A 114087-nucleotide genomic window follows, 5' to 3' on the forward strand; every position below is an offset into this window, starting at 1 on the left:
CGAGTGCTTCCGGTCTCCGGTACGGCGAGCCCGAGCGGGATCCCGGCCTACGCACTTCTTGAGCGGGTCTCGGCGAAGGTCCCGGTGGTCTCTGCCGAGGCCCTCGAGACCGAGACCCGTGCGGCATTGCCGGTCGGCGAGACCACGGTCTCGAAGCAGTCTCACCCGGTCTCTGAGACCGCTGAGACCGGGTCTCACATTCGTGCAGCCGATGAGACCGGGACCGCCGAGACCCGTGAGACCCGGTCTCGCGAGACCGCCCGAGACCAGTCTCATCAGTCTCAGGAGACCAGGGAGACCCGTGAGACCGGGTCTCGGGAGACCGCCCGAGACCAGTCTCGCGGGACCGGGAACGGCAGGTCTCAGCCGCACGAGATCAAGGCCGCGAAGGTCTCGCCGCTGAGGGACAAGGCCAGTGAGACCCAGAAGCTGCTGGACGTCATGTGGAAGCGGGGCGGCCCCTTCACCGTGCAGCTCGGCTCCAAGTCCCAGGCCGGGGAAGCCGAGGCGATCACCGGTCGCCCGCGGTCCACGGCAGGTAAGCGCCTGGCCGAAGCCCGCGCGCTCTACGAGGCCGGCCTCCGCACGTACCGCGAGACCGAGACCCGGGCCACCGGGACCGACGGCTGAGACCGAGACCCCGGGCCATCGAGACCCGGGGAGACCGAGACCCGGGGCCACCGAGACCCCGGGTGAGACCGAGACCGGCCGGGGGCGGCAGAGACCGCCCCCGGCCGGTCTGTACCGCGAGACCACAAACCCACGAGACCCGGACCGAAAGTGAGACCGGTACATGGCGATCGAACCCCCGCTCTACCAGTGGAGCGCCACCACCGCGCAGGAGGCCGAGACCTTCCTCACCGCGGCACGGAGTCTCATCGACGCCCACCTCATGACCCTCGTCCCCGGTCACGCCTACGTCAGGAACGAGACCCGGCGCGAGACCCCGGTCACCCTTCGCATCTCCCTTGATCTCGGCCCGGTGATCGCGGCCATCAACGAGGCGGGCCAGCGCGATGAACAGGCCGCGCCGGGCGAAGACCCTGCCGATTCCTGAGCCGCAGAGAGGCACTCCCGTGACCACCGTCTTCTTCATGACCTCTCGTACCCAGGACGCGCTGGGCCGGCTCCAGCCGCATACGGTTCCCGGCCCGGCCGCCTACATGGTGCACGTGGCCACCGAGACCGCGCGCCGGCGCTGCGCCCTGAGCCAACCCGCCCAGCTGGAAGCCCCTCAGTTCTTCCAGGTCGTTCTGGACCAGGCCCCCTTGGCGGACAGCCTGGTCACCGGGCTGGTCCGCGCCCGCAACAGCCCTTGCCCCGATCTGCAGCGGGAGGAGCCGACCGTCGCCCGCACCTACGGCGAGCAGTTGGCCTGCGTCGGCGAGTTCTACGCCTTGACGGAGACCCCCGCGATCGCCCACTTCGCGGCAGTGCATCACCACCTGGAGCAGGTCCTCGCCGTAGTCTCCCGGGCCGATCGGCGGGACTGGATTTTGCGGAATATCGTCCGTCTCCGCAAGGATCTCGACCTCCTGGAGACGGCCGTGGTGACACGCGCAATCCCCATCGACACCACGGAGCGTAATTCTCCGACGCGGTTCCGCCCCGCGTTCGAAGGTATCCCCTACGGGCTGCTCCATCCCGCGGCCACGGGTTACCCCAACTCCCGGCCAGCGAGCCGGGAACGCGCGCCAAGGCGCCGCCGGTCGCTGCTCGCTCGCCTTCTCGGCTACTGACAGCCAGCAACACAGCGTGACGTGAAGCTGGCGCGTCAACGTCAACGTCCACCTCCCGGACTTGACGCAGAAGCCCTTCTTCCTGGCCCAGACCCCAAAAAGGGCCGCCTGAGCAGCGAAATTGACGTTGACGAGAGTTCTTGACGTTGACGTTGACGCTCCGGCTTGACGCCACGAACACCACGCACAGTCACCGACTCTCGCCGCCCCTGAGTGGAGGAAACACCCCCGTGAGCACCCCCGACTACGACGTGGCGCTGCCGGCCGCCACGGCGCCCGCGCCGTCGCCCGCCGCCGTGCAGCCCCCGGCGTCGGGTTCAACAGCAGCTGCCGACCCTCAGGGGCAGCGCACCCCGCGCCGTCACTCCACGTCATCTAGTGACGGCAGTCTTGCCGGGGTGCTCATCCCTGGGGGCGCTCTTACCGGACTCATCTCGCTGTGCTGGTTGATCCACCAGTTCGGTCTCCCCGTCGTGATCTTCGCGATCCTGGCCGCAGCGGCCACCGCCACCACCGCGCTCGTCATCAAGGTCGGCCGCCGTGTGGCGAAAGGCAGTCGTGCCGGCCGCACGGGACGGGGCACCGGTGGCGCTGGCCCCGGAGGCGGGCGCAGGAGCGGGGCCGGCGGCGGCCGGGCCGCCCGCGGTGGCGGTTCGCTGAGCCAGAAGAACCGTTCCGGCAGCGCCGGGCACTCACCCCGCCGGACCGGCGGTGGGAAGGGCTCCACAACGCCCGGTGCCCTGTCCCGCAAGCCCGCGGGCATGGGCTCGGTGAAGACGCCGAGTGGCCGCACGGGTACGGGGCCCAAGAACTCCTCCACGCCCACCCCGGGCAAGGGTCTGGGCAGCGCCCGGTCGGGCTCCGGGGCGAAGCCGTACAAGGGCAGTCTCTTCGGCGGCCGTCCGGGCAGCGGCCCGGCAGGTGCCCAGGGCGGAGGAGGCAAGCACCGCAAGCCCCGGACGCCCGGTACGAACAGCCCCCGCGGCGGGCTGCTGAACCGGAAGACCCCTGGAAGCGGAACGGGCATCGGCACCACCGCGCCCGGCTCGCAGAAGTCGAACCGGAAGGGCACTGCTCCGGCGGGCAAGGGTGGTAGCGGTGCTGGTGCGGTGCCGAAGACGTCTGCCGGCGGCGGCAAGGGCGGGGCGAAGATCATCCCGTTCCCGCGTCGCGGCAAGGGCTCGGGCAAGGCAGGTTCCGGCAGCGGCAAGGGCAAGACACCGAAGGGGCCCGGCAAGAAGAAGACCGGCAAGGCGAAGGCGCCGCGGCACCGCCGCTACACCTGGAAGAGGCCGCACCGCAAGCTCGCCGCGGTAGTCGGCCGGGGCTACAAGAAGATCACCAGCAAGAAGTTCCGCCGCGGCGTGCGCCGGGCGGGGACGCCGTTCCGGGCCGTCTACCGCGGCTCCAAGAAGCACGGCGGAAAGCTCCTGGCCAACACCATGCGCTGGGGCGGCCGAGCGATGCTCAGCCTGCACTCCGCGCTCGGCAGCGTCCGCTACTCCTCGGCAGGCCCGAACTGGGTCCGCCCGCTGTCCAAGGTCATGTACTGGGCTACCAGTCCGCTGGCCAAGCTCATCACCGTCTCCCGGACCTGGTCGTGGCTGAACTCCTGGGTCTACCGGACCGCGACCGCCCGGCCCGCCCCGAAGCCGGCCGCCGCGAAGGCCCCGGCCGCGGGGACCGGCACGTCGGCCACCCCGCCCGCCGGTGGGCACACCCCCGTGCCGTCACCGGCTGCAGCAACCGCACCGAAGGGAACACCCGTGGACAACAGCCCGGTCCAGCACACCTACCCCCTCATCTACGCAGCGGACGCCATCCGCACGGCGGGGCAGGCTTTCGCCGCCGCGCCGTCCGACTCGATGAAGGGCTACGAGGCCGTGATCGAGCACCTCGGGCAGGTCAACTACGCGATGTTCGAGCTGATGCACAGGGTCGCGACCGTCACCCAGGACGACTTCAAGGTGAACACGCACATCCCGGACCAGTTCCGCATGATCGGCGTGCACTTCCTCGCCCTGGGTCAGTTCATCGACTCGGCCCACGCGCTCTACCGGCAGATCCACGCCGAGCAGCTGGAGAACATCGAGAATCCGACCTGGCAGGGCCGCAAGTGGGACGTCAGCGTGAACTGGGCGCACATCATGCCGACGTACGCCTGGGCCAACCCGCTGGTCCACGCGATGCCGCTGCTCTTCGCGTCGGCCGCGGTCCGTGACGCCGGAGCCCACATCCAGATGCACCCCTCCGGCTCGATGGTCGGCTACGAGATGACCATCGAGCACCTGGCCCCACTGGCCGAGGAGCTCTACGTGCTGATGGAGACGGTCGCCGCGGTCACCGAGTCCGAGTTCAGCGTCAACCCGGCCGTCACCGCCATGCACCGGGACGCGGCGCAGCGCTTCCGCGACCTGGGCGGCGCCATCCAGGGCGTGCACCAGATGTACCGCGTCCTGCACGCGGAGCAGCTGAACAACCTGGAGAACCCGACGTACCAGGCGGCGAAGTGGGATCAGTCCCGCAACGCGTAGTGCCTGCAGCGCCTGCGCTGCTTTCTTCCCGCGGTCTCGCTCACGAACTGAAGGAGCTCACCACCATGTCCCGCTCGAAGGACCGCGAGGTCACCCCCTGGGTGCACGGCGTGTTCTCCACACCACTGTTCACCTCGGGGGTGATCTACCTCGGCGGTGTCGGACTGGGCACCGTCGAGGACCTCGGGCACACCGTCCCGCTGGAGTTGCTGGGTCTGGGCTCGGTCGGCGGTGTGATCGCCGCCGCGGCCGCCCGCTACGTGCGCACCGGCGGCCCGGAGGCGAGCAGGAAGGCCCGCTGGTTCCACACGGCGTTCACCGGCGTGTGGACCGGCGCGGCAGCGGCCTGGCTGAACTACACCGCGCACGGCACGCCGTGGACGCTGGCCTCGGCCGCGGCGGTGGGCGCGGTCACCGTGTGCCTGGCGCCGTTCTACGGAGTCGACCGGTACCTGCGCGCACCGGAGATCGCGGAGATGTGGCAGCGTGAGGAAGCGTCGATGGCCAGGCCCCTCACGGACTGGGCGGACATGTTCACGGCAGCCGGAGCCCGCGGTGTCTCCGTAACGAAGCGTGACAAGGCGCACAACGGGTTCACGCTGACGCTGCGGCTGACCGAGACCGACTACGAGGGTCTGCAGCCGCTGCTGAAGAAGCTGGAGATGAAGGCCGGGGTCCGGCCCGGCGCGCTGACCCTCAAGCCGGGCGAGATGGCCGACGAGGCGTTCCTGTCGGTGTCGACGCGCAACGTCCTGGCAGAGCTCGTCGAGCTCGACGAAGGCCACCACCCGATCACCATCAACGAACCGCTGACGCTGGGCATGCTGGAGTCAGGTGAGCCCATCGAGCTGCTGATGCGCCAGAACTCGGTGTTCATCGCGGGCAAGAAGGGCAGCGGCAAGAGCGTGCTGCTGCACGTCCTGATTTCCCTGCTGACCCGCTGCATCGACGCCGTCATCTGGATGGTCGACATGGCCGGCGGCAACACCGCCAAGCGCTGGATCCGCCCGTGGGTGGAAGGGTGGAAGGACAAGGACGGCAAGGTCGTCGACCGGCCGCTCATCGACTGGGTGGCCATCACCGAGGACGAGGCCGTGCGTATGTACAACGCCGCGCACGACATCGCCGATGAGCGGGCGAAGACCATGCGCGGCGGCAAGATCGTCCCGGAGCGCCGCCGCCCGGCCATCATCCTCATCACCGAAGAGGGATCGGACCTGATGGCCTGGTCCCCCGCGGCCGTCAAGCCCAAAACCCGGGGCATCAAGAAGGGGAGGAAGGCGGCGATCGACTACGTCGACGTCGCCCAGCGCGGCACCGGACCCAACACCGGCGGCGGCGAGATCGAGTCCCAGTACGACACGGTGATCGGGCTGAAATTCCCGCGCCGCGGTGAAGGGCAGTACGTCTTCCCCGACTTCTACCACCAGGTCAACCTGGCGGCGCTGCCCGGCAACGGCGCCTGCTACTGCAAGACCCCGCAGATGCCGACCATGGACCCGCCGGCGAAGGGGCGGATCGCGTTCGTCAACGACGACGAGGACCGGGACGACATCGAGCAGATGGCCGTGGAGCGCTGGGAAATCCGCCCGGACCTCGACGACGAGGCCGTGGCCGTCGCATGCAAGTGGGGCTACGAGGACCGCTGGTCGGACCCCGAGCGCATGGGCTGGCTCCTGGACGCTTACGGACTGGACCGCCCGGCCGTCGCGGCGACGGCGCTCTCCTCGGGCGGTGGCACCGCCACCATCCAGACTGCTCCCGCTCCCCCGGCCGCACCGCCCACGGGGCTGCCGGGCAACGGTGGCGGTCCGGGCGGCGGCTCGCTGCCCGGCAACCTCGGTGACCTGCCGTCCGCACAGGACTACCTCAAGAAGTACGGCGGGCAGCAACCGCCGGCCGACGACCCGTCCGCTTCTGCGAGCGGCCCGCCCGCAGACGACGCCGAGATCGAGGCTGCCGTCGCCCGAGCGGTCGCCGAGGCAGAGCGGATCACCGCACAGGCCGCGGAGAACAAGGAGTTCGACAAGCCGAAGGAACCCGAGACCCGGCCCCGTCAGCATCCGCGGCGCGACGAGGTCATCGCGATGGTGCGCGACGCCGGCCCCGCGGGCACCACGATCGAGGACTGCCGCACCGAGCTCGCCGCTCGGTACCCGGACGAGAAGGTGCCCTCCCGGCAGTCCATCTCGACCTGGTTCGCCAGCATGAAGGACATCGTGCAGCCGGGCGGGCACAAGACCCCGTATGTGTGGCGCGACAACGCGGCGCCGGTGACGGACGAGGAGGCCGAGGACGACCTCGACACCCTCGAAGGGGAGGACCTCGACCTGTTCCTGCACGCCGTCGAGCTGATCGTCAGCACGCAGTTCGGCTCAGCGTCGATGCTCCAGCGCAAGCTGCGCGTCGGCTTCGCCAAGGCCCTCTGGTTGATGGACCAGATGACCGCCCGCGACATCGTCGGCGCCCGCGACGGATCCAAGGCCCGCGACGTCCTGTACCGCGCCGACGACCTGGACGACCTTCTCCACCAGCTCAAGAACGAGGACTAGACACATGGCCATCAGCATCTCTGTCGTCCTCCTTCTGGCGGTCATCCTCCTCATCCTGCTGCGCGGCGGCCACCTGCGGCTGATTCCCGCTCTGGTCGCCGTCGCCTTCGGGTTCTTCCTGGCCTCCACCGGGGTCGCGCCGGCCATCACGAACGCCTTCAACGCCGTGGCCGACGCGGTGCGCGGCATCAACTTCTGACAGAAAGGTTCCGATGGACGTGTTCCTCGTCCTGGCCGGCGTCCCGGTCGGCGCCCTGCTCGTCGTGCTGGGGCAGCGGATCGTCCGGCAGCTGCGCCCCCTGCCCAGCTGCACCTGGTGCGCGACCGCCTCGGGGTGGCCCGTCACCGGCCACCCCACCCACCACTGCCGGGGGTACATCGCCCTGGTCCGCGAGCGTGATCCGTCCTACGGCGACAACGCCTGGCGCCAGCCCGGCTCACGCTGACCTCCGGCCCTGCGAATCACCGGGCCGCCGCTTCACCCTCCGCGCCGGCCCCGGGCACCTCCCCTTGTCCTTCCGGGAGAGGTGCCTTCCTCTTTTCACGAAGGAGCCATCCCGTGTCCCCCGACACCACCCAGCACGACGCCCTCGCCCGCAAGCTCCTCGATGAGGTGTACAGCGACTCCGCCCCCATCAGCCGGGACATCCCCGCCCCGGCCCCGGTGGCACCGGGCACCATGCCCTTCGTCATCCCCGACGGCTGCACCTTCCGCGAGACCCACCGGACCAACGCCGACGGGTCCACGGAGTTGATCCGCGAGACCCTCCCTCTCGCCTCACCGCCCGCCGCCGTGGAACACCGCTCCACCGCGCCTGCCACCGGGACGGCCGCTTCGGTCGGGGCCGGCGCCGCTCGCGGGAGCCTGCCGTCCTGGCTCACCGCCAACCGGCGCCGCATCAAAGCCGGCGCGTACCTCGGCGCCGGCACCGCGCTCACGGTGGCGGGCGGCGTCTACGGTCCGCAGATCGCCTCGGGCATCACGACGGCCGCCGCAGCGGTGTGGGCCGCGACCCTGACCGTCCTGAAGGTCGTCGGGCTCGCCGTGGCCATCGGTGTGGCCGTGCGCATCGCCTGCGGGGGCGGCAAACGTGGCCGTACCGGCACGTTCGAAGGGACGGTCAAGGGGACCTGGCGCAAGGACTGACCGCCGGCCAACCAACCGAGCCGGCGGGGGCCGGGCCGCCCGGGGTACGGCGGCGGCCCGCCGAGCGGCCTACCGCCTCCTCGACGAGGCGACGAGTCCCCTTCCTGGTTCGTCACGGATCTTGTGAAGCTCAGGAACACGCGAATCGGTCAGAGGAATGGTCCTGCCGTGGGTCCATCGCGACAACTCGCCCCCGAAGTGCAGTCCGTAGACGAACGCGACGTGCACGGGGCTCGCCTCGGCCGCCGCGACTGCACTCAGAAGGCCGGCGATGAGCTCACCGCCGCGCTCTGCCCGACAGGCCGCTACCACCGCCCACGCGTCCTCGACGCCATCGACGCACGCCATGATCCGGGCCTGCTGACCCGCTTCCGGGCGGCGCTCCTGACCCGGCCCCCACAGATCGACAGCTGCAATACGACGTGTCGCGACGAGCCGGTCATCGGCCATCCGAAGCCAGGCACTTGCACGCATAAGCACTCCTCGCGATCCAGGGGACACGAACGTACGAGCGCCAGCCTGTGGACAGTGCCGAGGGCCCGGCCCCGGACTCACCCCGACAGATCCGAAAGGCCGGCGCGGCGGACGCGGTGACGTCACTCCAACTCCGGGCCCGTCCGGGTGCGGCCGATGACACCCGCGGCGGTTCGCGCTGCATCCACCGACCCGGTGCACCACCCCGAAGGGAATGTGGAACTGAGATGACATGGATGAGACTGATCGAGCGAGTGCGGGTGCGCCGTACAGCGCGAGACCCGGCCCGCCAACCCGTACGAACGGACCCCGGCCCGCGAAGGGCCGCGACAGCCGCGCCCACACCCGGGTCGAGGTCCACGGACCTGCGTCCGCTGGCCTGGTACGAGCTGTCCGCGTGGCTCTGCCCGGCCCCTGAGTGCGGGCTGCCGGCGGCCTCGGGTACCCATCACTGGGACGACCGCGGGCCCTACCAGCAACTCAGCAATCACGCCCTGCGGTGCCCCGCCGGACACCGCTGGACGAACAGCACCGACGGCGGCTGACGCATGGACACACGAGCGCGAAACGATCATCGTGACGCGGGGCCGGACCGGCCCCCTGCAGAAGGGACCTCATGACGATGCACACGCCCGGCCGTTGCCAGCAGTGTGGCAGCACCGATCCGGCGGAACTCTTCGTACCGTCCTGGGACGACAATCCGACCTGGGAGGGCAGCGAGCTCTACTCCGACCTCGCCACGGCGCAGATGCTCAGTGCGGACGCCTACGTCCTGGAGATGTATCCCGTCCAGGACGAAGACGACCGCCCGGGAGACCTCGCCTGGGTCCGCGCGAAGGGCGGCTGGGAGCTGACCGACGGCGACAACCCAACCCCGGTGTCGATCAACGTCCGTCCGGTTCGCGGCCGCCCGTCCGCGGCTGGGACGATGACGACCGCCCAACAGCTGTCCCTGGCCAGCGAGTTCCGGGTGCCGCTGCCGCAGGGCAGCGCCGGCGGCTACGGCGAAGTCGTGGTCAAACAGGACCTGGCGGGGGACGCCTGGGGCGTGACCAACGGGGCGCTCACCGGCCTGCAGGCGTGGATCGACGGCGAGGGGTGGAGGTACGTCTCGGACGTCGGCCGGGCGGCCGCCTTCCGGCGTACAAGGGAGGAGGCTCTGCTCCTGGCCCACCAGGTCGCCGAGCTGGAAGCGGCCTGTTACCAGGCGGAGATCGCGGCGGCGCAGCCGGAGGAGGGCGCCGGCCCATCGGGCGGTCTGCCGGGTTGAGGACCTGCGCCAGATGAGCAGCCAAGAAGGGCCGGCCCGCTTACGCGGGCCGGCCCTTTTTTGCTTGGTCGAACCGGTGAACCCGGCGTCAGCGCCGGGTGCTCTCCTCTGCCGGCGCGAGGTCGAGTGCCCGGTCGAAGCGTTCTTCGCGGTCCTCAGCGAGGAGGTCGAGGAAGGACAGCTTGTGGCCGAAGCGGTACGACGCCCAGTCGGGTCGGATTTCCAACCCGTCTGCGGTCCGGGCCTTCAGCGCCTGGAGGGCGCGCCTCCACTGCTCCGCCGCGGGGAGCGCTTCCCACACCTCGATGAGCTCGTCCTCGTCGGCGTCCAGAGCGCCGAGATCCGTACCGCGGGCGCTATAGAAGTCGGGGAAGGTGTCGGAGAAGGACATGACGACCGGCTGGTCGTCACACTGACGGAGAAGGTCAATCACGCCGTCCCAGCCGAGCCCGGACCTGAAGGACCCGTCGTCCAGGCCGCCCTGGACGACGTCGGCGAGCCAGCTCCGGTGTGCCCCGTTGACCCAGCAGTTGACCTCGCACTGGCCGTGCAGACGCGCGGCGAGCTTCACCGGGTCACCGCCCAGGACCATGGCCGTGTTGAGCTGCATCGGGAACAGCGCGAGCTCGTGTCCCCGGTAGGTGACCAGAGGGTCGTCGAAGATGCTCTGTGCGGCGTGGACGTACTGCCGCTGCCAGGCGGCCGTCTGCCGGCCATGGGGTACGGGAAGGTCGCGGAGTTCGTGGTCGCGCGGCAGCAAGTCGTACAGGGTGGGCGCGATTTCAGCGGCGCGGCTGCCCATGAGCAGGGTCGCGGACGTCTCGTGGACCAGGCCGAGCATCCGGTGCCGCTCGGGGCCGCGGAGGCTGGCGGTGCCGTGCTGGTCTTGGAACTGGATGAAGCTCAACGGTGGTCCTTCGTCTTCGTCAGGGTCACGGTCTGGGGGGTTTCGTGCGGTGGCAGGCTGAGCCGGGTGGTGTTGGCCAGCTCGGCGACGGCTTCCTTGGGGACGTCGATTATGTCTTCGATCAGGCGCATGGCGCGCCGGTATGCGAGCTGACGCTCGTGGCTGTTGCCGTCCTCGTCGAGGGCCGTGGTGAGCAGCAGGCGTGCTTGCTTCACGGCGCGCCGCTCCGGGGCTGGCAGGAGGTCGGTCCCCTGCTTGCGGGCGTGCCGGTCGGCTGCTTTCCAGGCGATTTCCAGTTCCGTCACAGCAGCGCGGTAGTCGGCGCCGGGGTTGGTCCGGGCGTCGCGGGCGGCGTCGAGGGCGTGAATGAGCCGGACCGTCTCGGCGACCGTGATGTCGGCGAGGGCGGGCCGGTCGAGGACGGCGAGGATGTCGGTCACGAAGGCGGCGTAGTCGTTGAGGACCTGGTCGTGTCGGGTTTCGAGCTCGGTGCGGCGCAGCTGGTCCTTCACCCGTCGCTGGTGGTGGCGGTGCAGAAAGTAGAGGAGGGCCACGACTGCGGCCAGGGTGAGGAGGAGGCCCGCGCCGGAGACGATCGTGCCCCAGGGGATGTTGACCGCGGCAGGGTCGGGGTCGTGCTTCGGCTGCGGCGGGCTGGGGGTCGCGGTATCGGCGTCGTTCGGCCCGAGAAAGGTGCCGGCGAAGTCGTGGAGGAGGCCGGTGAGGGCTTCGGGGAAGAAGACGACACCGGCTATGGGGACTGCACCCAGCAACATACTGACGGCGGCGCCCGTTTCACCGCGCGCCATCCGGGCGAAGGCCGCGACGGCGATGGATATCAAGGCCATGTTGCCCAGGACGAGGAGGATCCATTGGAGTTGCTCGTGCATGGTGCTGTCCTTCACAGGGTTCACCGCTGGCGAGGAGTTCGCTGCTGGCGGCGGTTGGCCGCAGGACCGACACTGCGGCGGGCTGCCTGTGGACAGAGTCCGGCGACGAGCGGTGGAGGGGCCGGCCGTCGGGCCGCCCCTCCGCGCACGTCGTCAGATGTGGTCGCCCTTGTTCACGTCGTCCCAGACGTCCTTGCTGACCCGCTTCCACCCGGTGCGCTTGCCGTCCTGGAGCTTGAGCTCCCAGCGGGCGTCGACGTAGTCGCACACACGGCGGCTGGAGGTCTTGCCGGTGTCCTTCTGCTTGTTCTTGGACGTTCCCGTGCCGTGGTTGCCGGTGTCCTTCTGGAGGTTCTTCGGCGCGGCGGGCCTGTTGTTGCCGGAAGAGCCGGAACTGCTTGAGTTCTTGGAGCCGCTGGACCCGCTGCGGCTTCCGGAGCCCGAGGAACTGCTGCGGCCGCCGCTGGAACCACCGGTGAGGGAGAGCGACTGGCTGAAGGCGTTCGAGGTCACGTTGCGGCAGTTGGTCGAGGTGTATCCGCCGTGGCCGCGCTTGTCCTTGACGATGCCGTGCTCGATGGAGCCGGATCCGGAGCAGGCCGTGAGGAGCAGTGCTGCGGTTGCCGTGGTCGCGCCGGTCAGGGCGATGCGGCTGGAAGATGTCTTCAAGGGGCGCCTCTCGTCTTCAGTCTGCGGAGCGTGGTCGGACGCGCGGATTGCGGGTCCACCGGATGGGGCGGAGCGGGAAAACGGTGCAGGTGGCGGCCTGTGGACAGCGGACGTCTGGTGTCCGGGCGGGGGTGGTTCTCAGGCGGCCAGCGTGTGGACCCGCCGCAGGACCTTGGGGCCGTCGCCGTCGTCGACGGTGTAGCGGAAGCTGAGGTCGCGCACGTGCAGGGCCTGGTGGACGGCCTTGATGACGATGGCGTCGATACGGTCGGTGGCGGGGATGGCCGCGCCGCAGGTGCAGGAGACCTGGATGCGACGCCCCCCGTGGGCGCTGCACGCGCGGCTGGCGCTGCGTCCGCTGCCGGTGAGCTGGTGCGGTCCGGTCATGGGGCAGGTGGTGCCGTCCCGGTGGACGCCGTTGATCTCGACGGTGGGCGCGTGCTTCTTGATGTCGGTCATGGGACTCCTTAAGTGCGTGGCGCAGCGGGCGGCGCATGGCGAAGCCCGGTGCGAAGAGGGAGGGCGCGGAGGCGCGGGTGTCCTCGCGCTCGGCCAGCGGGGGAGGTCAACTGCCGTTGCAGCCGGTTCACTTCAACCCGTTTGACAAGTAAGAGACTACATGGAGATCGATCATGAATCAAGCCCGGCGGGATTCTGGCCATAGTGGTGTGACAAGTTAGATTTGACTTAATCCGTCAATATCTGTATTATCTTACTTGTCAAACAGTACGGCGGAAGGGGCCCCCGATGACCAGCACGCAGACGGCGACCAGCACCACCGAGGCCATCCAGGCCCGCATGGCGAAGATCCGCACCGAGTCCGCCACCGCCCGCGCCAACGGCGACACCCTCACCGAGAACGCCCTGGACGGCGAGATGACCTACCTGGGCCAGCGCCTGCGCAACCTGCGGCCGACCCCGCAGTACGGCGACGACCGCTGCTGCACCACCTGCCCGTGACGCCCCGGGTGCCGGACCGAAAGGCCCGGCACCCGGCCACACCCGCCCCTCCCCTTCCTTCCGACGTCGCCCACGCCCCTTCGACGCGGACCGCCCAGAACCGACGTCGCGGCACCGCCGCACGATTCCCTTGGAGCCGCATGGATCTTCTCGCCGCCGACCGGGGCCGCACGGCCGTCGACCACTACAGTGCCGAGGGGCATAGCAGCGACGACGCCCCGACCAGCCTCGCCGACCTCATCGCCGACGTGCTCATCTGGGCCGCGCTTGAGGGAATCGACTGGGAAGACGCCCTGGAGAGGGCCCAGGGCTACGCGCTGAGCGGCGCGCCGTGCCCGCGATGCTTCAGCGAGGTCCCCTCCGCCAGTCTCAACTGCCCCGCCTGCGCCGCCGGTGCGCCGGAATCCCGGTGAGCCAGTACCGTGCGCTCGGCAGCCTGCAGTTCCGGGCGCTGACCCACCTCGCGAGTCGCAACTCCGGTACCTGGTACCGGGGATGCGACTGGCAGATCGGGTCGCCGTCCCAGACCGAGCAGATCCTGGACTCCCTCGTGCGGCGCGGATTCGCCACGAAGGCGAGCGGGAGCGGCACCTACCGGATCGCCGAGCTCGGGCTGAACGAGCTGGGCTGGTACACCTGCCACGACTGCACCCGGCTCACCCGGCTGAAGTTCACCGGTGACTTCCGGCGTACGGACCGGCGCGTGCGCTGCGCGGAATGCTTCACGCTCACCTCCTGCGGCCTGTGCGAACGCTGCTCGGGCGAGTGCCAGGGCTTCCGGCCGGGCCCGCGCGTCCATGTACTGCACCTCGCCGTCACTACGGCCTGTCGCGACGCTCTGGCCGGCGCGGCCCCGGCCCAGGACTCGACCCGCGTCCCAGTCCGGGTCGGCAACCGTGACGCCGCCGCCGATGCAGCCCGTGAGCTGTACAACGCCCTTCACTAACCCTCCGCCTCCTGCACGTTCACATCGAAAGGCACCACTTGAGCGCGTCCTCCTCCCGCGGCCCCCGCCCCTCGTCCGGCTCTGTCTCTGTCCCGGCGCCCGTCCCCGTCGCGGACACGCCGCGCATGGTCGCCACCGTCTGCTCATGCGGCGCCGATGCCGAGATGCCGCTCAACGGGTCCCGTCCCCCCTGCACCCACGACGGCGAGATCCGAACCAACGGCGGCATCGTTCTCGGTGGCTACGTCGTCCGCCCGGCCACCCCGGGCACGTGCCACACCGACCGCCACACCGTGCACAACGTCGCCCGCTGGGAGGCCCGCAATACCGTCGCCCGGTGCGGCGAATGCGTCGCGGCGGACCTTGGGGTCACGGTCGACGCACTGCCGGGCCAGACACCGCACGAGAGCGAGGCCGCCTCACTCCCCGACCGAACGAGCGGCACGAACCTCACTTCGTACACCGACTTCCACGGCACCCGCATCGGTATCACCCCCGTGGAAAGCGGCGGAGAAATGTACGTGTCGGTCACGACGAAAGAGCACAACCACGGGCTGTTTCGCCTGAGCCGGTGCGGGGAGAGCCCCCTCACGCCTGCGGGGCGACTCACGGCGAACGCCGTAAGGACGCTGAAGGCATACCTGCGCGACGAGAAGGGCGCCGAAGCCGTCCCGGCTCCCGTCACGGACACACCGCGCATGGCCGCCACCGACGCGCCCACGGCTCCGGCGCCGCACGGCTACACCTGGGCCGACGCCCGGGAGATCAAGGCCCGTGACCTCACGGCGGGCGACGTCTTCGTGAAGCCGGGCACGGGCACCGCGTACACCACGGCGACGGACGGCACCGTACGGGGCGCCGGCATCGCGTTCGGGATGGAGCTGGACGGCACGGCATGGACCGTGGTGTCCCGCACCGCCGACACCGCCACGTGCACCAGCCACACAGGCCAGACCCTCACCGACGCCCCCCTGCCGGACACCTCCCGGGTGCTGCGCGTCCGGGAGGAGCGAGAGGAAACCATGGATGCCGCCGAAGCCGTCGCACGAGTCAAGGAAATCTACGCCGCGTCGCAGGACGAGGCACCCGCTCCGGCCGCCGCGGTTCTGGCGCGCATCATGGACGTGATCAGCCAGGTTGACGCCACCATGGTCATGTACGACGACCGGGCAACGGACGCCATCGGCAGCGCCGTTGACGACACCACACCCCTGGACGAGATGGGGACCGACGACCTGCTGACCGTGCTCCGCGAGAACACCGTCGACATCCCGAAGTGGAGTCTGTTCGCCGAGGCGTGGGCCCTCCTGGACCGCATCCTCACCGACGGCGGGCCGGAGTGCCTGCCCGCCCCGTGGGACGGCCCCGCCGAGGGAACTCTCATCCCCCACGACGCGGACCCCGAGACCCTGATCAACCTGAACGCGCGCTTCACCCCGCAGGCCCCCGTCGACCCCGAGGGCGACACCCACCCGTGCACCCAGGTGGGCACCGCGCAGATCTACACGTACCGCAAGAACGGACGACTCGTCGTCGCCGTGGAGACCAGCGGCATGGACTCCACGGGGGACAGCGTGGAGACGGACGCCGACGGCAACGTGCCCATGACCATCACGGTCAACGGCCACGTCGTCTTCACCGAGTAACACCCGCACAACAACCCCCGGCGGGCTCGGCCGACACAGGGCACCGGGCTTGTCCCACTACACGCAGATACCGCCGCACGGCCACCAGCCGCCCGTCACCGTGTGGCGGTGGGCGGCCGATCTCGACCAGCTGGCCACGGACATCGAGGCCGGACGGGCGCGAGGATCCCTCGATCCCAACGGCCGGCCGATCCTGCCCGCGAACTACCGCGCCCTCGCGGCCAGCTTCCGGGTGAACGCCCTCATCGGCGTCCTGCTCCTCGACGGCGTCCCCGTGGTGGAGGAGGGATGGGCGCTGCCGCCCCATCCCGTGCGGGTGGCGCAGGGCTCGGCACAGTTCTCCTCCGGTCACTGTCCGGACGCCGTGGCGGTTCCCGCGGTCGCCGACGAGGCCGTCTCCTCGTTCTACGAGGCCCTTGACCATGTCGCGCGTGACTGCCGCCGCGGCGCCGGCCTGCTGGAGCCGTGCGCGCCCTGCACCCGTTGGGCCGATCGTCACCTCGCGATGCACCTCCCCGTCCGCTGACACCTCCCGCCCTCCCCGGCGGGCGCCCAGGGCGCCCGCTCCCTGCTGCGAAAGGCACGACCCTGACCGCTCCGCTGGCAGCCTCCTCCGCCGAAGCCGAACGCCCGTATTGGACCACCCGTCTCGTCCGCGCCCGCGATGTCCATGACCACGACGTGGTGCGAATCGCCGGCCGATGGCGCGAGGTGATGGACGTCTACAACGCCGGTGACGACCCGGAGCGCGACTTCGGCGAGGACAGTGACATCGCCCAGGACATCCGGGCGGTCCTCGACCGTGCCGACAACGTCTGGACGGCCCTGCGGTTCGTCGCCGAGGAGAAGTGCTCGGGCTCCGACATCGAAACCCGAGTCGAGGCCGTGCTCTGGTGCGCCCTGCTCGAAGTGCAGGTGAGGGACACCGCACCGCAGTGACTCACCGTCAGGCAACGAATCCGGTGCCCCTGACCCGTGGATGGCCTTCCGGTGGCCCACGTCATCGCGCCAGTTGCCAGCAATGTGCGCCCCATGTAAAGTCTTACTTGTCAAACCGGAGGGGTTTTGCCCTTCCTCGGGCGACGTGCGGCTTTTCCCCGCACCAGCGCAGCCTTTCGCGGACCGTGCCAGTCGCACCCCCCACTACGCACAGGAAGGAGCAAGCCCATGCCGCAGCCCCCGAAGGCCACCGCTTCCCCAGCCCCGTACGCACCGCGTCCCAACGCCCCGCGCTGGGATGTCCGCCTGGTCCGGTCGGTGCTGACCTCACACGCCGGACTCGCCGACATCGACGGCGACGTCACCACGCCGGAAGGATTCTCCGCCGGCGCCGAGCACTCGGATGTCCTGGTCTGGTGGACGCAGGACTACAGCCTCGCCGCGCCCCGGCGCCCCGAGGCCCGAAAGCGCTGGATTCGCGCGCTCGACCGGATCGAAGCCGCCCTCGATGAGGGCGGGTTCACCATCGTGCGCCGCACCCACAAGTCGGTCCTGGTCCGGGCCCCCGTCCCTGCCGAGCCGCAGACCACCGCGAGGGTGCGGCCCACCGGCCCGCCGCAGGAGTTCAAGGACGCCGTGACCTTCGACGGGTACGACCCGAAGACCGCCGGCGGCTTCATCATCCTCTTCTCCAACTACGGCCCCAAGTCCTGGCTGTACGCCGTCGACGCACAGGGCACCCAGATCGGGATCGGATACCGCGGTCTGCCGCATGCCGTGCACGCTCTGGCCGAGCACTACGGCCTGCCGGCGCCGCTGGACATCGTCCACGAACGGGAGGACGGCCGATGACGCCGCAGGTCGACCTGACCTGGGAGCAGCGCGCCGGCCTCGGATCAGCGCTCCTGGACCCCGCCGGCCATCTGCCGGCGGCCGTCCGCGGGGCCGCGCTGGCGGAACTGGTCCGCCACCGTTTCGCGGAGCCCCTCCCCGGAGCCGATGGACAAGACATCGATCTCCCGTCCCGCGTACCGCAGTTCACGATCACCGACGCCGGCCGGGAACGTGCCGCAACAGGCCCGCGGCCGCGGCTGCTCGTGGTGCCGTGCGCGATGCGCAAAAGCGGCCAGGCCGCGGCTTCCGCCGAGGACATGTATGTCGGCAGCTACCACCTCGCCGCCCGCCGGGCCGCGGCCGCGCTGGCCGGGCACGACGGGAGACTGCTGATCTTGTCGGCGAAGTTCGGGCTTCTGCATCCCGGCGACCGGATCCTCGACTACGACCTGCGGGCCGGGCAGGCGGGCACCGTCTCGGCCCCGGTCCTGCGCAGGCAAGCCCGCCACATGGCGGTGACCGGCTGCCAGGTCACCGTGCTGGCCGGCGACCGGTACGCGGCACTGGCACGGCAGGTGTGGAGCGACATACGGCACCCGCTGGCCGGGGCGCGCGGCATCGGTGACCACCTCTCCTACTTCGCCCAGTACCGCCCTGGGCCGCGGCGCGGGAGCCGGGCGGTCTCGGTGCCCGGACCGTATCCACAGGCCCGGCGCGTCAATCTCACCTCGTACGCCCGACAGGGCGACCTCGTCCCTAAGGAGCAGAGCGTGCCCTTCACCCCCGAGCTCGTACAGCACCTGGCGACCGGACTCCTGGACACCGCACGCCACGACATCGACGCCACGCTCATCGATGAGGCCATCACCGACCACCTGCTCAACGGTGAGGACCCCACGGCCGACGCCGGCCGTGCCGAGCTCAGCGCGGCGGACTTCCGCGCGCTGCAGGAGGCCGTCGGCACCGCCGTGCGCACCGCCGAGGTGCGCATCACCTGGCCCCAGACGCCCGCGGCCTAGCCCCCCCCTTCTCCCCTCCCCCGGGCTCCGGCCCGAAACGACGAAAAGCGAGCCCCATGTTCAAGAAGCTGTTCTCCCGCACCACGCCCGCCCAGCCCGCGCCCGCCCCGGTGTCGGTGGAGCGGTCCTCGGTCATCGACCTCACCAAGAAGGCCGCCGTCAGCCTGAACAAGCACGGGCTGAGCGGCCAGAAGGCCGCCGTGTACCTGGTGCTGGACCGCTCCGGCTCGATGCGCCCGCACTACAAGGCCGGCAGCGTCCAGTACCTCGCCGAGCAGGTCCTGGGCCTGGCGCGGAACCTCGACGACGACGGCCAGGTGCCGGTCGTGTTCTTCTCCACGGACATCGACGGCACCACGGACGTCAGCCTCGGCAACTACGAAGGCCGGATCGAGGCCGCGCACCAGCTGCTCGGCCACATGGGTCAGACCCACTACGAAACGGCCATCGAATACGTCACCAAGCTCCACCTCGGCTCGACGGCCCACGCCCAGGGCATACCGGCCCTGGTCGTCTTCCAGACCGACGGCGGGCCCAGCGAGAAGGACGCCGCCGAGGCGAGCCTGCGCACGGCCGCGGAATCCCCCCTGTTCTTCGCGTTCGTCGGCTACGGCGGCAAGATCGACTTCCTGCGCGAGCTCGACGAGCTGACCGGCCGGCCCGTCGACAACGCGAGCCACTTCCCCGCGCCCGACCCGCAGAACGTGCCCGACACAGCGCTGTACGACGGCATCACCTCGCAGTTCGGGCCCTGGCTCACCGCTGCCCGCGCCCAGCGCATCCTGCGCTGACCCGCCTGCCGGGGCCGGCCGCCCTCGCGCGGCCGGCCCCGGAACCGAGGAGAACACCATGACGGAAACGACCACCCCCGCCCCGACGTACGCCCAGGAGTCCCTCCGCGCCGGCACGCTCGCCGCCGGCACGCAGCTACTGCTCGACTACATCCAGCGCGAACCGGCCCTGGGCCGGGCCCTGTCGCTGATCGACACCACCGACCTGCGGGGCCCGCTCGACCAAGCGGGCCTTCACGCGTTGCTGGCCGAGGCCGAAGCCGAAAGGGACCGCTGCGCCGCACTCGCCGAACGGGACGCCCGCCGCGAGGAATCCGGCCAGAGGCCCTGCACCACCTGCCTCTGCGGACACTCTGACACCGCGCACTCCCGGAGACTGACCGAGGACGGCCGGCTGCCGTGCACCCGCTCCGACTGCTTCTGCCATGACCTCACCTTCGAGTGACCGCACGCCCTGGAAGGCCCCCGTGTTCGACAGCGTCCCCAATCACATCGGCCCCGTAGATCAGCCCTGGGCCGTGTGGCTGCCCGCCTCGGAGCAGGTCCTGACGCGCCCGAGCCGCGACGCAGCCCTGGCGACGGCCGCAGCACGCAACAACGGCTACGCCCAGGAGTTCCCGCTGTCCGCCGGCCCGGCCCGCTACGCGCTGGTCCTGCACCACGGCCTGGTCTGGTCCGGCGAGGAAGCCGGCCCCGGAGCGCGGGTGAGCCCCGACACCCGCAGGGTCCATGTGCAGTTGGCCGATCTGCTGCGTGAGCAGATCCGCGCCGGCCAGCTCGCCACCGGGAGCTCCCTGCCGCCGCAGCGCGAACTCGCCGCGACGTACGGAGTCGGGCTCAAGACCGTCCAGCGGGCTCAGGAGCTGCTGGAGGCCGAAGGGCTGCTTGGCCGCGGCGGGAGGGGGGTGGTGGTCACCTCGACCCCGGCCGTGCCGGCCCAGGCGCTGCCGGGTCTGGATCTCACCCCGGTACAGCCGGCGGCCGCACCGGACACCTCAGCGGCGAGCCACTTCGGCACGGCCGCCTACCGCCGGCTGGCACAGCGGTTGACGGAGCTCATCAACTCCGGCGCCTACCCGGCGGGAGCCGAGTTCCCGACCGCCCGGGCCCTGGCCCAGCAGCACGGGTACAGCGTCACCAGCGCGCAGCAGGCCGTCCGCAGCCTCAAGGACCTGGGGCTGCTCACCGACGGGCCCCGCGGGGCGACGGTCGTCGCCCATGGTGTGGCCGCGGCCCAGCAGCGCACCGAACAATGCCCGGCAGGGGACACCACTGCCGTAATCTCAGCCCCGGACATACACATGAAAGACAGGAAGGCACCGTGACCAGCAACAACTCCATGAGCCTGAGCGACATGGCCCGCGAGGTCGGTGTAAGCCGCCAGGCCGCGGCGCGGTGGCACCGCAACCCGAGGGAGCTCGCCCGCTCCACCACGCCGGCCTCCCCGCTCAGGGCCGTCGCCGAAGCCATGAAGATCGCGGTGCCCGAAGCGGACGACGCGCGCCCCCGCTATCCGCGGACCGTCTTCGTCGCCTACTGCCAGGCCGTCGGATTCATGGACGAGGAAGGGAACCTCGTCCCGGAGGTCCAGGAGCGCATCGCGCAGAAGAAGCCTGGGCGCTGGATGCCGGTCAAGCCGACTCTGCACCCGGGCCAGGGCAGCCGACGCCGGCGCTACTACATCCCCCACGTCACCGAGCTGACCGGTCTCGAGGAGAGGTCCGTCAAAAAGTACGCGACGCCGGGCGTGTATGCGGAACGCTCGTTCCCCGCGCCGGACGGGCTGGACGAGATGGACCGGCCCTACTGGTTCCTTGAGACGATCCAGCGGTACCGCACCCGGGCGCAGCGCGCGGAGCGGAGCCAGCCGGCAACCCCGGACGACAGCGCCGGCGAGCAACCGCACGAATCCGCGGCCGAGGAGAGCTGACCGGCTGCATACTTCTTGCCCGCGCCGGCCCCTCGGCACGCGCGGACAGCGCCCGCGGCGAGCAGTTCCTGCTCGCCGCGGGCGCTTTCTGCTTTCGGCACGCACCAGGAGTGCCGCCTCCGCCACCGAGCCGTCCGGCCTCTGGGCACGCCTTCCCGGCCCAGTCCCGCGCCGGCTTCGATGCCGGGCGCAGCGGCACCTGATCCCTGACTCACGTGGGCGGTGCCCGTGACGAGCAGGTCCTGCGCGGCGAGTTCACCAGGCAGACCCTGGACAGTTCGGTCTGCTGCGCAAACGCTGCGAGCGCTCCCCCGTAGGGCCCGGGGTCAGCCGGCCGCCACGTGCCGGTTGTCGTACTGGGCGAGCCAGGGGGCGGCCTCGGCGAGCCGGTTCAGATTGGTGGGTACCAGGGCCGGGTCGGTGGCGTGGTGGTCGAGGGCGGTGGCGAGGATGCCGATGGCCTTGGTGTCGCCGTAGTCGCGGGCGGCGATGTGGGTGCCGCAGGCGCCGCAGAAGCCGCGGGCGGTCTTGCCGGGGTGGGTGTCGAACCAGGTCGGCTCGGCACCGGTCCACTTCAGCCCGGCCATCGGGAAGCCGAGCCACCACTGGAACGGCGCGCCGGAGCGCTTGGCGCAGTGCTCGCAGGCGCAGACGTGCGGGTCGTCCACCGGGCCGGTGACGGTGAAGCGGACCTTTCCGCACTGGGGAAGGCAGCCGCCGGAGCGAATCTCGGGGCCGGAGCCGGTGTTGGCGGCGGGGAAGGTCTCGGACACTAGTTCAATTCCCTTGTGCGATAGGCCAGTTGGGTCCACCAGTGTGCCATCGCGTTGAGGGCAGGAAGCCCTCCAGGGCCTGCGGCGGGTCGAGGTGGAAGAGGTCGCCCTGACGGCGATCGCGGCCCCCGACCGTCTGGGACACAGTGCTGGCGCCGGCGGTTTTCGGGCGGTCCCGCCAGGCTGCGAGAGGTCTCCCCCCGGGACCCCGACACCCCTTCTGACCTGGCCAAACAGGCCCACCTATGGTAATATCTTACTTGTCAAAGGGGGTGGGTTTCCCGCCCGGAGCACCTGGGTCCGGACCTCTTCCGGACCGCCTGGCTCCCGGCTCGGCGTCGGCATCCCGGCCCGCCCCTTCCGGACGCACTTACGCGCCCGGCGCCCTGTCCCCGCGAGTGAGGATCTCCGCTTGGCCACGACTATCGACTTCATCGGCGAAATCCATAAGCTCATCGCGCCGTACCAGGAGCAGGCCGCCCGTCACCAGGCCGTGCTGGACCGGTACTACGACAGCAATGGCGTCTGGATCCCCTCCAAGTACACCGACCGTGGGGAGCAGGTCCCCTACGAGTACGAGGACTACAAGGAGGACCTGGACGCCGAAGCGTACGACGCCCGCAACATGCTCGACGAGGTCATGGGCCGCCTTCGCGAACTGGCGGGTCCGCCGGTCGCCGGGCAGGTGTTCACCCTCTCCGTCGCCGGAACCGAACGGCACGACGGTGAGGCGCCCTACCTGTTCGTAGTCAACGGCGAGGACATCGGCGACGCCCGCCGCCGTCTCGAAACCCTCCCGTTCTTCCGCGAGTGGTGCGAGGAGCAGCAGTCCTGGGACGAGCCCGACGCCGACCCGGACATTGAGTTCCTGGACGAGGCGCGTGACAGCCACCCCGGGCTCCCCGTCGCAGGCGCCTACAACGACCTGCGCCGCGAGCAGGCGGTGCTGGCGGAGGCCGAGAACGTCGTGGCCGACCTGGCCGCCCGCCTCCCCGAGCAGGAAGGCTGACCATGATCACCCTGCTGCTCGCCCGCCTCACCGACTGGACCGCCCGCGCCCTGCTGGCCACCGCCGACGCCGTCGTCTCCCGCTCCAGCGTCCCCAACCCGATCCTGCTGTCGCGGATCACGCTCAACGCTCTGGCGCTTCCGGACGCCTCCGGCGGAGACTTCTACGCGATCGTCATCGCAGCCACCGACGACCACGGATTCATCTGGGGCGTCTGCGGGGACTGCGGGGTCGACCTCGGCCGCAACCCGCACGAGGAATGGCCGCAGTGCGAGGACTGCGAGCCCTGGTCGTGCGCCTGCGCCTTCGAGAACGTCAGTACCGACAAGGACTGCGGCGGCTGCCACCTGACCCGCGCCGGACAGGGCGAGCCGATGCCGCCGTGCACCTGCGGCTGCGATCCCTCCCCCGGGCACTACGGCGACTTCGACACCGAATCGTCCCCCTCGCGCCAGCACTTCATCGACACCGGCCGGTTCCTGCGCCCGGGCGAAATCCTCACCACCGCCTGACCCACCCCCGTCACGACCGCGCCGGGGCCCGCCCCGGCCCCGGCGCGCTCCGCCCTGCCCCCGAACGAAAGAGACGCCCCTTGCCGACCCTTGAACTGTCCGAGCTGCTGGACAACGCCACCGACGACCAGGCAGAGGCGATCCGCGCCGCCGTTTACGCGGCCGGCGTGCTGTGGAAGTGCCGCAACGTTGACTGCTGCGCCGAAGACCTTCCCCGGGAGACGCGGCGGTGCGACTTCTGCGGCTACGACCGCAAGGGCAGGCCCCTCGGCGAGCCGATGTCGCTCACCTACGGGCCCGTTCCCGACGATCTGCTCACCGCGCTGCGCGAGGCCCTCGTCGAGTGGTTCACCGACCACGACCGGCCCCAGCCCGACGCCGTCACGTTCCACTACACCAACGAGAACGACGGAGCCCACGACTGGTCCGACTGGGGTGAGCTCCACTTCGGCGGCCGCACCGAACCCAACTGCGACTTCTCCTACAGCACCGTCGCCGAGGCCCTCATCGAACTGACGGACTTCGAAGCGCCCTCCTTCTGCGAAGAGATCACCATCGCCCTGCCCCGCTGACACCGCACACCCCCACGCCCCGGCCGCGACCGGCCGGGGCCCCACCATCCCCGAGCACCAGGAGCAGCACTTGACCGACCTCGGCACCACCGGACAGCCCCTGTATGACGACGCGCTGCTCGAGCGCCTGCGCACCGCGCTGATCGAGCACTTCTCGCCGGGAGAGCGGCCGGACGCTGTCGACTTCCGCATCACCGAGGAACACGACGAGATCGAGGGACTGGCCTGGGCCGGCGACGGCGCCCTGCTCGTGTTCGGCCCGCACACCGTGGCGGCCGGCGATCTCACCGGCGCCGTCGGCGACGAACTCGACGATGTCTCCGACTTCCACGCGCCGAGGTTCGGCGACACCCTGGTCATCGCCCTGTCCCCCGACTTCGTGCCGGAGCAGAAGAACGACGACGGCGAGCCGCCCGCCTTCGACCCGCAGGACCCCCAGCCCGCCCTCACCGCGTACGACGACAAGATCCTGGACGGCATCGAGCGCGCCCTGAACACGGTTCGGATCCAGCGCACGCAGACGGCCCTCACGCACGCGGTTGTGGCTGCCCTCCCGGCCATCGCCGAGGAAGAGCCCTTGGCGAGCAACGCACCCGTCGCCCGTGTCGTCTTCCGCACGCTGTGGGACGAAAACGGCACCCACTTCTCCGAGTTGGCCAGCGCCCACCACGCCGACGGGGCGGTGACGCCCGACCTGGACTTCGAGGGCTTCGCGGACGAGCAGCTGGATCACCTGACCGAGCTCCTGCGCCCGATGGACGGTGAGCAGCTGATTGCCTCCCTGCCCGGAGTGACGATGCTCGTCGAGCCCTGCACGGTGTGCGACGACACGAACTGCCGGAACAAGGGCGGCAGCGCGTTCGCGACGTGCGCCGTGTGCCCGGAGGCGTACAGCGTCGAGCACTGCGCCCACCCCCGCAGCGACTGCTCCGGATTCGCGCTGCTGCCCGCCTCCACCCCCTTGTCCACGTAGCGCCCTCGCGCGGCGGCCGGGCGCCGGCTCTGGAGACGGTTTACCTCCGCCTCTCTGGGACTGGCGGCCTGGTGGCTGTGGATCACTCAGCCTCTGCCGTGCGCGGGGTGACCGGGACAGCCGAGTGGGGCCGCCGGAGCTCGGCGGCCCCACGGGGGCTCGGTTCAGCGGGCGGCGGCCGGCGCCGCGGGGGCGGCTGGCGGGGTGTCCGGGTCGGGACGCTGCTCCTCACCGCCCGGCGTGATCGGGCGCCGCTGAAGGGAAGGGTCTCGGTCGCTCGCGGGCCAGGGGATGTTGGTGAACTTCGCTGTCATACCTGCTCCTTGTCGTGGAGAGGGCCCGCCGACGGATTCGTGGCAGGTGTCCGCAGGGCGCGAGCCAAGGGGCGGCAGGCGGCTGCCGCGGTCAGGGCACTCAGCGCCAGGATCGCCGCGACCAAGGGCCGGCCGCCCAGGTTGAGGGCGAGGGCGATCCCGAGCGGCGGGAGGGACGCAGCGGCGGCCGCGGCGCTGAGGACGGCCTGGTAACGGCCGGTCGCGCCGGGCGGAGCAGCCTTGGAGACGTAGGCGCCGATCGCGACGCTGTAGCAGATCTCGCCGGGCACGATCAGAACGGCCGCGATCGAGTACCCCAAGGTGGTGTGCTGCAGGGCGGCGAACGCCATGCCGGCGCCGAGGATCAGGCTGCCGACCGCCAGGATAGGGGCGAGCGGATAGCGCATCTCCTCATTGCGTCCGACCAAGGCCCGCATCAACGGGGGGCTGAGGATGAGGACCGCCACGGTGTTCGAGATCATCGCGGTGCCGTAGCTGGTGGGCGGGAGATTGTCGTCTGTCATGACCAGGGGCAGGACGCTGACCAGACCGTAGGCGCAGATCATCGCGCCGACCGCAGCCACCGTGATCCACCGCAGGCTGGGGTCGGCCAGGACCTGCCGGTAGGTGAGAGAAGTGGGCCTGGTGGCCGCACGCGGTCGCGGGGCCAGTACGCGTCTGGCGATGAGGGCGAAGACGATGCAGGCGACGCCGTTGGCGACGAAGAGCATCCGGTAGCCGTGGTGGTGGGCGAGGTATCCGCCCAGGCCGCCGCACACGGCGATTCCGACGTTCATCGACCAGTAGACCCATCCCTGGGCACGGGTACGGCCGGCTTCGCTGGTGATGCTGTCGTTGATCGTGGCGGACACCGCGGGCCGCTGGATCTCCATGGTGAAGCCGAGGAAGAGCGAGACCGCCAGGAGCGCCGGCAGCGAGCTGGTGAAGGCCAGGGCGAAGCAGGCGAGTGCGGAGATGCTCATCAGCAGGGTCAGCGCGGCGCGTTGGCCGAGCCGGTCGGTGAGCGCGCCCGAGAACGCCTGGCCCACACACCACCCGATGCCGAACAGCGTCAGTCCGGCCCCGGCCGCGGTTGTGCCGTGTCCGGCGCCGTCGGAGATGTAGTAGCCCAGGAAGTCCCAGCAGAAGCCGCCGGCTTTGAGCAGGAGCGTTCCGCCGATCAGTGCGGTGATGACGGTGCGGGTGGAGGGACTGGTGCGCGCCGATGTCGGGGTGCCGACAGGCGGATGGGTGGTGGCCATGGCCGGTTCTCCAGAGCGGTCGCGCTGGGCGCGGACGGTGTGGCGGACGTACGAAGGCGGCCGATCCGCTGGGGTTCGGCCGCCTTCGAGGGGAGCTCGTCGCCGGGGAGAGCCCGGCGGGATGCTCACTGGGGGTGCTGCTCGGTCCGGTTAGACCGGACGGTTCGTCTGACGGAGCGGACGCATATCGTTCACCTCCTCGTGGTGGTTGTTGTCCCGTGTGAGCGGGACATTCACGAACCTACGAGCGGGCGAGGCCGACGGCGGCCGTCCCTGCCCGCCCAGGCACGGCTTTAGGTTCGAAGTGATTCCGTGGAGGAATCTTCGGGGCCGGCGAGCCCGACGCGGTCGTGTCCGAGGCGCCGTCCGTGCGCTTGCGGAGCGGCGGTTCAGACGGCGTAGAGGTCGGGCCGCGAAGCTGCGGACTTGTCGTGGTGCGCAGTGCCTGGGAGTCCGCGGGCGCCGGCAGTCACAGCGGCCGACGGGGATGGAGCGGTGAAGCGCTGCGCGGCGCGGCGCAGCAGGACGGCGTACTCCTGCACGCGCAACGGTTCGGTGAACGCCGCGGTGTGGCCCAGGACGGTGAGGACAGCGACGACCGCGCCCGCCCGGCGCACGCAGGTCGCCAGGGACTGCGTGGAGAGGGTGCGCGAGGCGGCTACGTGGCTGGATGCGACGGCCTCGCGGATGGCCGCGGGGACGGTGATCGGCCGGTCGTCGGGCCCAGTGGTCATGCCCGGCGGGAGACAGACCAGAGCGGCGCGGCCGGCGGCGCTGTGCCGAATGTCGTCATGCTGCTGGTTGACGGCGTGATGCAGATCGGGGTGGGCCGGGCACAGGGCGTCGACGAGCTCCAGGCGCAGCCCGGTGCCCAGCCGCCATCCCGGCTGGTGGTAGGCGACCGCGAGGCCGGTCTCCTCGTGGAGGGTGGTGAGAACTTCGCGGATGCGGGGATGGACGGGGCCGGGTGCGCGTACGTCCAGCAGCGCGCGGCCGGCCCGGGTCAGCCGGTAAGCCCCGTGCCGGCTGCCGCGCTCGGCGACTTGCTCGGCGACCGCGGCGCCGAGCAGCCGCGAGACGTGGGGTCCGCGCAGTCCTGCGGCTTCGGCGATCTCGGCGACTTGGTGCTCCTCGTAGGGGCCGAGTTCGTGCAGGACGCGAAGGACCCGAAGTCCGCTCCGTACGCTCTGGTTGGGGCGGCCCTCGGCTGGATCGGTGACGACGAGGGCGGCGGGAGGCGGCCAGGGAAGGCGGGGCGGACCTGGTTCCAGGGTGGCGGTGGACATGCGACTCCCCCATCTGACGTGGTGCGGGTGGGACTCCTGTGCCCGAGGGCGGAACGGGGCGGCGCCGCGGTCGCGGCGCCGGAGGAAGGGGCCTTCGGTCAGCGCCGGTAGGTGCGGCGCGGTGCCGCGCCCTCGTCGAACTCCTCGTCGATTTCCTGCTGGATGCGTGGATCGGAGTACCGGGGCGCGAGGAAGAGGTTCTGCCAATGGGGCCGCGGGGACAGTGGAGGGCGGCGCTGGCGAGGCGGACGCAGCTGCGCCGGTGCGGTGCGGCGCTGCTGGGGTGGGGTCGGGGGCATGGCGGGTCCTTCTACGACGTGGGCAGGATGACGCCGGCGGAGGTGTCCGTGGGAAGCGGCTGGCCGGGGCAGATGGCCAGTACCCGGTTCATCGCGTCTCGCTCCGGGGCGGTGACCCACAGACGGTACTTGGCCTTGACCGCGACCTGGCGGGCGACGTACGTGCACTGGAAGTCCTCGTTGGAGGGCAGCCAGTCGGCGGCGTCGGAGTCGGACTTCTGCTGGTTGGCCGGGCCCGAGGAGGCGATCAGATTGAGGGGGTCGTTGGCCAGTGCCTCGCGCTGCTCCTGGGACAGCCGCGCGGCGCCGGTCCGCCAACTGGCGCTGAGTGCCACGACGTGGTCGATCTGCACGGCCGCGGAGTGCGGCCCGCGCACGAAGTTGACGGTGGTCGCGGTGTAGGGGTCGGCCAGGCGGCCGGAGGCGATCACGCAGGTCGAGCCCGTCTTGTGGGTGACGGCGGTCAGATCGCGTCGCAGGATGTCGTCGCGCGTGTCACACGAATTCCGTGATCCGGGAGCGGTGGTGGCGTCCGACCACGCGGACCCGAACTTGGCGTCGCGGTCGTATCCGGTCTGAGGCGCGCGGCCCTTGACCGGGAGGGACTGAAGGGACTGGAGCGCCGAAGTGGAGTCACCGCCGGCCGGGGCCTTCGCACCTGAGTGGGAGCGGTCGCCGAGCTCCGGGGCCTGGGCGGAACACCCGGTCAGCGCGGCTGCCGTCAGGACGAGGCCGGCCAGCAGCCTGCCGGGGAGCGAGCGGTGTTTCACGGATCGTGCCTCGTTTCGGTGTACGGGTCTGGCGGACCGCCGCGGATCACGCGGAGGCCGTGGAGCGTGGGTTGGCCGCGGGCGCGGCGTCGCGCAGCGCGTCGGCGAACGCCCGGACCTGGGCGGTGGCCTGGGTGTGGCCGGACTTTCCGGGGTGTTCGAGCAGGGGCCGCACGAGGGGTGATCCGATGACGATGCCGTCGACGAGCGGGGCGATCGCCCGAGCTCGGATGGGTGTGGAGATACCGATGCCGGCGACGATGGGGTGCTCGGTGCGAGCGCGCAGCCGGCGGGTGAAGTGCTGCATCCCGGTGAGATCCAGGGCTCCCTGGTACCCGGTCGTCGCGGCGACTGCCGGGGCGTATATCCAGCCGGAGGCCGCTGCGCCGAGCTGCGTCAGGTCGGCGTCGCTGACGTCGCGGGGGACGAACTGCGGGGTACTGATGCCCGCGGCGTGGGCGGCGGCGAGCCACGGGCCCGCTTCTGTCAGGGGCAGGTCAGGAATCATCGCGCCCGCGGCGCCCGCGTCGGCCAGTTCGTCGGCGAACCGCTGGACTCCGAAATCGGTCACGCTCGACCAGTAGCTCATGACCACGACGGGCGCGCCGCTCTCGGCAGCGTGCCGCACGGTGGTCATCACGTGGGTCATGCGCGCGCCCTGCCGCAGCGCCCGGTCGTAGGCGGCGGAGATGACTGGGCCGTCCAGGACCGGTGAGGCGCTGGGGACACCGATTTCGAGCACTGCGGCGCCGTGCTGTGCGAAGGAGTGCAAGAGGTCGATGCCCGCGGTCCAGTTGGGGAATCCCGCCGGGAGGAACGCCCCCAGCGCGGGGGCCGCATCCGGGTGGAGGAGGCGGGTGAGTCGGGTGGCGGCGAGGTTCTGCGTGTTCACGAGGCGCCTTTCGCGGGGGCGAGGGTTGGCAGGTACGTGGAGGTCTTCTCCGGCGCCACCCCCATGGCAGCCGGCCTCGACGTGCGGGCCGGCCGCGGAGGGGCAGTCATCGGTGCCGGCCGCGGCTGATCCGCGGCCGGCACCGAGCCGCCCGGGCCGATGCGGGTTGCGGCCCAGCTGAAGTCAGGCCGAGTTGGGGCGCTTGCGGCCGGCACGGTGCTTGCCGTAACCGGTGATGCCGAGCGCCCCCAGACCTGCGGCGACCAGACCGCCGGCCGCGAGACCGAGGACGGTCGTGCCGTCAGCACCGGTGTGGGCCAGGCTCCCGCTCGCCACCGGAGTGACCGACACCGAGCCCTGGGCGCCGGCCTTGTCCGATGCACCTCCGTTCGGCTTGGAGCCGCCGGAGCCCGACGAGCCCTTGTCAGCGCCGCCGCCGGTGCTCGGCGTCGGACTCGGGCCGGGGTCGGTGCCCGGGTCCGTCGTGGGCGGATCGGTCGGGTCCGTCGTGGGCGGGTCCGTCGGGTCCGTCGTGGGCGGGTCCGTCGGGTCCGTCGTGGGCGGGTCCGTCGGGTCCGTCGTGGGCGGATCGGTCGGATCGGTGCCGGGGTCCGTGGGCGGATCCGTGGGATCGGTGCCCGGGTCCGTCGGCGGGTCCGTCGGGTCCGTGCCCGGGTCCGTCGGCGGGCCGGTCGGATCGGTACCCGGATCGACCCCCGGGTCCGGGGTGTCCGGGCCCGGCTCGGTGACGGGCGGCTTCGTCGGCTCGTCCTTCACCTCGACCTTCGCACCGCCCGTTCCAGCCTCGATCGTTACCGCGGTGTCCGGCGCACTCGTGGAGGACGGCTTGGAGGCGGGCTCGTTGCCCGCGGCCATCGCGCTCGGGGTTGCGATCGCTCCGGTCGCCGCAACGACGACGGCCGTCGCGGCAACGCGTCGCAGCACGCTGAGTCGGGTTCTACGCATGAAAGAGATCAGCCTCCGAGGATGCACAGCACATCGAGGCCATCGAGCGGAGCGCCCGGGCTTCTGTGCTTTTCACATCCTCGAAGCGCGGGCCTGTGGATAAAGTCCACGGCTTCGCGGGGCATTTCGAACCCGTTGAGCACTCCTGCCGCCGCCCAGCGAGAGCCGGGTCCGTCGCAGGTCAGGGCGACCGAATCGGCAGCTGACCAGCCTTCTGCCCGCAATTGCCTGGCGGACATCCCCCCACACAACCCGCGGCCCGGGCGGGCGCAGGCTGCGGGGTGGGTCTCCCTGCTACTCACCGTGGGAAGCCGGAGCAGGCGCACGTTGTCTCGGGTGCCGAATGAGCGTCCGCACTTGTATCTGCGGGTTGTTCAGGCAAGTTCGGCACGTACGGAGGAGCCTCGGCGTCCCGCAGGATGCGGCGGATCGCCAACCCGTATTTCCACGAACCCCAGGGTGATCGAGTGCGATACCTGCGGCGGGCGGCGGTTCATGGAGCGGGAGGTGTTCGCTCCGTAGAGGGCTGCTCCGCCGGAAAGGCCCGGGTGCCCAGGAGTTCACTTCCTGAGCACCCGGGCCTTTCAGCTTGCTTGGGGTGGAGGCCCGTTCCGGGGGCGTCCGCCTTGGCGCCGCTCTGGCCACCAGTCGGCGACGGGCTGGTGGAGGTAGAGCGGGTGTCCCCGGTCGTTGTGGTCCGCGGGGTCGGGGGCAGCGGGATCGTTCAGCAGGGCCCGCTGGAGAGTGCGGCGGTGGACTCCGAGGGCCCGGGCGATCCGGGCCACCGAGAGGGGGTAGTCGGGCAGAGGTGGCTGCCCGGATGGCGTCTGGTCCGTCTGCGTCACGGTGCCGTGTCCTCCTCACCGAATTCGGGGTCGGGTGCGGAGATGTCGGCCTCCCACGCCTGTGAGTATGTGCGGTCCTTGTACTGCTCGGCGATGCCGGTGACCGTGCGGAGGCGGGTGACCTCATCGGCGTCCATCCCCAGGTGTTCGCCGATCCACTCGTCCGTCCGGCGCAGCCGGGCCAGCTCGATGACGATGTCTGCCATCTTGGCCGGGGCGTGCTCGCCGCGGGCGCGGTTGTGCCGGATGGTCGAGGCCATCCGGTCGGGCTTGCCGGTGCGGTCCGATCCGATGACCGTGACCGGCAGTCGGCCCCGTACGGCGGTCTTCACCGCCTGGTCGTTCTTGCCGACGAGGTGGCGGTGAAATCCGTCGACCACCTCGTACCGGGATCCGCCAGCGCCGTCGACGGGCCAGGCGACGATGGGCTGGGTGTAGCCGTCCTGGCGGATCGACAGTGCGAGGAGTTCCATCTCCGGGTCGGCGACGTGGTTGGGGTTGTAGGCGTTGCCCGCGATGTCGTCGGACTCCACCCAGACGACGCAGTCGATGGGCTGGTCCTTGAGGGGCGAGTGCTCGTGCAGCGCGAGGCGCAGGCTGTTGACGGTGTCGATCCGTTCGTTCTCGGGCAGGGCGTCGAGCCGGGCGAACAGGGCCTGGGCCTGCGCGAGGATCGCCTCCGTCTCCCCGTCCGCTCCGGGGTCGAGGTCGTCCAGGGTGGTCTGCTGGTGGTCGGTCACGAGGTCCCCCCGCCGGCGGGCCGGATCATGTGGGTGAAGTTGGCGGTGTGGCTGGTCTCGGTGAACCCGGCGGCGGTGTGGGCGGCGACGCGGGAGTGGGAGACCACGGCGGTCAGCTCCCGGTCCCCGGCGGCCTTGACCGCGGCCTTCACCAGAGCGGTGCGCAGCTGGTCGCGGCCGGGGAGGGTGTAGAGGGATTCGATTTTGCCGCGGGCGGTGATGGCGACGAACCCGAGGGCGTGCCCGGTCTCGTCCAGGCGGACGGTCCAGGTCTTGCCCTGGTCGTCCCAGATCGGTCCGCCCAGGGATTTCGCCACCGTCCGGTTGGCGAGGTAGGGGCCCATGACCGGGTAGAAGTCCGGGTCGGTGTTGGTCATCACGCGGGTCTCAGACCGTGCCACGGTAGTCCCACTCCTTTCGCAGGATGTCCATCTTCTTGCGGTACGTCTTGTACGTCTCGCTGCTGGCCGGCGGGGAGAAGGAGAGCCCCTTGCACCAGTAGTCGTTGCTGAGGATCGTCTTGCAGATCCGCATCCAGCTCGGCACGGTCTTGTTGTTCGGGCCGTCGTCGGGGATGGCCCCGCCCGGATAGCCGCGCACGGAGTACCAGTCGAGGAAGACGGCGACTTTCGTGCGGTAGTGGTCGGCGGCGTCCGGCGGCAGTTGGCCGATGATGAAGTGGTAGTAGTCCTCCCAGGTCATCCCCTGCGGGCAGGTGATCTTGATGCGGCCCAGGATGTTCCCCGTCTCCCGGGCGTAGCGGGCGCCGAAGTTGGCTCCTTGCACGCGGGCGACGAGCTTGGACCAGGTCTCGGGCTCCAGGATGTGGTAGAGCCACAGGCCCTGGCGCTGGTCGTCCCCGTAGGGCTGGCACAGCCGGGCCTGGTGGATGCTCACCCCCGCCTGGTGCATCAGGTCGTAGATCCTGTTGTACGGCACCTGCTCGGCGCCGTAGTACGTCCAGATGTCCTCGGTACGCCAGTCGTAGATGGGGTAGGCGTTGTAGACGGCGTTCCCGATCCAGGTGGTCCACTGAAGGCCCTCGTGGGTGCGCTTGTCCCGGCGGGCGATGGTGCGCCATCGGTTGATCGACTCGTCCGAGCGGATGCCGACCAGGCAGGCGGTCATCCGCCCGCCGTGCTGGTCGGACAGCCACTTCCCGAACTCCGGGGTGAACTCCTCGAACTCCATGCCCCGGTGGAAGAAGGGGAAGTAGTCCTCGTCGGAGATGACGCCGGGGTGCTCGGGCAGGGGGCGGGCCCACATGTCTCGGGCGTCCGGGTCCCAGCATGTCCACTGGGGCTGGTACACGGAGACCGCGTTACGCAGGTTCAGCGGGAGGGCGACCCAGTAGACGTCGATGACGTCCTCGTGCCGCTTCAGCATGATGTGCAGGTAGTCGATCGTGTGCGCGTACTGGGCCTCCAGGTCCACGATCAGCACAGCGAGGCGGCGGCCCTGGGCCCGTGCCTCGCAGGCGGCCAGCTCGAACAGGGCCCCGGAGTCCTTGCCCCCGGAGAAGGAGACGCAGACGACGGGGAACTGCTGGAAGACCGTGCGGACCCGCCGCCGGGCGGCAGTCAGCACGTCCATCCCGAGCCCGCGCTTGTGCTTGCTCAGTGTGCGGGCCACGTCGGCCCCGAGTTCAGCCACGCGATGACTTCCTCTGTGCTGATCGTGCGGAGGTCGCCGTCAGCGTCCACCATCAGGTACTCCCGGACGCTGCGGGTCCGGGAGAGGGGGTACTCGCTCTCGTACACCCGGTTGGGCTTCAGCGACCAGTGGTACACCGCGCCCCGGGTCCCCTTCCGGTTGGAGTTCGTGTAGTCGACGTGCGCGGTCTGGAAGGCCCTCTCCCAGCCGAACTCCGGGTCGCGTCCGGTGATCTCCGCCAGCCAGGGCTTGACACCCCCCAGGACCTCAGCGCTGAACGACCCGCGCAGCAGGGAGCCCGCCGGCTCCGCCTCCGCCTCCCGGGCTCCCTCGGCGGCCAGCAGCTCGACCGCCTCGGCGCCGGTGGCGGCCCGGACCCGCGCCCACTGCCGCCGGCCGTCTTCGGAACACTCCAGGACTCGCGCGACCAGCTCGATGTAGGTGGGCGACAGCACCCGGAATCCGGCCACCGTCGCGGGCACCGGGTCGTTGTCCGGGACAGCCCGGCCGAACCGGGCGGGCCTCAGATCCACCTGTACCCGCCGCACCTCACCGGCCCGCAGCCACGGCTCGCCCTTCGGGCGCCGCGCCCACCACACCTGCTCCGGCTCCGGGGCCGGGCACCGGCCGGGCCGGTGGCGGACCTCCCGCTCGTCGATGTCCCAGTATCCCGCCCCGGCCGGCACCGGCTGCTGGCACAGCCCGCACCATCCGGCCTCGCGGTTCGCCGGACCCGGCGTCCCGTCCGGCGGGCAGGCGGTGTGCGCGGCCCGGTATCGGGCCCCGGTGACCACCTCCGGGCTGGTCAGCAGGCGGGCAACGCCGTCCCCGGCGTACACCCACATCCCGCACAGCAGGCATGGCTCCGCCCGCCGGTTCGGGGCGATCACCTCCGGCGGCGGGGGCGGCGGCAGGCAGGCTCCCACGAGGTGTGCGGGGCGCTTGCGCTCGTACCCGTCGACGGCGATGAGCCGTCCCGCGCGGGCGGCGACCTCGTTGCGGCACAGCGCGCACCAACCGGCGAACCCGTTGGGCACCGCGTCCATCCGCACCGCGATGTGGGCGGCGGCCCGTGCGGGAAGGCGGCGGCCGATGAAATCGGTGACCCGCTTGCCCAGCGGCGCCTTCAGCGCCCACTCCTTCTCGGTTTCCAGGCCAGCCACGCCTACACGCGCCATCACGACCTGCCGGTGCTCGGGGTACTCGTCCACCGTGACGACGACGGCACCGGTGCTCACCGCGTACGCGATCCCCGGCTCCAGGAACTTCCCGTCCAGCGCGAACGCGCCCTTCTGCCCCGGGTCGACCGCCTTGATCATCCGGCGCCACGACTTGACCGCACCCTCGGGGCGGGGCGGGCTCACCACGAAGGTGGTCTCCACACCCCCAGCCACGGGGGGACGGTGAACCGGGCGGGCCAGGACGCCTCCCCCGCTTGGGGACGACGGGTCGGGGTTGTGTTCCTGCATGAGTGTGCTCTCCCGAACATGTATGTGGTGACAGCCTCACCAGACGGTGTGGCTGGGTGCCTCGACACCGGCCACGCTACGCACAGACCATGAAACTCGCTACCGTTGTAGCGAGTTTCCCTCGAAAGAAGCCGGACCGGGAGAGCTGTCGAGGCACCCACCGGTCCGGCCCACTCATAGTCCCACGCCCCGGAGGGCCATTGCAGATCACGCAACGGCCCGACCGCCTCGCGTCAGATCACGAGACGCACGCGGTTACGTGGTGGGGAACGGGCACCCGGACGTCCTGTGCGGCGCGAGCCTGTTCCTGTACGGCCCGGACGTTGATCTCGGCGTGGGTGAGGAGCTCGGCTGCCCGTTCACGGGTGTCCTCGCCGGTGGCACCGGTGACGATCGCGAAGCCGATCCTGGCGTCGTCGAGGTCGCCCTCGGGGGGAACAGCAACCGCGTCGCCGACTTCCTTGAACCAGCCCGTCTGGTGCAGCCAGGGCGTGCAGTGTTCGACGGAGGACGGCAGCTGCCGCGCGGTGAGGGTGCCGGTCGCGGGCGGGTACAGGATGGTGATCGCGGCGGCCGAGTTGCGGGTGGGCGTCAGGTCGGGGCGTCTGCCGATGGCGACGTCTGCGGCGGCGCGCGGCAGGTCGATTCCGGTGGCCAGCAGGACCAGTTTCCCGATGTGGTCGCCGCCGATGCGGCCGTTGACCTCGATGATGGCGGGTCCGCTGTGGGTGAGGCGCATTTCGACGTGCTGGACGCCGTCGGTCACGCCGAGGGCGCGGACCGCGTGCGCGGCGATCGGGGCGACCGTCTTCAGGAGGGGGTCCTGCGCGGTGACGGTGTGCCCGATCTCCTCGAAGAGGGGTGCGAAGGCGAGCGTCTTGTGGGTGAGGGCGACGGCCTGGGTGTGTCCCTGGTAGGTGACGCACTCGACGCTGATCTCGGGGCCCGACAGGTATTCCTCGACGAGGACGCCCGTGCCCTCCGGTCCCTGTTCACTCGCGCCCGCCATCGTGAACTTCCAGGCGGCTGCGAGGTCTTCGGGGGAGTCGACGCGGATCACACCGATCGACGCGGCGTGGCTGGCCGGCTTGAGGACGACGGGGTAGCCGATCTCCTTCGCGGCCGCTGCGGCCTCGTGGAGGGCCGTCACGGCCGCGAAGCGGGCGGAGGGCACCGTGCTTGCGGCCATCAGGCTTCGGCTGGTCGCCTTGTCCCGGCAGGCGGCCGCGGCGGCCGGGCTGTTGCCGGGCAGGCCGAGGTCCTCGGCTATCTGCGCGGTCGGCACGAGGGCGTACTCGTCCCAGGTCAGGACACCGGCGACGTGGTTGCGCAGGGCCAGGGCGCGCGCGGCGTCGCGGAGGGACTGGGGGCTGTGCACGTCGGCGACCTCGTAGTCGACGACGTACGGGGCCTCCCAGGTGAGCGGCGCGGGCGTGATCACGGCCACCGGGTATGCGGATGCGGCCAGTTCGAGGCAGTACCGCCGGTAGAGCTCGCCGCCCGGGTTGACGATGATCACGGTGGGCGTGGCAGCGGCGACGGTGTGCTGGTTCATGCGCTTCGGCTTCCTTCGTGAATACGGGTGAGCTCCGCCGGGGCGGGAGATGCGAACCAGGCGCGGCAGAGCCGCGCCCGCCGGGACTCCACGGTCCGTGTGCTCGGTGTCCGCCCATATTCAGAGGAAGTGCCTGTGGACAGTTTCCGGCGCGGCGACGTCCGTCGGCCCATCCGCCGAGCCGACCCTGCCGCCGGGACGACCGGCGTCATGACGGGGAAGGGCCCGTTGACGCGGCCTCCACGGAGCCGCGCGGCACGGGAAGCCGGGCTCCGCCGCCTGCGGGACCGGCGTCGCCGGGTGCCATGTCGCCGGCCGGGGCTTCCTCGCCCGTCGGCGTGACGGTGAGGAGGCGCCGCGGTGCTACCTTGCCCAGCGCCTTGCGGACGGTGTTTCGGGAGAGTCCCGTCAGGTGGGCGCTCTCGACCTCGGAGATGCCCACGCGCGCCGAACTGTGAAGGAGCATGTCGCGGCCGCGAATGGTGTCCCCGAACGCGGCCAGCTCTCGGCGGGCCGTGTCGCGGACGCTGTCGGCGAACACAGCGAAGTCCGCCCTGTCGTCCACGTCCTGGAGGTTCTGCAGCGTAACCATCGGGAAGCCGGCGGCCTCCAGGAGGACGTCGATCTGTGCGGGACGGCAGTCGTAGGCTCCGAGGTCGTGGGGCTGGGCGGGCAGAAGCCGGATCAGCCCCTCCAGAGCCTCACGCATGTCACGTGCCTCGTTCCGGGCCTCGAACCATGCGCCCCACTCGACGGTCTTCATCAGCCGTACGAGGGTCTGCACCACTGCGCTCACCCCCGCCGCGACCCTCAGCTCGGATTCCGTCGACTCGGCGAACGCGTTGAACCGCTCGGTCTGCAGCATGTGCTCCTCCGTCTTTGTCGGTCGGAGGGTTCAACGATCGGCAACTCCTTACGTCCTGTGCAAATTTGCACATATTTGTCACTTCTGGATCGGAGGGGGAGGCGAAGGTTTCTACGCGGGGGCGGTGGTCGGCGGTTCGGGCAGGGGGCTCCCCCAGGCGCGGTCGGTGAGCCGTCCGGGCAGGCGCGGCAGGACGGTGCGCGGGTCGACCGCTTCGAGGGGGGCGTGGGTGCGGTACTCGGTGTCGGGGCTCTCGGCGCGGTCGTGCGGCAGGAGCCAGAACATCCGGCGGTCGAAGCGGCCGGAGTCGCGGGTGGCGAGGGCGCCGGGGCGCAGGTTCGCGTAGCCGACGAGGCGGCCGCGGCCGTGGTAGGCGGGGCGGCCGGCGCGGCGCTTGGTGATGTCGAGGCCCTCGCGGACGTAGTCGAGGTCGTCGAGAGGCAGGAGCCAGACGATGTCGAGCTCGTCGGTGAGCTGCGCCGGCCGGAGCCGGGTGGGCGGCTCCCGATCGTTCGGTCCCTCAGTCCCTGCTTCGGTACCTGCATCGGTCCCTGGCGTATTTGTGCAGGTCAGATGGTGTTCGGGGCGTGGGGCAGGGACTGACAGGGACTGATTTCCGCAAGTGTCGCGCGCTGGTGAAGGCTCGGGGCTCTGCGAGGGGGATAGGTTGCGGAAATCGGTCCCTGTCGGTCCCTGTGCGGGGGCGTCCATGGGTTCTGACCTGCTCTTTCGTTCGGAGGGACTGTTCTCGGGAAGGTCTCTGGGTCCGGTCATGACGGTCCCTGTACGGGGGCGGGCGGGTTGGTCAGGGCGATGCCCTGGTAGATCTTGCGGCCGTTGGAGGTCGGCAGGCTGGTGCCGGTCGGGTGTTTGATGACGCGCCGTACGCTCTCGCCGAGGCGGCGGGGCGTGACGGGGTCGACGCCTTCGTCCTCGCACCACGCCTCGTACGCCAGGCGCAGGGTGCGCTGTTCGGTGCGCAGGGTGTCGCGGTTGCCGAGCTTGCAGCAGTCGGACAGGAACCGTCCGAAGGTGTCCTCGGACTGGGCGTAGTCGCGGGTGGCGGCGGCGACCTGCGCGGAGTTCTCCAGGTGGGGGTCGCTGCCGTTGAGGTATTTCAAGGTGCCCTGGATGATCCAGTGCAGGATGCCGGGCCCTTCGGCCTCGACGAGCACGGTGTCGTAGTCGGTGATGACGCGGGTGACGCTCTGCTCGAAGGGGATCAGGCGCAGGCGCCGCCAGAAGCCCTTGCCGCCGACGGGGACGGCGGGGCGGTGATTGCCCATGAGCCAGAGGGTGTGGGTGGGCCAGAAGCTGAAGAAGTCCTGGCGCACCTTGCGGGCCTTGATGCGGTCGCTGCCGGTGAGCGCAGTCATGCGGGCCTGGTCGAAGCGGGCGCCGGGGTTGAGCTCGCTGCACACGATCAGCCGGCGGCCCTGGAGGTCGGCGAGTTCGGTGGGGTGCTCGGAGTACGGCTTGGCCATCAGGAAGTCGTGCGGGGCGGTGTCGGCGTAGTCGGCGAGCAGTCGCTGCACGACCCCGACCAGGACGGACTTGCCGTTGCCTCCCTCCCCGTGGAGGAAGGGCAGGATCTGGGCGGAGACCAGGCCGGTGATGGTGTAGCCCATGACGCGCTGCATGAAGTCGATCAGGGCGCGGCCCTTGGCCCCGGAGCCGAAGGTTCCCGTGAGGTACTGGTCCCACATCGGGGTTGGCATCGCCCGCGGCGCGCACTGGGCGGAGCGGGTGTGGAACTGACTGGGGTGCGGTGCGCGCAGGACTCCGGTGCGCAGGTCGACGACCCCCTCGGGGGTGCACAGCGCGTACGGGTCGCGGTCGAGGTCCTCGGCAGGCAGGTGGAAGCCGGGCATTTTCTTCGCCACCCGGATCAGGGCGCTGTTGCCCTGGTCGTTGAGGGAGCGGTCGATGTGGCGCCGCATCTGCTTGGCGGTGAAGCGATCGCTGGGGTCGCGGGGTGAGAGGTTCTCCGCGAGCTCGAAGGCGGCCTCGCTGACCGCGCGGGACTCCACGTCGAGAGCCCACCGGTAGCCGGTCCACCGGTACCAGCCGAGGCTGGGGACGTACCGGAAGTCGTCACCGTAGACCCGCTGGAACAGGTTGGCGTTGCCGCGGTCGGTGAGCGTGCGCGGTACCAGCGGCAGGGCCGTGGCCCGGGGTTCCTCGCCGGCCGGTTCGGGCGGGTCCGCGCGGGGGACGGCCGCGGTGGGGGCGGGTCCGCGGCTGGGCGGCACGGTGAGCCCGTCGCTGTCGGTGATCGTCATCGTTCGTCTCTCGGGTGCAAGGCCCGCCGCGCTCCTGCGGCCAGACCGGATCGGATGATGCCCAGCGCCGCGGAGCGCCGGTGGGGACGCGCGGTCAGGGCGGCGTCGAGGAGCGCGGTGTGCGCTGCCGCCTCGCATATGTGACCGCCTGCGACGAGTCCCCCGAACGTGAACGCCGCCCGGTTGACGACCGCCGACCATCCCGTCCCCTCGGGAGCCCGGCCGCAGTCCAGGACCTGTCCGAGCACGGTGTCCGCGGTCCGCTGCGCCCACACACCACCGCCCGCGGCGCCCGTACGCCCGCTGGGTGCTGCGGCGCGCGCCGCAGCAGCTGCCCGGTTCGGCACCGGTGGGTCGGACCGGGCAGGAGAGGCCGGGGTGTCGAGGAGGTGTCCGGTACGGGTGAGCTCGCCGGCCAGCCAGGTCGGCAGCAGCCGCGGCTGCTGCTCCGGACCGAGGACCGTGTACGTGCCGGCGGCGGTGCGGGTGCCGGGGGCGACGATGTAGCCGCCGCTCGCGCGGATGTCCAGCTGCCAGCCCAGAGACCGGCCGAGGTGGTCACCGCCGGCCGAGCAGCTCCAGGAGGTGCGGGCCGGCGCACGGAACCACAGGTGCAATCCGTTCGACGGCGTACGGACGGTCAGGGTGGCCGTGCCCTGGGCCGGATCGCTCTGGCCGCACTGGCAGGCGAGCAGCCGCAGGACGTCGAGTCCGTCGCGTACGCCGGCCGCCTGCGCCGGCGTCACGGGGCGTCCGGGCAGGATCCGATCGGCGCCCGGCGCGGCACCGGGGTGCCGGTCGACGTCCAGGACGAGCAGCCGGGCCGGCCCGGTCGCGACCGCTACTCCCCTGCCGGGCCCCGGCCACCAGCGCCCGATGAGTTCCGCATCGAGCGTTGCGGCGTAGAAGCCGTGGCACCAGCCGCCCCGGCGCAGGCACGGGCATCGCGCGGCGTCGTGCGGCTCGTAGGCGTCGCTGCCGCGCCGGCAGCGCGGGCACCCGGGCAACGGCGTCTTGCCGCCGGGCGCGAGCGGGAAGACGGGAAAGCCCTGTGCCGCGCACCGCCGCGCCACTCCCTGCGGGTCCGAGGTCGTGTTCATCGCCGCTCCTCGCGCACGCCGCGCCGGGTCGCCGACCGGACAGCCGGCACGGGCGTCGCGCTCGCTGCGCCCCTCACGCGCACGCTCCCACTGCCGCGCCACGGCTCTCTGCGACGGGCCTGTCATGCCCTCTCCACACGGGATGGGCCCGGTCCCGGACGTCCCACCCGCTCCACGCCTCGTCCAGCAGCTCACCGGTGTCCGGGTCGAGGATGCCCTCCGGGACGAGTTCCAGGGCCGGCCGCCGGCTGCGCCGCTGCTCGACACGCTCGGCCAGCCAGCGCCGGTAGTTGTGACGGTCGCGCAGGTGCCGGGCCCGGCGGCGTTCGCCCAGGCCCGCGGTGCCGCGGCGCTCAGCAGTCTCGGAGAGTACCGGCCCGTCCGCATGGAGCCGACCGGGCGCGCTGAGTGCCGGCGCGAGGTAGTACCTCCCGTCGAGTTCGACAGCCAACCGGTCCTCGACGAGCCCGTCCATCCGCCGTACGACTGTGGTGCGGTGCAGTCCGGTCGCCCGGCTCAACTGCGCGACGTCGTCCCCGTCGAGCGGGTCGAGACAGGTCAGCAGCCGCGCACCGCTGGTTCCGTGGGCGTAGCGGTGGAATGCGTCGTGTCCCATCAGCGCGGCGAGGGAAGCGGTGTCGGTACGCGACCCATCCGGGCCATCCGGGTGCGCGGGTAGGACAGTTCCTGCCCCCCTCGTACCCGTAGCTGGCAACTGTCCTGGCCGCGCACCGGTCTCCACCTCGTCCTCAGACAGGCGCAGTTCCCACCGGGAACCGTGGTCCTTGCCCGACCCGGAGGACAGCAGGACCAGCCAGCCGGCCTTCTTCAGCCGCCTGTCGCTCGCCTCCGCCGTCGCCTTCGCACAACCCATCAGCTCGGCCAACTGCCGGACCGACACCACGTGCTCGACACCACCGGCCCGCTCACACAGCCCAAGACGGGCGGCGAGGTTCTTCTGGTCGGTATCGGCGCCGCCGCGCGCCGGCCACGTCCGTGCCTCCACCGCTCTGCGGATACCGCCCAGGGCCTCGACCGCATCGTCGCGACCACGGATCACCGGCGCCGCCGCTACCCGATCGGCGGCCTTGTCCAGCATCGCGGTGAGCTTCGCCTCCGCGTACAGCGTGCCCTTGCGTTCCCGAAGGCGCCGCGCCCACGCCCCGCCGGCCGTCGGCGTGTAGATCAACGCGTGATGGAAATCGGCCGGCGACCAGGCACGACCGGGCTGCGAGCACCCCACGGCCAGGGCCATCGTCAGCCGGTAGCCGGCGTCCGAGTCCGTGTGACCGCCGTACCGGCCCTCGGTGTCCCCCTCCAGCAGCAGACGCCGCATCCGGTCCGACAACCGCAACCGGTCCCACACCGGCAATGCCGGCCTTCTCCGCCCGCCGAGCTCCGCGTTCACCACGATCGCGCTCACGCCGCACTCACCAGCCCCCCGGCGAAGGCCACCGTGCCGCCGACCGCCGCGCTCTCGTCCAGCAGCGGGCGGCGGGCGAGGTCGGCGCACCGCCGCCCCCAGTCCGGCCGCTCCGGCGAACTCACCGAACGCCCCTCCGCCAGGCGGGCCAGCCGATCCCGCAGCACGGCCCGGGCCGCCGCCTCACGAGCCTTCTCCGCAGCCTCCTCAGCGGCCCGCAACGCCAACGACCGCGTCGGGTACCGGTGCTGACGGCGCATCCCCGCCTCGAACGCATGATCCGCCTCCGCCTCGGCCTCCTCGCCAACGGCCAGCCGCTCCAGAGCCGAGGCTCTGCGCCCGTCGAGGATCTGCTCCGCCAGCGTGGCCCGCGTGAACGCGAGCACCGCCGCCGGCGTGTCCCCCGACCGCTCGACGGCGCCGTCGAGCAGGCGCCGCGTGTCCGCCGCGACCCGTTGCGTGAACGCCTCAACCGCAACCAGGTCATCGAGATCGGCACGCATCGCAACGGTCACGTCGACCGCCTGGCGCAGCAGCTCCTCCGTGCGCCGGCCGGAAGTGCACACCAGGCACAGCCCCGCCGCCTCCGGAATCCCGCACTCCTCACACGCGGCCGCCGCACGCTGCCGACCGGCGACCTCCAGCTCCTCCCGCCGCCGGGCCACCGCCTCCTGCCGCGCCGCCCGCTTGGCCACCGCGCACTCCCGCCGGGCAAGATCGGCCGCGGCCTGCAGCTGGACCTGCTGGTGCAGCCGCCGCTCCATCTCGCCCCGCCGCGCCTCAACCGGCAGCTGGGGCAGCTCCGCCGCGACCGTCGAGGCCACCGACCGACGCAGCGCCCGACGGTCCCCCACGACGCTGTCGCAGCTGACGCAACCACCGCCGGTGTCGATCCGCACACCGTCGTCGCACAGGTGCGACCAGCATCCGGGCTTCTGCGGCAGACCCCGCCTCAGCAGCCAGCCCTGCAGCTCCGCCACCGGCCGGCCCTCCTGCATCCGAAGCCGCCGCTCCAGGCGCTCGACGAGGACCTGATCGGCCAACTCCGCACCCACCAGCCCCCGCAGCCGGGCCAGTTCCGTACGGACCGCTCCCGCCAGCCAGCGGCTTGTCGACGTACGCCCCACACCGGCCCACAAGCCGGCCACCGGCGCCAGGACCAGACTCAGGTCCTCCGGAATCCTCGAGGGCCGGGCGAACACCGTACGGCCTGCGGCCGAAGCCCCTCCGAAGCTGTCGACCGCGGATGAACTGTGCTGTTCCCCGCGAAGCGGGCCCCCCTCGCTCCCCGTGTCCAGACTCGGATCACCGGCCTCGTCAACCGGCTGATCCTCGCCCGCGCTCGCGCGCTCCGGCTCCGAAGCCCAGCCCTCGACGGCAGAGCCGGAACAACCACCCAACTCAGCAGAAGACGACGTAGATACCCCAACCACCTGCGGGTGGGTGGCGTGGAGGTCTGCACCAACGGGGCGCTCCTCGCCACCGCCTCCCACGACGTCACCAACACCGGCGAGCCCAGGCACAGCAGGGGCTTCCTCAGCCCCAAAAGCATCAAGATCACCGGCAGCAGCAGCGGGGCGCTGCTCGGAGAGCTCTTCCAGGACGTCCTCGAAGGCTCCCTGGACCCACCCGTCGCCGCAGACCGCCGGGTCTTCGACGCCTCCTGTCAGACCATCAGCACACTGCTGACACCTCGCCGCCGGATCATCCGACTGCGGCTCACCGCCGAGGTCCGACACCGCGGTGACCGGGACGGCGCGGCCATGAGCCGCCGCCACCGCCGGCACCCGCATGCGGGCCCGCCCGAAGCATCCCGACGCCGTCTCCCCGCGCGTCACCGTGAGCAGCCCGCCCGTCTCCAGACGGTCCACGACCTTCGCGCCACCCGACACCGAACACCCCAACACACGCGCGACCGTGGCGTCCGCCCGGCCCCGCCCCGCCGCGACGCTGCCGCCCACCATCCGCACCCGGCCGTCCGCCCGCGTCTGCAGAACCAGCAGCAACAGCGCCAGCCGGTCGGTCGAAGCGCCCCTCCCCCGCCGGTCCGCCAAGAGCCCGGCCGGAGTCACGGGACCATCCTTCGGCGCCCACCCCGGGCCGATCACCGCCTCGCACAGCCGCAGCAAGGTCGCCAGGTCCCGCCGGGTCAGCTTCAACGGATGATCACCGGCATCCGCCCGGGCCTCGCGCAGCGGCACCAACTCCACGTCCAGGCCCATCACCTGCCCGGAGTCGTCACTGCGCGCCTCTGATGCCGCGATGCCCGCGTCCTTCAGCACCGGCAGCACCGTGTGCCCGACATGAGACGCAGAACAGCCCAGCCACCGGGCCAAGTCACCGGTACGCGTACGGACCTGGGTTGAAGCGGCCGGCGACTTCGCCAACAGGACGACGGCCGCCAAGCGCACAGCGTCCTTCTGACCGGCAACCCGCGGATCCGCCAGCAAGGCGCGCACCGCGGAGAACAACCGAGCGCGCATGCCCCGGTTCAGCTGCAACGGATGACCCGGGCCCGAAACCGGTACGGGCCCCGCTTCGGCGAACGAGCCGCTCCGCCTGTTCGACCGGCCAGCCGGTCGAACAGGCCGACGTTGAGCTCCGGTCCAAGAACTACGGGATTGAGCCGACTTGCGTGCACTTTCTGGACCTGCGCCAGGCACAACTGAGCCGACCCTCTGACGGGTAGCTATGATCTGCTCCTGTCGAGGAGTAAATGGGAAATCTGTATCGCCACCCGGCCCGCTAGGGGTAGCAGGAAGCCGGGCGCACGTATTCAGCTAGAGATTCAGGTAGTCCTCACCTCCTCCTCGACAACACGACTGGCCCGGGACGCCACATCCCGGGCCAGTCCTCCTTCCTCGGTCACCCTGCGAGAGCGAACCTGTGGACAAAGTCCAGTCAGAAGAGCCGGCGCAGATGGCGCGGACGTCTTCATGCGGCAGCCGAGGGCGACTGGTCGAGGGCTAGTCGCGAAGTAGCGGGGACCTCGAAGCCGGCCGGCAAGCTGGTGATCCAGTCACCGAGGGGCACCATGTAGGCGCAGCGGTTGTGCAGCTCGTCTACCACGAAGGAGGAGCGCTCGCCGAGCGTATGAGTGAGCTTTACACCGTCTTGCATGATCCAGAGCAGAGTGGTCCGGGAGGTTTCGGGCGCGCTGATTGCCTCCCGCGCTGTATTCACGACGAGTGGCAAACCGACTTCGAGCTCACGAGAAACGCTTCGTGAGCGTTTGTCGCCCGGCCATACCAACTGGTCGACGATGGCTAGGACTTGGATGACGATGACGTCCTCCCCATCGAGCGAGTGCTGGCTGATGAGTCCGAGATCTTGGGCCTTCTTGACCCAGATCCGGTTGAGTTTCGCGGCCGTTGCCAGCGAAGCCGGCGTGATACGCCCAGCCACTGGGTTCCTCCTCAGGGTTCGAGCAAATAGCTGCTGATGATCACTGGTCAGACTATCGCAACCCACGGCCCATCGATGCTACGACGCAACACATCGGCGCGTCCGCTTGGGGGCTTCGTCCTACCGTTTGTGGCTTGTATGGGCGATTTATGTGCTTGCCAGGGTGATGCGTCACGACATCCCGTGCAAGCTGGCATCGATGTTGAGGGCCATCCATACAGCGAAGCGAAGATGCAAGCGGAGATCCCTACGTAGATCCCTTCAGAAATGCACGCATCCCTACCGGTATACCTACCGGCATCCCTACAAGGATGCCTTTCCGCTACTCATGCAGATGGAGGGCCACCCCCAGCGGGGTGGCCCTCCATCTGCAGAAACGCGCAGCTACTGACCGAACTTGATCGGCCCTTCGGATCGCAGCTGATCGAGGTACTTTGTCAGGACCGCCGAGTAGATGTGGTAAGCGGTGCGTGCTCGACCTGCTGCTTTGAGGTGATTCGAGAGTGGTGCAGCGACGTCGTGAACGGCCGGGCTCACGCGGTAACTTGACTGCTTGCCTTCCGGGATTTTCCTCGCGCCCATGAGTCGGAGGAACTCCTCCGCGAGCTTCATCTGCTCGTCGATCGTTGCGGGAAGTAGTGTTGCCATGGCTGCGTCGACGTAGTGGGCTGCGGTGAAGTTGAGGCCAGTCGCAGCACTGTCTTCGGCGACCCTGACTCCGAGAGCCTCGACGAGATCTGGCGTGAACCGGAAGGCGTGCGTCTTCCAGTCCTTCTTTCGTAGTCGCAGATCGATTGTGCTCTCGGTCCAGGACGTCTCCAGAGCCTGTTGTGCCCATACGCGCCGCCGACTTCGGCCCGCCGCAGGCGGCGAAGCGGGCGCTTCCGCCTCCGCCGTACTCTCGGAGCCGGTCCCACCGGCGGTGGCCGTGGTTGCTTGAGAGCCCACGGCAACATCGGCTGGTGACCGATCTGATCCCGCAGCGGTAGGGAGCTCTTGGGCCGCCGGGGTTGCTGTCGAGGCCCGGTCCTCATCGGCGCTGGGTTCTGCTTCGGCAGGTGAAGCGGCGCTGCTTGGATCCGGCCTTGCTGTGAGCGGAGCCGTAGGCGACGGGATGGAAGCTGCCGCCTCCTGTGCAGGTGACTCGCTGGCCTCATCCCTTTGGTCGAGCGCTTGACCGCCCTGGCCGAGGTAGGACCGATTCACGACGTCCTGGACCCCTCCCAGCGCCGGGTTGTTGAGGAGGGCCGTATCTGGACGTCGAAGTGAGGCGACCCTCTTCTTCGCTGCGGGCTTCTTTGCAGCTGCGGTTTTGGACTCCGGGGACGAGCTCTGAGAACGATCAGGCATCCTCAGCCTCTTCCTCAGTCTCCTCTTCAGCCCCGGGCATTTCCGCGATGGGCCACTGCTCTTCGGGAGTGGTCGTACGATCCAGGATCTCCTGCAAGAGTTCGGTGTACTGCTTCCCGCAGGAATGGTTCGGGTGCTGCAGTACCGCCGGCTTCCCATCGAAGTAGGCGCGTGAGATGCGGCGGTCTCGGCGTACGTCAGTGACGTACGGGTAGAGCCCCGAGTTGATCATCAAGCCCAGGATGTTGACGTCCTCAACAGTCCATGAAGACTCGGGGTTCGAGCGGTTCATGAAGGCGCCCAGGAAGCGCGGAGTGCATTCGCCACGGGTCAGGGACTCGACAGCCTGCACGGCCTCCTTGAGGATCATTGCGCCCTTGACGGTCGGATACTCCGGGTTCACCAAGCTGAGCACGAAGTCAGCAGCCGCCATGCCGACGGCGTTGAGAGAGGACACGGCGGGCGGGGTGTCGATGAGGATGTAGTCGAAGTCCTCAGAGAACTCCTTGACCAGCATGCGGCGCAGGACCGGCGTCATGGTGAACGGCACAGTGACGAAGGCGTTCTGCGCCATAGTCATGGTCGCCTCTTCAGAAGCAAGAAGGCAGAGTCGGCCGCCGCCGAACTCTTCTACGAGCTCGCTCCTGTCAAACATGATGTCCCGGAGGGCCTTACGCTCCACGCGGCCGAGCGCATCAGACAGCGCGAGGCCGAGTGAGTGGACGGAGTCACTCTCTGAGGTGAGGTTGATACCGAGTGCGGATCCCGCCTGCGCCTGGGGCTCAAGATCGAGAATCAGAACGTTCAGGCCGTCCATAGCGAGACGGCAACCCAGGTTTACACAGGTGCTTGTCTTTCCGACGCCTCCCTTCTGGCTGGCGACAGCGATGACCTTCATAGGATTGCCCCTCATCTTGTGTGCATTTGAGTGATTTGGTCGCCACGGCGCGGCGCTTGTCGGTCGCTAGGGAGGCTGTGTGGGGGGTCAGGTGTGCGAGGAATCGGGACGTACCTGGCACATCTCACTCCCTACGAGCTCCAGTAGCTGGCGGGACCTGTTACGTCGTGGCACATGGAAGATAACAGGAATGGCGGTCGTGATACGTGGGGACGGCCTCCTGCGTGTCAGCTTCTCGTGGGAGCCCTGGCCAAGGACCCGAAGCGGCAGGCCGCTTCGGGTGGTCGCATGCGGCGTCGCAAGAGGTTGGCGTGCAAACGGCGAGGATGGTCGAGGAGCGAGGAAGCGCGGATGTACGTACAGCAGCCAGTAGGCGTACAAGAAGCGCACGTGGCGGTGTCTTGAGGAGGGGCGGGCGTGAGCCCGTAGTGGCGTCTCCAAGTGAGGCGTTGGGAGACCCAAGGGTGGCGCGACGTCACAAGAGATGAGGTGGAAAGGGGAGCTGATGAGTCTGCGCCGAGTGGAGTGAGTGAGGCAAAAAGTGAAAGGACCCCAACCTGGCAAGACGTTGACAAGCATCAAGGCATAGATCAATACAGAGAAGGAGAGATCCATGCGTACATCCCTACTTAGATCCCTACTTAGATCCCTACAAGGAAGCAGTGATCCCTACACGGCTACCTACAAGCATCCCTACAAGCATCCCTACAGAGGCCAGCGAGACTGTGAGAAGTGAAAAGCAATCAAACTCAGAGCTTGCAAAGGGAAAGTGAATCCATCAACCAATGGCGGCGTATGTACCGACGTGAACGGAGCGCGCAAAAGTAAGTGGGTGAGTTGTTTGCAATGTGGAGACATGTGCAAGGGTAGTCAAGACAGGATGTTAGAGATAAGCGAAGCGTGGATAGTTGACATCTACCAGCAGCAAGGGCAGAACATGAATGAGGAGGTGAACGAAAAGCAGTCGGGGACTAGTCATCCCGCGACGAAAGATCACTGCACATCTACCTGCAAAGAGGCGCTGCATGGTTTGCTGATTGTGTAGACGCGTACATGCTTGATAACAACCAATGAGCACAGTAACTTACGTCAAATCAAGGCCAGTCACGGTCGTGTGAGGAGGGGTTTTATTGGTGTTGCAACAGCTGCATTGCCAGCGGGGTGTGCGGTCGAACCAATGTTGGCTACCTGACTGTGCACCTATAAATATGCCATCTGTCAAGAAAGGGAGTTTCCGGGGGTTGGCTCCTTGGTTGTTTCCGACGCTACCTGCAAGCCATCTGCCTCTCATCAACCTGAGCTGCCCTCCGCCAAGCTGGGGCGAGTTTTGCGGTCAGCGAAGTACTGCGCCAAGGGGTAAGTCTGCGCGCCTGGCGGATGAGGAAGGGCGCGCTCCAGCCGCCAGCAATGACGGCTGGAGCCGAAGCTGCTCCATGATCGGCGTCTAGCCTCGTGTGGCATACGCAGGCTGGAGAGGCCCCGTCCGTCGCGTAGGCAGCGAGGAGGGATTCCGGACCAGCAGTTTTGCGGTTAGAGCAGAGTGTCGGTCAATGCCGAGCAGATGGCGCCCTGATGAGTGGTCTCGCCGACGGTGACATGCCGACGGGCCTTGGCCGAGACTGTTACGACGGCGTCTTGAGGGTCTTCGGTCGCCCGCTCTGCAGGAGGTGAGACTACGCGCGCACGAGCTGGTACGGCCTGAGGGCGTCGAGCGCGCTCACCAGGTCGGTGTCGTTGGGGCCGAAGTGAAGTCGAACGTGGACGTCGGCGTCGGAGTCCACGCGCAGCTCGGGCGGCTCGTTCTGGTCGGACGCCGAGGTTAGTGCCCTGCCCCCGCCCGTCCTCTGCGGCACTGCTTCTGACAGCTAGCCCGATGGCCGCGAACTCTGTGCTCCGCGCAGGCGTGAGCACGCCGCCCTACGCGACTGCTGGCGGGCGGGGGTGCCATTGGTCAGCTCCGTCTACCGGACGCCCTGGTGTGGTGGGCACAGACGTTGGGGCGACGCCACTGCTGCAAGGCGGGTGCTTCGGCGCCGCGGCAGACCGCTGTCCTACCTGGTGTCCTCGGAGCCAGCCGCGGTGGATGCGTGCCGGCGGCCCTTCGCGAGGACGGTCACGACGGTGTCCTGAGGGTCGCCGGTTGCCCGCTCTGCCGGGGTGAGCTTGCGCGCGCGCACGAGCTTGTGCCGGCTGAGGGTGTCGAGAGCGCTGACCAGGTTGTTGTCGTTGGGGCCGAAGTGAAGACGAACGCGGGCGTCGGCGTCGACGTTGGCGACGACCTGATCGTGGACGAGCAGTTCGCGCGGCTGCTGTGTCTGGTTGTCCGCTGCTGTGGCGAGCAGGTTCAGCAGGCTGCGCTCGACGGGGGAGAGTCCGAGGTCTGCGACGGGCCGGCCGATCCTGCGGGTGTGCTCCTTCTCCGCGAACCTGCGGACGGTGTCGGTTACGAAGACCGGGCCGGCCGCGAGGGTCTGCACGGCCTTGAGGTCTCCGCGGTTGACCAGCCTGTCGACCTGCTGCTTGTGGACGCCGATGATGCCCGCTGCCTCGGCGATGCCGGAGAGTTCGGGCACGAGGGGCTCGGCCTGGCGCCGGTCGAGCTCGGTCTCGGTGACGACCTCGATGCCGACGGGGGTGGTGGCTGCCCCGAGGTCGCGCAGGGCGCGCTCGGCGATTCTTACGGCTTCGGCAACGGCCTCGAGTGCAGAGTCGGCCTCGATCATCAGCCGGAGGGAGAGGTTGCCGTTGGCGGCGGGGCCGACGCCGGGCGCGTGGTCGATCAGCGCCTCGAAGAGTTCGCTGTAGACCTCCGGCGAGGTGTCGGCGACGCCGTACTCGGCGTAGACGCTCCAGTCGGTCATGCGGTTCGATCTCCTTCGTGTTGGGGGAGTGCGTGATGGCGCTGGCCTGGCGCTCGGGGTGCCCGGGGGGTGAGCCCCCGGGCACCCCGAGCGGTCAGCTGATGAATCCGGCCTTCTTCAAGTAGGACAGCGAGTTCTTCAAGGACCGGTGGTCGCTCGGAGTTCCGGGAAGCAACGTAACGAGGGTCGAGCCCTTGCGTACCTGGTAGTGGCCCTTGGCCGTCCGCTTGACGGTGAACCCTTGCTTCTCGATGGCCTTGATGAGCTTGCTGATTTCCTTGTTGGCCACATTCTCCCCTAACCGTGAACACCGTCAACACTTATTATGCTCGTAAGTGTTCACGATGTCAACACTTAGAAACGCATCTCGATGTGTGGGCGTGACGCGCACCGGCGCGATGGGCTTGGTTGCCACGAGATGATGGGGGGAGTTCTGGCGATTGGTGAGGGTGAGGGACTGCGATGACCGAGGGAACGGGCCGGGAGTACGCCGCAGGGTCGCCACCCTTGGAGCCCGCGATCCGTCGCCTGCGTCCCCTGGAGCCGCCCAACTTCCTTCTCTCCTGCCCCCGGTGCGAGCAGGATCTAGGTGAGTACCGGTTCGAGCCGCTCGCGCGCCGGGCATTCGACGAACACCTCGACGAGATCCATCCGGCTCCCACGCCGCTCGACCTCGTCTGGGCGGCCGTTGTGCTGACCGCTGGTGATCCGGGCTTCTGGGCGTGCGAGGCCGGCGGCGGGTCCTACGCGGTACGGCTGGTCGCGGCGGGCCAGTTCGCCGTCGATGCCGTTACGCTCGGCGGCACGGTTCGCAACCCGATGCGCTCCCTGTCGGAGGCGCAGATCTGCATCGGCTCGATGGCCCGAGTGATCAGCCCGGCGGTGGCCCAGGCCGCCACCCTGCAGCTGCGCCGCGAGGAGGGTGTCGCCTCACAATAGGGCGACGGTGATGCCCGACGCGAACCCAGGAATACGCATTGCGGGCTTTCCGCGTTAATCGCCTCAAAAGCGACCGCCGTAATGGGGTGTCAGGGCGCCGAACGGCTTGCTCCCGGTGTGAACGGATGCCCGTGTGTCTGATAGGCCCTTAGCGGGGATCCTGTGCGATCTTTCCTCGGGGAAACGGCTCCGAAGCGTGTGGCGGATGCCGAAACGTCAGGGCGCCGCTGAGACTGAGCGCTCGACTTGGCCCCTGAGCACTTCAGGAGGCCCGCCTGAGCTGACGAGCTGGCCCGTCCATTCCTGCGGGCCAGTGAACTCTCCTCGATTCGTCGTGCCTCTCGGGGTGGGCGAGGTCCTGATGGGCCCTGCTCGCCCTTCCGTAGAAATCCCTGGTCCGGAGGCTGGGGCGCTGAGCGTTTGAGTTGGCCGGACGGGCCAAGTCGAGCGCTCAGTCACAGGCGCCTTGGCGACGGGGCGGTTCTTCCGTGCCGAGGCTTCGCGGGTCTGTCTCGGCCGGCGCCGTGGCGAAGGCCCGGAACATCAAGTGCTGCTCCGGGCCACCGTGGTGTCCCCGACGTTCGCAGGGCCGGGGCGAGGGCCGTCAAGCTGAGGCGGCTGCCTTCACCAGGCCGAGGAGGGGGGAGCGCTGGCCCTTGCCGACGGCACGCAGCTCGGCCCAGTCGATCTCGGTGCGCGCGCGGGGGAGCGCGTCGATGTCGGCCGTGCGGAAGATCGGCACCTGGACGGCGCCTGCGCGGCTCGTGCCGTACCGCGCTTCGCGCCACTCGGCGGGTGCGACCCACCCAAGGCGCAGGTGCATGTGGTCGAAGTCGACCCGTCGCACGCCCAAGTGCTCGGCGGCCTGCGTCGGTCCGAGGGGTGCGTCATCGGCCGTCATCTGTGCGAGGTCCGGGCGGGCGCAGACCTCGGTGACCTGTTCGGGGCTGACCAGTTCGTAGTCGTCGTTCGTGGTCAGGTCGACGAGCAGGCCGCGGGCGATGAGCCGCCGGATCGTGAAGGTACCCACGACCGGGGCCTCGCCCGGGGTGTTCGGCGTGCCCAGGGCCTCGGCGATACGGTCTGCGGCCTGGCCGCCGGAGATCGTTCCGTTCGGGAGGGATGCCTGGATGGCGCTGGGATCCATCGCTTCGACGGTGGCCCTCATCCAGCGGCGGTCACCCGCATCCGGGGGCGGGATGACGCCGGCGTGCCGGGCCCATCGGAAGGCGGCGATAGGGACCTTGAGGCGGCCGGCTGCCTGCTGGGCGTCGTACTCCGTGCGTCGTGCCATGGCGGGGATCCTCTCGTTGCGGCGAGCGCGATGGTAGGCAGAGCAGAACATGACAGAACGTACACAATCATGTCAATAGCCAACAAATAAGGCTGAGTTCGAGTCGATCGTTCTGAGCGCGCCCGCGTGCGGGGCGGCGGGACCGCCCAGGTCGCTGTCAGCGCAGGCGGGAAGCGGCGGCGGTGTCCGCCACGGGTCGGTGACGATCCGGCTGGAGTTGCGGGGTGGTGCGTTGTCGGTCGCTTCTTGACGTACCTGATTCGACGGCCCGGGCGGAGAGGGAGGGCGGCGCCCGGCCGGTGCGGTGTGCAGCGGCCGGGCGTGCGATGTCAGGGGGACGGCAATGTGCCGGCGAGGGCGGGCTCACCCTGGGCGATGGCTGTCCGCAGTACGAGGAGGACGTCGGTCAGGTCGTACTGTGCGCCGGGTGCCAGGGCGGCATCGATCGCGTGGAGCTCGGCCGACATCTGGGTCAGCCGGCGCGTGACCGGGCCGCGCGTGCGGATGTTCGCCACCGTAGGCCGCGGGAGTTCGGCGGTGGTGATCTCCAGGCGTGCCGGATCCGCGCCGGCGCCGGTGTGCACGACGAGTGCTTCGTACCCCAGGCCGTGCTCGGTGTAGAGATCCCGTGCGCTCTGCAGGAGCGGTTTCCACCAGCGAGCGGGGTGTGTGCGGCGGTGCGCGACGGCGTCGTCGGTGAGCACGGCTCCGTCGGCGAGGACCAGGCGGTGCCAGTGGCCCAGTGCGTAGCGGTCGCGCACGGTGAAGGCGTGGAACCAGACCTGGGTCACCGGGCCGTGAAGGGCTGCGGCTTCGTGGAGTGCGGTGTCCGCGGCCACTGCGGCGATCGTCTGGGTGATGAGTGCGTCGGTACCGGTTGAGTGCGGCGGGCTGTCCAAGCGGGTCTTCCTCTCGGTCGGAGGCGTCGTAGCGGCGGCGTGTGCCGGCGCCTACAGGTGAATCAGGTCCCGGACGCCGTCGGGTAGGGACGCGATCTTGGCGGGGTGTTCGATCAGGTAGGTGCGGATCTGCTGGGCCAGGCCGCGGTCGACGGAGAGCTTGGCCGGCGCCGGCGGTAGGCCGAGTGCCGAGCGGGTTTCGTCGTCCAGGTGCGCGGCGAGGGGGCTGTAGTCGGTGGTGCCGGTCTGGGCGGTCAGCTCGTCGAAGCTGGGCCGGCCCCCCTCGGGCGGGGTCGGGTGGACGGGCTGGGGCGCGGGCTGGCCGGCCATCCGCGAGTTCTGCGGTTCGGGCTGGGTGGGCTGGCTCATGGGTGCTCCCTACTTCAGGGTCGGTACGGGGCGCGGCGCGGGCTGGCCGGCCATCCGCGAGTTCTGCGAGTCGGGCTGGGTCATGGGGTCTCTCCCTGCTTCTCGGTTGAGGCCGCGATCTGGTAGATCCGTTTCGTCGTCACATCGGCCTCGTGAGCGAGCGATTCGACCGGCCAGCGGGGGGCGATCCGCCGGATGATCGCGTCCCGTTCGGCCTCCGCCGTCTTGATGGCGGAGACCGCGTTGCGTAGCGCCTCCAGCTCGGCCGGGTCGGGCGCGCCGTGGGGCTCGCGCAAACGGCGGGCGAGGACCTGCCACTGGCGGGCGAGGGGTGTGCCGTCCTCGTCGGTCTTGATGCGGAAGGCGTCGATGTAGACGAGGAGGTCGTCACGGGTGAAGGACGTTCCGTCGGCGAGCACCACGTGGTCCAGGCCGCCGCGGAACAGGTCTTCGACCTGTTGGGAGGTAAGGTTCATCTCTGATCCTAATGTCTAATTCATTAGAGGTTACGCCTCTCGTGCTCTAGTGTCAAATCGATTAGACGTTACGTGTCAGTGTCGAGGAATGTCCTTCGTGTCGACCATCTGCACGACCATGCAGTCATGGCCGTCGACCTTCACGTCCTGCTGGATGCCCACCACCCGGTACGAGGCGCCGCGCGGCATCAGCCTCTCCCGCTCCTCATTGCCCTGCTCACCGACCGCCGCGACCGCCGCGCCCCGGCTGGAGACCACCTCGAACACGACCCGGTACCGGGCGTTGCCGTACTCCTTCGTCGTCGGGTTCTGCCAGAAGCGCTTGGAGAACCCGGCTGCCGTAGCGGGGCAGTGGGACACCGACATGTAGGAGTCGTCGCGGTAGTCCTGGCCAACCTGGAAGTTGGCCCGCACCCACGTGTCGACCCGGTTGCCCTCGCGCACCACTGACGGAGGCGTGAATCCGCGGTAGGTCGTGTGGAGCGTCCCCGAGCCTCCCGCCTTCGCCAGCGCCGAGTCGAGCGTGCCTGTCGCCGACCGCACCGAGACGACCTGCTCGTGGATGTACAGGTCCTCGTCGAGTGAACGCCCGCTGTAGAGGTGCTGGTTGATCTGCTCGTAGTAGCTGTCACCGGTGTAGTTGTTTATCCACTGCCGCTCCTCGTCGTCGAGCCGGCCCGCCCACGCCCTGGACTCCCCGACCAGCTTCGTCGCCTTATCGCCGGGCAGGAGATCGCGGTCATGCCGGTCGCCCAGTCCGTGGCGCTCCCACGGTTTGCCCGGCTGCCCGGTCCGTGCGGTGTGAAGGATCTGCTCGGCCTGGTCGACGGGCACCCGGTCGTACACCACGGCACCGTCGTTCTCGACGCGGTAGGGCCAGGGCGAATCGGCGAGGGCCTCGTAGCGGTCGCGGTCGAGGCTGCTGAAGGACAACCGGGCGTGAGGGTGTTCGTCGTCGTCCCCCGCGTACACCGTGGCCACGCCGCAGTAGCCCGGCTGCCCCCACGCAACGCTCTGTCCGCCGTCTTCGCGCGGGATGAACTTCGCTCCCGCGCCGGCACCGCTGGCCTGGGCGAGTGCCGAGGCGGCCCGTACGTGCTCGGGGAACTCCGGCAGTTGTGGTGGCGGATACGCGTCGCTGGCAGGCTCGTCGTCGGCCGCCTGCGGACGGCCGAGTGCGAAGGCATGGCGCGGGTCTGTCGGGTCCGGCCGTTTGGCCACCGCCCCTGGCCGAGCGAGCAGCGTACGGCTGGCCTGGGCGCATTGACGGGCGTGATCCGCGTACTGGGCCGCCTTGTCGTCGTCACCTGCCTCCACGGCCTCCTTCGTTCTGTCCGCCCAGGTCTGGGCCTGGGCATAGGCAGCGGTCGCAGGATGGCCCGGTCCGGCCGCCGCAACGTCCTGGCCGAGCCGTGCGGAGGCGGCCCGGGTGGCGGACCGGACGGCCGGGTGGGATGAGGTGCACCGCCGGCCGCCGGCGGCAAGAGATCGGCACACGTGCGCGTACTCGCTTTCCCGCAGAGCCCGAGGGACGCCGCGATGAACCTGTGGGTCCGTCGAGGCTGCGGCCGCGGGCCTGTGGACAGAGGCCCGCGGCCGCGGTGCGATGTGCCGGTCAGAAGCGGGGAACGTCGTGGACGTCGACCATCTGGATGACCACCTTGTTCTGGCCGTCGATGCGGACGTTGTCCCGGATCCCGACGACGTGGAACCTGGAGTCGCGCGGCAGCAGCCTCTCCCGCTCCTGGTTCTCGAACTCCGACACGGAGGCGAGCGCCGCACCCCGGCTGGAGACGACCTCGAAGACCACGCCGTGCGACGTCTTCCCGCTCGTTCCGTCCCTGCTCCACCAGCTGTTGCGCGAGAAGCCCGCGGCCACATCCGGACAGTGCGACACCGACATGTACGACCGGTCCCGGTACACGCCGCCGACCTTGAAGTTGGCGTGCGCCCACTCCAGAACCCGATCGGCCTTGCGGACCTCCAGCGGCGGTACGAATCCCCGGTAGGTGATGTGGGGCTGGTCCGGGCGCGGTGCACGCTCCAACGCCGCATCCACATGGGCGGTCGCCTCGCTCAGCGGCACACCCAGGCTCTCGATCGGCTCGTCCGCGGGTCGCCGCCGGTACAGCGCCTTGTTGATCTCGTCGCACGGATCGGGATCGGTGTACGCGTTGATGTAGTGCTCTTCTTCGCCGCTCAGGCTCGCCGCCCAGCCGTACGACTCGTCCTCGACCTCCTCGGCCTCGTCGTCGTCCAGGGTGTTGCGGTTCACTCCGGCGGTCAGACCGTGGCGCCTCCACGGCGTCCCGGGCTTTCGGTTGGCCGCGGCCTCGATGACCTGCGCGGCCTGGTCGGCGGGCAGCCGCTCGTAGACGACCGCCCCGTCCTCTGTCTGGTAGGGCCAGGGCGAGTTGGCCAGCGCCTCGTAGCGGTCGCGGTCCAGGTCGGTGAAGACCACGCGGGCACGGGGGTGTCCGCCGTTGCGCTCGTCACCGGGGTAGACGGTGGCCGAGCCGGCGAAACCGTCCTGCTCCCACGCCACGCTCTGGCCGCCGTCCGCGCGCGGCACCACGGGTGCGTCATCGACGCCGGCGGCACCGGCCAGGGCCTGGGCGGCGCGTCCTTCGGGCAGGGGCGGCGCCGGGGCGTCGGGGATCGCCTCCCCGGCGGTGTCGGGGTAGAGCGCCGGCGCGTCCTGGTCCTCCAGCAGCGTGCGGGACGCTTGACCGCACTGCTTCGCGTTCGCCGCACACTGACGGGCCCGGTCCTCCTCACCGTTGCGGGCGGCCTCGCGCGCCTGGTCCGCCCACGCCTGTGCCTGCGTGTAGGCGTCCGCGGCCGGGTGGTCGGCGCCGGCGTCCGCGACGCTCTGCGCGAGCTGGGAAGAGGCGGCGCGCAGGGCGGCGCGTACCGCGGGATGGGAGGCAGCGCACCGGCGCCCTCCCTGGGGTATCGATCGGCACACGCGTGCCCTCGCTCTCCCCGTGACCCCGCAAGGCGGGCACGGGTGTCGGACCAACAGGGTCCGAACACGATGCGAAGGGCGCGCTGTGGACAGAGACCAGCAGGCCGGGGCGTCCTGCCGGGCGGCCGATCAGCCGCCCGGCAGGACCCGGAGCGTTCAGGTCACGGGATGTAGGCGAGGACCTGGGCGTAGGAGTCGACCATGAGGTCCGCAGGGGCGGCCCACCGCGTGTCCGCTGGCGCGAGGCCGTCCTGTCCCAGTGCCCGTACGAGCTCCGCCGGGGTCGGCACGAGAATCCCCGGACACAGCGCGCGCGGGGGAACCGCAAGGACGCTGCTGGCCGGGAGCGTTGAGACCGTACGGGCGGTGACGCACCAGCCACGGTCGCTGGACCATGTGAGCAAGCGCCCTCGTGGTTCGCCGGCACCGAGAGGAGCTCGGCGGGCCAGGACGATCCACGCTCCGAGGTGACCGGCGGTGTCGAAGTCGATGCCGTAGAAGTCATCGGATTCGTCGACGTGGTGTCCCGCCTGGAGCAGTTCGTCCACCACGGCGTCGAGGTAGGCGGTCTGCAACCCCGGCGCGCATCCAGCCGGTTCAGCCCGGTCGTCGGGCGCCAGACGGCTCATCGTCCACTGGATGATGGCGCTGCGGCGCATGCGCCACGACGGGGCGAGCGGCGCACAGAACTCGGCGGCGAACTCCGCAGCCGGCAGCTCACGCAGCCCGCTTCCACGGCAACGACCGCACAGGCACGCGAGCAGTCCAGAACTCTCGCCCCGGTAGTAGTGCGGCTGGTGCACCGCGTGGATGTCGTCGAGGGCCTCCAGCCAGCCGGTGCCCTGACACCCTGAGCAGGCGGCGAGGGCTCCGGGCGCGGTCCCGCCCAGGGCGTGCGCGAGCAACGCCCGGGCCACCAGCACCCGATCGCCCGCGCTGGTCACGGCGAAGCTCCCGCACGCTGCTTCCGCACCCCAGGGCCGCGGATAGGTCAACAGGTCGATCCGCAGCCCCGACGGCGTGTAGCTCCACAACCTCCGGTGCGAGCGCCGGCCCGGAAGGGGCGGGGCGCCGTAGAGGATGTCGGTTGCCGACGGGGCCTCCCCGTACGAATGCCGCATCAAGGCGCGCAGCGGACCCGCGAAGGCGAGGACGACCGCGAACAGGTACTGCTGGGCGGCCTCCTGCCACGGGCCGGCGGCGCCCTCACCCGGAGGGCCTTCTGGAGGCTGCACGCCGAACCAGCACTGGTACCGCTTCACCCCTGCGGCTCGGGCCATCGCGCCGATCGACTGGAACACCTGAGGCAACGGCATATCCATCATCGGAAACGGGACCCGGAGGTACTCCACCCATTCCGGCTGCGGACCGTGACCGGCAGCGGCGTGCAGATCGGTGCAGACCCCAACACAGTCCTCCGCCGTCGGCCAGGCAGATTCGGCGGCATTCACCAGGTGGTCACGAAACCGCGCTCGCCAGCTCGGATGTACGGCCGCGTCCGCCGCGAGATCCCGCAGAGCCTGCCGTGCTTGAGCCCCTGTGGGGATGGTGGCCGCCCGGCCGCTCCGCACCAACGCGAGGGCCTCGCCGAGGGAGAGGCCGGGGTTGTGGGCTTGGAGTTCCCGGGCACGCTGCTTGTCGGTCGTGCGCTTCTTCGTCACGGTGTAGCTCTCCCGGCCGTAACACCAACACCCACGCCGCGTGCCACAGCGGAATTGAGACCAACGAAGGCAGAGAGCTCGCACGGGGTCCGAAAACCCTTGCCGACGGTGTCATCGGCGGGCGTGGACGGCGATGACGGCGGCCTTGGCAGTACGTGGCTGGCCAGGACACCAGCTTAGCCAGAATCTGTGCAACGGTCCGCCGATCCGCGCGCAACGCACCCCCGTGCGCCCCCGCTTGAGCCGCCGGCCGTCGTCGCCCCTACGTCTCGGACTGGTTCGCCGCGAGCGCCGCCCGAACTGCGCCGCGCAGCCCCTTGTCGACGATCCGCTCGTCTTGGAGCTCCCGGAAGTGGCGGGCGCAATGGGGGAACTCACCGAACACCGACGCGACGATGCCCGCGGCATCCCCGGACAGGGTGCGCAGCCAGCGCTTGACGGAATCCTGCGGCTTCCATTGGTCGAACCGCCCGTCCCAGGTGCACAGGGCCTGAAACGAAGCTTCCAGCAGGTCCCATTCCTCCTCACGCGCTGCGAGCTGGGCCACCCGCAACAGCCACCAGATCGCCCGGTCGGCCTCGGCGAACGCCGGCCATTGACCGCGGTCGCCGTCGACCTGAACCGCCATGGCGCGGACGAGCGTAATGGCCTGCCGCGGGTTGGCCAGGATCGCGGGCGCGGCGACGTCCAGCTTGAGCCGGGCCAGGGCGTCGAGGTACAGCTCGTAGTTGCCGGGCTGGTCAACGGCCAGAACGAGCAGCTGCCCCGCAGCCGTCTCGTCTCCTTCGGCGGCAGCATCCAGAAGGAGTTGCGCCCGGGCGATGGGCAACACGGCCGAGGGTGCGGTCTCGCGTTCGACGAGAGCCACGAAGGCCGCCATGTCCTGCGGGCGGGCGGCCGGGTCCGCGTAGGTGGCCTGACGGACCACACCGCGCCACGGGCCCGGGGGAGGAAGGAGCGGAACGTTCGGCTGAGGCCAAGTGCCGGTGAGAATCCACCCGATGACCTGGCCGAGGCTGTAGATGTCGCTCGCGGGGACAGCACCGTCGTGCGGGTCGGTGGACAGTTCCGGGGCGGCGAATCCCGGGGAGCCGATTGAGGCGTTCGTGATGGCCCTGTCGGCGCTGGTCTGACCATCGGGGCGCCGCACGATCCCCCAGTCGGCCACCGTCCAGAGCCCGTCCAGGAGCAGCAGGTTGGACGGTTTGATGTCCCGATGAACCCATCCGTGCCGGTGCGCCTCGCCGAGCGCCGCGGCCACGGCATCCACCAGGGCACGCAGCAGCGTCGTGTCCTGCAGCTCGCTGCGCTTGTCCTCCACGGTCGCCTGGGCCATCGGCATGATGAACCAGTCGTAGGCCGGGCTGAAGTCGAGGACCGGCATCACGTGGGGGTGTCCCCCCAGCAGCTGGGCGACGGTCACCTCCCGAACCATGCGACGGCGTGCCTGGGAGTCCTGGCGCCGCCGCCGCTTGAAGGCAACGACGGTGCCCGAGTGCTTGTGCTCGCCGCTGAACACATCGGCCTGGCCCTCGCTGGCCATCGGCAGCCGGTCGAGCTTGTAGTCCTTCCTCTGCCCGCGGGCCGAGCGGCTCACCAGGTCGTACCCGGTGACGCGCGGATCGACCGGGGCAGCGCCGATGTCGGCCGTACGGTAGCCGCAGATGCGGGTCAGGACCGCCCGCAGACGTGCGGGGTCGTTGTCGGGAACCGACGCCAGGAGGTAGCCGGGACCGGCGCCCGGCTCCTGGGCCAGGCCGAGGACCTGGTTGAGCCGGTACTCGGCGAGCGGTTCGCTCGACCGGTCACCCACTTCCGTGCGGTGCAGGGTGATGCGGTTCCCGGAGCCGTCGGGCGAGGCGCTCAGCACGCTCTCGGGGCCGACGGCCAGCAGATGTCCCGGCTCGTGACCGGCTGAGGGGATCCAGTCCTCCCGCCAGCCGAGGCCCGTCGTACGGCCGAGATCGACCACGGCACTGTGCCCGCCGGCACCCAGGAAGAACCGGCGGCCGCCGATCCACACGGCCGAGCGGACGGCAGCCTCGAACGCGATCGCGTACCGCAGCTGCCCGCCGACCGCCTCACCGGCCCGAGTCAGCGCCAGTGTCCCCCCGCCGGCGCCGAACGTGACCCCGGAGCCCGACAGCACCCACGGCTCGCCGTCGGGTCCGGCCAGCATCTCGGCGCCCGGCTCGAAGCCTCCCGCGACCGCGGTCAGCCGGCCTTCGTGCCACCGCACCACGGCGGGCCCGCACATCACCAGTACGTCCCCGTCAGAGCCGATGAGCGGCGCTCCGTGACAGCCGGGCAGCGCAAGGACCCACCGTGAGCGGCCGCGCGTCGGGTCGAGGTCCACGACCCCGTCCTCGCACGTGACGAGCAGCGAGTGGGAGCCACGCCAGACCATCCCCGTCGGCCGGACCGCCCATTGCTCACCGACGAGGAGCACCTCGGAGGAGGCGCCGGCCCACGTCCGCGTCCCCACCTCAACCGGAGCGCTCAGCCGCGCGGACGGAGTCATCGTCAGGGGCGAGTCACCACCCGCGGGCGCGACGACCAGCTCGGCGAGCGGCACGTAGGCGGACCGCCGACGGAAGATGTCACGGACGAGCTCGGCCAGCGGCAGCAGACCGGTGAGCGTGGCGTCCAGGTGCGTACGGTCGACCACCACGCCGAAGGCCCGGACGCCGTCGACGAGCTGTCCGGCCAGCGCCACATCATCCGTCCAGGACAGAAACGCCCAGCGGATGTCCCCGGGCCGTCCCGTCAGGCCGGCGCCCCTCACGATCCGTGAAATCGTTCCATCCCGCACCGCGGCCTCGTCCACGACGCAGCTGATGAGGTAGTCCCGACCCTCGAAGTCGAAGGAGACCGACGGCACCCCGCCGGTCTCCGCCACCCGAACCGCCGCAGGAACCACGGTGCGCGTCAGCAGAGCCGCCACCAGCTCGGCGAGCCGCTGCGCCCGGTCTCCAGGGGACGCCGTGTCGTCTGTTGCCCACCGGCCGTACTCGGTCAGCAGTTCCTGGTCGTCGTCCACGCTGTAATTCATTCCGCTCCCGGCCTGGCGGTGCTCGGCCGGCGCCGACCAGCATGATTGTGTCCCATCTGTGCTGCGGCGGAGGGGCGTTATCGCGGACTGGCACCGTCGAAGCGCTCCTGCGCGTACCCGGTCCGCATGGTGATCTGCTCAACGAGCCGGCCGTCTCGCCGCAGGTGCCAGGCGATGGGCCCGTGCGCGACGGTGAATCCGTCCGGGCGTCGTGTGACGTGCCGCTCCGACATCCTCGAGAGGGCGAACGCAAGCTGAGCGCGCATCACCATCAGCCGCTTCTCCTTCGGCACAGTGGAGAAGTAGACGCAGTCGGCAACGGCCCTGTTGCATACCATCAGGGCGACGTCCACCTGCCGCAGCTGCCGCCATACCCGCAGTGGAACCCCGGGTACGGGCCGATCTGCCGACTCCCCGTTCCACGTCAAGCACGGGGTCCTCGCCTTCGCTTTCTGCCGCTCCCTTTTCGCCGCCTTCTGTGCTTCCTTCACCTGCGCGGTGGCCGCGGCGGCCCGACCGGTGTTGGTGCGGGACTCCACCCACGTTGTCGCGCCGTTGTGGTTGCTGTAGGCGAACAGGGTCATCGTCCCGCTGTCGATCATGACGTGGTAGCGGCCGGTGCGCAGAGGAAGCGCGATCCGCATCACGTCCTCACCATTCCTGGTCAGCACCAGACCGTGAACCGCGGCCTCCTCGACCAGGTCGAGAAGGTGCTCCATGGCCAGGGACTCGCTGACGCCGTGGTCGCTGACGTAGGTGCGCACGGCGCTGGGAAGCACGGTCACCTGAGCGCGTAGGGCGCGGGCTTCGTGAGATGGGAAGTTCTCCGCGCGCGCCCAGCGGTTCTCCTTCGAGGGCGAACTCACGCCCGCTCTCCCTTCGCGCGCCGTGGAAGCCGCTCGGTCACGGCGCGCGCCAACGCGAGAGAGGTGGCCGCGGCCCGTGGCGACGGCGTCGCAAGGCCGGCCGGATTGCCCCACAGTTCCTGCCACTCCATCAGGTCGGGCAGGAGCGCAAGCCCCGACAGCCCGTGCTCCGTGACAGCTGCGGCGGTGTCGTTGAGCAGCTGCGCGTCGATGTCGCGGCGGGCCCGGGTCAGGACCCCCAGGACCGGCATCGGCGGCAACCCGCGCACCTCACCGGCCAGATCCCGCGCGACGTCCGCTCCCTGCCGGGGGGTCTCCGTGGACTCGATGAGACCGTCGAACGGTCGAAGAAGGTTCTCGTCACGGATGAGAGCAGTAGCCCACCGCGAGCGGTGTTCTTCCCAGAGACCCAGCCCCCATGTGGCTACGGCATCCTCCTCGACGTCCGTGAAGAACGCCTTGAGGAGAGCCCACCATTCCTCCTCGCTCTTGTGGCCGGGCATGAGACCGGCGGCCTGCCTCTGACGCTGCCTCTCCGGCCAGCTGGCCGCAACGTGCGGCCACTGGTCCGGATGCCGCCGAAGACCCTCGGGGTTCACGGAGCGGATGAAGTCAGCGCGCCAGGAGTCGAGTTCGGCGCCCTCCGGCGCTGAAGCCCTGCTCGCGGCATCCTCTCCACCCTCGTCCTCGTCGTCTTCGTCCAGCTCGTCGGCGCCATAGTCGGCGTCATAGTCGGTGTCGAAGGCGATGTGGGCGAGATCCCCCCACCACTCCTCGATCTCCTCGGCATCGGCCGGGTCGTAGACCCGGGGGTCTCCGTCCTCGGCGCGCGCGGCCAGGTACACGGCGAACATGAGGTCGAGGAGGATCATCAGGCGCTGGACGGGATCCGGCGCCGGCGGAGTCCACGCTCCAGACCGTTCGCCCAGCCATTCCCACATCCGCACGTGCTCCGGGCGCCGGTCCACGACCCGCGTGTCCGTCCACAGTGAACCGCCGCCGCGGGGACGTTCGGGCATGACCGCGAGGACCAGATCACTGGCGTCGACCAGACGGCGCTGCTGGAACCCCGGGTCAAGGACGACGACGTCGTACTGCCACTGCCGGGCCCGGGACACCATCTCCCGGGCGGCTTCGGTATCGGGCGGCAGGAGGCCGACGTTCACCGAGCCGTTGCCGGTGAAGGCGGGTGTCGGCTGGTTGCCGAACAGCGCGACAACGTTGCTGGGATCGTCACCGCCGAGCACCAGGACCCGGTTGCCCGACCGCGCCAGAGCGCCTGCCAGGACGACGGCCGCCGTCGTGCAGCCATACCCGCCACGGCCGTTGGACGATGTCACGGCCACCACATCGCCGTTCGTCGTACGGGCGGGGCCTGCCGCTCGCGGCTGGAGGCGTACCGGGTTCGGTCCTTCGAGTTCCTCGGCCGCGGGTGGACGGGACCGCCAATCGGGCATGCGCTCCAGGAACAGCCCGGCCCGGCGAAGCGCACGACTCCACGGGGCGGCCTCACCGGCACTGAACCGCCTGCCGAGCAGCTCCAGCGGTCCTCCCTCGGCTCGCTGCGGGATCGACTCGTCCCACAACGGCGTCCCGCCCGCGGCGATGGTCCAGGCGTGCGCGCGCTCCAGGTCCTCGCGTCCCGCCCGGCCCGCCCGGACGCGCGCGCCGTGCCCCGTTCCTGCGGCATGGCGCACCCGCACGGTGATGCGCGCCTGCCGGCCGATCAGCCCGAGCGCGAGGTCCTCATCCGGGCTTGCCCAAGGGCGAAGCCACGGCACGCCTGAGATGTCGGGGCCTGTTTGTGCCGGAAGAAGGCGGGCGAGCAAGAGCGGCAGGTCTGCGTCCTTGCACCACAGGGTCAGGCCGTGGGATCGCGGCGACGCCGCCACGACACCGCACAGGGTGCCAGCGGAAACCGGGCTTCCGTCGTCGAGCGGCGATCGGACCAGCGCCTGGAGGGCACCGGCTTCGAGGAGTTCCTGAACCCAGTCCGTAGCGTCGGGGACCAGTCCCTGGTGCAGCCCGTTGTTCCGGTACCACTCCAGAGCGACGGCGCGGGGCTCGCCGGTGTACTTCTGCCGCAGTCGGGCAACGTCAGAATCGGTCGCCATGTCAGTCCATTCCGCGGCGCGACTCCCCGGACCGGCACGCCGACAGACGCAATGAAGCTCTCATCTACTGATGTCGCGATTCGCGTCTTTCCGCCGAGCGCACACGCGGGTCCGGGCCGCGCCGTGCAGGCAGGGGCAGCAGTGTCTGCCAGGGACACCATAGCGAATTCGACATCGAGGGCGAAGCGGGTGGGCATCTCGCCGGCCGGTCCTCAAGGGCGAGGCGTGGGGCGCGGTGATCATTTGCGGACGGAGGCGGGCGCACGGAGACGGGCCCCGTGGATGACAGGGCCCGTCAGGGGTATCTCGGCCGTCCGCCACCGCGGACCGCGGACGACGCGTTCACGGCAGCGGGGGCGGCTGGGCAGGCGGGTGCCCGCCGGTGACCGGTGTACCGCTCATCCGGATGGAGAACGCGAGGATGACGATGCCGAACGCCAGGATCCAGGGGGAGTGCAGAATGATGGCGGCTCCGGTCGTGCTGAGGGCGAGTCCTTCCCAGCCGGTACGGGGATCCCGCGTGCGCCACGCCTTGCTCAGGTGGAAGAGACCTCCCGCGAGAACCATGGTCCCCCCGAGGATGAAGAGGCAGGTGAACACGGCGAGGGTGGTGTTCACCTGTCACCGAGCCCGAGCTGACGCACAGCGCTTTCGGGGTCTCCCCGGACGGGCCGCGATCTGCATGCCTGCCGTGTCCAGGGCGTGGTACAGGCCGTGTTCCCCGGTGACGAACGTCGGTTCGGACGGCTCCTCGCACGGTGCGAGCCGGTAGCCCGACGGCAGCGGGTCGTCCTCGGCGGGTGACTCGACCAACCACAGTCGCCAGATGACGCCCTGCGGGCCCCGGGCCTCGAAGGTATCGCTGCCGTATCCGCCGACCATGTCCCATTGAGGCAAGGGGCCGAGGTTGTAGCTCACGAGGTGGGGCTCCTCTCCTGTGCGTCCACGATGCGGCGAGCGGGCTGAACTCCGCGATGCCGCGCTGACGTCCGCCGAAGTCCCGTCAGCCGATCCGCCACCGGGGCCTTCGGGGCAGTCCGGTGGGCGCCTCCATCATGCATCAAATGATGCCCGTAAAGGTTGACGGTGTCAACACTTGTGAACATGACGTCTGGCTGCGCCGCACGGAGAGTGATCGCGGCCGCAAGGGCAGGGCGCTATCCCTTCGGCGACGCCGCGGCAGCCGAGTCGAACACCGATCCCACGACGGTGACCGCGTAGCCGATTCTCACCGGCGACCGCAGCAGCGGGGTCTGGACCAGCATGTCCCACAGGACCGGCTCGGCGGAGTCCGGCCGCCATGAGATGACGAGGGCATCGCCGTCCTCCCGCGCGCCGCGCAAGGCCGTCTCGCAGCGGCCCTGGGCCTCTGCCAGCGTGTCGTACGTCGGCTCCAGCGGGGTGTGGGACTGCGCGTCGCTGTAGTCAGCCCGGTATCGCGTCGTGGTGCTCTCCCCGCAGGGCGGCGGAAGTTGGTGACTCATCCCGTCATCCTTTCACTGCCCGCCTGACTCCGGAGCGCTCGAACGCTCCGGGCCCGGATGCCCGAGGCGATGGCCACCGCCTCGGCTGTGTCGCGGTGGTCGCCGGTGAGAGGCGGCCCGCCCGCCAGGTGCAGGCTCACGCTGGCCAGCCCGAGACGCTGCTGCCACGGGCCCTGCTCCGTCCATACGCCCTGGACACTGCTGATCGGGGCAAGGTGAACGATGCTGCGCAGGAACAACCCCTCCCAGACGCTGAAGTGCTCCGTGCCGCTGAAGAACGACAGGCTCCGGCTGAACGGTGTGGCCCACCGGGCACGTACCGGGGCGCGTCGGAAGGTGCGCAGCACGGTGACGGAGTCCGGTCCCCAGAGGCCGGCGATCAGCGCTTCGGCTTCGCCGCGTGTGGCGACGGGGGCGATCATCTGCGGTTCCTGGTAGCCGGCCGTGGCCACGTAGATGCGGACCCAGTTGCGGCGTCGCCACAGAAGGGGCTGTTCCAGGATCACGGCCTGGGTGCGCTGGTGGCGGAACGTCTGGTGCTGGGTGTCGAACAGCCCGAAGTCGGCCCGGAATCCGCCGGGTCCGGAAGTCAGGGTCCAGCCATGCCAGCGGGGCCACCGGGCGCCGGTCATCTGCCACACCGGGGCCAGGACACCGGCTGCCGAGAGCAGCACGAGAGGCTGCTGGAACAGCACGTAGGGGATGAGGCTGCCGGCCAGCAGCATTACGGCCTGCATGAACGTGTGGACGTCCAGCAGCAGGGACAGAGCGAGTGTCCGCGGTCTGACGCTGAGCAGGACCCCGCCGGCGTTCTTGGACGCCGGCGTCGGGGCGGGGACCGGTTCGCTGCCGGGCCGGTCGCCGGCCATACGGGTGCGCAGGGCGGAGAGGAGCACCTCGCACTGCGCCGTCCCCAGGTAGGCAAGGTCGCTGGACTTCCCGGAAACCGACAGGCGCAGTGTGCACACTCCGGCGACGCGGCCAAGCAGTGGCCGGTGGATGTCGGCGGCCTGGAGGTGGGCGAGCTCGAAGCGTCGCTTGCGCTGGAAGAGGAGGCCGGAGCGGTAGTGCAGCGCATCGCTGGTGAGCCGGTAGGACGTGGCTCGCCAGGATATGTAGCCGTAGGCTGCCCCGGCGAAGGAGACGGCGCCGACGGCCGCGGCCAGAGCCCACCAGGGCCAGCTCTTTGCGGCATGCAGCCACTCCGGGAGGTCACGGAAGACGAACATGATGACGGCCAGGGGCACTGCCCAGGCCCGGCGCCACGGTGTGACCGGGTGCAGACGCCCCTCCAGGACGACCGAGCTCGTCACAGGGCCACCTGCCGCTCGGTCGCGAGGTGCGTGAGGAGATCACGGATCCGCTCGGCCTCCGCGGCCTCGATGTCCTCCACGCTCGCGCTCTGGTAGGCGCCGGTCGCCACGGTGACCGTGGCCAGCCCGAAGCAGCGCTGCAGCGGCCCCGAGGCCACCTCGATGGTCTGGATCCGCCCGAAGGGAAGCGCGCACTGGTAGTGGAAGAACAGCCCGCCGCGGACGAGGACTTCGTCCTGGGTGAGTTTGTACCCGGTGTGCTCCCAGACGGCGCGCAGCCGCCACCACCTCCACACGCCCCATGCCACCACGACGCCGGCGCCCGTCCATCCCGGCCAGGTCGGCACAGCCGTGAACAGACGCGGCAGGAGGAGAGCGCCGACCCCCGCGAGAACGAGGGCGCCGCCGAAGGTGCACACGACGACAGTCAGCCGCCACAGCGACAACGCGGTGCGCGGCAGAGAGGTGTAACTCGCGCTCCCGGGAAGGCGGGCAGGCCCGGGAGGCACGGCGGGGTCCGTCAAAAGGATCTCCAGAGGAAGGAAGCGGGAGAAAGTGCGGGGCGAAGGGGGATCCGGCAAGCACCCCGGGCACCGACCGGCCCCGAGGACGGCGGCCGGTCGGTGCCCGGGGTCAAGCGGCCGGACGCAGAGCGTTCTGGATGGACTTGAGCTTCCGCTCGGCCGTGGTGGCCCGGTTCTTCCAGCGGTCGCGGTCCTTCACGATGCGGTCGACGGCCGCCGCCTTCTCCAGCAGCTGCGCCGTAGTGAGCTCCAGCAGGCGGTCCTTGGCCGGGGGAGCGGGCTCGGAGGCGTCCTTGTGGACGGAGAGGTGAGCGCGGACCTGGCCGAGGTTGCCGGTGAACGTGCAGTCCTCGACCTTGCAGCCGTGGACGGTGCTTCCGTCGTCGAGCAACAGCTCGACGATCCGGGTGAAGTACACCGGCTTCTCGGCGCTCCACAGGGGGCTCTTGGTCTTCTGCTCGTCGATGACCTCGTGGCCGTGGACGGTGGTGGCGGTGATGGCGGCAGCCTTTCAAGAGGAGAAACGGTCCTGTGCCGTGGGCCCGGCACATCGGCCGGGCCCACGACGCACAGAGCTCAGGCGAGGACGAGACCGGCCAGGGGGATGCCCTCGACGACGTCGGTCGGGTCCCCGTTGCGCCGGGCCTTGGCCAGACGTGCCGCCGACTGGGTGTCGAGCGCGATGTCGGCGAGGGTCTCGCCCTTCTTGCTCTTGCGGGTGCGCGTGACCGTGCCGCCGAGGCCGTTCAAGTACTTCGGCTTCATGTTGGTCATCTCGACCTTCGTGCCGGTACGCACGAGGCTGCCCCGGACGGCCCAGACGATCTCGCGGCGCTTGCCGCACAGCTCCTGCAGGATGTCGAGCTCCTCCGCCGTCGCGTGCTCGCGGATGTAGGCGGCGAGGTCGGCCGGGCGGACTTCGGTGCGGGGGAGTTCGGTGGTGAGGCTCAAGCGGGTTCCTTTCGTTCGCGGTCGTCGGTCAGCGGGGGAAGACGCAGGCCAGGGGCATCGTCAGGGTGTAGGTGGTGGCGCCCTTGGGGATGCGGTGGGCGTACTTGTGGTGTCCCTGGAGCATCCAGAGCGACTCACTGTCGACGAGGAGGACGGCCACCGGCTGCTTCGGCAGGCTGCGGTTGACGCTGTGGATCGTGCCGGTGATGCCGTTGAGCTCCTTGTCCTGGAGCCGGTCGACGCGGATCTCCTGGCCTGCGACGAGGGCGTCCATGCGCTCCTTGGCCACGCGGGCCCTGCCCTCCTTGGCTGCCTCGGAGAACAGGTCGAGGTCGTCGAGGGCGGCGTTGTCCGCGGTGTAGCGGACGACGTCGGAGAACGAGATGGTCATACGTGGGCCTCCTGGTCGGGCAGGGTGATGTGGGCTTCGAGCAGAGCGAGGGCGTCTTCCTCGAAGTAACCGCGGATGCGGTCGCGGACGTCGCCGGTCGTCTCGCGCTGGGCGGCATAGAGACGAGTCAGCAAGTCCCTCGCCGCGTGGTCGAGTTCGCTCATGCCGCCGCCCCAGGGTTGTCGTCGTGGGCGGACCACTGGGCACGGGCCGCGAGTTCGGCGTCGGCCGCCGTCGGGGCGCGGACGACGGCCCGCATGCGCGTCCAGCCGTCTTCGGAGCGCAGTTCGTCGGTGCGCCAGGAGTGCTCGGGGACAGCGAAGTCCAGGACGGTGGAGACCAGCGTTTCGCTGGGGTCCGCATCCCGGCGCAGGCCGATGACCGTGAAACGCGGGCTGGTCCACTCCTCGTACTGGTCCTTGGTGGCCAGGTAGTGGGTGCCCGGGTGCACGCTCGGCGGCGTCGCCTCGGGTCCGAGGATCTGCCGCCACTTCGGGCCCGGCAGCTGGACGAGCGTGCCGTCCTTCAGCATCGCGTCGATCAGGGCCATGTGCGCCACGGCCGAGCCCGTCGGCAGATCGTAGATCCGGTCGAGGGCTGTGCCGTTGTGGCGCCAGTACATCCGGACGATGACGTCGTAGCGCTTGAGCGGACGATTCTGATGGGTCAGCGCGTCAAGGACGGCCTCTCGGGTGCAGGGCGGCGGGGTCGGATGGTCTGTCATACGCCTCCAGGGGCGGGGAAGTGCACGGAGTCGCACCGGCGGACGCGTCTTTCAGGCGGGACGGTGGAGCCTGGCGCGGTTCTCGGCGAGGTCGCTGAGCCAGCCCGGCGCCCAGGAGGCGGGGCCGGCAGCGGCGAAGCGCCAGAGCTCGTACGGAGCTCGTCGGGGGTTGACGGTCCCGTCCTTGCGGACGAACCGTGCAAGGACGGCCACGCTGATCAGGTCGAAGTGGGTTCCGTCGGCACTGACGTAGCGGAGGGACACGGACTCGGGACGGAGAGAGGCCGGGTGAGTGCGGGTGGACAGGGCGTAAGGGAAGTCGCCCGCCCCGTCGATCGAGGCGGCGGCCAGTTCCACGGTGTGCGTGGCGGCGGGGCGCGCGGGCAGCATGCCCGTGCTCATACCGTTCGCCCGCCGTCGGACTGGTCCACTGCGTCCGGGTCCTGGTGGTGCCACACGAAGGCGCGCAACCAGGGCGGCGCGTGGACGCCGAACTCGGTGGTGACGGTGAAGGGGTCGATGGTCACGTGGAAGCGCTGGATGGCCCGGGACGCCGGATTGACCGTGTCGTCCGCGCGCGGACGACATCCGACGACGTCTACGCGATCGAGCAGCCACGACGAGCCGTTGCGGCGGGTGTACGCCAGCAGCAACTCCGAAGGGCGCATGGGGAAGTTGTAGTCCGTGTGGCCCGGTGCCAGGTCGTCGGCCGTTCCGGTGTACCGGACGACCCGCGTGGCAAAGTCGTCGACGAGGTCCAAGGTGTTGGGCAAGCGGGCCGCCTCCCAGGGTGGGCGTTGGGGAGCCTGTCTTGGGGCCCCTCGGAGGGAGGGGCCCCAGAACAGGGCTGGGCGTCTCAGGCAGTGGCCGAGCAGGGTTACGCGGAGGGGGAGATCCGCAGCGGCACCAGGAGGTGCCGGTAGCTGTCCTCGCCGTCGTCGGCGGTCAGCATCACCGGCTTGGCGGCGTGCCCGTCCTCGAACTCCTTGACGTGCAGGGTGACGGAGTCCTTGTGGGAGAAGGCGTCCAGGGCGGCGAGCAGGAAGGCCGGGTTGAACCGGACGCTCTGCCCCGCGACGTCCTTGTCGGTGCCGCAGGCGAGGGTGTGCGGGACGTTCATGCCCCTGACCCGGGACTGCGCCTCGGGGTCCTCGACAACGGGCGCGAGGGTCAGGGCGCCTTCCTGGCTCCACAGCAGGGCGACGGGGCTGCCCGTACTGCCGACGGCCTGAACCATGGCCATGCTCTTCTTCGCCGCGCGCACCAGCGTCGCCCGGTCCATGCGGATGCTCGCGGCGAACGCGGTCGGGAACATCGCTGTGTACTTCGGGAACTTCCCGTCCCGGGCCCGGACGGTGATCTGGGTGTCTCCCAGCGTCAGCGTGGCGCGCGGGATGTCGCCGTCCTCTCCCAGCACACCGATGCCGATGGGGCCCTCGTAGGTCTTGAACTGCTTCAGCAGCGATACCAGGACGGACGCGGAGAACAGAACGCTCAGAGGCTTGTCCGGCGAACGGATGGTCGCTTCGGCGCGAACCTGGCCTTCAGCCAGGCGGTAGCGGTCGGTCGCGGCCAGGGTGAGGGTCTGGCCGGCCAGGGTGAAGTTCACCGACGTAAGCAGAGGGAGGGTGTCGTCACGTGCGACAGCCGGCAGGACGCGCTTGAGCTCAGCGAAGAACTCGCCCGCATCGACCGTCACCGTGGCGGGAAGCGGCTCCGGGGGCGAGGTGAACTCTTCGCGCTCCAGCGCGGCGATGGGCACGGTCAGGTGCTCCGTCGACAGCAGGTCACCGGTCAGGGACACCACCGTGCCCTCCGCCCGGCTCTTCGTCTCCCCGGCCACCATGGCGGCGAGAGCCTTCTTCAGCTGAGCGAAGTGCAGCAGGCTGCTGCCCTTCCGGGCACGGCCCTTCAACGTGACCGACACGGCCGTCTCGTAGTCGAACGTGGTGAGTTTCGCGCGGTTGCGGCCCGTCTCGACGAGGACGCCGCGCTGGGCTTCCACGGCGGACTTCGCGCAGACGCCGAACTCCACGACCTTCAGAGCCCGTGAGAGCTCGCCGTGGTTGAGGATCATGCCTGCGGTCGGTTTGACCGGCGCCGGGACGGCCTCGGCGGTGGGGCGGGGCGTTGCGGTGAGAGAAAGGGGGATGGCTGCCTCCGTGAGGTGTGGAAGGGGAGCGGCCGGAGCCGGAAGAGGCGTCGGCCCCGGAGGCTCACACGGGCTGTGCGAGCGGCGGGGTGCGCTGGCTTTCGACGGAGTTCTCGTCGAGCCGTGGTGGTGGGAGGGGAGGGAGTCGAACCCTCCGAGGCGGGGAGCTACCCACGCGCGCCTATCGGCGTCGCGACAGCACGGACCTTCGTGCCCTTGCGCCGGGAATCGAACCCGGCAAACCTTCCACTCCTCCCAGGGCGCGTACGAGGCGTACGTGAGTGCTGCGGGTTGGGGTGTCGTGGTCTGTGAGGTAGAGCAACGTTTGGGGCTTGGCGTGGCCGGGGCCAGGCCGCCGGGCAAGTGCCCGGCGGCCGTCAGCCGGTCAGACCGCCAGCGCGAGCAGGTCGAATGCCTTCTGCTTGTCCTTGGTGGCGTCGCTGGAGGTGGTCAGCGTGCGTGTCGCGCGGATCTCGGCGGCCTTGACCGGGTTCTTGCCCGCCGGGGCGTGGTGGTCGAGGTACTCGGTGATGGCGTTGTAACCGGCCCAGCGGGTGCCACGGATCGCGGCCTGCGTCTCGGCGTTCTCGAACAGGTTGCGCAGGGTGCCCATACGCGCGCGGTGGTTGTTGACCTTCCGCTTGCCGGGGTTCGGCTCATCCATCGGCCAGATCTGCTCGACGACCTTCTCGAACTCGCCGAGCGTCATGCTCTCGTTGATGAGCTTCTCGGCCTCGCGCTCGAAGGACTCGACGTAGGCGAAGACGATGTCCAGGGCCTTGCGGGCCTCGGCGATCTTGCCCTTCGCACCCACGGTGTGACGGATGGAGTACGACGCCTGAGCATCGCGCCGGGCCATGGACGCGGTGTTCGCGCACACGACGCGGGTCGGGCTGAGCAGGAGGCGGAAGGCGCTGGAGCCGTCGTGGCTGTTGAGACCGGCGAGATAGAGGTCGTGGCGGTCGAAGCCGCCGACCTGTACGCCCATCGGCAGCTTCATCGTCACGAAGACGTTCTTGCCGCCGTGCAGGGAACCGGCCGTCTCGAAGTTCGCGCCGGACTCGTCCACGAGGAGATTGAGCATCTCGGTGTGGGCCTCGTTCTGGACCGGCTCGTACTTGCTGCCCACGGTGCCCAGGCGCTCGACTGCGCCGGTCTTGGGGTTGTCGCGGACGGTGAAGAAGTCGTCCGGCGAGTCGATGCGGGTGACACCGTGCTCGGTGATCTCGACGGCGTTCACGCCGCCGATCTTGCGCACATTCCAGCCGGACAGGTAGCTCTTCTCCAGAGCCTCCTCGGCGGTCAGCGCGCCCTGGGTAACGGTGCCCAGACGGTGCCAGGCGTCGACTCCATTGGCGGAGACGAAGGAAGCGGTGCCATCGACGTGAACCTCAAGACCGTGCGACAAGTGCGACTCCTCGTTTTGTCCCTTGGGGCCTTTCCCCTGTTGACAAGTAAGATATTACACGAGTGGGGGTGCGACGTCAAATCTTACGTGTCAACAGGGGCCTCGCTCGCGGACCGGGAGACAGCCCGGAGCGTTGAGAGCCCTGGCCCGGCCGGCCCGCCTGATCCTCGGCAGGCCGCCACCTGTATGCGGCCCGCCGGCGTCTGCGGGCCGGCAGGTCAGAACAAGGCAGCCTGTTCACCTGCCGACGGCAGCGTGCGGCAGTTACCCGCGTCCTCCGTGGCGCCACTCCGCCGCGGCGGAGCAACGGGGCTGGGCACCGCCGCCGACGGGCGGGCGACGCATCCGCACGCGCAGGGTCGGGGCGCGATCCACACACGGGTTTCCCGGGCGCCGAAGGTGTCCCACAGGTGCGGGCCGGCGATCGGTCTGCCGTCGGCGCCGAAGATGCCGGTCTCGGGATACTCGGCGTAGACCCGTTCCGCACAGCGGTGATAGCCCAGGCGGCATGACGAGCACAGGGCCGCGGGGCAGCGGCCGCACCAATTTCCCCACACGGGGCAGTGGTGAGGGCCGTGCCCGTAACTGCGGACGCGGCCGGGGATGACGTGTTCGCGGATCCAGGCGGCCGCCGCGGGCGGCAACGGCGGACTGGCAGCGGTTGAGTGCACGGGTGGCCTCTCGACTGGGCGGCTGGTGGCTCCGGGACTTCGCGCAGGCGTGGCGCCTGGCGCTCGCCCCTACGACGCGACACCGAGGCTGCGCACCGCGCGCAGGAAGGCAGCGCCCTGCTCCGCACTGGTGAGGAGTGCGCGGCGGCGGTCCTCCGCTTCCGCACGGAGCGCGAGTGCTCGGCCCGTCAGGTCGCCTTCGCTGAGTGTGTTGCCGCAGCAGGCGTTCGCGCCCGGGCCCAGCTCCCACACCAGAAAGTTGACCGCTGCGGCGGCCACCGCCAGGGGGTCCAGGTCCTGCAGGCTCCATGTCCAGCCGCCGGGGTCGATGCCGCGTTCGCGCAGGTGCTGGGCGACGGCCCGGAAGATATTGCCCGTGCCTCCGGCCGGTTCGTGCAGGGACGCGGCCAGCGGAGGGTCGTCACCGATCCCCAGGGAGACGAGCAGATCGGCCACGTCGTCCGGGGTGTGGTGCTCGGCCAGCCACGACCGGTCTTCGCGGTGGCGCAGGCAGACGAGCGTCCAGGACATCACGTCGATGTGGGAGCGCATGTAGGGATCGGTGTCCCCGGTATGGAGCAGCACTCCGTGCTTGAGCGCGGTATCGGCGACCGCCTTGATGGCGTAGAGGGTGTCGCCCGAGAGGTCCTCCTTGTACCAGCGCAGCATCGGGCCGGCGACGCTGATCAGGTCCGGCCGCCGGAGCCAGTGCACCGCGGCCGCCTGCCCGACCGTCGGCGGCCACCGGGTTGCCGGCTGAGTGATGAAGTAGCGGGCCAGGTCCGGGGCATGGGAGGCGCCGGAGCTCTTGTGCGGCCACAGCGCGAGGGCGGCGACCACGCCGCAGGGGATGTCGATGCGGCCGCGCCCATAAGTGCGATACCAGGTCTCGGCCACCGCCTCGCCGAGGGCGGCTCCGTCGGGCCGCTGCGGTACGGCGCGCGGAGACCGCGGCGGGGGAGAAGACGCGGGCCGGCCGGGGACGGGGGAGTGGTGGTTCGGAAGCAGAGGTGACCTCCAGAGGTCGGTGTGGTGGACGCGCGGCCGGTGTGAACGGGCGGGTGCCGTCGACGCGGGTCGAGGCGGCGGCAGTTCAGGCCGCGTTCTGCTCGCGGGTGCGGAGCTCGGCCAGCGGCAGCGGGCGGCTTGTTCCCCCGCGGCGGTCGCGCAGGATCGCGACATCGCCGAGGAGCTCGCGCAGCTCCTCTTCCTTGGCCTCGGCGTAGGCGTAGCGCTCGGGCAGGGTGGCGAGCAGGTGCTTCCACTGGCGCTGTCCGGCCCGGACGCACGATCCGGAGCAGTTGTTGTGCGGGAAGCCGAGTTCGTACAGCAGCGGCGGCCGGATACCGAGTGCACGGACCTCGTCCAGGAGCTGGTCCTTGGTGGCGTCGGGACCATCGGCGAGCGGGAACTCGGTACGCCAGGGCTGCCAGTTGCGGGCGATGGCGGGGATACGGCGCCGGTCGCGGTCGTTGGGCTCGATGCCGACGTAGGCGATCGTGTCGCCGGGCGGGGCGTGTTCGGTCATCCACGTCCGGCACGGCTTCTGCTTGAGGATGAACGTGCACGGGGCGAGCCGGTCGTTCCCGAGGAACCGCTGGTCGGCGAAGACCTGCCAGGGGTCACGCCCGTCGCGTACGACGGTCAGCTCTAGGCCGAGGTACCGGGCGACGTCGCCGGAGAAGCGCCACAGGTCCGGGTCTTCGGCCCGCGTGTCGGCTATGAGGAGGCTCATGTCCTGGGTTCCGCGCCACTCGGCGACGCGCAGCGCGGTGAGGGCGGAGCCGATGCCGCCGGAGAACTGGATGACGTGATGGGTCAAAGGGAGATTCCTTCCGCGGACGGATGACGGGACGGGGCCGATGGTCCCGGTCAGGCAGGAGGGGCGGGCAGGAGGCCGGAGAGCGCGTCGGCGGTGGCACGCAGGGCCTTGGCCGCCTCACTGGCCGTGCGGCCCGGCTCGGCGCTCCAGCGGTCGACGGCGTTACGGGCCTGGTCCTTTGCGCGGGGATCAGCACGGTCCAGCAGCCGGCCGGTGAGGTGCTCAGCGAAGGCGAGCAACGCCTGATCGCGGGCGGCGTGGATCCGGTCCCAGTCGTACGTGCGCCTCATGCCTACGCGGCCGTGGCCGGCGGCGACCTCGATGGCGCCGCGCGGCCAGCAGGCCAGCGTGACGATGCGGCCGGGGCCGTTGAAGAGGCGACTGCCCTGGTGGAGGCCGACGCGCTCGAGGTGGCTGGCGGCCCAGAGCAGGATCGGACGGGGCTCGTCGGCGATCACGACGCTTTCCGGACTGTAGGGGTGCATGGAGTGGTGGTCCCTTCTTGGGGGCCGGGGTCCCGGCCACGCCAGCGGAAAGCGGAAAGACAGCGGGATGCACAAGGCGGTTCAGGCCGCGGCGTCATCGAGCTCGCTGCTCTACGCGGGGCGGTAGATCACGTGGAGGTAGTCGCGCAGCCGGGGCTCCCACGGCTCCCTGAGAAGGGTGCCGATCACGACGCAGCTCATCGTCGGGGCGACGACATCGCCGAACTGCCGGATCAGGACGGGCTCGTCGGCGAACTTGCTCTCCGGGCTGTAGGGGTGCATGAAGTGGTGTCCCTTCTTTGGGGGGGGGCGGGGTCTCGGTCACGGCACGGGTCAGGCCGCGACGTCGTAGAGCTCGTTACTCTCGGCGAGGCGGTAGATCACGTGGAGGTAGTCGCGCAGCCGGGGCTCCCACGGCTCCCTGAGAAGGGCGCCGATCACGACGCAGCTCATCGTCGGGGCGACGACATCGCCGATCTGCTGGCAGCAGCCGCTGCGCGATCCGGTCCAGGGGTAGCCCGGTGCGAAGCCGACCAGGAGGGCCGCCTCGTCCAGAGAGAACCGGCGGTCCTTGTCGTGGGCCCAATACCAGCCGCGGATCTTGCTGGTGATGGAGATGGAGGGCTTGTCGGCGCTCCACTCGTTGCCGCCGGGTGTCTTTCGCTCGCCTCGCGTATTCACGCGGACGCCGGCAGGCCAGTGCAGCGCAGCAGCTGCGGACACCGGCCGGAAGGGCCGCTTGGGAGTGAGAGCTTCGACGTCAAGGAAGTGGCACCGGGACGCGATCAGAAAGACCCGCTTGCGCCGTGAGGCGAGACCGTAGTCCACGGCGTCGAGAACCCGGTATCTCGCGTCCACCCAGTCGGCGCACAGGAGTTCATCCTTGATGGCGTCCAGTACGTCCTCGGGCAGGGCGCTCGACTGCTCCATCGCGAGCCATTCGAGGTTGGCGTACCGCCACGTCAGAGTGAGTGCCCAGATCAGCACCTCGGCCAGGAGGCCGACCCGCGCGTCGGTCATCTGCTCGATCGGTGCCCGTACTTCGTCGAGCGTGAGCAGCGGCCCGGTGAACCCGCTGTAGCCGTCCCAGTCCGGGTCGGCGCAGATGGAGCAGTCGCCTTCCCACTCGCAGGGGCCGGCGTCGTGGAAGTGGCCGAACGTTGCTTCGGCAGCCGAGGTGAACACGTCCATCAGCAGGTCTTGATTGCGGTGGTCGTGGCCGGCCCGCTTTCCGCTCGGTGTCCAGCACTGGCAGGGTGCCGAGACGATCAGGCCACGGACCCAGCGCAGCGCGGGATGGTTCGGGTCGAGCGTCGTCACATCGGCGACGATCCGGCGGAACCCCGCGGCCTCGGCGGTGGCGGCGGCGTCCTTGTGCATCTCCACGCCGACCATGTCGGCGGGCCGTCTCAGGACATCGCGGATGCCAACGCACCATCCGCCGGGGCCGCTGAACAGGTTCACCACGCGCTCGGGCTCGCCGTCGCGGGGCGGGAAGAGCCATTCGACGGGCCAGGGAGCGGCGAGTTCGCGCAGGTCCTCGGCGTTCAAGCCGGTGAGGTCGATCGGCTCGGTGTAGCCGTAGTCCAACAGGTGACGCAGGGGCGGCGCCTTTCGGTGGCAGGGGGATCAAGGACGGGGCAGCGGTTCGAAGACCTGGACCTCGGGTGCAGCCGTGGTGTTCAGGGCATGAGGGTGTGCGCGGTGGCCTCACGGCGTGCGGCGGTCTCGGACTGCGTGGCGACTCGGACGGTCAGGACGTCGGCGTCCCGGGTCTCCTCGGCCGTGTAGTCGTCGCGGTGCAAGGCGTCGACCATGGCCGCGCTCTCGCTGAACCAGGACTCACCGGTGGCTGTGAGCCGGACCGTGCCGGGGCGGGCTCCCTCGCTGACGTTGAAGTGCCCCGGACCATCCGTGTCGGGAAGAATCCCGACCCGGGCCAGAACGGCAGCCACCTTGTCGGCTTCAGCCACGAGCGGGGCATGCTCGCCGCGAGCCCATGCCGCAGGTGCGTGCCGGGCCAGGAAGAGGCACGTCTCATCGCCCGATTCGCTCGCCAGGCCGACGACATAGGGGGTCACCGCGACGCGGTTGCCCATCGCGGTGCCGGAGCGGATGACTCCGCCGATTGCCAGGCCGGGGGATTCGTACTGATGGCGTGAGAACGGGCCGGGTTCGGAGTGGAGCCAGTGCGTTCCGTTCAGGGCTCCGGCAGCCGCCTCGGCTTCGGCCGAGGTCATGGTCCGCCAGTCCAGGTTCAGGGGCACCACGCTGTGCAGCGGGGTGCGGCCGTCGTTGGCGTAGGTGAGCACCGGGTCGGACGGCGGCGCGGTGATGTTCAAGGCGCTGGCGAGGCTCTCGACGTCCTCGACGGAAGTGAAGCGGGCCGGGTGGCCGACGGACATCGCGTCGTGGAACGTGACGGCGAACAGCGGCCGCGGGTGGCTGGGCTTCTGCTGCATAGGGGCCTCTCCTGAATGTGCGGGCCGTCCAGGCAGGGGCGGTTGCGCGGTGCGGCGGTGTGGTGTCCCTGGGCTGACCTGCGATTACTGCCGGGTGGCCTCGGCGCGGGTCTGCGGCGCGGGTTCCGGAGCTGCTGTGCGGGGGACGGACGGCGGCAGCACTTCGCCGGAGATGATCCGCACTGTCGACAGTGCGCGCCGCTTCGGCGCGATGCCGCGCGGCATGACGATGCCCTCCACGGCCGGGTTCGGGTTGAGCAGGCCGAGGATTCGCAGAGCGAGAGCCGCCGGTACGCGGTTGAGCTTGATCTCGGCCTCCGACGCGTCGGTACTCAGCCGGACCTCGCCGCCCGCGTATGCGGGCGGGTATGCGTTGTCGCAGGAGGAGGCGTACCAGAACGACCGGTTGCGCGACGACTCGCTCTGCTCGGTCTCCCACCCGGCGGGGTGCAGGGCCGGCAGGGCCAGCTTCATGTGGTGGTTCATCAGCCGGCGCGCTCGCCGGTCCTGCTGGGCCTGGCGCTCCTCGGCCAGGGCGACATCGAGGTACTTGAGGTAGTCCGGCAGCAGGTGGGTGACGATGCGGGACGCCATGTGGGACGCGCGCGTGCCGACGCCCACGGTGATCTTGTCCGCGGTGAGGCCGCCGTACCCCGAGGGATAGACGCCCGCGACGGTGAGCCTGCGGCCGGCGTCCCCTTTGAGGTGGGTGTTCTGGTGGCGGAGCGACAGCTCCAGCCCGCGGGGGTGGAACAGGGAGAGGCTCAGGTAGTACGTCTCCTTGTCGACGCGATGGCTCCACCCTCCGCCTTCGATAGCCCCGCTGTTCAGTACCTCGCACAGGGCGCGGCCGATTCGGCCGGCGTGGGCCTGGATCTTGCTGCGCTTCAGCTCGATGGCGGTATCCAAAGGCAAGTCCCTTTCTCGGAGGCGGAGTCGGTAGCTCAGGCGGCGGCCGCGGCGCGATGCCGGCCAGGGGCGCGGTGGCCTCGCACGGGCAGGCCGCTGCTGGAGCGCACGAACAGCTGGGGCAGGAAGAAGGGGCCCTCGTGGTCCCTCTCCAGCCGCGTCAGGTACGCCGCGGCGTCGTCGAGCGCCTTGGTGAAGCTGCTCCGTGTGACCTGGCGGCGGCGCCAGGCCCGGCCCACTCGGGTGCGGGCGGCGGCGATGTACCGCTCGGCCTGGCGGTTGAAGAGGAAGCGGGCGGCCACCAGCTGCGCGCGTGCATCCCGGCCCGTCGTGGCGCTGGGCAGAGTGGTGTTGCCGGCGGTGAGGGTCGACACGGCGTTGTCGAGAGCAGAGTGGATGGCCGCCCACGCCTCGGCGTCGGCCCGGTGCTGCTGGCGCCCGCGGTGGCTGATGGAGAAGGCGGAGGAAGATATGGAGGCCATCGGGAGTCCTTCGGGGCTAAGGGGCGGGGCCGACGCCCCATTTGACAAGTAAGACTTTACAAGCGCGTGCGCATGATGTCAAATGTTACTTGTCGTTAACGGGTGATTCCCCAAGGCGGAAACCTGACCCGCCTCTCCTGGCAGGATGACCACATGGCTACCGTCGACCGTCCCCACCGCGTGGGGTTCGCTCTCATCCCCGCACTCGCGGGGGCCTTCGTCACCCTCGGGTGCTGCGCAGCGTCCGGCGCCGAACCGTTCCCGTGGGCCGCGCTGGCGGCGGTGGCGAGCGGAGCGTGGGGATACCGGTACGCCCGCCGGTGGAACACCCATACCTGACAGACCACGTTGCCGAACCCCAGGAAGGACACCTCGTGCACCCTGTGAGCACTCGACTGCTCGTCCGACTTCTCGCGTACGGGATGCTGGTCCCCGGCATCATCGGCTCGGCAGCGATGGCCGCGATCGTCCTGCCGCGCGGAGGTCATGAACTCACCTGGCCCCGGCTCCTCGCCGGATGCGCCACCCTCCTCACGATCCAGCTCGCCGGTGCCCTCATCGGCGGCCGCCTGGCCGTCCGGCAGCTCGATCGAGGCGTGGGCCCCGAATCCGCCCGGAACTGAGAACGATCCGCAGGCGACTCGGCCGTCGCTGCGCCGGAGCGTGCGACCGCCGTCTGCCCCGGACCGCCGGCCCCCGCTTCTGGACGTACGACAGCCGTCCCGGTGGCACGGGGGAGGCCACCGGGACGGCTCAGTTCAGCGTACGGGTTCAGTGCCTGAACCTACGATTCGTAGGCTCCCGGTCTGGCCTAGTCCTCCGGTGCCTCATCTGACCACCATCCGGTGATGGCGGCAGGCCGTCCGCCGACGGACGCGCGCGTACGGACCAACCAGGTGTCTCCGCGGTCATCGCGGGCGGTCCGCATGACCTTCGAGCGAGTAAGGACCATGCCACAGCGGTTGGGCGCTGAGCCGTCGTCAGGCTCGCCGCGGAAGGGGTGGCCCAGCACGCGCAGGCGCCCACGCATCACGCCGTGCCGGTGGTATTCCGCTTCAAGGGTCCTGATGACTCCCTTGAAGGCGATGGTGAGCCGCCGGGGTTCGGGGACTTTGGCCGCCTCCTCGCAGGGGCAGAGACCGGAGTAGGGAGTCCCGCCCGCGTGCGTGGGGCGGGACGCCTGGTGCCAGAGGCCATCAGCGCACACGCGTGCGGCGTGGCAGGGGCAGCGAGGGCAGTCCTCGACGATGCGGGCCCATACGTGGTCGTCGCCGGCGTCGTCGACGGGGACATAGCTGTAGGTGGTCGGGGCGGCCGGATTCTCGGCTTCCCGGCGAAGAGCGGCGGTGTACTTCTCGCCTTCGCGCGCGGCGGTCGACTGCTTCTTCGGCATGACGCACTCCTCGGACCGGCCGGTCCCCACGCTCCCGCCAGCCGCATACAGCATGGCCGGTGTGCAGGACAGAACATCAACTCCACGGGCCCCAGGAGACCTTGACCGACGACGTCCGAGGCGTGGGCCCGGGCAGCGGCGAACGGCGTACGCGACTTGCCGTGCTCTCACGATAGCGAGGAGCGCTGACAGTCGGACCCCGCTTCGCGAGGCGGCACCGTGCTTTCACAGGGAGATGCGCCGTCTCGGTGCGCACCATGGCGAAGTTCTGACAGAGGCACTCAGGCATCTCCCGGCCCGCATTCCGGCAGGATCTACCCAGCGTTGTCAGGATCATGTTCCGGGGAGACTCGGTAGCGGGGCACCCGTGTACGCGGCCCACTTTTCCTCGAAGACCTTCTTCTGCTTGTCGACGACGAAGGCCGGGGCCGTGACGATGAAGTCCTCGGTCATCGGCAGCACTTTGCCCCTCTCGCGACGCCAGGTGCGCACCGATCCGTACACGCTCTCGTGCTCGACGCGCCGGCCAGGTCGGATACCGATGCGCTCGACGGTCCGGTTGAGGAGGACCCGGTCCCCAGTGCGCAGCCGTTTCACCGACCGCAGCGCCTGTGCGCGGACGGTCGGGTCGGCAGCACTCGCCGGCAGGATGCGGCGCAGGTGGTAGATGGCCCAGTCACACGACTCGAGCTCTGCGGCGAAGGCTTCCAGCACGGCGTGGTCCTCGCGACGCGAGGGATCGAACTGTTCCAACAGCGAACGGCGCCCGAACAGTCGGCTGTTCGGGTTGAGACGCATGGACGTGTACTCCAGTCTCAGGACCCGGCCGGCGACCTCGGGAAAGGACCGCATCCGGTCCAGGTGAGCGGGCAGCGCGCCCATCGATACCGGATAGCAGCAGAAGGTGCAGTAGGACTTCTTCCACCGCACTCCGAACCGCTCGAACAGGAAGTCTTCGCATTTCTGGCGCCCCCATCCCCAGTCGATGAGCGGGTACACCCCGGTGCGCTGGGGGAGTTTGCTCTCCCTCTGGTCGCGGTCACGGCGGCCCGTCTCGTCGGCGTTGAAGCCGATCATCTGACTGAAGGGCCCGTCGGTGTTCTGTTTGCACCAAAGGTCTCCGACCTCACCTTTGGCCCGGATACTGCATTTGCGTACTCCGCCCTGCTGCGGGACGGTCCCGTTCGCCTCCATCTCGTCCCAGAGGGCCCACCGGCCGCGGCGGATCAGCCGCTCGGGACTGCGGGAGTCGTCAAGAACGTCGATGCCGGCGCTCGTGGGCTGACCGGCACGCGCCAACTGGACCAGCCGGAGCCGTTTCTCCCTGAGCAGCGGCAGGATGTAACGCTCGGCGTCGGCATCGGTGTCGGCCCATTCGTCGCCGGTCGCCATCGTGATGACGCATGTGCGCTCGGGGTCGATCCCGTGTGCCTCAAGGTCATCCAGCACGGCCACCAGGTAGGCCGTGGAGTCGACGCCCCGACCCCAGTTGATCACGTATTCCACTGGGGTTCTGGTGGCTGTCGACGCGTTGAACAGGGTCGGTGTCGAGACGGTCTCAACGGTAATGGGCTTCCTCCAGGAGGTTGTTGACGGTAGCGGGGAGGCAGGGGCCCAGGCGCCGGTGTCGTGACGCCCGGGCTGGCGCTGTCCGCTCCCCGCTCTACTCGGCGGTGAAGGTGGTGCACTCCACGAAGTGGCGGGCCGGCCTTCGGGGTACGGCATCCGGTGTCCCCAGGTGGAACAGACCGACGGCGGCCCCGGCGGTCACGAGCTCATGAACAGCTCGGAAGCGGACTGGACTCGCGGCGGTGCGGTCATCAGGGGAACGGCTGGCGAGGTGCCGGAAGATTGCTCAGCGCGACGACGAGGCCGTGGCGCCGGAGCCGGGGCCGGGCAGCTTCGGGGCGTCGAGGACATGCCCGGTGCCACCGCAGTGGTTGCACGCCTTGACCCCCGCGTCCCGGACGAGACCGGTCCAGAAGGAGACCTGCTGCTCCCACTCGGCCAGGGCGTCCGCGAACCGGTCGGCCAGGACGCGGTCCCCGACGGGGAGGTACATCTCCCGGGTGACGAGGACCGGAACGTTGCTGCCGGACTTCAGTTCGCGCAGGTTCTTCCCGAGGTTCGGCTGCCAGCGCGAGACGGGCTCGTGGAAGGGAACCCGGATGGTGACGTAGAGCCCGCCCGGCCTGCCGTCGCGGCCGTCGAGGCAGTACTGCACATGCGGCATCCGCTTGATCAGGGTGGCCAGCTGGCTGCGGAGGCCGGGAATGTAGCCCGGGAAGCAATGGAGGAACTCGGGACGCTCGGTGAGCGAACGCGGCATCCTCGCGACCCACTGAGGGGCATCGGGAGACGGCGGTTCGCTCCCCTGAAGGACGCGGAACGGACCGTCGTACTCGTAGGCGAGCGGCGGCTGCTCTTCGGTGACCGCTCGGTAGAACCGGTAGTAGTTCTCGTCCTCGTCGGTACGGTCGCGCCAGTCCTCGACGCTGAGCTGCGCCGGGTAGCGGCTGGACAGGACGGACTGGTCGGTGAGCTCGTAGCGGACCGGTACGGGCCGCGGCTGCATGCGGGCCGTGATCTTCTCGGCCTGGTGGTCGGCGGCCCACCAGGCCCCGGGCCGGTCACCAAGGGCGCTCATGGGCTGGTCGTCGGCATACATGCCGGTGACCGGTGCGAGGCGGCTCTCGCCGGGGGCGGGCAGGTGGTAGAGCCATCGGCCGTCGGGGTGCTGGATGGCGTAGTTCTCGAAGTCGCTCACGGATTCTCGCTCTGCTGTGGCTGGCACCGCGGCAGCGGTGCGGACGGGAAGGTCTGTGTGGGTGCGGGATTCGTGGTGTCCCTGGTTGCCGCCCGGATCGGGACGGTCAGGCACATGCCGGTTCGGCTGCTGCGTCACCGGATTCGTGCTGCTCGATCCACTGCCGGGCGATACCGGGCGAGATCGCTTCGTAGACCCTGCGGTGGCTGTCCCGGTCCACCACGCAGGTACTGAAGGGCCCGGGGTTGATCGCGCTTCCGGCCGGCCCGTGGCTGGCTGCGAAGTAGCGGCCGCGATCGCCGTCGATGTGAGAGCGGACCAGGTTGACCTGCACCGCGTGCTGGCCACGGAAGTCGGTGTACCGGTACCAGCCGCGCAGCCCATAGGCGGCGGCGTATGCGTCAAGCCGTGCCGCGTGCCACGGCCGTTCGGCCTCGGGGGCGTTCGTCTCGGCGGCGGCCAGCGACGACAGCACCGCGGCATGAACGCCGTTGTGCCACTCGCGTACGCCTCGGCCGGTGCTCTGGATCTGGCCCGCACGCTGGGCTGCGCTGTTCGCAGCCCGCCGCGCGGCGGCGACCAGGTGGGCGCTCATGCCCGCGCCGTCCCACGCGTTGATGTTCCGCAGGGCGTCGGCGACGGGCGGCGGCCCGTCGGGCATGCCCGTCAGGTCCGACAGGTCGGGGACGGGGGCGATCGGGGAGACATCGGCGTGCGTCATGGGGCTCCGTTCTGCGGCCGGCGTGGCCTGTGGCGTGGTCAGCGGTCCCATCCGGCGCCGAGGGCGGCCAGGGTGTCTCGGTGCTCGATGCGTTCGGTCCACCGCGTCGGCCAGGCGCCGACTCCGTGGAACGCGCCGGCGAAGGCGCCAGTGAGGCAGGCGATGGAGTCGGAGTCGCCGGAGGAACAAGCCGCCCGGCGCAGCGCCGTCACCGGATCCCGGGGGAAGAGAAGGAAGCACAGCAGGCCGGTGGCCAGGGCTTCTTCGGCGACCCATCCGGCGCCCGTGACGAGGCAGGGGTCTTCACCAGGGGCCGGAGCGGCCAGGGCGGCGTCCAGTCGGTCGAGCGCGCCGAGGGTCTCGTCCCAGCCCCGCGCGATGAACGCGGCGGGCGTCCGCCCAGGGCCGCGCTTCCAGAGATCGCCGAGCCACCTCTCGTGGTAGCGCGTGCGCTGGGACGCGGCGTACGCGCGCAGCATCTCCGGCAGCCGTTCCGGTTCGGTGCCCTGGAGGAGCAGCCAGACGGCGTGGGCGGTGAGGTCGGCAGCGGCGAGCGCCGTGGGGTGCCCGTGTGTCAGAGCGGCCTGGAGCTGCGCGGCGCCGGCCCGTTCCTCGGAGTTCAGGGACGGGACCAGGCCGAGCGGCGCGACGCGCATATTGGCGCCGCAGCCCTTGGAACCGGCCTCGGTCGCCTGCCGCCACGGCCTGCCGCCTTTCAGCCGGGCACAGGCCGCCAGACAGGTCATACCGGGGGCGCGGTCGTTGTCCGGCGCGTCGTACCAGCGCACGAACTCGCGGACGAGCGCGTGCTCGAACCGATGCGGATCCAGCCGCTCAGCGCCCCCCGGGTCCATGGCGGTGTTCACGGCCCGGGCAACGGCCAAAGTCATCTGGGTGTCGTCGGTGACCAGCGCCGGCGTGGGCATATCCATGCGCCGCCAGGGGCCTGCGGTGCTGAGGATCTCGGCGACACCGACGAACTCGGTGGGAAAGCCCAGCGCATCACCGAGCGCCAGTCCGAACAGCGCTCCGGTAGCCGCCTGTTCAGGCTGAGCCGGTGGTGTTGACGTGGTTGCGTTCAGCGGTCGCTCCTTCAGAGGGTGAGATTGTGGGCGCGTATGCCGCCCCGGCCCGGGGAGGGCGGGGACCGTCCGCGTCAGGCGGTAGCCCCGTCGACCGTTCCGGAGACCGGTACGGGCCGGATGGCGTGCCAGATATGCAGAGCGGGGTCACCGTGGCGAAGGAGCACGAAAACCCCGTCGCGGACGACCTTGTCGAGCGGCAGAACCGCACGGGCGAAGGTCCGGCGGTCCCCCGTCAGGTGGGCTCGCGCGGCGAAGGCGTTCTCGATGTCCCGCCGCAACTGCTCGGCCTGCTTCTCCAGGGAAGCGATCACGCTGCGGACCCAGCCGTCTAGCTCATCGGGCACGGTGCGCAGCAGGGCCTCCATCGGTCCCGCCGTGCTGTTGGTCAACTCGGTGACCTCGGCCACCGAGCAGTCCACGGCGATGGCCACCTTCTTGACGGGGTGTCCGGTGAGCCTGGTCATGCCCAGGTAGCGCCAGACGTTCGTCTCCGTCACGCCGGTAGCGGTCTTGTGGAGGTGGGCGTACTGGGCGAGTTTGGCCTTGGCGCGGACGCCGGAGGCGAACCGCAGCACGTAGCCCTCAGCGCCGAGGCCGGAGACCGCCGTTCCGTCGACGCGACGGTTGTCCTTCGTGAGCGCCAGCAGGTCGGCCATCCGCATCGAGGGCCAGCAGCACACCACTGAGCCGACGCCGCTCCAGTGGGCGGCCGCGTCGGAGAGGTCGAGCTCCTGCCCGTCGGTGCCGTAGGCGGCCAGCAGGACCAGGTCCTGCCGGCCGCCGTAGTCGACGACCATCCGGCTGCCCGGGTAGACGATCTCCACCAGATACGTGGTGCCCGGCCGCAGCCGGGAGGTGTCCCGGCTGTCGAGCCACCGCTGCGCCCACTGGCCCTGCGGCGAGGCGAAGGAGCCCCTGGACACGGTGTACCAGCGTCCGCCGAAGTGGAAGAGGATTCCGAGGGTGCCGTCGATCTTGTCGTAGATCTGGAAAGGCTCATCGGGAAGCGGGGGCGCGTACGGCCGGCCCAGCGTGTGCTCGGGAACGCTGAAGAACTTTTCGAACGGCCAGGCAACGACGGTGCCTGTGCGCTCGTCGACGACCAGGCCGCGACAGCGGGTGGTCACTGCGGTCCAGGCGCCGACGTACTGACAGGCCCGGGTGTAACTGAGCATGACCAGCGGGAGGCGAGGGTGGCGGTTGCGCACCACGTGACCCTGGTCGACCGCGCGGGCCAGGTCAGCCGGCGAGAACAGATCGGCGAGATGGGTCACTGGACCTCCGGGCTGAGGGGCGGCCCACCGGAACTGCGGCGGGCGGACACGGGAGAGAGGAGCCGCCGTCCCGCGCCCATCGGTGGGGGCGCGGGCGCGGGACGGCGGTCATCGGCCGGCATAGCCGGCCGGATCAGCCGCGCCCGAGGGGGGATCGGGCCCGCGGCGTTCGGCGGGATCCCTCCCGACCGACAAGTAAGATATTACACTCGCCCTCGCTTTTTGTAAAATGTTACATGTCGAACGACGTGGGGCTGTCACGCTGGCGAGCCGCCGTGCGGGCTCTGAGCTGTGGTGATGCGGTGCTCTTCCCGCCTCGGCGAGGACCTCGTCGGCAGGCCGAGTCATGGTGCCCGAGAGGCCAGTCGACTTGCGCCGACCGGGCCCCCTTGTCTCCCGGATCTGGGGACGGTCGAGCCGCTAGGCTCGGGGGATGAGCGATGACCGTCCTGTTCTCCTGCCGTCGAGCGTCGAGTGGAGCGAGGAGGCGCGGTTGGTGGGTGAGGCCCTGCGGACTGTTCAGGCAGCCGCTTTGGCGACCGGTGACGATGCGCGTTATGTCCTGCCGCCGCTGCCCTGGCAGATCGCGGCCGACTGGGTCGGTGACTGCCCCACGGTTGATCACGGTTTTGAGAATCTCAGGATCATGGTGCTGCCGGAGTACGCCCTGCGCGCTGTATGGGACTGCCACAGGGCTCTTGTAGGTGCGCGCGACGGCGACGTCGAAGCTGCGCGGCTAGCCGACCTGCTCTCCCTCTACCTCGACACCTACGACACCGATCTGCACGGCCTTGTCGAACGTCTGGAGCGCGTGCTCGCCGTCCTCTGCCTCGGCATCGCCGCCGTCCGTACACTCGCCACACACCTCGCCCTCAAGCAAGGCAACGCCCCGGATGCAGTCCAGGCGGTGAACGAGATCCTCACCGCGTGGCGCAAGGCTGGCGTCGCTCCCTGAGGACGGCGTCAGCGTGCTGTTGGCGCGTCAACTGTGCGGGCGGCGAGCCAAGGGCGCCTCCTCCTTTGTGCCAACTGCGAATCCTCGTCACACCCTCCGGTTCAGCCGGCCTTGGGGAAGACAGGCGGCGTCCAACCGATGTAGGTCGCGTTCCACTTCGTCTCGAACAGTTCGGCGTCGACGATGTCGATGTAGCCGGGCCTGAGGATGTCGTTCGAGGCGACCTTGTTGTTGCCGAGGTAGACCGCGATGTGTCCAGCCCGGTGGCCGGTGTCCCAGTACATGAGTGCGCCCGGCGGCGGGTTGCGGTCCTTGTCGTGCTGCATGCTGCGCGGAACGACCTTGTAGTGGTCGATCGCATAGTTGACACCACTGAAGGACCAGCCGTAGACGATCGCGGTGTACGCGAGGCACGCCTGCTCCCACTCCTTGGTGGAGTTCGCGCCAGCATGTGCTCTGGCCCAGGCGATGGCCTCTTCGACCGTCCGCGGGTTGTTGAGCGTGTATGTCTGCTTGCCGTCGGTGAACTTTCCGCCACCTCCGCTGGGGGCGGGCTTGTTGAGGCCGCAGTCGCTGTTCTCGCTCGTCACGTCTTCGTCGGCCTTGTCGCCACCAGCCTGATTGCCGCCGGCACTACCGGCGCGCTCGAGATCGAGACCGGCGTCCTTGGCGAGCTTGCGCATCGCGTTCTCGTGTCCCGCGTACAACTCGGGGTGGGCCGACTTCTGCACGGCCTGAGCGGCTTCGCCCAGGGGCTTGAGCTGCCAGCTCTTGATGTCGACGAGCCCGGAGTTGCCACCGCGGCCGTTGAAGAAGGACTCCGCGGCGAACGATGGGTCCATGATCTGGGCCTTGCTGCCCCACTTCATCGACGGCCGCTGCTGAAAGAGTCCCACGGAGTCGCGGTCTCCGTGGTCGAGGTTCTGCAGAGTGCTCTCCTGCATCGCGGTCATCAGCGCGATCAGGGTGGCCCTGCCGGGCAACTTGAGCTTGACGGCGACGGCGTCGATGTCCTTGGCGAAGCCGATCTGCTTCTGGCGCAGCGACCCGCTCGCCTGGCCCTGGCCCCCTCCGGTGTCCGAAATCGGTGTCGTGTCGTCCGTGCCGGCACCGCTGTCGGAGCAGGAGGCCGCCGACGCCTTGCCTGCCGGGAAGAGCAGGCCCATGAGAAGCAGGCCGGCGACGAAGACGGCGACGCCGATGATGCCGAATTTGGCCGCCCCCACCTTCTTGACGATGCCGGTGGCCTGCACAGCGGCGCGGGCGATGTCCTTTTCGTCCACGGCCTACTCCTCGATGCCCAGAACGCGGGTGACCATCCACGGCGCGTTCAGATCGGCGCGGGAGACCTCGACGGTCAGGTGTCGGGTGTAGGTGTAGGGGTCGGTTCCCTTGACCGCGACGGTGACCGTGGCCTGCCGGTAGATGCGCACGGAGGTGTCGGGCGCGGGCCGCTGTTTGTCGGTCGGCTGGGCTATCTCCGTCTTCGTGGGCTTGGCCTCGACGGCCTGCGCCGCGACCAGACGGTCGAAGTCCTTGTCGCCGTGGCGCTTGAGGTTGTCGACCAGTGGGCTTGAGGCGTACGGAGCGGCCCTCTTGACAGCCGCTACGTGGGAGCCGTCCTGGTAGGGAAGCCGGGTGCTGTAGGCGGTGATGAACTCCTCGGCGACCTTGTCGGGGTTGATGAACTGGACGGAAGGGCTCGCTGCTGGGGCCGTCGGCTCCGCCGGTTCCGAACTGGCCGCGGCCGTAGGGCTGGGCTTGCTCTTCGCCTTGGCCGGGGCGTCGTCGTCGGGCCACACCAGGGCGCCTACGGCCACGGCCAGCGCGACCAGCAGGGCCAGCAGAGGGACCGCGATGGTGGTGGGGGGCTTTCCCCGGGCCTTCTTGATGGCCTGCTCGCGTTCCTCGCGCCGTGCCGAGCGCCAGCGCTTGGCCGCACGGCGGCGCTTGCGGCGCGGCAGGCTGGCGAGCTCCTCGGGCAACTCGTCCTGGCGCAGCAGGTCGCGCCATTCGGCCGGGGTGCTGGGCGCGCCGGCGCGGGAACCCCTGCGGGATCGGGCCTTGCTGTCGAGGTCGGGGGTGGGAGCGGTCGGTTCGTCTTCGTGGGGGTCGTGGGTCACGGCAGGGCTCCGTACGAGGGCATGGCGAGATGGCCCCGGGGCGGTCCGGCGCCGCGGGTGCGGGGCCGGACCGCTGGGGAACTCGGGTGCGGGAAGAGGGGGATGGACCGCCGCGGCGGGCGGCGGCTACGTGCCTGAGCTACCGGGCGGCGGCAGTGGCAGCGGGGTCCCGGTCACCGCGGTGTTCACCGCGGCACGGCCGGCAGCAGACCCGGCTGCCCGGGCGGCTGACCGTGCGGACGACGGCGCGGACGACGGCGCGGGCGGCGGGGGCGGGTACTGGCGGAACTTCGCACCCACAGGGTTGGCCGGGGCTTCGCCCTTCTTGATGACCGTCCCCTGGATGACCCGGTCCTTGGGCGCCCCGCTCTGGTCGGGGACACCGGTACGGCGAGGAGCACCCGGGCGTACCGCATAGCCACTGCCACCGGGGCCGCCGGGCTTGCCGCTTCCGGGCCGGCCCGGTCCGCGGCCACTGCCCGGACCTCCCGGACCTCCCGGATGAGGGCGGGAGCCGATCGCGGCGGGACCGGCGTCGCCGGCCTTGCGCTGCGCGAGCTCGGCCTTGGCACGGCGGGCTGCCGCGGGGTCGTAGCCGCCGGGGCCGGGCTGGTCGAGACGTTCGATCGTCCCGGGCTGGGCGGCGTAGTCCCCGCCCGCGCCGGGCCGGCTGGGCGGCGGCGGGAAGGTCCGCGACTGATGGGTACGAGTACTGGAACTGGCGCTCGCCGACGACGAATCGCCCGAGCTGCCGCCACCGCTGCCCTTGCCCGAAGACGGGTGACGGTCCATGTCGCCGAGCCCGCCGCGGCCCCGATTGCCGCCGAGCAGTTTGCCCATCCGGCGCATCTGCGCCATCCGGGTGACCGCACCGAGGACACCCCGCCCGGCCATCTGCGCGCCGCCGGCGCTGACGATGCCGTCCAGGCGGCCCTTCACGCGGAAGGCCATGATCGCTGTGGTGATGTTCAGCGCGCTCACCATGAGCCAGCCGTAGGTGGGCAGCAGCGACATCATCGCGACCGAGACCACCATGACCGTGCCGAGCAGCATCGTCGAGGTGAAGCTCACGACGACAAGACCAATGAGCATCTCGAACCACTGGACACCCCACTGGCGAGGTTTGCCTGGTATGCACCACAAGGTGGCGAAGGCGACGCCGCACACCAGGAGCATCAGGGCGCCGATCAGTGAGGCGAGCGTGGCGAACGCGAGCGTGATGACCAAGGCGCAGAAGATGACAGCGGAGACGTTGCCCGCGATCAGTACGCCGATCCGGCCGCCGGGCGAATGACCCTGACGCCACTGCACCGCCTCACTGCCGACGGTGTCGCTGTCGAGGGTGTCAGCGAGGTAGTCCTCCCGCTTGTCCATGTCCGTGCCCCGCTTGATGACCTCCTGACCCCACTTCTGGCAGGCGTTGATCGACCCGAGATCCGCGATGCACCACGGCACCGCCACGTAGGTCCTCCACACCGCGTCGGACGCGCGCCGCACGGTGTTGTCCTTCTCGTTGCCCGACCAGGCGGGTTCGGGGGTTTTGAACGGCATGGCCGCGTCGCCGCCGGCCAGTCCCGACCCGATTGTGGTCATGGCCACGGACGCGCCGAGCTGGCGGCCATTGTCGACCCCTTTCACCCACGTTTGCGGGGCGACGAGGAACGTGGTGGCGATCGCCGCGGATGCGAAAACCCAGGCCAGCTGACCGAGCATCGACTGGTCCGACCGCTTGGCCCAGGCGATGAACATGCCCACAGCCACCGCGGTGGGCATGAAGACGGTCATCATCGGGCCGGCCGCCGCGCCGATGGCACGCGAGATCGCGCCTTCGACCTCGGGCAAGCTCACGACGTTGAAGCACCACGACGTGACCACGACGGCGGCCCGGCCGATCATCGTGAGGACGATCATCAGGATGTTGCCGACGCCGTGCAGCCACCCGTCGATGAGGTCGCCGCCCGTCAGGTCGGAGGACAGCTGTTTGTCGAGCTGGTAGACGTCCGGATCGTAGGTCTCGTACAGCGTGCCCTGGCCCGGCGGCTTGATCGGCGAAGGCATCATGTCGCCGATGCCGCCCGGCTTGTACTTGTCGGTGTCGTCCGCGGCCGCGACCGGCGCGAAGACCGCGCAGGTCGCGAGCACGGCGAACGTCGGTGTGAGTAGGGCGCGCAGCCGCGGCAGCCGCACCCATATGTGCAGCAGCAGAGTGCGGAAACGTTTCGCCACGGTGGCCATCACTTCAGCCCCTCGGGCGGCCCACCCGCCGCTCCTGCTCCCGTCAGCCGGAGCAGAATCGGCGGAGTCACGAGCGGCTTCGGTGGGCACCGCCGCGACGGCGGTCACGGATCGGATGCGGCGGCGAATCGCCATACGGACCTGCCTCCTTGGATCGGCACGACGGTCAACACCGCCCGGGCCACGACGCGTGGGGGTCATTCGTCCTCCGAGGCTGCGGGTCCGGGCCTGTGGACAGAGTCAGCCGAGTCCGAGTCCGAGTCCGAGTCCGGGTCCGGGTCCTCGGCCCCGGTGGGCGGTGCGCTGTCCTTGTGCAGGTCAGGGCCGGTGGTGTCCCCCGATCGCGCGTGGTCCTCGGCCTGGTCCTGCGGGTTGGTGGACAGCGCCCGCAGCAGTTCCGCGCTGGGCGCGTCGACCTGCATGGTGGCGACCCGGTCACGGCGGTCCCGCACGATGCAGTGCCCGTGCCGGATCTCGCCGTGTGCCGTCTTTCCGACGCCATGGATCAGGGCCCGGGTCGCCTCGCCGACGGGCAGCCGCAGGAGTTCGGCCATGGCGTCCTGCTGAGAGCGGGTGGACTGCTCGAAGGCAAACACCGTGGTGATCGCCTCCAGTACGCCGTCCAGGCCGAGCAGACTCTTGGGGTCCTGGGTGTCGATCGCGAGGGAGGTGTCCAACGCCCGGCCGGTGCGCGCGATGTAGTCGATGAAGCGCCGGCCGTCGTCCGTCCCGGTCAGCACGTGCACCTCCGGGATGCTGATGACCTTCGGCAGATTGCGCAGGTCAGGACGAGCGGAGGTGTTCAACGCGTAGGCGATCAAGCCCCGCATCAGTGCCAGGGAGACGCGCTCGGTCATCGTCATGTCCCGCGGCGCGGTGCCCATTTGAGGCATCGAGAGCCCCGGCACCTGCACCAGCCACAGCCCCGGCTCGGGGCGCAGCGGGGAGGCGCCCGCCCGCGGAACACCAAGCAGTGGTGCGCCGAGCGGCGTCCGGGAGAGCTCCTCCAGGGCCTCGCCGGCCTCGGCGGCCAGCGCGTCGTCACTGTTCTTGAGGTGCTCGACCACGCGCCAGGTCGCGGCGTCAGGGTGGGCGGCGACCTCGTTGCAGGCACGCAGGAGACGGGTCTCCACACCAGCCTCGCGCATCCGGTCCGGGAGGATGATCAGCAGCTGCGACACGACCTGGAGCGCGGCGTCGCCCTCGGGCAGCAGCCGGAACAGGTCGGCGACAGCGGGGGTTTCGCTGCCGCAGGTGACGTGGTGGGAGTCCAATCCGAGGTACTCGCCGGCACGGATGAGTCCCCCCTCATCGCCCTTGAAACCGAGCATCAGCGCGAAGCTGCCCTTGAGGGCCGCGATGAGGGTGGCCAGCATCATGCTGGTCGTCTTGCCGCGGCCGCTTCGGCCCACGAAACACGTCGTCGTCGCGTCGCCTCGCGCGGAGCCGGCGGTGATGTCGATCCTGCAGACGCCCGGCGTGGTGCCGGTGAGCAGGCCCATGATCGGTCCTTCGTCGTCCCCGGCTTCCGAACCGCCCCAGAACATCGACGCGGCCAAGGCGTCGGTGGTGCGGATCTGCTTGAGGTCGTCGACGCGCAGCATGTCGCCGATCTGCGACTCCAGCCACATCTCGCGCTGTTCCTCGGAGGCGACGATGACGTCGATGCTGAGGCCGGCGTAGTGGCCGATGACGGCATCGGTTCGAGCCCGCAGGTCCTCCAGCGACTCCGTCGAGGAGACGACCAGCCGCGGGTGGTCCTCCAGCAGGGTGCGCCCGTCGCGGGACATCACCTTGCGCAGTTCCTCCATGACCAGTTCGGTCTCCTCCGTTTCGGCGAAGGTCTCGCCCGCGCTGGACTGCGCGGCGGAGCGGCGCTGTTCCTTGGCGGACTGGCGCACCTTGTCGACCGCCTTGATGGCCTGGCCCTTGCGCCACACCGTGAACCGGACGCTCGCCTCGGGGCACACCAGGGCCTCGAATCCGGTGTCGGGGTGCGTGTACGTGATCTCGCTCAGGCACCGCAGCCACTCCTGCTCGCCGGGCGTGACGATCTGCTCGGGGAACTCGTGCATCGCGAGCACGGACACCCACGCCGCGCTCTCGCCGCGGCCGTCGACCAGCCGCACGTGGTCGGCATGCGGTATCGCCTTGCTCTGCGTCAGTCGCACCAGGGAGGCGCCGGTGACAGTGGGCAGCCGCGGCGGAGCGGGCTGGGGGCGGTAGGACTCCCGGCTGATGGCCCAGGCCAGCAGCTCCACCGGGGCGATCCGGGCACGCCACGGGGTGGCCTCCAACCGGCGCTCCATACGACGCGCGAGCGCGTCGAGCTGGGCGAGCTCAGCGTCGTCCAGCCCCGTACGGCGGATGCCGAGCGCGTCACCGGTGGTGTTCTTCACGGTCGCGCCGGTGGCCGAGTCACGCTCCGCGATGCGAACGCCCAGAAGGATGTGCCGCTGCGGCAGGTCCAGCGTGTCCAAACGCTCCGCCCACATCGAGGCCACCGCTTCGACGTCCCCGGCCGAGAAGATCCGCCGGGCTTCCTCGCGGTAGTCCTCGCCGTCCAGGCGCGCCCAGATCACCTTGAGATGGCAGTCGAATCCCGGGAGCACCTTGGCCAGCGCGAGGCCGGCGGCGTCCTGCTCGGAGTCCTGCGCCGACTCGGGCATCAGGTCGGTGTTCGACGCCGACAGGACGAACCACGCCTCCGCGGCCGTATCTGTGACGACCAGGCCGTCCGCGACGGCGACGAGCTGCGGCTCCTTCATCATCCGCTCGGCCCCGAGACCGAGCATCCGGCCGAACCGGGATACGGACTTCTTGGCCGCCTTGGTGGTCGTGCTCATGGGTCAATCTCCTTGCGTACGCGGAAGCTGGAAGGCGGAGGCGGCCGGCGCCGTGACGGGCAGCCGGTCGCGGGGGCGATCCCGGAGGCGGGGCGCGCGGGCGGCGTTCGCCGGCGTGGCGGCCAGGTGCGCGGCCTGCAGATCGGTCAGCCGAAGCAGTTGGACGAGCTCGTCGCTCCCGGTGCCGACCAGATGCATCCGGCCGACGCGGAACGGTTCCTCCTGCGGTGCCGGAGCCCCCGGCGGCCCCACCAGACGCCAGGTCCGCGGAGTCGGCGCGGCCAGCAGACGGGTGGTGAACAGATCCCGGGCGACGTGGCCCAACGGGGCCGGCACCGCGCGGCACGCCATCACCACGCGGATTCCGTGCAGCCGACCGGCCGCGAGGACCGTGGTCAGGGCGTCCAGCCCGGTCCCGCCAGGAACCGGGTAGTGCCGGAAGCGCAGAAGCGCGGTGACCGTCTGGTCGCTCTCCACCAGGACGGTCCGCGCGGGCCCCGGCCGCTCCGCGCGGACCTGGTCGGCCAGTTGGTACAGACGGCGGTGGACGGAGACGGCGTCCTGGTAGAGATGGACACGCTGCTGGGCGCGGGCCCATGTGTGCTGGCCGGCGACGTCGAGGATGTCGACCTGTGTGCCGCGTCGGGCGTACTGGGCCGCCAGGGTGCGCAGCACCGTGGTGGCGCCCATCCCCGGCCACGCCACCAGCAGGGCGTGGCCGGAGCCGGGACCGAGGTAGACCGGCGCGGCGTTGTCGGTGACCCCGAGCAAGGGACCCGGTCCCTCGTCGACGGAGTCCTCCGGCAGGTCGGCGAGCCCGACCCGCCGGCGCGGCGGTTGCGACCACTTCACGCGCGCTCCCGCTGCTCCGTGCCGGAAGTCGACGAGATCGCTGCGGCCCTGGCTTCTGTTTCGGTCAGGTACAGGGCCTGGAGAGGGGTCGCGGAACGGTCGGAGATCAGGTGGAAGCGGCCGATCACCGGCGAGTACGGCGGGGCGTCGTGGCCCGAGGACAGTTGCCGCCAGAGCCGCTGGCTGCCGTACCCGAGGATGCGCGTCCGGAAGTTCCGGTGGTGCAAGGGCCCCGGTCCGGGGACCGCGCCGCCGGTGTCCCCGGCCAGGATCGTCCAGCCGTAGGCGCGGCCGGAGGTGAGAAGGAGGCTGAGCGCCTCGACACCCGGCGCCTCATCGAGCTGGGTCTCCGGGCGGCTTTCGATCCAGTAGCTGCGCAGTGCGTCGGCGAGGCGGGAGAGTTCTTCGACGAACAGGACGTGACGGGCGCCCCAGCCGGACCCCGGGACGCTGCGGGGCACGTCGTTGAGGTTGGCCGCAGCGATCAGGAGGTAGTCGTGGATCGCGGCGACGTCGGTGAGGTACCGGGCCCCGGGCAGGCCGTCGGCCCAGCGGTGCTCGCAGTAGGTGATGTCGAGGAAGTCGGTGTTCGCTCCGCGGGCAAGGGCCTGGGCGGCCAGGGAGCGCAGCACGGTGGTCGTACCGCCGCCGGACCCGGTGGCGACCAGGACGTGACCGGTGTCGCTGGGCAGCGTCACCGGCTGGTCGCCGGCCGCGAGTCCGATCAACAGGTCGGGACCGGCCTTGAGCGCGGGCGTGGAACGCTCGTCGAGACGGACCGAGTTGCGCAGGGTGATCGAGGTCATGGCACGGCTCATTTCTCAGCGCGCTTCGAGCGGCGCTGCTTCTTGCGGTACTTGGCGCGGGCGTTGGCGACGGCGTCGGGCCCGTAGGCGCGCAGACGGGGGCGGATCTGGGCCGGTGGCCCGTAGGACTCGGCCCGGTCGGCCTGGTCGGGGCTGCCCTCGGCGAACAGGGGCGCGAAGGCGGGCAGCTCGGTGAGCTGCGGGACCTGCTCACCCAGGCGTCGGGTCCGCAGCTTCAGGCCGGGCTTCGGCGCGGGGATGCGGCCGCGGCCGAGGACCGGACGCACCCCGGTGTGCAGGTAGTTGAGGCGGATCGCCCAGACCAGGAGGTTGGTCCGGCGCCAGTAGGCGGCGGAACGTTTTGCCCCGTAGTAGGTGAGGAACAGCGGGGGCAGCAGGAACAGCGGCGCCAGGGGCTGCGGGGGGAAGCCGATCAGCAGCAGCCAGAGGCCCCAGTAGGCGGGGAAGATGACGGCGCCGTAGCGCAGGGTGGTGCGCGGGAGCCCCTCGCCGAGGTCGAGTCCGAGCAGTTCGTGCTGCCGGGTCTCGATGTCCCAGTGGCGGGAGTACGTGTATGAAGTGCGCATCGGCCGGCCCGCGCTCAGCCGGTGAAGACGGTGGCGATCTTCGCGCCGACCGTCTTCAGGATCGTGACGGCCTGGGCGGAGGAGAAGACGAAGAAGGCGACGACGGCGCCGCCGACGGTGTGCGTGATGAGCGCACCCCATTCCTTCTTCGCCCAGTGGCCGAAGGCGCGCACGGCGAGGACGGCGACGAAGAGGGATCCGACGATGGCCAGGATCCAGGAGACAAGTGCGTTGTTTTCCACGGTGGAGCGCTCCCTTGCGTGAACGAAGAGATGAGGAGGTGGGGGCGGGCCGGGGACACCACGGACCGCGCCACGCCCGGCGGGGTGGCGGAGAAGAGAAAGGGGGAGGGGCTGGGCTCGGGGTCAGGAGGTGGAGGTCACCTCGGACACCTGCCATCGGGTCGCGGTGTTGGCCGAGACCTGGGTGAGGGTGATCCGGTAGGTCTGCTGGAGTTGGGCGCCGGCGAGCCTCCAGCGCACGGTCGCGGTACCGGTGCGCTTCTCACCCGTCCCGGCGTCGACCGTCCAGCTGTCGAGAGAGTCCAGCTGCAGTCCGCCGCCGAGCGGGGGGATGCGCGAGCCGGGCGCAGCGGCCTGGTCCTCGCTGCCCGCCGCCCACGCCGTCAGGAAGTCCTTGACCGTCTGCCGGGTGCCGCTGGACATCGCCGAGTCCGCGTCCGCCGCACCCGGGATCGTGTAGCTGGTCGCGGTCGGCATGCCGACCAGGGCGGGCTGCCCGGTGACCAGAACCCGGCCGTCGGACTCGGCGACCGGCACCTCCAGACCTAGCCACCGCGAGACGGCGACGTCCTTTCCGCCGGACTTGACGCTGTAGCTGACCCGGGCATCGACCCGGACCCGGGCACGCTTCCCCTCGGCCTGCGTCACCGTGCCCGGGATGGTCTGCGAGACCTGCTGCAGGCCCTGGCCGTCCCAGCCCATCTTGGGATCCGCGTCCTTCGGCAGATCCATGGCCAGGTCCCTGGCCCGTAGCTGCGGGGCCTGGGACGACCACGAGAGATAGGAACGGGCGAAACGGGCAGCGACCTGCTGAGCCTCGTCGACCGGGACGTCGTTCCGGCGCGCCTCGGCCTGCTGGTCGACCTGAGGAGCGACGGCCGGCGGCTTCGCGGGAAAAACCCAGGTGCGCACCCCCGTGAAAGCGGCCAGCCCGATGACCGACCAGATGACGACACGGCCGGCCCGCCGAGCGAAGGAACGCCCCGAGGACTCGCTCTCCTCGGCCCACCCCACCGCGTTCCAGTTCGACTCCGACGGCCCTGCACCGGCGTCGGCCGGCGCGCCCGGCGTGGAATTGACCGCCGGTACAGCGGCTTTGTGCTCACCGCCCTTGGGCTCTTTCTCGGGAAGATTCAACATCTTCCGCAAAGCGCTCATGAATTACTCCTCGGCCCATCCCGATATCCAGCTCCAGCCGGGCGGACGCGACGAGGTTTCGTCACGCCCACACCCTGCGGCGGGAAGCTCACGGATGAAACCTAAAAGTCCGGGCCTGTGGATAAAGTCCAGCGTCCGGCGACCGTTGGGGGACGCTCCTGAGGGCAGACATGGCAGTGGCCGCGAAGGATGATCCCTTCGCGGCCACTGCCCGCAGGTTCTGCTGCCTCCAGCTGTCCGACTTACTCCGCCGGTTCGGCGTCCTCGCTCAAATGGTCGTCCCGGCTGACGTCCACGGATTTCTCTGTCTCGTCACCGCTGCTTTCCACCGGCCACGCGAGGTCGTAGTACTGCGCGATGGCCTCCATGGTGAAACGTTCCTTCCCGTCGTCCTGCATTACACCGACGGGGAAGTCCTTACGCCTCAGCTTGTGCGTCCTGAGCGTGTTGGGATTGAGCTCCACATCGTGTTCGGCGAACCGCCGCGACACCTCTGCCAGGGTCAGCAGTTCAGGGCGTTCCTCGGCTGGCGCCTCCTTCTCCAGCAGCACCGGCGTGCCTGTGGCATCCGCCGGCTGCCCGGCCGAGTCCAGCTCGGAGGTGAAACGCTCACTGCAACGCTCCGCCTCCTCGGAGGTGAAACGCTCCTCCTCGTTGCGGCTCTGACCTGCGGGAACACTCTCTAGGGTGGCATCCGCAGCTTCCGCAACACCAATGGCCGGCGGCGTCTCCTTGGTGAACAGCGGACGGGAGACCTGAAGCAGGGAAGGCAGCCGCTGCGGACTGCGTGCGGGCGGCGAACCGTACAGATCCGCAGTGGAGTAGCCCCGCTCGCTGCGGAGCTTCAGGCAGTGCTCGCGGAAGGCCGCGGGATCGGCGTAGGGAACCTGGATCCACACACGCCGGTTCCCCTCGATAACGAGCATCCGGCCAGCCTTGTCGACCGATTCCGGCACCGGCGACGTATTGACAATCATCTTCCACTGGTTTGCGTTGAAGTTTCCGAGCATCAGCAGACGGAACATGTTCCGCAGGCCGCGGTTTCCGACAGCGGATTCCCGAAGGTCCTGGAACACCCCAATAATCGTGACATTGACGTGGCGGCCCATGCGCATGATGGACGCGATATCGCCCCAGATCGGATCGCTTGCCGGATCACCCTTCTCCTTGTTCTCGTTCCACCATTCCTTTGATGCGTCTCCGAATTCGTTTCCTTCTTCGAGGACGAGAGTCAGCCGGTCGAATTCCTTGCTGGGATTCTGCTGCTTTACGTAGTTGCGTGCTTCGACTTCCCGGGCCCCCCACGAAATGGCGGCGCGCATATCCCCGATGTTTCCCGGGTCGGTGTAGAGGTGAACTCCGGGGACGTCTTTGAAGCAATTGATTGACGACTGTTTGACGTCAATTCCGATGATGGTGGCGCGCTGGGCGACGAGCTGGGTGATGATCATCTGGAGGAAGCTCGACTTACCGCCACCGGATCCCACCGACAGGCCCCACATGGCGCTCTCGCCGGTCATCTCCTTGATCAGCGCATCAGCGTGGTCGTCGATGCCGAGCACGAGTTGTCCAGGCCGGCACTTGGCGATCGCGTCCTGGACTTCCGGCGCGAAGAAGTCGACCCGGTCGGGGACCTCGTAGACGACCTTGTCCTTCTGCGGCTGGAACAGGACGTAGAAGGGGTAGCGCTTGAGGTTCCATTCTCCCGACCACCGGCCGCCGAGCCGGGCATGCACGAGCTCGCGGAGCAACTCCTTGTGACCGTCCTGGCCGTGCCAGCCGTCCGGTAGCGCGATCTTCACGAACGATCTGTCGAGCGGGATGGTCACTGCCGCCAGACGCTGGGCGTCATCCCAGGCCGGCATCGTCTCCTTCAGGGCCAGGGACAGGGGGACGACCAGGGCCTGCATGTGCCGGCGCCGTGCACCGCCCCGGATGTGCACCACGACGATGAGCGGGATCAGCACACCGACGGCGCCGGCCGACCACCAGATCACCCGCTCGTGCTCTTCCAGCCACCACCACGTCCACACGGCCCATCCCGTCCAGCCGAGCAGCACCAGGCGCAGCACCACGTGCTGCCAACGGGCTACTCCTCCCGGCGCCCGCGCCTGCTCCGACAGCGGTGCTCCGCTAAGGAACCGCCCCACGAACAACGCGGCAGTCTCGGCTCCCTCATCGATCTGCCGGTCCAGCTCGCTGCGCGCCATCCATCCGCTCCTCTGCTGCTCGTCCCATACCGCCCCCGACCAGCGGGAGGGATAGCCGGGACGCTACGAGCGCGGGCCTGTGGACAGAGGTCCGCGGCAGGGGAAGCAGCGGGCAGCAGATGCTTGGACCAGGAGCGGCACGGAGAAGCAGCAGACGCACCGCGCTGCCCGGTGACGAGCAGCGCGGTGCGCGGTGATGCTGCACCTGCTGCCCGGCCGAGGGCAGCACGAGCAGCCGCTGCTTCCCTGACCGGGAAGCAGCGGCTGCTCGTGCTGCTTGTCGTGAGGCAGCAGCTGCGGTGAGCGGGCAGCACGCGCCCGCCGGGCAGCGGGTAGCAGCAGCACGGCGGGTCGTCGCGGGAAAGCAGCAGAGTGTGGGCGCGGAGAGACGGCGGGGTTACGCGACCTGACGCTTCACTGCCTGTCGCTTGACCTTGTAGACCTGACCGCGGTTGACCTCGCGGCCGAACTGGGCGAGCCAGGTCACGATGGCGCTGTCGTCGGCGCCAGGGTTCGCGATGAGGGCATGACGGATGGCGTCGGCATTCGTACGGGCGCTGGCCACAGCCTCGCGGTGCTCGGCCGGATCCGCCGAGTGTTCGCCATCACCGGGGCCCTCCGGTGTCTGCGGACCGACATCCTGAGGCCCGGCACCCTTCCCGGCGAGGGCGAAAGCAGCCACCGGTGGTGTCCCCCCGTCCGCCGCGTCCGTCGTAGGGGCGGTACCCACACGGCCGTGCTGCTCGTGCTGCTCCGGCTGCTCGTGCTGCTCCGGCTGCTCCGGCTGCTCGTGCTGCTCCGGCTGCTCCGGCTGCTCCGGCTGCTCCGGCTGCTCCGGCTGCTCCGGCTGCTCCCGCTGCTCCGGCTGCTCCCGCTGCTCCCGCTGCTCCCGCTGCTCCCGCTGCTCCCGCTGTCCGGCAACGAGTGATCCGGCAGCAAGGTCACGGCTGATGTCGATGGTCGGTGCGTCTTGCTGCTCCGGCGTGAGGGTGGTCCCGGCAAGGCGCACAGCTGCCTGGGGGAGTCCCTGCTCTTCGGGCGGGGAGAGAGCAGAAGCGTCGATGGCGGTCGTCCCCAGAGGCACGCCGACGCGTGCCAGCCGTAGCGGCAGCAGCTCGTCGAGTGAAGCGCGGCGGCGCCATTTCCGTCCGTGCTTGACCTCGAGCCTGGCCTCGTAGACGAGGCGGTCCTGCTCCGCCTTGATGATCTGGGAGTACTGGCGGATCTCCCACAGCCGCATCTTGCGCCACAGAAGGAACGTGGGCAGGGGCGCGAGGATCCATCGAGCGAGCCGAACGCCCTCCATGTGCCGGTCCGCGGTGATCGCCGCGAGTCGGCCGACCGCGTGTCGGGCCGCTTCGACCGTGACGACGAAGAGGACGGGGATGGTCGCGTGCATGCCGACGCCGATCGGATCGGGCCATGCGGCCGCAGCGTTGAAAGCGATGGTGGCTGCCGTCAACAGCCACGCAGCCTGACGCAGCATGGGCAGCGGTATCCGCAGCCAGGTGAGCAGCAGGTCCAGTGCGAGGAGAACGGCGATGCCGGCGTCGACCCCGATGGGGAAGTACGCGGAGAAGCCGCCGAAGCCCTTGTGCTCGGCGAGCTCGCGCACAGCAGCGTACGAGCCGGCGAATCCGATGGCGGCGATGATCACTGCCCCGAGCACGACGACCGTGATCAGGGCACGTTGTGTTCTGGTCAGGCTGTCCACGCCGCTCACTCCTTTGATCACTCCGTGCGGGGAGTGTGCGGAGCGCAGCCTGTGGACAGAGACCAGGGCCGAGCGTCAGGGACTCATGTGCGCTCAGCGTCCGCGGTCGAGGTCCTGGGCCGGGTGTCAGCTGCCGGTGGAGGACAGCGGACCGGACCTGCTGAGCCAGTTGCGGACCTCCTGGACGTCGCGGGCGCTGCGGGCGTCCTTCGCCGGGAACGGGTCGCGGCAGCCGGCCGGGTATCGGCGCGCGTACCCCCGCAGGCTGCCGATGCTGATGCCGAGCTCGGCGGCGAGCTCGGACGGCGTGAGCCGGACCGCAGCGGCCGGACCCGCGTCGGGCGTCTCCGCAGAATCGAGGATGTCGAGCCCGAACATCTTGACCCGCCACTTGTCGGGCACGCTGTGGCCCTGGGCGGTAGCGACGCGGATTCGTTCGAGGACGTCACGCTGGGCGTAGGTGAGGCCCTGCTCGTCGCGCCCCGGGTTGGGGTCGTTCTTCTCCTGGTCGTGGACGGCCAGCAGCCAGGTGCTGCGCTCCTGCCACGACGCCGCACTGCTGGGCGGGGGGTCGTTCCTGCGCAGAATCCACGAGCGTACGGCGGGCCAGGAGCGAAGGGAGATCTTGCCCTGCCGAGTGGCCGGCGGGAAGGGGTCGCTGCTGAGCCCAGGCTTCGCGGAGGCGGCGTAGTACTGGATGGCCTCCCTGGTGACGCCGAGGACCTCTGCCGTCTCCTTGACCGTCAGGGACTCGGCGGACGGCCGGGCGGCGCGGGCACGCTGAGCCAGGTCCTGGGGGCCGCGCCGCTTCTCGTCGAGGAGGTTCGGGTGCTGCTGGAGCCAGTCGAGCACCTTGTCGCGGCTGCGGAGGTGGAATCGGTCCTGCTGGCCTTCGTCCGGGGGGAAGTCGTCGTAGGCGTCGATCCAGTTGTGCACACCGCTTTCGGTGCGGCCGGTTGCGGCGGCGATGTCCGGCACGGTGATCTGGTCGGGCAGCTTGGCAAACGCCTTCTGGATGGCTGAGTTCATGGTGTCTCCAGGGTGCTGGGTGGGGCAGCACGGGGAGCCACCCTCATCAGAGGCTAATTTACTCCTAAGTGAGCGTCTTGTCTAGTTAGACGTTACGACGGGTGCCGTGATGCCGCGAGGACCGGCGTCACCGGCCCAGTGCTGTTGTGACGGCGTCGAGGCAGGCCCGGGTGTCCTCGTAGTAGAGGCCGAGCGGTGTGTGCGGATAGCCGGGCGACTCGTACAGCGGCGTCACGCCGGCCGAGGTCACCAGACGCGCCTGCCATCCGCCGTGCTGGCTGACGGGGTGCGTGATGTGGTTGCGGTAGTGGACGAAGACGTACGGCAGGCTGTCGGTGTGGCCGATCACGAGGGTGGCCACGCGCTGCAACTGAGGGGAGTAGCCGGGCTGCTCGGCGATGTGCCGGTCGCGCAGCATGCGGCGCAGGAGCCGGTCGGCGCGGCACTCGCAGGTGTCGACCGCGCACCGCTGGTTCTCCACCCACGTGCTGAGGTCACTGACTGCGCGGACGATCTCGGCCATCTCGGACTTGCCGCGTTCCCACAGGGCGTCGTCGGGGCCATCGGGCATGTTCAGCTCCGCCTCCGTGGCGCGGGCCTCCAGGAGGAGGGTGGCCAGCCTCAGCCCGAGGCGGCCGAAGCAGGCGGGCACGTCGCCGCGGGCGAGTGAGGCGAGCGGGCCGGCGCTCTCGCCGAAGTCAGTGGCGGCGGCGATCGCGTGGGCCGTGGTCTCGATGCGCATGGGGACTCCGTTTCGGCAGGGGAAAAGGTTCAGGTGCTGGACGGCTTCGGTTTCCGCGCCGGCAGGCGCTGCCAGGTGGGCTCACACATTTCGATGTCACAGTCCGCCCGGGCGGAGTCGCCCTTGGCGGCGTAGATCCCTTCCCAGGTCGTCTTGCGGCTCTGAGCCTTGCCCGGGGCGTTGTACGGGCCCTCGTACCAGGTGAGGGTCTGCCCGTCGCGCGTGAGAGTGGAGTTGCTGCGCCGGTACAGCTGCAGGTCGCGGGCGAGGAGAGCATCGTCGGTGTACGTCGCGACGATCACGGTGCGGTACAGCGGGGTGCTCGGCCCCATACCGATGTTGCGGGCCATGAGCTGCTCCTTGTGCTGGTGGCGGTGGCTGCGGCACGGGTGGGCTGCGACGCGGTGTCCCCGGCCGGTGCTAGGCGGGCCAGAGGAGGGAGGTCTCGGCGCAGACGGCGCGCCCGAAGATCTTGGAGTTCTTGGAGCGGAGCTGGTGGAGAACCTCGTCGGCGCGCTCCTCGGATACGCCGAACACGGCGAAGGCGGCCCGGCTGCGGTCCGCGCTCTTGGTGGCTTCGGCTACGCGGGTCTCGGCGGTGTACAGACCCTGCAGCGCGTTGGCGGCCGCGATCTCACGCGCGGCTTCGACGAGGGGTGCGATCTCGTCGAGGTGGGCGTTCAGCACCTGCTCGGCATGCTCGGCGACGCGGTCGCGGACAGCCCGTACTGAGACCAGGTGGTCGTCCTGCTCGCACTTCATCCAGTCGAATTCCCACGTCGACGTCCCGTCCGGGCTGAAGAAGTGGGCGGAGAAGGTGAGCGGGATCCGGAAGCGTGTGGTGACCTCCACGACCAGTGCCACGCGCTGGGAGTTGGCGTAAATGGTGTGGAGGGTCGGGCGGAATGTCACCGTCGCCGGGCGGCCGTCGATCCTGGACTCGATCGTCTTGGCGGGCGGGTCCTGGCGGTGGTCGTAGGGCTCCTGGCCCGGGTGCTGCTGGATGGCGAAGTCCTTCCGGCGGGGGAGTGTGTGGGGTACGGGCGCTAGTTGCTGGGGGAGAGGAAGACGGCGGGAACGGCGTCTTCGGGCACGTCCTCGGCGGAGTCGTACTTGTCGTAGTAGAGATCGCCGTAGTTGCCGCCGCCGGGGTTGGGCACGTACCGGCCGGTCTCGATTCCGGTCTGGGCCGGCGAGTGCCGTCCCTCCCACGGGTGTTCGGCAGACGTGAGGACCACAAGCGCGTCACCGGGCATGTCGTCGAGCGCTGCCAGAGCGGCACGAAGGGCGTCGAGCCGCAGACCGCCCAGCTTCAAGGCGAAAGGGCCCTCCCAGTCGGGGGAGCGGTGTGCCTCGCGGATTGCGTGGCCCTCTGCGGCGTGCGCGGCTGCTTCGTCGGTGCTGATGGGCCGCAGTTCGTTGGTGACGCTGACGCGCCAGTGCCCGGCGCCCATACCGAGCGTGGGCTCGGCGAGGTGGATTACGTCGTTCCACCGCAGATGGCGGAGGCTGGCCACGCCGTCGACGACCAGGGCGTGCGGATCGACCGCCACGCCGTTGTCTTCCTCCATGTCGTGCTCCAGCTCGTGTCGGCGGTGCGGTGATCGGATTCGGGGATACGTGATGTCAGCCGCGCCCGTGAGGCAGACCACCGATGGCCCGGCGGCGCCGTTCGTCCGCCTCACGCTCGGCCAGAGCGGAGCGGGCGGAGCTCAGGCGGCGGTAGAGGTCGAGGTCCGCCGTCTCCAGGGCAGCGGCCATGGCGGCGCTGTACGACTGCCAGGAGGGGGTGCCTGCTCCGGACGAGGTGTGAGGCTGAGGCACGACGGATCTCTTGCGGATCGGTCGGGCGGGTTCGGTGCTCGGGATCAGCCGGAAGCACCGTCCAGATCCAGGTCGCCCGGTTCCCAGATGAAGGAGCCGCCCATCCAGTCGTCGTCCCCGGCGGGGAGGAACTCGCGCGGGATGATCATCACGAGCTCGTCGCGACGCCAGTGGAAGTTGACGCCGTCCAGGGCCACGGACTTGGGCCGCCTGAGGAGCTTGCGCACCTTCGCGGGCCAGGAGCTGGTGATGTGGACGCCCCAGTAGATGCCGCGGCGCGCGGCAGTGGGCTGCTCGCAGTCGCCGAGGTACCAGTCGTAGTCCCGCACATCCCCGGCCCGGACGATGCGCAGCGCGCCGGGGTCGGTGCCCTCGGGCGGCTGCTGGTACGGCATGCCGGTCGCGTCGTCGGCGACCGGTCGGGAGGTCACGATGACCGGGAGGAGTTCAACGAGTTCCGGCATGGACGCTCCCTTTTTCGGTGTGGTGTGAGGCCCTTGCCTACAACCTCTAATTTACTCATCACCGCGCCGTATGTCAAATCTTGCATGTCGTGCGGTCGGGAGTGCCCACCCGGACGCGGGTGGCTTCGCCCGGCTCACTCTGTGACGGTGGTGTCCCCGGGCCAGGTCACGACCGGCTCCACCCGTGCGGCGGTGCGGTCCCGCGCGACGACGCCCCACATGTCGTCCCAGTGGTCTGCGCCCATGCACTTCAGCAGTCCGGTGAAACGGTGCCCCGGGAAGCCGTCGATCACCTCCTGCACATCGCCCTCCAGGTCGTAGCCGTCCAGCCACTCGACGTCGGCGGAGATGAGCCGGCGCGCGGTGAAGGTCCCCGGCGTGCCGGGGACCTCTTCGGCCTCCAGCCGCACGGACCGTACGGGCAGGCCGTCCGCGTCCGTGTCGTCGAAGGGGATGCCCCTGGAGGCCGGCCAGATCAGCGCCGGCTCGATGATGATCTCGCCGGTAACAGAGGTGTAGCTGCTCACGGGGATTCCTTGGGTGTGGTCGGCGGTCCCGCCCCGGGCTTGCGGCGCGGCCCGGCTGCGGTCCGGGTGTGTGTGGACGCGGAACGAGGTGCAACAGTGCGGGCAACGTGCCCCGCAACGGACTCTGCGTTGCACCTCTGGCCTGGGAAAACGCCCGTGTCGGGCGCCGCTGCGGCCTGTTTCGCGCGCAGCGGCGGTACGAGGCGGAGACCTTAGAGGGTGCCGTAGCGGGCGCGGTCGGGCACGGGGTAGGCGGAGCAGCCGGGGTGAAGATCGTGTTCGCTCCCGGTCTGCGCGAACTCGGAGGAGTCGTAGAGCCAGGGGCGGCGACGGCGGTCGATCGAGCGGTCGAGACTGCGGCCGAGGTCGGTGGCGCGGGGGCCGAAGGCAAGGCGGTGGCTGTTGGCCCAGGCGCCTTCGGGGTCACCGCCGCCGAGGTGGCTCAGGCAGGTCCAGGCGAGCGGGGTGAAGCGGTTGCGCAGCGGGTGCTTGACGTGTTCCCACTCGCGGTCGGTCCCGTCCAGCGCGCTGTCCAGGGCCTTGAGGGCGTTGAGGCTGGCTCCGAAGCCGTGCATGAGCGTGACGTTGAGCCCTGTCGGCCTGCCGTGGTAGACGAACACCCGGTACTCCGGGTGCCCGTCATCGGCGCGCAGCGAGGTCTCGTCGAGGATGGCGTGCAGGGCGTTGTGGAGGTCGGTCGTCGTCAGCCGCGTGTGTGCCATGGTGTCTCCTCGGTTCGGTCGGCGGGGCTTGTTCCCTCGGACCGCTGAGACTAATTTACTCGCAAGTGCGCGCCTATGTCAAATCTGACGTGTCAATGAGTTGGGGTTGTCCAGGTGTAGGCGGGGACTTCGGGGCAAGCGGGATGGTCGTTCGGTGACCGTCACTCACTCCTCCCTGTCCGCGATGGCCAGGTTGTGAAACCCGTCGTCCCAGTCGGGGTCGAGGGCCGCGTCGGCCCTGGACCCGATCCAGCTCGCGGGCGTTCCGGGGGTGATGGGGACGTCGGCGTCCTCGGGGTCGCCGTTCAGCCACTGCCACAGGTCACCGCCGAGGTAGTGGAGCCGGTCGTCCGTGTCGACGTAGAAGTCGGAGTTGCCGCCGACGCCGAAGGCGTCAAAGGTCTCCCAGACGCACACGAGGCGCAGGCCGCAGGCATCGTGGATACGGCTGAAGGCGCGGTTCACGTCGTCATCGTCGTAACCGGCGACCATGCACCCGCGCAGATCGTCGCAGCCGGTCAGAACGTCGTGCAGATTGCTCACAGCGTCTCTCCTGTCGAGTGCGGCGCGGCCCGAGGGGCTGACGCCGGCCAAGTCCTGCGTAGTAGCGGGCGGGGGAGCTTCCCGCTCCCCCGCCCGCGGCCGACGTCGTTCACGCCGTGCCGGTCAGCACATACGTCCAGGTCTCCGATCCGCCGTTCTGGAAGGTCCGCACGTAGAAGCGCCCCGCAGGACGGTGGAATGAGACCGAGTTGTCGCTGCCTTCCAGGGCGTCGACGAGGAGCTGGTGCAACGCGGCGAGACTCAGCGCCGCAAGCGCCGGTGCGGGACCGGCCATCACGGTCCGCGGAAGCAGCAGGTCCTCCGGCGCGTACGGAGCGGCACCCGTCGCCCGCAGTCCCCGGACCGCGGCCGTGGCCGCCGCGACGGTGGCCAGGCGGCTGCCGGGCAGCTGCCCGGTCGGGCGGTTGCGGGGCATGAACCGCAGGCTCGGCCGCGTACCGCGCCGGTGTGCGCCGAAGGCTTCCCGCTCCAGCCCGGCCAGCCCGGCCCGCACCTGGTCGTCGTTGAAGGGGCCGGTCCCCTCGGCGTTGAGGTAGTTGATCCAGGTACCGCGCCAGCGGTGCCAGACCATCGGTCCGTACGGCTGGGCGATGCGGTCGCCGTCCCACAGTCGCTGCGGTACGGCCGGTGCCGGTGCGGTCATGGCGTGTCCTTGATCTGTCGGCTGTGCGTGCGGGGCGGTCGGGCGGGGGCGGTGCGAACGGGCGACGGGGCCGCGCCATTCGCGGCGCGACCCGCTCCGGTTCAGCGGCGGCTGCGCCGACGGGCGCGACGGGCGGCCCGGTGCATCTTGTGGTGGACGGCGCAGAGCGTCAGGAAGACGGCCGCGGTGATGACCCCGGGCAGGGTGGTCGCGGCGGCGAGCGTGCTGCCGGTGATGAGCACTCCGAGGATGAAGCCCGCCGCGACCAGCAGGGCCAGGCCGTCCGTGAAGGACGTGACGACCGCGAGCGCGGGGCGAGCGGTGCGTACACGGCTCCGGTCTCCGACGCCGAGGGCGAAGGCGAGCATCCACAGGCCCAGGCCGGTGATGGCGACGAAGGCGAACGCCAGGAGGGGCGGGGTGCTGCTGAAGAGGGCGGGCACTGCCAGGGCGAGGACTGCGAGGCGCAGGAGCGGGAGGGCGCGGCGGGTGGCCGGGCGGACGATGCGGTTCGCGCTGATGCTCATGGTGACCCTCTCGGTTCGGGGGGCTGGCTGCCCTCCCCCTTCAAAAGCTAATTTACTCTCAACGGTCTATTGAGTCAAATCTTAATTGTCATGTGGGGATGGTTGTCTCTACCGGGCCGTGCCGCCGGTCCACCCGGACGACCACCGGCATCCGGTCGCCCCCCGACCTCGGCTTCCTCGGCGTCGCACCCGATGAACAGGCAGCCGTCGTCGGTGAGGTAGGCCCGATGCGGAATCCTGCAAGAACGACCACCGCGATGGCGTCGTGGTCCTCAGGGTCAGGGGCGAGGAAGAAGGGGCGGCGCGATTGAAAGCGCGGGCGTGGTGGGCAAGGTGAGTCAACTGATGTCCTTTCGTCGTGAGTTGCCGAGCCGCGAGGTCCAGCCCGGGTGACGCACGGTGTCCTCGTAGGCGGCGCCGAGTTCGGCAGGGAGGAACACCCACGGGGCGTCGCCGGCGTACAGCACCCGGACGATCAAGCCCGGCCGCCAGGCGCTCTCTCCGCTGCTCCGGCTCATGCTCGGGCCGAGGTAGATGACCGGTACGCCGAAGGGATCATCGACGGTGTCCCCGACCCGGATCTCCTCCCCGGACCGCACTTCACGCAGGACGCGGAACGCCTCGCTCGGATTGTGCGGCTCACCGCGCATGGGGTTCCTGGTGACGGTGTACGGCTTCCTGCGGTCCTGCTCGACGCGAATCTCGTACTCGGCCAGGACAACGCACCCCGAGCCGGTGATCTCCACACGGGCACCGTCCTTGGCCCACCGGGCCCAGCCCTGACCGAGAGCGCGGTGGACCGGATCGGGGCGCAGATAGGAAGGGAACTCGCCGGAGCGGTCGACGAAGTAGCGAACGGCGCCGAACTCACGCACGGCCGAGAGAGCGCCGATCCGCGCGGTGCGCAGAGCGTGGGCCTCGCGGTCAACAAGGGGGCGGGTCGGGATGGTCAGGGGGCTGCTCCTTCCAGAAGTCCATACGGTCGCGGGGCACGCCGAAACGGGTCAGCACGAGGTGAGACGCACGGCGTACGCGGCCAGGGCCGAGGCCGCAGCCCGGTCGTCCCAGCTGATGCGGAGAGTGGAATCGTGACGCCGGAACACGGTGCGCCCGCCCTCGTGGGCGAACTCCGTGCCCGGTGCGCCGGGCAGGCGCCGTGGGAGGGAACGCGTGCTCTCCGGCTCCGTGCCCGCAGTGGCGAGGTCGGCCGCCAGGTGACGAAGGTCGTCGTCTCCGTGGGCGCAGCCCCCGTGGCAGGTCAGCAGAGCCAGCCGAGGCCGGCCGATCTGCGCGTAGAGCGCATGCCGGGTGTGGCTGCCCATCTGCCGCGAGCGGACCACTGCGGCCACGGCCGCCGGGTTGTCGCGCACCAGCCAGAACGCCTCGCCTTCGCCGTCGCGGAACGACCGCCCGAGCCGGACGCCCGGAGTGTTGCGAACCATCTGCCAGTCGGCCGCGACGCCGGTTGCCGCCCCCCGCCAGGTGCGCGGGTCCAAGGTGCTGCGCCCGGCCGCCGGGTCGGCGAAGAGCGATCCGGGGGTGCGCGGCAGCGGCCGGATACGGACCAGCAGCAGCGGCGTGTTCGCGAGCCATTCGATGCCGCTCTGGTCCCGGAGATGGGCCCGCTGTATCGGGCAGCTGCCGCAACGGCCGGGGCCGGGCTCGCAGCAGCGTTCGAATCCGCCCCAGCGCTGACGGCCGGTCATGGACTCGAAGAGCGTCGCGTAGTTGGTCGGCAGCAGACCGCACTGGTTGGGCACGTCGAAATGGGCGTTGAGCGAAAGCCGGTTCCAGCCCTGCCCATCGGGTCCCCGGGAGCCGTAGCTGGGCGCGGTCAGGAAGAGAGGCAAGGCGGACTCCGTGTCTGTCGTGGGTCAGGTAGCGGGATGGGCCGGGCGGCCGAGCCGGGGTCAGTTCATGTGCGCGGCCCGAACGTGGTGGCCGGTCAGATGCTCGACCGGTGCGGCTATGTCTCGGCGAGGTCGCGTTCGTGCTCGGGGCAGTAGTCGTCGCCCTCGCCCTTGGGCGCGGTGCAGAACTCCGTCCACGGCATGCCGTACGCCGTCTGCCAGCCGCACTGCCAGGACTGCACGTCGGCCTCCGTCCGGGCGCGCGGCAGAGCCGCCGGGGCGCAGAACCCAAGGAGCACAGAGCGCCACGACGCCGTCAGGAGTGCGGCGTCACCGTCCTCGGCGGGGTAGAAGCCGAAGAACACGGCGTCGTCGGTGTCGTCGCGCAACTCCAACTCCGCCTGCCCGACTTCCCAGTCGTCGTACAGCTGGCCCACCACACAGGCCGCGCCCGAGTCGATGTCGAGCACGGAGGGGTCGATCCGTCTCC

124 protein-coding genes and 1 tRNA gene (2 of these 125 running past the window's edge) are annotated in these 114087 nt (G+C 70.0%); 30 read left to right on the forward strand and 95 right to left on the reverse strand.

The genetic code is table 11. From position 1 onward, the window contains the following. The 8 genes from AB0M67_RS18835 to AB0M67_RS18870 all read left to right on the forward strand — a co-directional run. On the forward strand, positions 1-630 hold the end of the coding sequence (locus AB0M67_RS18835; RefSeq protein WP_365746728.1) for a DUF2637 domain-containing protein. It extends 1998 nt beyond the left edge of the window; 630 of the gene's 2628 nt are visible here — the last part of the coding sequence; its start codon lies beyond the left edge, outside the window; it ends in the stop codon at positions 628-630. A 163-nt stretch (positions 631-793) separates the two neighbouring features. Continuing rightward, positions 794-1057 carry a hypothetical protein gene (locus AB0M67_RS18840; RefSeq protein ID WP_365746730.1) on the forward strand — a complete coding sequence of 88 codons (264 nt, stop codon included), beginning with the start codon at positions 794-796 and terminating at the stop codon, positions 1055-1057. A 37-nt stretch (positions 1058-1094) separates the two neighbouring features. Beyond that, the gene (locus AB0M67_RS18845) at positions 1095-1739 is read left to right on the forward strand and encodes a hypothetical protein (RefSeq protein ID WP_365746731.1); all 645 of its coding nucleotides are present in this window, start codon (positions 1095-1097) and stop codon (positions 1737-1739) included. Between the two features lie 398 nt (positions 1740-2137). After that, positions 2138-4273: a hypothetical protein gene (locus AB0M67_RS18850; RefSeq protein ID WP_365746733.1), complete on the forward strand. Its 2136-nt coding sequence runs from the start codon at positions 2138-2140 to the stop codon at positions 4271-4273. 65 nt (positions 4274-4338) lie between these two features. Beyond that, positions 4339-6825 (forward strand): DNA translocase FtsK, encoded by a 2487-nt coding sequence (locus AB0M67_RS18855; RefSeq protein WP_365746735.1) that lies wholly within the window; start codon positions 4339-4341, stop codon positions 6823-6825. Between the two features lie 4 nt (positions 6826-6829). Continuing rightward, positions 6830-7024, forward strand: a complete 195-nt coding sequence (locus tag AB0M67_RS18860; protein ID WP_365746737.1) for a hypothetical protein — start codon at positions 6830-6832, stop codon at positions 7022-7024. A gap of 13 nt (positions 7025-7037) precedes the next feature. Then, the gene (locus tag AB0M67_RS18865) at positions 7038-7271 is read left to right on the forward strand and encodes a hypothetical protein (RefSeq protein ID WP_365746739.1); all 234 of its coding nucleotides are present in this window, start codon (positions 7038-7040) and stop codon (positions 7269-7271) included. A 113-nt stretch (positions 7272-7384) separates the two neighbouring features. After that, complete coding sequence (locus tag AB0M67_RS18870) at positions 7385-7972, forward strand: hypothetical protein (RefSeq protein ID WP_365746741.1); 588 nt, start codon at positions 7385-7387, stop codon at positions 7970-7972. Positions 7973-8041: 69 nt separating this feature from the next. Here AB0M67_RS18870 and AB0M67_RS18875 read toward each other — a convergent pair whose 3' ends face one another. Next, entirely contained in the window at positions 8042-8446 is a 405-nt protein-coding gene (locus AB0M67_RS18875; protein WP_365746743.1) for a hypothetical protein, read from the reverse strand. Positions 8447-8673: 227 nt separating this feature from the next. Here AB0M67_RS18875 and AB0M67_RS18880 point away from each other — a divergent pair, with 227 nt between their 5' ends. Both AB0M67_RS18880 and AB0M67_RS18885 read left to right on the forward strand, forming a co-directional pair. Beyond that, the gene (locus AB0M67_RS18880) at positions 8674-8991 is read left to right on the forward strand and encodes a hypothetical protein (RefSeq protein ID WP_365746745.1); all 318 of its coding nucleotides are present in this window, start codon (positions 8674-8676) and stop codon (positions 8989-8991) included. A gap of 71 nt (positions 8992-9062) precedes the next feature. After that, entirely contained in the window at positions 9063-9716 is a 654-nt protein-coding gene (locus tag AB0M67_RS18885; protein WP_365746747.1) for a hypothetical protein, read from the forward strand. An 88-nt stretch (positions 9717-9804) separates the two neighbouring features. Here the strand turns inward: AB0M67_RS18885 and AB0M67_RS18890 are convergent, their stop codons facing one another. From AB0M67_RS18890 to AB0M67_RS18905, 4 genes are all read right to left on the reverse strand, one after another. After that, positions 9805-10623: a hypothetical protein gene (locus AB0M67_RS18890; protein WP_365746750.1), complete on the reverse strand. Its 819-nt coding sequence runs from the start codon at positions 10621-10623 to the stop codon at positions 9805-9807. After that, positions 10620-11513, reverse strand: coding sequence for a hypothetical protein (locus tag AB0M67_RS18895; RefSeq protein WP_365746752.1), 894 nt, complete (start codon positions 11511-11513; stop codon positions 10620-10622). Before AB0M67_RS18895 ends, AB0M67_RS18890 begins: the two co-directional genes overlap by 4 nt. A 153-nt stretch (positions 11514-11666) precedes the next feature. After that, the gene (locus tag AB0M67_RS18900) at positions 11667-12182 is read right to left on the reverse strand and encodes a hypothetical protein (protein ID WP_365746754.1); all 516 of its coding nucleotides are present in this window, start codon (positions 12180-12182) and stop codon (positions 11667-11669) included. 138 nt (positions 12183-12320) lie between these two features. Then, positions 12321-12641 carry a hypothetical protein gene (locus AB0M67_RS18905; protein WP_365746756.1) on the reverse strand — a complete coding sequence of 107 codons (321 nt, stop codon included), beginning with the start codon at positions 12639-12641 and terminating at the stop codon, positions 12321-12323. Positions 12642-12929: 288 nt separating this feature from the next. On the opposite strand from AB0M67_RS18905, the gene AB0M67_RS18910 reads away from it, so the two are divergent. From AB0M67_RS18910 to AB0M67_RS18965, 12 genes are all read left to right on the forward strand, one after another. Continuing rightward, positions 12930-13142, forward strand: coding sequence for a hypothetical protein (locus tag AB0M67_RS18910; protein WP_365746758.1), 213 nt, complete (start codon positions 12930-12932; stop codon positions 13140-13142). Positions 13143-13282: 140 nt separating this feature from the next. Further along, on the forward strand, positions 13283-13555 hold the full coding sequence (locus AB0M67_RS18915; protein WP_365746760.1) for a hypothetical protein: 273 nt from the start codon (positions 13283-13285) through the stop codon (positions 13553-13555). Then, complete coding sequence (locus tag AB0M67_RS18920) at positions 13552-14088, forward strand: hypothetical protein (protein ID WP_365746762.1); 537 nt, start codon at positions 13552-13554, stop codon at positions 14086-14088. The genes AB0M67_RS18915 and AB0M67_RS18920 overlap by 4 nt, the downstream gene beginning before the upstream one ends. A 125-nt stretch (positions 14089-14213) precedes the next feature. Next, complete coding sequence (locus tag AB0M67_RS18925; RefSeq protein ID WP_365746763.1) at positions 14214-15734, forward strand: hypothetical protein; 1521 nt, start codon at positions 14214-14216, stop codon at positions 15732-15734. Positions 15735-15783: 49 nt separating this feature from the next. Further along, positions 15784-16260 (forward strand): hypothetical protein, encoded by a 477-nt coding sequence (locus AB0M67_RS18930; RefSeq protein ID WP_365746765.1) that lies wholly within the window; start codon positions 15784-15786, stop codon positions 16258-16260. A gap of 155 nt (positions 16261-16415) precedes the next feature. Continuing rightward, positions 16416-16673: a hypothetical protein gene (locus AB0M67_RS18935; RefSeq protein ID WP_365746767.1), complete on the forward strand. Its 258-nt coding sequence runs from the start codon at positions 16416-16418 to the stop codon at positions 16671-16673. Between the two features lie 228 nt (positions 16674-16901). Further along, a complete protein-coding gene (locus tag AB0M67_RS18940) occupies positions 16902-17525 on the forward strand; it encodes a hypothetical protein (RefSeq protein ID WP_365746769.1) in 624 nt (207 codons plus the stop codon). Continuing rightward, the gene (locus tag AB0M67_RS18945; RefSeq protein ID WP_365746771.1) at positions 17522-18526 is read left to right on the forward strand and encodes a DUF6884 domain-containing protein; all 1005 of its coding nucleotides are present in this window, start codon (positions 17522-17524) and stop codon (positions 18524-18526) included. The genes AB0M67_RS18940 and AB0M67_RS18945 overlap by 4 nt, the downstream gene beginning before the upstream one ends. 56 nt (positions 18527-18582) lie before the next feature. Continuing rightward, on the forward strand, positions 18583-19317 hold the full coding sequence (locus AB0M67_RS18950; protein WP_365746773.1) for a VWA domain-containing protein: 735 nt from the start codon (positions 18583-18585) through the stop codon (positions 19315-19317). A 58-nt stretch (positions 19318-19375) separates the two neighbouring features. Further along, entirely contained in the window at positions 19376-19762 is a 387-nt protein-coding gene (locus AB0M67_RS18955) for a hypothetical protein (protein ID WP_365746776.1), read from the forward strand. A gap of 22 nt (positions 19763-19784) precedes the next feature. After that, positions 19785-20642 (forward strand): GntR family transcriptional regulator, encoded by an 858-nt coding sequence (locus AB0M67_RS18960; protein WP_365746778.1) that lies wholly within the window; start codon positions 19785-19787, stop codon positions 20640-20642. Continuing rightward, positions 20639-21247, forward strand: a complete 609-nt coding sequence (locus AB0M67_RS18965; protein ID WP_365746780.1) for a hypothetical protein — start codon at positions 20639-20641, stop codon at positions 21245-21247. Before AB0M67_RS18960 ends, AB0M67_RS18965 begins: the two co-directional genes overlap by 4 nt. A gap of 326 nt (positions 21248-21573) precedes the next feature. On the opposite strand, the gene AB0M67_RS18970 is transcribed toward AB0M67_RS18965, so the two are convergent. Continuing rightward, positions 21574-22020, reverse strand: a complete 447-nt coding sequence (locus AB0M67_RS18970) for a GFA family protein (RefSeq protein ID WP_365746782.1) — start codon at positions 22018-22020, stop codon at positions 21574-21576. 412 nt (positions 22021-22432) lie between these two features. Here AB0M67_RS18970 and AB0M67_RS18975 point away from each other — a divergent pair, with 412 nt between their 5' ends. The 4 genes from AB0M67_RS18975 (at position 22433) to AB0M67_RS18990 (ending at position 25086) form a co-directional block, all read left to right on the forward strand. Continuing rightward, positions 22433-23029, forward strand: coding sequence for a hypothetical protein (locus AB0M67_RS18975; protein WP_365746785.1), 597 nt, complete (start codon positions 22433-22435; stop codon positions 23027-23029). 2 nt (positions 23030-23031) lie between these two features. Next, entirely contained in the window at positions 23032-23541 is a 510-nt protein-coding gene (locus AB0M67_RS18980) for a hypothetical protein (protein WP_365746787.1), read from the forward strand. 80 nt (positions 23542-23621) lie between these two features. After that, entirely contained in the window at positions 23622-24113 is a 492-nt protein-coding gene (locus tag AB0M67_RS18985; RefSeq protein ID WP_365746788.1) for a hypothetical protein, read from the forward strand. Positions 24114-24183: 70 nt separating this feature from the next. After that, positions 24184-25086: a hypothetical protein gene (locus tag AB0M67_RS18990; protein WP_365746790.1), complete on the forward strand. Its 903-nt coding sequence runs from the start codon at positions 24184-24186 to the stop codon at positions 25084-25086. A 164-nt stretch (positions 25087-25250) separates the two neighbouring features. Here AB0M67_RS18990 and AB0M67_RS18995 read toward each other — a convergent pair whose 3' ends face one another. The 24 genes from AB0M67_RS18995 to AB0M67_RS19110 form a co-directional block, all read right to left on the reverse strand. Then, the gene (locus tag AB0M67_RS18995; protein WP_365746791.1) at positions 25251-25400 is read right to left on the reverse strand and encodes a hypothetical protein; all 150 of its coding nucleotides are present in this window, start codon (positions 25398-25400) and stop codon (positions 25251-25253) included. Beyond that, on the reverse strand, positions 25397-26662 hold the full coding sequence (locus AB0M67_RS19000) for an MFS transporter (RefSeq protein ID WP_365746793.1): 1266 nt from the start codon (positions 26660-26662) through the stop codon (positions 25397-25399). The genes AB0M67_RS18995 and AB0M67_RS19000 overlap by 4 nt, the downstream gene beginning before the upstream one ends. A 389-nt stretch (positions 26663-27051) precedes the next feature. Continuing rightward, positions 27052-27948, reverse strand: a complete 897-nt coding sequence (locus AB0M67_RS19005) for a hypothetical protein (protein WP_365746795.1) — start codon at positions 27946-27948, stop codon at positions 27052-27054. A gap of 98 nt (positions 27949-28046) precedes the next feature. Then, entirely contained in the window at positions 28047-28247 is a 201-nt protein-coding gene (locus AB0M67_RS19010; protein ID WP_365746797.1) for a hypothetical protein, read from the reverse strand. 11 nt (positions 28248-28258) lie between these two features. Next, a complete protein-coding gene (locus tag AB0M67_RS19015) occupies positions 28259-29017 on the reverse strand; it encodes an HNH endonuclease family protein (RefSeq protein ID WP_365746798.1) in 759 nt (252 codons plus the stop codon). Between the two features lie 46 nt (positions 29018-29063). Beyond that, positions 29064-29909: a tryptophan synthase subunit alpha gene (gene trpA / locus AB0M67_RS19020; protein ID WP_365746800.1), complete on the reverse strand. Its 846-nt coding sequence runs from the start codon at positions 29907-29909 to the stop codon at positions 29064-29066. A 183-nt stretch (positions 29910-30092) separates the two neighbouring features. Beyond that, positions 30093-30875, reverse strand: coding sequence for a hypothetical protein (locus AB0M67_RS19025; protein WP_365746802.1), 783 nt, complete (start codon positions 30873-30875; stop codon positions 30093-30095). Positions 30876-31459: 584 nt separating this feature from the next. Beyond that, positions 31460-31720 (reverse strand): hypothetical protein, encoded by a 261-nt coding sequence (locus tag AB0M67_RS19030; protein WP_365746804.1) that lies wholly within the window; start codon positions 31718-31720, stop codon positions 31460-31462. After that, on the reverse strand, positions 31717-32460 hold the full coding sequence (locus AB0M67_RS19035) for a ParB/RepB/Spo0J family partition protein (RefSeq protein WP_365746806.1): 744 nt from the start codon (positions 32458-32460) through the stop codon (positions 31717-31719). The genes AB0M67_RS19030 and AB0M67_RS19035 overlap by 4 nt, the downstream gene beginning before the upstream one ends. Next, a complete protein-coding gene (locus tag AB0M67_RS19040; protein ID WP_365746809.1) occupies positions 32457-32861 on the reverse strand; it encodes a hypothetical protein in 405 nt (134 codons plus the stop codon). Before AB0M67_RS19040 ends, AB0M67_RS19035 begins: the two co-directional genes overlap by 4 nt. Continuing rightward, the gene (locus AB0M67_RS19045; RefSeq protein WP_365746811.1) at positions 32848-34113 is read right to left on the reverse strand and encodes a DUF3440 domain-containing protein; all 1266 of its coding nucleotides are present in this window, start codon (positions 34111-34113) and stop codon (positions 32848-32850) included. The genes AB0M67_RS19040 and AB0M67_RS19045 overlap by 14 nt, the downstream gene beginning before the upstream one ends. Continuing rightward, on the reverse strand, positions 34077-35507 hold the full coding sequence (locus AB0M67_RS19050) for a hypothetical protein (RefSeq protein ID WP_365746812.1): 1431 nt from the start codon (positions 35505-35507) through the stop codon (positions 34077-34079). Before AB0M67_RS19050 ends, AB0M67_RS19045 begins: the two co-directional genes overlap by 37 nt. Before the next feature lie 313 nt (positions 35508-35820). Next, entirely contained in the window at positions 35821-37137 is a 1317-nt protein-coding gene (locus AB0M67_RS19055; RefSeq protein WP_365746814.1) for an ATP-grasp domain-containing protein, read from the reverse strand. A gap of 208 nt (positions 37138-37345) precedes the next feature. Beyond that, positions 37346-38002 (reverse strand): hypothetical protein, encoded by a 657-nt coding sequence (locus tag AB0M67_RS19060; RefSeq protein ID WP_365746815.1) that lies wholly within the window; start codon positions 38000-38002, stop codon positions 37346-37348. Between the two features lie 111 nt (positions 38003-38113). Continuing rightward, positions 38114-38713: a DUF6009 family protein gene (locus AB0M67_RS19065; RefSeq protein WP_365746817.1), complete on the reverse strand. Its 600-nt coding sequence runs from the start codon at positions 38711-38713 to the stop codon at positions 38114-38116. 59 nt (positions 38714-38772) lie between these two features. After that, positions 38773-40284 carry a phage/plasmid primase, P4 family gene (locus tag AB0M67_RS19070; protein ID WP_365746819.1) on the reverse strand — a complete coding sequence of 504 codons (1512 nt, stop codon included), beginning with the start codon at positions 40282-40284 and terminating at the stop codon, positions 38773-38775. Continuing rightward, positions 40281-41384, reverse strand: a complete 1104-nt coding sequence (locus tag AB0M67_RS19075; RefSeq protein WP_365746821.1) for a bifunctional DNA primase/polymerase — start codon at positions 41382-41384, stop codon at positions 40281-40283. The genes AB0M67_RS19070 and AB0M67_RS19075 overlap by 4 nt, the downstream gene beginning before the upstream one ends. 73 nt (positions 41385-41457) lie before the next feature. Further along, the gene (locus AB0M67_RS19080) at positions 41458-42807 is read right to left on the reverse strand and encodes a hypothetical protein (protein ID WP_365746823.1); all 1350 of its coding nucleotides are present in this window, start codon (positions 42805-42807) and stop codon (positions 41458-41460) included. After that, complete coding sequence (locus AB0M67_RS19085; protein WP_365746825.1) at positions 42804-45089, reverse strand: hypothetical protein; 2286 nt, start codon at positions 45087-45089, stop codon at positions 42804-42806. Before AB0M67_RS19085 ends, AB0M67_RS19080 begins: the two co-directional genes overlap by 4 nt. A gap of 652 nt (positions 45090-45741) precedes the next feature. After that, complete coding sequence (locus tag AB0M67_RS19090; protein ID WP_365746827.1) at positions 45742-46212, reverse strand: hypothetical protein; 471 nt, start codon at positions 46210-46212, stop codon at positions 45742-45744. 384 nt (positions 46213-46596) lie between these two features. After that, a complete protein-coding gene (locus AB0M67_RS19095) occupies positions 46597-47160 on the reverse strand; it encodes a hypothetical protein (RefSeq protein WP_365746829.1) in 564 nt (187 codons plus the stop codon). A gap of 394 nt (positions 47161-47554) precedes the next feature. Further along, positions 47555-48460, reverse strand: coding sequence for a ParA family protein (locus AB0M67_RS19100; protein ID WP_365746831.1), 906 nt, complete (start codon positions 48458-48460; stop codon positions 47555-47557). A gap of 2051 nt (positions 48461-50511) precedes the next feature. Further along, positions 50512-51321 (reverse strand): hypothetical protein, encoded by an 810-nt coding sequence (locus AB0M67_RS19105; RefSeq protein ID WP_365746833.1) that lies wholly within the window; start codon positions 51319-51321, stop codon positions 50512-50514. Positions 51322-51415: 94 nt separating this feature from the next. Next, positions 51416-51610 carry a hypothetical protein gene (locus AB0M67_RS19110; protein ID WP_365746835.1) on the reverse strand — a complete coding sequence of 65 codons (195 nt, stop codon included), beginning with the start codon at positions 51608-51610 and terminating at the stop codon, positions 51416-51418. A 173-nt stretch (positions 51611-51783) separates the two neighbouring features. Here AB0M67_RS19110 and AB0M67_RS19115 point away from each other — a divergent pair, with 173 nt between their 5' ends. Next, the gene (locus tag AB0M67_RS19115) at positions 51784-52260 is read left to right on the forward strand and encodes a hypothetical protein (protein WP_365746837.1); all 477 of its coding nucleotides are present in this window, start codon (positions 51784-51786) and stop codon (positions 52258-52260) included. A gap of 604 nt (positions 52261-52864) precedes the next feature. Here the strand turns inward: AB0M67_RS19115 and AB0M67_RS19120 are convergent. The 33 genes from AB0M67_RS19120 to AB0M67_RS19280 form a co-directional block, all read right to left on the reverse strand. Next, positions 52865-53554: a hypothetical protein gene (locus AB0M67_RS19120; protein ID WP_365746839.1), complete on the reverse strand. Its 690-nt coding sequence runs from the start codon at positions 53552-53554 to the stop codon at positions 52865-52867. Between the two features lie 329 nt (positions 53555-53883). Continuing rightward, positions 53884-54453, reverse strand: a complete 570-nt coding sequence (locus tag AB0M67_RS19125) for a hypothetical protein (RefSeq protein WP_365746840.1) — start codon at positions 54451-54453, stop codon at positions 53884-53886. Between the two features lie 51 nt (positions 54454-54504). Further along, a complete protein-coding gene (locus AB0M67_RS19130) occupies positions 54505-54822 on the reverse strand; it encodes a hypothetical protein (RefSeq protein WP_365746842.1) in 318 nt (105 codons plus the stop codon). A gap of 80 nt (positions 54823-54902) precedes the next feature. Continuing rightward, positions 54903-55298 carry a hypothetical protein gene (locus AB0M67_RS19135; protein ID WP_365746844.1) on the reverse strand — a complete coding sequence of 132 codons (396 nt, stop codon included), beginning with the start codon at positions 55296-55298 and terminating at the stop codon, positions 54903-54905. Positions 55299-55373: 75 nt separating this feature from the next. Next, positions 55374-56615, reverse strand: a complete 1242-nt coding sequence (locus tag AB0M67_RS19140) for an ADP-ribosyltransferase (protein ID WP_365746845.1) — start codon at positions 56613-56615, stop codon at positions 55374-55376. 298 nt (positions 56616-56913) lie between these two features. After that, positions 56914-58266 (reverse strand): ADP-ribosyltransferase, encoded by a 1353-nt coding sequence (locus tag AB0M67_RS19145; protein ID WP_365746847.1) that lies wholly within the window; start codon positions 58264-58266, stop codon positions 56914-56916. Between the two features lie 161 nt (positions 58267-58427). Beyond that, on the reverse strand, positions 58428-59927 hold the full coding sequence (locus tag AB0M67_RS19150) for a hypothetical protein (protein ID WP_365746849.1): 1500 nt from the start codon (positions 59925-59927) through the stop codon (positions 58428-58430). Positions 59928-60189: 262 nt separating this feature from the next. After that, entirely contained in the window at positions 60190-62979 is a 2790-nt protein-coding gene (locus tag AB0M67_RS19155; RefSeq protein WP_365746851.1) for a protein kinase, read from the reverse strand. A gap of 77 nt (positions 62980-63056) precedes the next feature. After that, on the reverse strand, positions 63057-63845 hold the full coding sequence (locus tag AB0M67_RS19160) for a hypothetical protein (protein ID WP_365746852.1): 789 nt from the start codon (positions 63843-63845) through the stop codon (positions 63057-63059). Continuing rightward, entirely contained in the window at positions 63842-65959 is a 2118-nt protein-coding gene (locus AB0M67_RS19165; RefSeq protein WP_365746853.1) for a hypothetical protein, read from the reverse strand. The genes AB0M67_RS19160 and AB0M67_RS19165 overlap by 4 nt, the downstream gene beginning before the upstream one ends. Positions 65960-66301: 342 nt before the next feature. Beyond that, positions 66302-66577, reverse strand: a complete 276-nt coding sequence (locus AB0M67_RS19170) for a hypothetical protein (protein WP_365746854.1) — start codon at positions 66575-66577, stop codon at positions 66302-66304. Between the two features lie 3 nt (positions 66578-66580). Then, positions 66581-66877, reverse strand: a complete 297-nt coding sequence (locus tag AB0M67_RS19175) for a hypothetical protein (protein WP_365746856.1) — start codon at positions 66875-66877, stop codon at positions 66581-66583. Positions 66878-67116: 239 nt separating this feature from the next. Next, positions 67117-67443, reverse strand: a complete 327-nt coding sequence (locus AB0M67_RS19180; protein ID WP_365746857.1) for a hypothetical protein — start codon at positions 67441-67443, stop codon at positions 67117-67119. After that, entirely contained in the window at positions 67440-68756 is a 1317-nt protein-coding gene (locus tag AB0M67_RS19185) for a PH domain-containing protein (RefSeq protein ID WP_365746859.1), read from the reverse strand. The genes AB0M67_RS19180 and AB0M67_RS19185 overlap by 4 nt, the downstream gene beginning before the upstream one ends. After that, the gene (locus AB0M67_RS19190; protein WP_365746861.1) at positions 68753-69265 is read right to left on the reverse strand and encodes a PH domain-containing protein; all 513 of its coding nucleotides are present in this window, start codon (positions 69263-69265) and stop codon (positions 68753-68755) included. The genes AB0M67_RS19185 and AB0M67_RS19190 overlap by 4 nt, the downstream gene beginning before the upstream one ends. 124 nt (positions 69266-69389) lie before the next feature. Beyond that, the gene (locus AB0M67_RS19195) at positions 69390-69698 is read right to left on the reverse strand and encodes a hypothetical protein (protein ID WP_365746863.1); all 309 of its coding nucleotides are present in this window, start codon (positions 69696-69698) and stop codon (positions 69390-69392) included. Positions 69699-69856: 158 nt separating this feature from the next. Then, positions 69857-70231 (reverse strand): hypothetical protein, encoded by a 375-nt coding sequence (locus AB0M67_RS19200; RefSeq protein ID WP_365746865.1) that lies wholly within the window; start codon positions 70229-70231, stop codon positions 69857-69859. Between the two features lie 28 nt (positions 70232-70259). Beyond that, positions 70260-70622, reverse strand: coding sequence for a hypothetical protein (locus tag AB0M67_RS19205; protein WP_365746867.1), 363 nt, complete (start codon positions 70620-70622; stop codon positions 70260-70262). Further along, positions 70619-70786, reverse strand: coding sequence for a hypothetical protein (locus AB0M67_RS19210; protein WP_365746869.1), 168 nt, complete (start codon positions 70784-70786; stop codon positions 70619-70621). Before AB0M67_RS19210 ends, AB0M67_RS19205 begins: the two co-directional genes overlap by 4 nt. Beyond that, a complete protein-coding gene (locus AB0M67_RS19215; protein ID WP_365746871.1) occupies positions 70783-71346 on the reverse strand; it encodes a hypothetical protein in 564 nt (187 codons plus the stop codon). The genes AB0M67_RS19210 and AB0M67_RS19215 overlap by 4 nt, the downstream gene beginning before the upstream one ends. Positions 71347-71397: 51 nt before the next feature. After that, positions 71398-71748, reverse strand: a complete 351-nt coding sequence (locus AB0M67_RS19220) for a hypothetical protein (RefSeq protein ID WP_365746873.1) — start codon at positions 71746-71748, stop codon at positions 71398-71400. Beyond that, positions 71745-72119: a hypothetical protein gene (locus AB0M67_RS19225; RefSeq protein WP_365746875.1), complete on the reverse strand. Its 375-nt coding sequence runs from the start codon at positions 72117-72119 to the stop codon at positions 71745-71747. The genes AB0M67_RS19220 and AB0M67_RS19225 overlap by 4 nt, the downstream gene beginning before the upstream one ends. 104 nt (positions 72120-72223) lie before the next feature. Continuing rightward, positions 72224-73423: a DNA polymerase III subunit beta gene (locus AB0M67_RS19230; RefSeq protein WP_365746877.1), complete on the reverse strand. Its 1200-nt coding sequence runs from the start codon at positions 73421-73423 to the stop codon at positions 72224-72226. Between the two features lie 202 nt (positions 73424-73625). Continuing rightward, positions 73626-73755 (reverse strand) — tRNA-OTHER (locus AB0M67_RS19235). A gap of 128 nt (positions 73756-73883) precedes the next feature. Continuing rightward, entirely contained in the window at positions 73884-74906 is a 1023-nt protein-coding gene (locus AB0M67_RS19240; protein WP_365746879.1) for a DUF932 domain-containing protein, read from the reverse strand. Positions 74907-75646: 740 nt separating this feature from the next. Next, positions 75647-76474: a hypothetical protein gene (locus tag AB0M67_RS19245; RefSeq protein WP_365746880.1), complete on the reverse strand. Its 828-nt coding sequence runs from the start codon at positions 76472-76474 to the stop codon at positions 75647-75649. A gap of 196 nt (positions 76475-76670) precedes the next feature. Next, on the reverse strand, positions 76671-77399 hold the full coding sequence (locus AB0M67_RS19250; protein WP_365746882.1) for a hypothetical protein: 729 nt from the start codon (positions 77397-77399) through the stop codon (positions 76671-76673). A gap of 50 nt (positions 77400-77449) precedes the next feature. Continuing rightward, a complete protein-coding gene (locus AB0M67_RS19255) occupies positions 77450-77884 on the reverse strand; it encodes a DUF6197 family protein (RefSeq protein WP_365746884.1) in 435 nt (144 codons plus the stop codon). A 111-nt stretch (positions 77885-77995) separates the two neighbouring features. Beyond that, positions 77996-78166: a hypothetical protein gene (locus AB0M67_RS19260; protein ID WP_365746886.1), complete on the reverse strand. Its 171-nt coding sequence runs from the start codon at positions 78164-78166 to the stop codon at positions 77996-77998. Between the two features lie 51 nt (positions 78167-78217). Beyond that, entirely contained in the window at positions 78218-79474 is a 1257-nt protein-coding gene (locus AB0M67_RS19265) for a DNA cytosine methyltransferase (RefSeq protein ID WP_365746888.1), read from the reverse strand. Between the two features lie 92 nt (positions 79475-79566). After that, a complete protein-coding gene (locus AB0M67_RS19270; RefSeq protein WP_365746890.1) occupies positions 79567-80346 on the reverse strand; it encodes a hypothetical protein in 780 nt (259 codons plus the stop codon). Between the two features lie 84 nt (positions 80347-80430). Beyond that, complete coding sequence (locus AB0M67_RS19275) at positions 80431-81255, reverse strand: hypothetical protein (protein WP_365746892.1); 825 nt, start codon at positions 81253-81255, stop codon at positions 80431-80433. A gap of 35 nt (positions 81256-81290) precedes the next feature. Beyond that, a complete protein-coding gene (locus AB0M67_RS19280) occupies positions 81291-81737 on the reverse strand; it encodes a hypothetical protein (RefSeq protein ID WP_365746893.1) in 447 nt (148 codons plus the stop codon). A 153-nt stretch (positions 81738-81890) separates the two neighbouring features. On the opposite strand from AB0M67_RS19280, the gene AB0M67_RS19285 reads away from it, so the two are divergent. Then, the gene (locus AB0M67_RS19285; protein ID WP_365746895.1) at positions 81891-82076 is read left to right on the forward strand and encodes a hypothetical protein; all 186 of its coding nucleotides are present in this window, start codon (positions 81891-81893) and stop codon (positions 82074-82076) included. Between the two features lie 44 nt (positions 82077-82120). After that, positions 82121-82360: a hypothetical protein gene (locus tag AB0M67_RS19290; protein WP_365746897.1), complete on the forward strand. Its 240-nt coding sequence runs from the start codon at positions 82121-82123 to the stop codon at positions 82358-82360. 188 nt (positions 82361-82548) lie between these two features. On the opposite strand, the gene AB0M67_RS19295 is transcribed toward AB0M67_RS19290, so the two are convergent. From AB0M67_RS19295 to AB0M67_RS19320, 6 genes are all read right to left on the reverse strand, one after another. Further along, positions 82549-83130 carry a hypothetical protein gene (locus AB0M67_RS19295; protein WP_365746899.1) on the reverse strand — a complete coding sequence of 194 codons (582 nt, stop codon included), beginning with the start codon at positions 83128-83130 and terminating at the stop codon, positions 82549-82551. A gap of 333 nt (positions 83131-83463) precedes the next feature. Next, positions 83464-84627: a hypothetical protein gene (locus tag AB0M67_RS19300; RefSeq protein ID WP_365746900.1), complete on the reverse strand. Its 1164-nt coding sequence runs from the start codon at positions 84625-84627 to the stop codon at positions 83464-83466. A 358-nt stretch (positions 84628-84985) separates the two neighbouring features. After that, a complete protein-coding gene (locus AB0M67_RS19305; RefSeq protein ID WP_365746902.1) occupies positions 84986-85897 on the reverse strand; it encodes a hypothetical protein in 912 nt (303 codons plus the stop codon). A gap of 106 nt (positions 85898-86003) precedes the next feature. Then, positions 86004-86618, reverse strand: a complete 615-nt coding sequence (locus AB0M67_RS19310) for a hypothetical protein (RefSeq protein WP_365746904.1) — start codon at positions 86616-86618, stop codon at positions 86004-86006. A 38-nt stretch (positions 86619-86656) separates the two neighbouring features. After that, positions 86657-87700, reverse strand: a complete 1044-nt coding sequence (locus AB0M67_RS19315) for an ADP-ribosylglycohydrolase family protein (RefSeq protein ID WP_365746997.1) — start codon at positions 87698-87700, stop codon at positions 86657-86659. A 74-nt stretch (positions 87701-87774) separates the two neighbouring features. After that, positions 87775-88977, reverse strand: a complete 1203-nt coding sequence (locus AB0M67_RS19320) for an RNA ligase (protein ID WP_365746906.1) — start codon at positions 88975-88977, stop codon at positions 87775-87777. Positions 88978-89410: 433 nt separating this feature from the next. On the opposite strand from AB0M67_RS19320, the gene AB0M67_RS19325 reads away from it, so the two are divergent. Then, positions 89411-89932, forward strand: a complete 522-nt coding sequence (locus AB0M67_RS19325; RefSeq protein WP_365746908.1) for a hypothetical protein — start codon at positions 89411-89413, stop codon at positions 89930-89932. Between the two features lie 101 nt (positions 89933-90033). On the opposite strand, the gene AB0M67_RS19330 is transcribed toward AB0M67_RS19325, so the two are convergent. The 26 genes from AB0M67_RS19330 to AB0M67_RS19455 form a co-directional block, all read right to left on the reverse strand. Then, positions 90034-91215, reverse strand: coding sequence for a peptidase M23 (locus tag AB0M67_RS19330; protein WP_365746910.1), 1182 nt, complete (start codon positions 91213-91215; stop codon positions 90034-90036). 3 nt (positions 91216-91218) lie between these two features. Further along, positions 91219-92055 carry a hypothetical protein gene (locus AB0M67_RS19335; RefSeq protein ID WP_365746911.1) on the reverse strand — a complete coding sequence of 279 codons (837 nt, stop codon included), beginning with the start codon at positions 92053-92055 and terminating at the stop codon, positions 91219-91221. 126 nt (positions 92056-92181) lie between these two features. After that, entirely contained in the window at positions 92182-94290 is a 2109-nt protein-coding gene (locus AB0M67_RS19340) for a hypothetical protein (RefSeq protein WP_365746913.1), read from the reverse strand. 197 nt (positions 94291-94487) lie between these two features. Continuing rightward, positions 94488-97136 carry an ATP-binding protein gene (locus AB0M67_RS19345; protein ID WP_365746914.1) on the reverse strand — a complete coding sequence of 883 codons (2649 nt, stop codon included), beginning with the start codon at positions 97134-97136 and terminating at the stop codon, positions 94488-94490. 3 nt (positions 97137-97139) lie between these two features. After that, on the reverse strand, positions 97140-97988 hold the full coding sequence (locus tag AB0M67_RS19350; protein ID WP_365746916.1) for a hypothetical protein: 849 nt from the start codon (positions 97986-97988) through the stop codon (positions 97140-97142). Next, complete coding sequence (locus AB0M67_RS19355; protein WP_365746918.1) at positions 97985-98794, reverse strand: cell division protein FtsK; 810 nt, start codon at positions 98792-98794, stop codon at positions 97985-97987. The genes AB0M67_RS19350 and AB0M67_RS19355 overlap by 4 nt, the downstream gene beginning before the upstream one ends. An 8-nt stretch (positions 98795-98802) precedes the next feature. Further along, positions 98803-99381, reverse strand: a complete 579-nt coding sequence (locus tag AB0M67_RS19360; RefSeq protein ID WP_365746920.1) for a hypothetical protein — start codon at positions 99379-99381, stop codon at positions 98803-98805. 14 nt (positions 99382-99395) lie between these two features. Continuing rightward, positions 99396-99623 (reverse strand): hypothetical protein, encoded by a 228-nt coding sequence (locus tag AB0M67_RS19365; protein WP_365746922.1) that lies wholly within the window; start codon positions 99621-99623, stop codon positions 99396-99398. Positions 99624-99746: 123 nt separating this feature from the next. Next, positions 99747-100781 (reverse strand): conjugal transfer protein, encoded by a 1035-nt coding sequence (locus tag AB0M67_RS19370; RefSeq protein ID WP_365746923.1) that lies wholly within the window; start codon positions 100779-100781, stop codon positions 99747-99749. A 242-nt stretch (positions 100782-101023) separates the two neighbouring features. Beyond that, positions 101024-102991 carry a hypothetical protein gene (locus AB0M67_RS19375; protein ID WP_365746925.1) on the reverse strand — a complete coding sequence of 656 codons (1968 nt, stop codon included), beginning with the start codon at positions 102989-102991 and terminating at the stop codon, positions 101024-101026. A 397-nt stretch (positions 102992-103388) separates the two neighbouring features. Further along, on the reverse strand, positions 103389-104714 hold the full coding sequence (locus AB0M67_RS19380) for a DUF2637 domain-containing protein (RefSeq protein WP_365746926.1): 1326 nt from the start codon (positions 104712-104714) through the stop codon (positions 103389-103391). A gap of 117 nt (positions 104715-104831) precedes the next feature. Next, positions 104832-105734, reverse strand: a complete 903-nt coding sequence (locus AB0M67_RS19385) for a hypothetical protein (RefSeq protein WP_365746928.1) — start codon at positions 105732-105734, stop codon at positions 104832-104834. Positions 105735-105861: 127 nt separating this feature from the next. Beyond that, entirely contained in the window at positions 105862-106476 is a 615-nt protein-coding gene (locus tag AB0M67_RS19390) for a hypothetical protein (protein WP_365746930.1), read from the reverse strand. Positions 106477-106505: 29 nt separating this feature from the next. Further along, positions 106506-106826 carry a hypothetical protein gene (locus tag AB0M67_RS19395; RefSeq protein WP_365746932.1) on the reverse strand — a complete coding sequence of 107 codons (321 nt, stop codon included), beginning with the start codon at positions 106824-106826 and terminating at the stop codon, positions 106506-106508. A 70-nt stretch (positions 106827-106896) separates the two neighbouring features. Beyond that, positions 106897-107388, reverse strand: coding sequence for a hypothetical protein (locus tag AB0M67_RS19400; RefSeq protein WP_365746934.1), 492 nt, complete (start codon positions 107386-107388; stop codon positions 106897-106899). Positions 107389-107522: 134 nt separating this feature from the next. Then, complete coding sequence (locus AB0M67_RS19405; RefSeq protein WP_365746936.1) at positions 107523-108047, reverse strand: hypothetical protein; 525 nt, start codon at positions 108045-108047, stop codon at positions 107523-107525. 55 nt (positions 108048-108102) lie between these two features. Further along, positions 108103-108300, reverse strand: coding sequence for a hypothetical protein (locus tag AB0M67_RS19410; protein ID WP_365746938.1), 198 nt, complete (start codon positions 108298-108300; stop codon positions 108103-108105). Positions 108301-108344: 44 nt separating this feature from the next. Further along, positions 108345-108764, reverse strand: coding sequence for a hypothetical protein (locus AB0M67_RS19415; protein ID WP_365746940.1), 420 nt, complete (start codon positions 108762-108764; stop codon positions 108345-108347). 134 nt (positions 108765-108898) lie between these two features. Further along, positions 108899-109291, reverse strand: coding sequence for a DUF6205 family protein (locus AB0M67_RS19420; RefSeq protein WP_365746941.1), 393 nt, complete (start codon positions 109289-109291; stop codon positions 108899-108901). A gap of 212 nt (positions 109292-109503) precedes the next feature. Continuing rightward, the gene (locus AB0M67_RS19425) at positions 109504-110013 is read right to left on the reverse strand and encodes a hypothetical protein (RefSeq protein ID WP_365746943.1); all 510 of its coding nucleotides are present in this window, start codon (positions 110011-110013) and stop codon (positions 109504-109506) included. A gap of 165 nt (positions 110014-110178) precedes the next feature. Beyond that, positions 110179-110556 (reverse strand): hypothetical protein, encoded by a 378-nt coding sequence (locus tag AB0M67_RS19430; protein ID WP_365746945.1) that lies wholly within the window; start codon positions 110554-110556, stop codon positions 110179-110181. A 109-nt stretch (positions 110557-110665) separates the two neighbouring features. Continuing rightward, positions 110666-111220, reverse strand: a complete 555-nt coding sequence (locus AB0M67_RS19435; RefSeq protein WP_365746947.1) for a hypothetical protein — start codon at positions 111218-111220, stop codon at positions 110666-110668. Between the two features lie 101 nt (positions 111221-111321). Further along, positions 111322-111747: a hypothetical protein gene (locus tag AB0M67_RS19440; RefSeq protein WP_365746948.1), complete on the reverse strand. Its 426-nt coding sequence runs from the start codon at positions 111745-111747 to the stop codon at positions 111322-111324. A gap of 338 nt (positions 111748-112085) precedes the next feature. Continuing rightward, a complete protein-coding gene (locus tag AB0M67_RS19445) occupies positions 112086-112622 on the reverse strand; it encodes a hypothetical protein (protein ID WP_365746949.1) in 537 nt (178 codons plus the stop codon). A 129-nt stretch (positions 112623-112751) separates the two neighbouring features. Beyond that, positions 112752-113597, reverse strand: coding sequence for a hypothetical protein (locus AB0M67_RS19450; protein ID WP_365746950.1), 846 nt, complete (start codon positions 113595-113597; stop codon positions 112752-112754). A 116-nt stretch (positions 113598-113713) separates the two neighbouring features. After that, a protein-coding gene (locus AB0M67_RS19455; RefSeq protein ID WP_365746951.1) for a hypothetical protein crosses the window boundary here: on the reverse strand, positions 113714-114087 show its 3' portion. The gene runs 82 nt beyond the window's last position; 374 of the gene's 456 nt are visible here — the last part of the coding sequence; the start codon falls outside the window, past its right edge — the gene reads right to left on this strand; it ends in the stop codon at positions 113714-113716.

This window comes from Streptomyces sp. NPDC051662 (assembly GCF_040681655.1).
In the GTDB taxonomy this organism is placed as follows: domain Bacteria; phylum Actinomycetota; class Actinomycetes; order Streptomycetales; family Streptomycetaceae; genus Streptomyces.

Bases quoted from the DNA above. Each gene is read 5' to 3' on its own strand.
- AB0M67_RS19435 (WP_365746947.1), bottom strand. From the start codon at position 111,220: ATGACCGCACCGGCACCGGCCGTACCGCAGCGACTGTGGGACGGCGAC.
- AB0M67_RS18925 (WP_365746763.1), top strand. From the start codon at position 14,214: ATGGTCGCCACCGTCTGCTCATGCGGCGCCGATGCCGAGATGCCGCTC.
- AB0M67_RS19130 (WP_365746842.1), bottom strand. From the start codon at position 54,822: ATGAGCCAGCCCACCCAGCCCGAACCGCAGAACTCGCGGATGGCCGGC.
- AB0M67_RS18905 (WP_365746756.1), bottom strand. From the start codon at position 12,641: ATGACCGACATCAAGAAGCACGCGCCCACCGTCGAGATCAACGGCGTC.
- AB0M67_RS19105 (WP_365746833.1), bottom strand. From the start codon at position 51,321: ATGACCGACTGGAGCGTCTACGCCGAGTACGGCGTCGCCGACACCTCG.
- AB0M67_RS19355 (WP_365746918.1), bottom strand. From the start codon at position 98,794: ATGACCTCGATCACCCTGCGCAACTCGGTCCGTCTCGACGAGCGTTCC.
- AB0M67_RS19165 (WP_365746853.1), bottom strand. From the start codon at position 65,959: ATGGCGACCGATTCTGACGTTGCCCGACTGCGGCAGAAGTACACCGGC.
- AB0M67_RS19375 (WP_365746925.1), bottom strand. From the start codon at position 102,991: ATGGCGCGCAGCGAGCTGGACCGGCAGATCGATGAGGGAGCCGAGACT.
- AB0M67_RS18955 (WP_365746776.1), top strand. From the start codon at position 19,376: ATGACGGAAACGACCACCCCCGCCCCGACGTACGCCCAGGAGTCCCTC.
- AB0M67_RS18885 (WP_365746747.1), top strand. From the start codon at position 9,063: ATGACGATGCACACGCCCGGCCGTTGCCAGCAGTGTGGCAGCACCGAT.
- AB0M67_RS19405 (WP_365746936.1), bottom strand. From the start codon at position 108,047: ATGGAGGAAGACAACGGCGTGGCGGTCGATCCGCACGCCCTGGTCGTC.
- AB0M67_RS19280 (WP_365746893.1), bottom strand. From the start codon at position 81,737: ATGGCCTCCATATCTTCCTCCGCCTTCTCCATCAGCCACCGCGGGCGC.
- AB0M67_RS18855 (WP_365746735.1), top strand. From the start codon at position 4,339: ATGTCCCGCTCGAAGGACCGCGAGGTCACCCCCTGGGTGCACGGCGTG.
- AB0M67_RS19070 (WP_365746819.1), bottom strand. From the start codon at position 40,284: ATGACGATCACCGACAGCGACGGGCTCACCGTGCCGCCCAGCCGCGGA.
- AB0M67_RS18895 (WP_365746752.1), bottom strand. From the start codon at position 11,513: ATGCACGAGCAACTCCAATGGATCCTCCTCGTCCTGGGCAACATGGCC.
- AB0M67_RS19230 (WP_365746877.1), bottom strand. From the start codon at position 73,423: ATGATCCTCAACCACGGCGAGCTCTCACGGGCTCTGAAGGTCGTGGAG.
- AB0M67_RS18995 (WP_365746791.1), bottom strand. From the start codon at position 25,400: ATGACAGCGAAGTTCACCAACATCCCCTGGCCCGCGAGCGACCGAGAC.
- AB0M67_RS19210 (WP_365746869.1), bottom strand. From the start codon at position 70,786: ATGAGCGAACTCGACCACGCGGCGAGGGACTTGCTGACTCGTCTCTAT.
- AB0M67_RS18860 (WP_365746737.1), top strand. From the start codon at position 6,830: ATGGCCATCAGCATCTCTGTCGTCCTCCTTCTGGCGGTCATCCTCCTC.
- AB0M67_RS19010 (WP_365746797.1), bottom strand. From the start codon at position 28,247: ATGCCCCCGACCCCACCCCAGCAGCGCCGCACCGCACCGGCGCAGCTG.
- AB0M67_RS19385 (WP_365746928.1), bottom strand. From the start codon at position 105,734: ATGAACTCAGCCATCCAGAAGGCGTTTGCCAAGCTGCCCGACCAGATC.
- AB0M67_RS18980 (WP_365746787.1), top strand. From the start codon at position 23,032: ATGATCACCCTGCTGCTCGCCCGCCTCACCGACTGGACCGCCCGCGCC.
- AB0M67_RS19390 (WP_365746930.1), bottom strand. From the start codon at position 106,476: ATGCGCATCGAGACCACGGCCCACGCGATCGCCGCCGCCACTGACTTC.
- AB0M67_RS19220 (WP_365746873.1), bottom strand. From the start codon at position 71,748: ATGAGCACGGGCATGCTGCCCGCGCGCCCCGCCGCCACGCACACCGTG.
- AB0M67_RS18845 (WP_365746731.1), top strand. From the start codon at position 1,095: ATGACCTCTCGTACCCAGGACGCGCTGGGCCGGCTCCAGCCGCATACG.
- AB0M67_RS19440 (WP_365746948.1), bottom strand. From the start codon at position 111,747: ATGAGCATCAGCGCGAACCGCATCGTCCGCCCGGCCACCCGCCGCGCC.
- AB0M67_RS19065 (WP_365746817.1), bottom strand. From the start codon at position 38,713: ATGGACGCCCCCGCACAGGGACCGACAGGGACCGATTTCCGCAACCTA.
- AB0M67_RS19120 (WP_365746839.1), bottom strand. From the start codon at position 53,554: ATGGCACGACGCACGGAGTACGACGCCCAGCAGGCAGCCGGCCGCCTC.
- AB0M67_RS19360 (WP_365746920.1), bottom strand. From the start codon at position 99,381: ATGCGCACTTCATACACGTACTCCCGCCACTGGGACATCGAGACCCGG.
- AB0M67_RS18940 (WP_365746769.1), top strand. From the start codon at position 16,902: ATGCCGCAGCCCCCGAAGGCCACCGCTTCCCCAGCCCCGTACGCACCG.
- AB0M67_RS19135 (WP_365746844.1), bottom strand. From the start codon at position 55,298: ATGAACCTTACCTCCCAACAGGTCGAAGACCTGTTCCGCGGCGGCCTG.
- AB0M67_RS19215 (WP_365746871.1), bottom strand. From the start codon at position 71,346: ATGACAGACCATCCGACCCCGCCGCCCTGCACCCGAGAGGCCGTCCTT.
- AB0M67_RS19055 (WP_365746814.1), bottom strand. From the start codon at position 37,137: ATGAACCAGCACACCGTCGCCGCTGCCACGCCCACCGTGATCATCGTC.
- AB0M67_RS18915 (WP_365746760.1), top strand. From the start codon at position 13,283: ATGGATCTTCTCGCCGCCGACCGGGGCCGCACGGCCGTCGACCACTAC.
- AB0M67_RS19115 (WP_365746837.1), top strand. From the start codon at position 51,784: ATGACCGAGGGAACGGGCCGGGAGTACGCCGCAGGGTCGCCACCCTTG.
- AB0M67_RS19295 (WP_365746899.1), bottom strand. From the start codon at position 83,130: ATGCCGAAGAAGCAGTCGACCGCCGCGCGCGAAGGCGAGAAGTACACC.
- AB0M67_RS19340 (WP_365746913.1), bottom strand. From the start codon at position 94,290: ATGGCCACCGTGGCGAAACGTTTCCGCACTCTGCTGCTGCACATATGG.
- AB0M67_RS18840 (WP_365746730.1), top strand. From the start codon at position 794: ATGGCGATCGAACCCCCGCTCTACCAGTGGAGCGCCACCACCGCGCAG.
- AB0M67_RS19100 (WP_365746831.1), bottom strand. From the start codon at position 48,460: ATGAAGGTCATCGCTGTCGCCAGCCAGAAGGGAGGCGTCGGAAAGACA.
- AB0M67_RS19395 (WP_365746932.1), bottom strand. From the start codon at position 106,826: ATGGCCCGCAACATCGGTATGGGGCCGAGCACCCCGCTGTACCGCACC.
- AB0M67_RS19255 (WP_365746884.1), bottom strand. From the start codon at position 77,884: ATGCACCCCTACAGTCCGGAAAGCGTCGTGATCGCCGACGAGCCCCGT.
- AB0M67_RS19325 (WP_365746908.1), top strand. From the start codon at position 89,411: ATGAGCGATGACCGTCCTGTTCTCCTGCCGTCGAGCGTCGAGTGGAGC.
- AB0M67_RS19310 (WP_365746904.1), bottom strand. From the start codon at position 86,618: ATGACGCACGCCGATGTCTCCCCGATCGCCCCCGTCCCCGACCTGTCG.
- AB0M67_RS18950 (WP_365746773.1), top strand. From the start codon at position 18,583: ATGTTCAAGAAGCTGTTCTCCCGCACCACGCCCGCCCAGCCCGCGCCC.
- AB0M67_RS19285 (WP_365746895.1), top strand. From the start codon at position 81,891: ATGGCTACCGTCGACCGTCCCCACCGCGTGGGGTTCGCTCTCATCCCC.
- AB0M67_RS19005 (WP_365746795.1), bottom strand. From the start codon at position 27,948: ATGTCCACCGCCACCCTGGAACCAGGTCCGCCCCGCCTTCCCTGGCCG.
- AB0M67_RS18865 (WP_365746739.1), top strand. From the start codon at position 7,038: ATGGACGTGTTCCTCGTCCTGGCCGGCGTCCCGGTCGGCGCCCTGCTC.
- AB0M67_RS18880 (WP_365746745.1), top strand. From the start codon at position 8,674: ATGACATGGATGAGACTGATCGAGCGAGTGCGGGTGCGCCGTACAGCG.
- AB0M67_RS18910 (WP_365746758.1), top strand. From the start codon at position 12,930: ATGACCAGCACGCAGACGGCGACCAGCACCACCGAGGCCATCCAGGCC.
- AB0M67_RS19060 (WP_365746815.1), bottom strand. From the start codon at position 38,002: ATGCTGCAGACCGAGCGGTTCAACGCGTTCGCCGAGTCGACGGAATCC.
- AB0M67_RS19075 (WP_365746821.1), bottom strand. From the start codon at position 41,384: ATGAACACGACCTCGGACCCGCAGGGAGTGGCGCGGCGGTGCGCGGCA.
- AB0M67_RS19345 (WP_365746914.1), bottom strand. From the start codon at position 97,136: ATGAGCACGACCACCAAGGCGGCCAAGAAGTCCGTATCCCGGTTCGGC.
- AB0M67_RS19370 (WP_365746923.1), bottom strand. From the start codon at position 100,781: ATGAGCGCTTTGCGGAAGATGTTGAATCTTCCCGAGAAAGAGCCCAAG.
- AB0M67_RS19415 (WP_365746940.1), bottom strand. From the start codon at position 108,764: ATGCCGGAACTCGTTGAACTCCTCCCGGTCATCGTGACCTCCCGACCG.
- AB0M67_RS19000 (WP_365746793.1), bottom strand. From the start codon at position 26,662: ATGGCCACCACCCATCCGCCTGTCGGCACCCCGACATCGGCGCGCACC.
- AB0M67_RS19205 (WP_365746867.1), bottom strand. From the start codon at position 70,622: ATGACCATCTCGTTCTCCGACGTCGTCCGCTACACCGCGGACAACGCC.
- AB0M67_RS19260 (WP_365746886.1), bottom strand. From the start codon at position 78,166: ATGCACCCCTACAGCCCGGAGAGCAAGTTCGCCGACGAGCCCGTCCTG.
- AB0M67_RS19025 (WP_365746802.1), bottom strand. From the start codon at position 30,875: ATGCGTAGAACCCGACTCAGCGTGCTGCGACGCGTTGCCGCGACGGCC.
- AB0M67_RS19180 (WP_365746857.1), bottom strand. From the start codon at position 67,443: ATGAGTCACCAACTTCCGCCGCCCTGCGGGGAGAGCACCACGACGCGA.
- AB0M67_RS18945 (WP_365746771.1), top strand. From the start codon at position 17,522: ATGACGCCGCAGGTCGACCTGACCTGGGAGCAGCGCGCCGGCCTCGGA.
- AB0M67_RS19270 (WP_365746890.1), bottom strand. From the start codon at position 80,346: ATGCAGCAGAAGCCCAGCCACCCGCGGCCGCTGTTCGCCGTCACGTTC.
- AB0M67_RS19155 (WP_365746851.1), bottom strand. From the start codon at position 62,979: ATGAATTACAGCGTGGACGACGACCAGGAACTGCTGACCGAGTACGGC.
- AB0M67_RS19425 (WP_365746943.1), bottom strand. From the start codon at position 110,013: ATGGCACACACGCGGCTGACGACGACCGACCTCCACAACGCCCTGCAC.
- AB0M67_RS18875 (WP_365746743.1), bottom strand. From the start codon at position 8,446: ATGCGTGCAAGTGCCTGGCTTCGGATGGCCGATGACCGGCTCGTCGCG.